Source organism: Streptomyces sp. NPDC020884, from assembly GCF_044333935.1.
GTDB lineage: Bacteria > Actinomycetota > Actinomycetes > Streptomycetales > Streptomycetaceae > Streptomyces.
Genome location: NZ_JBIRRY010000005.1, coordinates 1 through 113,657 on the forward strand (window position 1 = coordinate 1; position 113,657 = coordinate 113,657).

Sequence of the window (113,657 nt, forward strand, 5' to 3'; positions counted from 1 at the left end):
TCCGTCAACGGCAAGAAGAACGACGGCCAGGCCAAGGAATCCATCCAGGTCGTCGACGTCTCCCAACTCCTCCTGGAGTCCGTGAAGACCCCCGCGGATCCGACGGACGAACCGGATCAGGTGGACGCACCGGAGCCCGAACCGGCAAAGTGACCTAACGCATCAACGCGATGAGCGGCCGGACCTGCCTCGGGGGCAGGACCGGCCGCTTTTCCGTGCCCGGGGCGTCGCGTTCCGTGCCGTCCGGGACGTGACGACCGCCGCATGTGAACTCGGACATGTACGCGACGACACATCTGGAGCATCATGTGCCCCGGAGAACCCGGGAACGGGCCAAGAACGACGCGCCGCCGACGCCGGACGCCCGGACGGCAACAAGAACACCAGCAAAACCAGCAGCACCAGCAGCACCAGCAGCACAGCAACAGCAACAACGGACGACGACGAGCGACGAACGAGGCCCCGTGCGCCCACGCATCACGCACCTCACGCACCCGAAGGCAGCGGTGACGACCAGAGCGACGGCTACCGGGCCGACGGCCGCCCTCGCCGCGGGCTGCGCGGCCCTGCTGCTCGCCCTCACCGGCTGCGGGAGCCCCTCGGCCGCCGACGGACCGTCGTCCACGTCAACGTCCACGTCCGACTCCGACTCCGGCTCCGGCTCCGGCGGCAAGAACGGCGACACCCCGCCGAAGGCGCAGACCCAGGCCCAGGCGGGCACGGCGCGCATCCCCGTCCCCCGCGGCACCGGCAGCCGCGTCCCGTACGACTTCAACGGCGACGGCCACCGTGATCTGGTCATCGACGACCTGGTGAAGGCCCCCGAGGACAGCCACGGCGACGACCCGGGCATCGGCATCGTCTACGGCTCCGACGACCGCGACCGCCCCCTGGACCCGGCCGCCCGCCGGCTGCTGAGCGCCCGCGCGAACGCGGCGAAGTCCGGCGACACCCTGCCCGCCGCGTTCGACGCCGAGGCGGCCTGCGACCTGGACCGGGACGGCTTCACGGACCTGATCGTCTCCACCGACCCCCCGTACAACGGCATCGGCGCCCCGCCGGTCCCCCTCCAGATCCTCTTCGGCTCCCCGCAGGGCCTGACGGGCAAGGCGGTCACCGTACGCATCCCGCAGAAGGCCCGGTTCGGCAACGAGTGGCCCGAGCAGCCGGTCTGCGGCGACTTCGACGGCGACGGCAAGGCCGACCTGGCGGTCACCGCCAGCGCCGGCCAGGTCACCTTCCTGCACGGCCCCTTCACCCGCACCGGAGCCCCGCGCAGCGCGGACCTGCTGCCGGACGGCGGCCCGTACCTCTACGCCCCCGAGCCCAAGGCCGACACCGACGGGGACGGCTACGACGACCTCGTCGCGGCCACCCGCCCGCACGCCCCCGGGCAGGCGGCCAAGGGCACCCTGCTGCTGGGCTCCGCGAAGGGCCCGGCCCGGCCGGGCGGCGCCTACGCGTTCGCGGCGGAGAAGCTCCCCGAGGCCCCGCTCGCCACCACCGCCCGCACCCGCACCGCCCTCCTGGACCACGGCGACTACGACGGCGACGGCAAGCCGGACACGGTGGTGCGGACGTACCGGGGCGAGCGGCAGGATCTGATCGCGCTCTACCCGGCGGGTAACACGAAGGACCCCGTGGTGACCTTCTCCACAGCGCTGTTCCTCCCCTGAACTCCCCCTCCCCGTAGCCCTTAGGGGATGTCACAGCTCGGCCGCAATGGCGGACGGGTTCCCCGGGGCCCCACTCCCCACCGCCGGGGACCAGGTACGTTCGACGGGTGGCTGGATTCAGGATCGGACGCGGCCGGGACAACCGCACCCCGCAACAACCGCAGCAGCAGCGGCAGCAGCCGTACGGAGGGCAGGCACCACAGCCGCCGTACGGTGCTCAGCCGTGGCCGACGGCAGGAGGCGGCCCCGGCAACGGCTCGGCCCCACCGCCGTACGGAGCCCCGCAGGGCGCCCCGTACAACGACGGCGGCTTCGCGGGGCACGGGCAGAGCGGACACGGAGGATACGGCGGGCAAGGACAGGCCCCTCACGGCCACGGCGGCCACGGCGAGCCGGAGTACTTCGGCGACCCGTACACGAACCCGGCGCCCCACGACCCGTACGCCAACAACCCGGGTCACACGCAGGCGTTCCGCGTCGACGAGGACCCCTACGGCAACGGCCAGACCTACCACGCCGGCTCCGCCCCCGCCCAGCCCGCCGGCCCGCGCCTGCGCTGGAAGGACCTGCTGACCGGCATCGTGACCCGCCCGGCGCCGACGTTCTGGCAGATGCGGGACTACCCGGTCTGGGGCCCGGCGCTGGTCGTCACCTTCCTCTACGGCCTGCTGGCGCTGTTCGGCTTCGACCAGGCGCGCGAAGAAGCGATCAACGCGACGATCTCGACGGCCGTCCCGTACGTCCTCTTCACCGGCGTCGGCTTCGTCCTCGGCGGCCTGGTCCTCGGCGCGGTGACCCACACCCTGGCCCGCCAGCTCGGCGGCACGGGTTCGTGGCAGCCGACGGTGGGCCTGTCGATGCTGATCATGTCGATCACCGACGCCCCGCGCCTGCTCTTCGCCGTGTTCCTGGGCGGCGAGAACTCCCTGGTGCAGATCGTGGGCTGGCTGACCTGGCTGGCGGCCGGAGCGCTGTTCACGTCGATGGTCAGCAAGTCGCACGACCTGCCGTGGCCGAAGGCGCTGGGAGCCTCGGCGATCCAGCTGATCGCGCTGCTGTCGATCATCAAGCTGGGCACGATCTGAGAGAGAACGCGAGAGGCCCCGGAGCGCACGACGCACTCCGGGGCCTCGTCACGTACGCCCGTGTACGCGCTACGCGCTACGCGTCCAGAACCTGCCCGTCACGCCGCACGACGGGCTTCTCCACGCTCCACGGGAAGTTGATCCACTGATCGGTCTTCTTCCACACGTACTCGCACTTCACGAGGGAGTGGGACTTCTCGTAGATGACGGCGCTGCGCACCTCGGCGACATGGTCGACGCAGAAGTCGTGGACGAGCTTGAGCGTCTTGCCGGTGTCGGCGACGTCGTCGGCGATCAGAACCTTCTTCTCGGAGAAGTCGATCGCGTTGGGAACGGGCGCCAGCATGACCGGCATCTCCAGGGTGGTCCCGACCCCCGTGTAGAACTCCACATTGACCAGGTGGATGTTCTTGCAGTCCAGGGCATACGCGAGCCCGCCGGCGACGAAGACCCCGCCGCGCGCGATGCTGAGCACGACGTCGGGCTCGTACCCGTCGTCGGCGACGGCCTGCGCCAGCTCGCGCACGGCCCGCCCGAAGCCTTCGTACGTAAGGTTTTCCCGCACGTCACTAGCCATGATCGATCACACCTGGGTCCGATGGAAGTTCTGGAACGACCGCGAGGCCGTCGGCCCCCGCTGCCCCTGGTACCGCGACTCGTACCGCTCGGAGCCGTACGGGAACTCGGAGGACGAGGTCAGCTTGAACAGGCACAGCTGCCCGATCTTCATGCCCGGCCAGAGCTTTATCGGCAGGGTCGCGAGGTTCGACAGCTCCAGGGTCACGTGCCCGGAGAACCCGGGGTCGATGAACCCGGCCGTCGAGTGCGTCACCAGACCGAGCCGTCCGAGCGAACTCTTGCCCTCCAGCCGCGAGGCCAGATCGTCGGGCAGCGAGATCACCTCGTACGTGGACGCCAGCACGAACTCCCCGGGGTGCAGGATGAACGCCTCATCGCCCTCCGGCTCGACGGTGCGCGTCAGATCGGGCTGTTCGACGGCCGGATCGATGTGCGGGTACCGGTGGTTCTCGAACACCCGGAAGTAGCGGTCCAGCCGCACGTCGATGCTCGACGGCTGCACCATCGAAGGGTCGTACGGATCAATACGGACTCGGCCTGCGTCGATCTCGGCCCGGATGTCCTTGTCTGAGAGAAGCACGTCCCGAGGATACGCAGAACGCGCGAGCCCGCCCCAACCGGACCACCCGCGCGCCTGCCGAACACCCTCCGGCCCCGACCGCCGATCGCTTCCCCGCGCGTCTTCCTGCCGCGGCTGCCCACCGACTCCTGCCGCTTCCTCCTACCGCCTACCGCTTCTCGAACGCCACCGGCACGGCCTGCCGCAACCGGGCACACCGAGGACACCGGATCAACCGCCCCGGCCCGATCCTGTCGGCCCCGAGCTGCTGCATCGGGAACGACGAGGTAGCGAAAACATGCCCTTCGGCACAGCGGACGACGGTGCGCTCCATCGACTCCATCAAGTCCCTTCCCCAACCACATATGGACGAGAAAGCCACATTAGGGGATGAACGGGACGCCACTCCACGCGGCACTCCGACGACTCACGCTACGCCCCCAACTCCCGCCCATCACACCCCCGTCCACCCACCCTTCACCACCGGGCACACGACACGAAGACCCCACGGCTCAGCTGCCGGGGGCCTGACATGGGGTAGAGTGTCGGACGATGCAACGCCGATCACCGGCACGCTTCGCGGGTGTAGTTTAATGGTAGAACATGAGCTTCCCAAGCTCAGAGCGCGAGTTCGATTCTCGTCACCCGCTCCACGACTGAGGCCCAGGTCATCGACTTGGGCCTTGTTTGTTGTCCGGGCCCATCCAGGTGCTCCTCCCTGACCGGAGCTGAGCGAGGACATGCGCGACCGGCAAGTCGTACCTGCCTTTGTCCTGCTCCCAGAAGGCGAGTACCCGAGCAGTGGCCTCGGCCATGTCCGGGGGCAGGTCGGCCGCGCGGAGGGTATCGGCGACCTCTTCCATCTCAGGTGCCCAGCGCCAGGCTCGGGCTGCAACATTCGGCAAGTACTCCGGATCGGAGAGGATCGCGGAGATCATGATCTCGGCTTCGGCCGTGAGCTGATCACCGACTCCATGGGCGTCGGCGAGCGCGTGAGCAATGCCGGCGAGGGTACGAGCGGCCTTCTGGTAGCTGGCAAAGGCCATCTTCAGCGCGGAAGCGGAACCGGGTGTGTCCCCGACCCGGCACACGTGCAGCGCAGAGTCCGTGAACAGCGACGCCACCAGCTCGACGGCAGAGTCGGCCCCTGCGAGATAGAGCCGTGTGACACGCCCCTCGCCTGGCGGCTGACCGAAAACGGCACCGTCGACAACTGCGGAGCCGGGGCGGATCTCGTCTGCGATGCGCCGAACGCGTTGAGGGCTGATGGCGTTCACATCGGCGTACACCCCCGCGAAGCCGTGCGCGGCCACCGCCGCCGCGACGTCCTCCGCCGCCTGTGGTGGGCAGACCGAGAGAACGACCGCGCTTCTGGACAGCGCCTCCGCGAGCGAGTCGTACGCCGTGGCACCGGCCTCTCTCTCCCTCGGAGCCAGGTGTTCTCACTGCGGCCCTTGGTCACCGACAGCGCCTCATGGCCGCCGGCCACGAGCTCGGCGGTGATCGCCGCGCCCATGGTTCCAGGGTGGAGGACGGTCACGGTGATCACTGGCTGCCTCCGGCGGTGCGCGACGTGGAAAGTTCCTCATCCCCATGATCCGCTGTCGTTCGGCACCGGCGGCTTCGGAATCAATGCCTAATGGCCGTCTGGGCACTGATGGCGGACAGAAGTGGCTTCCGGTCTCGGACTCGCCGTTCAGGACGGGACAGCGGTACACGGACCTCGGCCCCGACGGTCCTTGCAGCTCGTCTCACGCTGAAGCCGCGTCATGGGTACCGTGCAGGAGACGAACTCTGTACGGACAGACCGGCGGTCGCGCCGGATCGTCCGGCGGCCGGGAGGTGTCCTGATGCTGGAGGAAGCCGAGGAGATCGGCAAGCGCGCTCGCAGGGCGAGGCTGCGGCTGGGCATGCCGCAGGCCGACCTGGCGACGGCCCTCGGGAAGTCGGAGGGCTGGGTGTCGAAGATGGAGCGTGGACTGATCGAGCTGGACCGGGTCGGCCTGCTCAACCAGGTGGCCGCAGAGCTGCACGTCCATCCGAACGACCTGATCGGACGCCCGTACAGCAGCTCTCCCGACGACAGCCAGTGGCAGATCGCCGCCTCTTCGATCCTCCGTGAGCTGCGCCGCTACGACCTCGTTCCGGTCTTCGACGGGGTTCCACGACCGGCCTCACAGCTATGGCGTGAGGTGACCCGGCTGCACCGTCTGCGGGACACCGCCTCCAACGTCGCGATCCTCCGAGTTCTCCCGGACCTGTTCCGGGAAGCGCGCGCCCTGGCGGAGGACTCGGACGGGCACGAGCGGGAAGAGGCGTATGCCATTTACGCCGTGTGCTGCAAGTTCGCGCACACCGCCGCGCACGCCCTCGGACACCCGGAGCTGGTGGCCATGGCGTGCGAACGGGCCGCGTGGTCTGCCAGGCTGTCGGGAGACCCGGTGCTGCCTGCCGTCGCCGACTGGATGCGCGTCTGGGACATGTGGGCAACCGCTGACTGGACCGACGCTCTGGCCCTCTCGGACAAGGCGATCGCCTCGGTGCAACAGCCGTACGAGCATGGTCATCCACTGGCCGTGCGGGCTTGGGGCACGCTTCAGCTTCGGGCGGCCATCTCCGCCGCTCGGGCCAGCCGTCCATCGGAAGCGGAGGACCGGATCGGACACGCGAAGGACGCGGCGGAACGCATGGACGCGTACGTCGGCGCACCGGTGTACGACCGGCATTCACTGACGTTCTCCGCCGGGAACGTGCAGATCCACGCGATCAGCGTGGCCCTGGAAATGGGCAAGCAGGGCAAAGCGCTGGAGATAAACCGCCGCACCAGCCCGAGCCTGGTCGGGGCACTGCCGAACTCCCGTCAGGGACACCACCACATGGACGTCGCACGAGCCTGGCTGTGGGACGGGAACCGGGCAAAGGCCCTCACCGAGCTGGAGACGGCTGAGCGCATCGCGCCGCAGCTCGTACGTAACCACCCCCTCGCCCGTTCGACGCTCCGCAGCATCGTCTACGCCGAACGAGCAGCCACAAGGGAAAAGCTGCGGCACATGTCCGACCGCTTTCACCTGGACGGATAGGGGTCGTATTCCTCCGGCTCATATTCGAGGCTCGTCCTGTCCCTAACTTCGGGACATGACGCGACAACGCTCTTCTCATCTCCCCTCGCAGGGTGCCGAGTTAGGTACGGCAGCACCGTTCGTTCCACGGCTCGGCGACCTCGCCACGGACAGCGCTCGCGATGGCCGTGTGGGTGTCGTGGTCGCTCTCCCTGGTGAGGGCTCTGCTACGACGTACCACCTGCGTCCGCCCGGGGGCGGGGCCCCGTGGTCCGCCCCCGCCAACGGGACGACGCTCAGTCCCGTGCCGGTGAGGACCACCCACGCCACGCTCGCGGCCGGACGGGACGCGGTCTACGACCCGCGGGCCCGGCAGGGATCGGTTCCCATCGAGTTCCACCTGGATGACGGCTCGACCCTCGATGGCGCGCTCATCCTCACCTCTGTCGAGCTGGAGTGGCTGCACCAGCAGACCAGCCGCCTCGTCGACGCACACGGACAGACCCTCGGCGGCACCCCGTGAATGGGGCTCGACGACGCCACGCCCGAAAAGCCGCGCCGCGCTCCGTACACCCCGAAGGCGGAGGCATCGCGCTCACGCTTCTGGCGGTCGCCGGCCTGGTGGGCCCGGCCTGGGCACTCCGTGAGCAGGCCGCCCCGCTCCTCAACGGCGTCGGTCACCAGACCGCCGCCGTCTCAGCGGACGCGAGCCCGCCCTCCGACCGCTGACTCCGCTCCGCTGTCCGGGACGTTCAACCCATCTTCCCGGCCAACGGAACCTGCCATGCACCCGGAACATCAGGCGTGATTCTCCAGGGAGAGATCATGGACATCCCGTACATCGTCATCGACCAGCTCACCCCCGACCAACAGCAGGTCTGGAAGACCTATTTCGGCGACGCCGACCGCCCCCGCTACATCGAGGAAGGCATCTGGCGCCGTACGCAGGAGAAGGCCACGGCTGACCAGAGCGGCTGGACGGCCGCCGACGACGCCCGGCGGCGGATCATCCACTACCGCTACCGCTACCGGTACGGCCGGGTCCCCACCACCGCCCCGCCGGCCATCGGCCTGACCGACCTGTACCTCTACCACTCCGCTACCGCTCCCGCGTCCGAGATCGACGCGCACCACGACGCCCTGTGGGACTCGCTGACCACCGGCGGCTGGAAGGAGGCTCCCGGTGGGTTCTTATGGACACGTCGGGATCTGAAGTGCCGGATCACCGAGCACGACGTCCACCCCCAGGACGCGGCGGCGGCCGTACCCTCCCCGTCGGCTACCGGAGCCTGGACGTGCAGATCGCCTCGGTGTCCTACGCACCGCTTCCCCCTGTCCGGCAGCTGCCGTGGAACGTCCTCTCCACCGGGATCAGGTGCAAGGACCGCCCAGGTAAGCCGACCCGCGTCCCGGACCTGTCCGTCCTCGCGGACCTGCTGCCGTTCCAGGTGGAGATCGGCTGCGGTACGTCGGTCGAGGCGGGCATCCCGCCCCTGCACCGGCTTCACGAGATCTACCGGGTCACCGACCGCCAAGGCCACGAACCGCGAGAACACCGCTTCACCCTCTCCCCGAGAGCGGACACCCTCCTCCACGAGCTGCTGACAGAGCCGGAGGAGAAGACGGCAGAGTTCGTGGAGATGTTCCGCGCATGCTTCCTGGCCGAACCGACCCCGGCCATGTGGGCGCTGAAGGAACTGAAGGACGCCGGGCATCTCGTCGGCCCGGTCATCACCAACAACTTCGACGTCCTCGCGGCGCGGGCCGGGCTCGACGAGTGCTTCATGCGCCGGTACGACCAGGCCGTACCCGATGTCGAGTGGGTCGACGGTGCCAAGGCCCTTCTCGTCGTCGGCCTGCACGCCGACCGCCGCAAGGTCCAGGCACGCGCCCGCGCTCGCGGCATGCAGGTCGTCTACCTGGACCCGGAGGGCTTCTGGCGCGACGGCCAGTTCATGCCGTACCCGCTGGAAGGCCCCCAGGACGGCGACCTGGTGTGCCGGGCGACCGCCGCCGAGGCCCTGCCCGCCCTCGTCAACCTGCTCAGACAGCACGCTGGTTGATCCACCTGCACGAAGAGGGCCGCGCCGGGCGTTGGCGCTAGCGTGACGCACCCGGCCGGCCCGGACTCCCCTGGGCGGGCGAGGGATAAGGAAAGGAGCGTCGACCCATGCGCGTATCCGTCATCGGCTGTGGTCACCTGGGCATCCCCCACGCCGCTGCCATGGCCGAGATCGGCCACGAGGTCATCGGCGTGGACCTGGACCAGGCGAAGATCGACCGCCTCAACGCCGGCGAGTGCCCCATCTACGAGGACGGCCTGCCCGAACTCCTCAGCACCCACACCGCCACTGGACGCCTGCGGTTCACCACCAGCCTCGCGGAGGCAGCCGAGTTCGCCGACATCCACTTCCTCGCCGTGGGCACGCCGATCGACGCGGACGGACGGAGCTACGACACCGGACAGGTCTTCGGCGCCGCCCGCGCCCTGGCCCCGCACCTGACCCGCGCGACCGTCATTGTCGGGAAGTCCACGGTCACCGTCGGCACCTCCCGCGACCTCGGTGCTCTCCTCGCCCGGCTGTCTCCGGCCGGTGAGGACGTGGAGGTCGTCTGGAACCCCGAGTTCCTACGCGAGGGCCACGCCATCGACGACACCCTGCGCCCCGACCGGATCGTCGTGGGCGTCCCCTCGGCCCGCGCCGAGGACGCGGTACGCCAGGTCTACGCACCCCTCCTCGCGAACGGCATCCCGCTCTTCGTGACCGACCCCGCCACAGCCGAACTCATCAAGGGCGCCGCCAACGCCTACCTCGGCATGAAGATCTCCTTCATCAACGGCGTCGCCGACATGTGCGCCGCCGCCGGAGCCGACGTCCAGCAGCTCACCGAGGCCATCGGCCTGGACCCCCGCATCGGCCGCGGCGGCCTGAACGCCGGCCCCGGCTACGGCGGCGGCTGCCTCCCGAAGGACGTCCGCGCCTTCACCGCCTCCGCCCGCACCCTGGGCGCCAACGAGGCAGCGACCATGCTGCGCGCGGCGGAGGAGGTCAACGAGTCCCGACCCGCCGCCGCGCTGAAGCTCATCGAGCAGACGCTCGGCCGACCCGTCAACGGCGTACGCATCACCGTCTGGGGCGCCTCCTTCAAGGCCGGTACCGACGACGTCCGCGAATCCCCGGCCCTGGCGATCGCCGCGCTCATGCACCAGCGCGGCGCGACCGTCACCGTCCACGACCCGCACGCCGTGCCCACGGCACTGCGCCGCCACCCCGAACTCGACTACTGCGAAAGCCTCGAAGACTCCCTCGCGGCAGCCGAGCTGATCGTCCTGGCCACCGAATGGCCCCACTTCCGTGAGGCCGACCCCAAGGCCCTCGCCCCACTGGTCGCGGACCAGGTCCTCGTCGACCTCCGCAACCTCATCGACGCCGACGCCTGGCGCATGGCCGGATGGACCGTACGCCAGCTCGGACGACCCGCACAGGAATAGCCGAACCCATCGATCGGAGGTCCGACGTGGACACCCTGTGGGACAACATCGAGAAGCTCTCCGCCGTCTGCCGAGCAGCCGGCGCCCACCTCCCCGACGAGGAGCTCTAAGCCCTCCAGGTCGGCAAGGTCGCCGAGGAAGCCGGCGAAGCCATGCACGCCCTCCACGGCCTGAAGGGCCTCACCACCTGCGGCGACGACCACACCTGGGACGAGGTCCAGAACGACCTGGTCGGCGCCGTTATCGCAGCCCTCCTGGCGATGCACTACATCGATCCCACGGGCGCTCGCGCCACCTTCGACGAGATCCTCCACCGCCGGACGCGAAGGGGCCGGGAGGCCGCTGCTGCGGCCTGACGGCCTCCGGATGTGGCCGTCGACCGCTCCGGTTGAACGGGGGCGACGGCCACGTCCGGCACACAAGCTGCGCCGGACACCTGCTCCCAGCGCGGTAGAACTTTCCCTACTTCATCGAGGCGACTCGCTCCGCTCGCCGCGCGCTCCCCGGCTACGCCGGTCGCGCGGCTGGAGCGAGCACCATGGTGGGGAAGAAACCCGCTGCGGCTGGGGCGGTCGGCTCCACGGCTTTAGGCAGCCTCTTTGGGGCGAGCCTCTACGATCATGGCCCCAACGTCGTGCTTTACGGGCACGTCCACTGACTGCCCGACTCGCCATCAGCTTACGGGGCCATGATCACTCGCTCCAAAGCCGCTCCGCCGACCTTCGCGCCCACCTCGCCTAATTCGAACTGATGTTTAATTTGAAACAACATAGAATCGAATCGGACCGAATGGGTTGCAGTTAGTTCCGGTTGAGGCCACCATTGGCGGGCCGGGCAGAGGTGGGGGCACCGAGTCCGGCAAGAGGCCATAAGGACGATCCCTGGGGGGCAGATGGGCGAGCGAGAGTTCGACAAGCTGCTGGAATCCATGCCGCGCATCGCGGAATCGATCAACGCCTTCACCTCAAAAGAGGTCCAGAGGAAGGCTTTCGACGCCCTAGTGGGCGCGCTGAATATTTCAATGATTGGTGACGCCCCCGTCGAACCCACCGATCAGAGCCCTGCCGTGCCCCATGAATTCGCCAGCGGCGATGCCTCCCTCAACGCAGAATGGGGTACGGGCACGGTAGCAGCTTCACCCGAAGTCATCACCCAAGAAAAGAAGCGCAGGAAAGCGAAGCCAAAACGCGACTGGACAGCCGTCAAGGACATCGGATTCCGCCCCGAGGGAAAAATTCCCTTCAAGCAATTTGTCGACGAGAAGCAGCCCACCACCCTTGACATGAAGGGACTAGTGGCGGTCTACTACTTCGAACAAATTCTTGAACTCGAGGAAGTTGGCGTCGGGCACGTGATGGCGGCCTACAAGGAGGCCGTCTGGAGGAATCCGAGCAATCCCGAAAATTCGCTTCAGGTGACATCCAGCAAGCATCACTGGCTTGACACATCAAATATGAGAGCCATTAAGACAACCCAACGAGGTCGCGACTGGGTCGAGCACGACATGCCAGCCAAGAAGGCTTAGGAGCCACGCGATCCAAATGAACATCGACGCGCAGAGCGCCCTAGGGAACCTCCCGCCTTCACTCAGAGCTGAGCTCGTCGACGAGTTCAATAAGATCATGCGCAATTACCGCGAAGGGCGTTGGGAAGCCTCCGAGTTGAACGGAGGAAAGTTCTGCGAGATCGTTTACTCCATCCTGAATGGGCACCTCGTTGGAGACAGCTATCCAAGCCGAGCAACGAAGCCAGCACGCTTCAAAGACGCTTGCGAAGATCTCGCCAAAGCAGCCAAAACGTATCCCGAATCAGCGCGTTTAACGATTCCCCGCCTGCTTATCCCTCTCTATGACGTGAGAAATCGCAGAGGCGTGGGGCACGTTGGTGGGGAAGTAGACGCCAACCATATGGATGCAACGTTTGTTCTCCATGCGGCGCAATGGGTGATGGCGGAACTGGTTCGCATTTTCCATAACACTGATATCGCAACGGCCGCCGAGGCGGTAAAGAATCTAACAGATCGAACCATTCCGGCGATCTGGAAAGTGGGCCAGGTTGCTAGGATTCTCGATCCGTCGATGAGCCTCGCAAATGGGACACTCCTTTTGCTTTATTCTGAGCTCGGGCCACAATCCGATAAGAAGCTCGCGAAGGATCTAGAACAAGGAAGTATGAGCAATTACAAACGAGTTCTCGATCGCCTACATCAGGCAAGGCTCATCGAATATGATCGACCAACCGGAGCCGTCCACATCTCCCCACTTGGTGAGAAGACAGTGGAAGAACGGCTACTTCCCTAAGATCGGTCAGGCGATCAAGTCATTCGCTTGGGCCTCCCTCCACACGTCGAGACAGTGAGCCGCCGTGCCAGACGTGTGCCGGAACGCCCATGCCCGGCGATCTGTGCCGGTCACTGTGAGGGATGTTCAAGCATGAAGATCGCCGCGTCTACGCAGCTCAGGCAAACCACCCTTGAGTTCGAGGTGCAGTGATTCCCAAGCCCAGAGCGCGAGTTCGATTCTCGTCACCCGCTCCACATGAAAGCCTCAGGTCAGCGGCCGGGGGCTTCTTTGTTGCCACAAGCCCGATCAGGCACCCCGCGCCAGCTCTGCACCCGACGTGCCCGTTGGCTTCTTCCAGCCGTCGCACTCCACGGACACCTATGTCAACTATGATAGTTGCTATATGCTTCAGCATATGGAGACGAAGACGTACACAACCATCGACCTGCGCAAGGGGATGGGCGAGATCCTGGACCGGACCCGGATCGCCGGCGAGGCTGCCGCCATCACCCGCAAGGGAAAGACGGTCGCCTACCTGGTGCCGGCCGAGTGGTTCGAGCAGATGGTCCGCGAGCGCCAGCCACACGAGGACCGACACGAGGCGGCCTGACCCACCCCCACACCAAGGAGCACGAACCATGCCCGCCCACGCACTCCACTTCGATGGGTACGAGGGGGAACCCCTGCGGTTGCCGCCCATGCCCGAATACACGCCTCAAGCACTTCGGTTGGCGATTCAGGAACACACTCCGCACCTTCTCCCGGACTTTGAGGCGCATTGGAAGCGCGTCATCGGCGACGCCTTCAGCATCACGCCGGTGCCCGCCTTCATGCGCCTGTGGTGGACGCAGTACGCCATCGCCCGGAGTCCCGTCCTCGACTCGCACCTTCGCGACCTCGAAGCCCGCGCGGCCAAGTCCGAGGTCCCCGAGGAGTCCATCCGGCTTCTGGAGGAGTACAGCCGCCTCCGGCACGAAGCCGCTGAGAGGAAGCCCGGAGAGTGATCGACGAACCACTCGGGCCGCCTTGGCAAATGGACTGGACGAAGCAGGCGCAGCACGACTTCCAGAACATGCCCGCCGAAGGCAGTGACCTGATCATGAGTGCCCGTGCGGAACTGATCACGGCCGAAGACCCCTACTTCCGGGGGATCGATGCCGATGCCTCGCTACCGCACTGGATGACCGTCCGACCTCTGGCCTCTACAAGCCCCGGCGGCCCCCACATCGTGGACCTGGCCGGCGGACGCGGCTGGCTCATCTACACCTTCATGCGGCGCCACGCCGATCCCCAGATCGTCGTCACCGAAGCCTTCTGGGCCTGACGCCTGCGCCACCGGAGCGTCTGCAGCACAGGTGGCTCCCGTTCCGTTTTCCGTCACCCGCTCCAGCACAGAACCTCAGACTGATGCCCCACAGTCGACGTACCCCATCCGTGCCCAGCAGAGCGGACAAGAGCAGTCAGATACGGCTCTCAGAGACAAGGGGCCATCCACCTGCCCGCTGCAAAACCCCAGTTCAGGCCCCCTCTGGCAGCCCAAGAACCGCTGATTCCCAAGCTCAGAGCGCGAGTTCGATTCTCGTCACCCGCTCCACGACTAAGGCCCAGGTCATCGACCCGGGCCTTGTTTGTTGTCTGGACCTGTCTTGGTGTCGCGTGCCGCATCCGTGCCCCATGCCTGCGATTCCGCCGCCGTACGCCGTGCCCGTACGAGCTGGTCGAGGCCGGCGGCCACCTCGCGCTGCCGGTCGGTGTCGGAGTGCTCGTAGATCAGCGCGGCCCGTTCGGTCGACTGCCCCAAGCGGGCCATCGTGTCCTTGAGCGTGGGCGGAAGTTCTGCGGCAGGCCGACCTGGGCCCGCGCCTTGCGCCGCTTCCGCCCGAAGGTGGAGCGCCGGAGCGGTTTCCTCCTTCTCCCCCACGAACAACAGGCCGTCCGACCACTTCTCGGCTTACCGGCTCATGTGCCGGTGAAGGTCCTTCCGCAGAAACTCCGGCAGCACGGCTACGCGCTTACCGGACTCCGGTCTCGTCGCTCTCTTGCCCGTGGCCGGCTCCGTCCGTGTGTCGGCTGCGACTGACGGGCAGGAGCCCGATCAGCAAGTAGTCGACAGCTCGGGAAGAAGGGGCCGCCACGTCACCCGGCGGACATTCAGCCTTCGTCGCCCTCGTCCACCACACCGGTCGCGGGATATCCGTCTTCAGTGACGACCGCCTTGCCAGTGGCCGTCTCGATCGACTCGACCAAGGCCTGCTGCCGGGCTTCGAAAAATCCCGCGAAGTCATCCTTGACGAGCAGCGCGGGATCAACCAGGTGGGTACGAATGTGGTTGGCCACGGTGTCCTCGTCCACCTCGGCGTTCTTCGCGAGCCTGGGAAGGTAGGCAGAGGGCGCTGTCCCGCCGATGATGCGGTTGGTGCGTCCGGTCAGTGGAGTCTTGTTGACGATTGAGTTGTAAGTGCCCCGGTCGATGTTCTCCCGCTCGCACCACGCCTGCGGGAAGATGTGGTGAATGTCCACGGCTTCCGCGAAGTACTCGGTGATCTCAGTCTTTTCACCGGTCCGCCAGTCGACGGCGCCTTCCTTCATCAGAAGTGCGTAGATCCCCTTGTAGGCGGCGCTGTTGCGGGTGCGCAATGTCAGCAGGCGGCTCTCACTGAACCGCGCGTCCCGGATGGTCCGGGGTTCGGCCCCGGTGCCGCGTACCCATCCCACCGTTTCGGGGAGGTCGTGGCTGAACCTGGTCTCCGTCGAGCCGCCGTACAACTCGCCGAACACACCGCACCAGTACCAACGGGCCAGCTTCTGCTGCGCACCGGCCGGTTCGGCCTGTACGCCGAGCGTGCTGAGGATCGCGGCGAGGGGGATCAGCTGGGTGCCGTAGGGGAGGAACTTGGTGTCGAAGAGGTACTGCTGGCGGAGGAACTTGGCGGCGTCCTTGAAGCCTTGGACAACCAGTGGTGCGTAGCGGCGGTAATCTTCCAGACCCAGTTCCAGCATGTCCTTGCGCTTGCAGCCGATGCGCGGCAGACGCTCTTCGTCTATCCCTGCGGTAGCGGCATCGGCGCGCCGGGCAGCCGTTGCCATAAGGGTGACGGCCTGCAGAAAGTCGGTGTTGGCAACCTCTTTCAGGACGCGGTACTCCGGCTCCTTCCACGCGGCCCGGACCACGTTGTTCCAGTGGTCGCGCAAGTCGAACTCTTCGGCGGCATAGGTGGCGGTGAGCAGCTCGAAGACTGTGAGGGTGACGCCGCCGGTGTTGACCTTTTCGAAGACCTGGCAGACAGCCTGCCTCTCGGTCTGCCTGCCTAGTTCGATCACCGGCACCTGATAGAGATCGAAGGGCCGGACAAATGCCTCCTCGAAGTCCCGCCACCACTTGCGGCCATCCTGCCCCTGGTCCTTCCAGTAGTCCTCGTACCCGTAACTCCAATCACGGTTGGAAAAGAGCTGGGAGAGCGGGAAGAGCCCGGCGGCGTATTCCTTCTCCGGAGTCGAGTAGTCCTCGATGAGATCGCCACGGAAGCTGCGGACCACCCGGTCCGCCGGCAGCAGGCGGATGGCGTCTTCACGGTCCACCTGAGGGTCGAGAGCCTTGACCATGTCGACGTAGAACCAGCCGGTGACCCGCTGCTTACGCTGGTTCTGCGTCTCGACCGGCTTACCGAGCATGAGCGACTGGAAAAGCGAGGTCATCCGCTGCTGACCGTCGAGAATCAGGGTGTCCGGTTCGGTGCCCGGGGGCGGGGTGGCGCCCTCGACCGGCCGCCACTTGAAACGGACGTCACCACCGGTCTGCAGCAACATGAGGGTGCCGACCGGGTATCCACGAGAGATCGAGGCGAGCAGACCGATGATGTTGTGGTCCGGCCACACCCAGCCGCGCTGGAACTCCGGTAGCTGCGCCTCGCCCTCGGCCACCCGCCGCAGCAGTTTGACCAGCTGAATCTTGTCGATCCCGAATGCTTGCTCAGTCACGACCCACCCCTCCTCGATACTGAACGCTGTCGAGAGGCTACCGGGGGTCGAGTGAGCACGAGCCCAGTGGTGAGATTGAAGCCGACAGGGTTGGCGCCTGCCCCCTCGCCGAGGGCCGTTGCGCTGCGGCGGCTCGAGGTCTGTACACGTCTCTCTCCGCCCCCAGGCGGCCGGAGTCGCGACTTCGAGGTAGCTGGTGAAGCCCTTTCCCTTACCCATCAGGAAGCGGAACAACGTCTCCGGCTACGTGGCGGAGGCCGTAGCCCGCCAGATCCGCCACCAGCTCCTGGGCGAGGACCTTCGCCGCCATGAGGACGAGCACGGGCCCTTCGGCGACGAGCTCGCCGAGGCCCGCGCGAAGATCTTCGGCTCCGCCGGCCCCTCCAAGGACGCGGACGCCGCGTGAGCGGCCGCCTCGAACCGTCGCCCTGGACTCGGAAGGGCTCTCCACCTGGATCGCGCAGGACCGCAAGCTCCTCGCGATGCTGCGGGTCTTCCACGACATGGGAGCCGACCTAGTGATCGGTGCCAACACCATCGTGGAAGTCAGCCACACCCGCACCAACATGCCTCGCCTGAACTGGGCTCTCTCCCGCGTCAAGGTAGAACCGGTCACCGAACGAGCGGCGAAAGCCGGCCGACCAGGCCGTCGTGTCGCAGCAGTGACGTCGCCAACGGCTGAGGTGCGGCGGGAAGTCAGGCGGCGATGAGGTCCTGCTCACGGTCCGGCGTTCCGACCCTGGGCTGCTTGTTCGGCAGTGCGAGCCGGAAGACCTTGTGCCACGCGGAGAACACCTGCTTGGGCAGCGGGCCGGTGACGTACTCCAGCTCGTACTTCTCGAACAGCGCGCGCACCTTCACCGCGACCTCGGCGTACCGGTTGCTCGGCAGGTCCGGGAACAGGTGGTGCTCGATCTGGTGCGACAGGTTGCCGGTCATGAAGTGCATGGCCTTGCTGCCGCTGATGTTCGCCGAGCCCATCATCTGACGCAGGTACCACTGGCCGCGTGTTTCGCCCGTGATCGACTGGCGTTCGAAGACCTGTACGCCCTCGGGGAAGTGCCCGCACATGATCACCGAGTGGGTCCAGAGGTTGCGGACCAGGTTCGCGGTGAACGTGGCGGCAAGTGTGGTGAGGAACGAGGGGCCCGAGACCAGCGGGTGGATCACGTAGTCCTTGAGCACCTGCTTGCGGATCTTGCGGCCCACGGCCCTGGCCCGCGCGCGGAACTCCGGGTTCTTGCGGCGGCGCTCGGAGAGGTTCTTGCTGAGTTCCAGGTCGTACGCTGCGATGCCGTACTCGAAGAAGCAGGCGTTGAGGAAGTTCCACAGCGGCTGGCCCAGGTGGAAGGGGTGCCACTTCTGGTCCTCGTCGACGCGCATGATGCCGTAGCCGAGGTCGTTGTCCTTGCCGATCACGTTGGTGTACGTGTGGTGCAGCTCGTTGTGCGAGTGCTTCCACTGAGCGGACGGCGAGACGTGATCCCACTCCCAGGTGGTGGAGTGGATCTTCGGGTCGCGCATCCAGTCCCACTGGCCGTGCAGGACGTTGTGGCCGATCTCCATGTTGTCCATGATCTTCGCCACGGACAGCCCGGCGGTGCCGATCAGCCACGCGGGCGGGAAGATCGAGAACAGCAGCACACCCCTGCTGACCAGCTCCAGCTTGCGCTGCGCCGAGATGACCCGCCGGATGTAGGCGGCGTCCTTCTCGCCGCGGTCGGCGATCACCTCGTCGCGGATGGCGTCCAGCTCGCGTCCCAGTTCCTCGATCTGCTCCGCGGCCAGGTGGGCGGTGGGGTCGATGGCGGTCAAGGTGCTCCTACCGTTCGATGTCGCAGGGACCCGCCGCGGCGGACACACAGGTCTGGATGAGGACGCCCGGCTCGGCCTCGGTGATCTCGCCGGTACGCAGGTCGCGGACAGCGCCGGCCTTGAGCGGCGTGACGCACCCGAAGCAGATGCCCATACGGCACCCGGAGGGCATGAGCACGCCGATCTCCTCGCCGATGTCCAGCAACGGCGTGGCGCCGTCCGCGTCGATGGTCTTGCCGGTGACGCTGAACGTGACCTCGCCGCCGTCGCCGGCGACGACGATGCCGGGGCGGAAGCGTTCGGTGTGCAGGCGCTCATGGACGCCGTGCTCTCTCCAGTGCTCCTCGGCGGCGTCGAGCAGACCTGCGGGCCCGCACGCCCAGGTCTCGCGCTCGGCCCAGTCGGGCACGAGCTCTTGGAGACGGGAGATGTCGAGCTTGCCGTCCGTGTCGGTGTGCACCTCGGTGAGCCGAAGCTTCTTGTCCGCGACCAGGCTGTGCAGTTCCTTGCGGAAGATCACGTCCTGAGGCTGTGGCGCGCAGTGGACCATGACGACGTCGTCGAGTTCGATGTCGCGCAGCATGCCCATCACGGGCGTGATGCCGCTGCCGGCCGTCAGGTAGAGCACCTTGGCGGGCTTGGCCTGCGGCAGGACGAAGTCACCGGTCGGCTGGTCGAGCTGGATCAGCATGCCCGGTTTCGCCCTGCGGACCACGTGATTGCTGACCTTGCCGTCCGGGATCGCCTTCACGGTGATCGTGATGCGGCCGTCCTGACGGTTCGTCGGCGAGGTGATGGAGTAGGCACGCCACAGGCGCACCCCATCGACGTCGACCCCGATCCGCACGTACTGGCCGGCTGTGTGGCCGCGCCAGCCCCGCCCCGGCCTGATCACGACAGTCGCGGCGTCATCGGTCTCGGAGTGCACGGCCTCGATGCGCCCACGCAGGTCAGCGCCCGTACGCAGCGGGCTGACCAGATCGAGGTAGTCCGACGGCAGCAGCGGCGTCGTGACCATCTCCAGCAGTTTCCACGCCCTGCCACGGAGGGCTGTACTCGTCATGACTCCAGCTTGCTGCGCCTCCGGCGTAAAGTCCTGACCACAGGACGTAAATCCAGTCGGCCGAATTGTTCGCAGGGAACAAAAAATGAGCTATGCAATCCGGAGGGCCAGCGAGCTGACCCTGGATGAGACGACGGTCACCGCCCTCCGGGCCGCACTCAAGACCACCGCCGACGAAGTCGTCCAGGCGATCATCGACGAGGTTCCTCCCTACGCCCATGCCTTGTCGGGCCGCATGGGCGCCACGATCCGCAGAGCCGTCCGCACCGCCCTGGGGCACTACCTGGACCTTGCGAGCGGGAATGCCACAGGCGGCGACGCCGGGGACGCCGCCTACGAGCTGGGCCGCGGCGAGGTGCGCGACGGCCGTTCCATGGACGCCCTGCTCGGCGCCTACCGCGTCGGCGCCCGGGTCGCCTGGCGATGTCTGGCAGCGGGTGCCGTACCCGCGGGTCTGCCCGCCGCCGAGGTCGCCAAGTTCGCCGAGCTGACCTTCGCCTACATCGACGAGCTCTCCGCCGCGAGCGCCGCGGGCCACGCCGACGAACTGGCCGCCCGGGGCAGAGCCCACGAGCGTCACCTGGAACACCTGGCCCGCGACCTCCTCGCCGGCGCCGGCCCGGACGTGCTGCTGGCCTCCGGCCAACGGGCCAGGTGGCAGCCTCCGGTTTCGCTGACCGCCGTCCTGCTGCCCGCGGCGCAAGCCCGGCCTGCCTACCGGACACTCGACCCGAGCACCCTCGTCCTCGACGATCTGCCGGATGCCACCGGTGTGCTCCTCGTCCCCGATGCCGACCGATCACGTCTCCTACGGCAGCTGACCGACCGCGCCGCCGTGGTCGGCCCGGCACGGCCATGGACCCACGCGTCCGCCTCGTACGCACGGGCCCTACGCGCGCGCTCCCTTTCCTCTGACATTCGCGACACCGAGGACCACCTGCCCGACCTGGTGCTCAGCGCCGACGCGGACGCGTTCGCAGACCTGCGCGCCCGAGCCCTCGCACCGTTGCAGACCCTGCCTGCCGCAACCGCACGTCGGCTGGAGGAGACGTTGCGGGCGTGGCTGCTGCACCAGGGCAGACGGGCCGAGATCGCGGCGGAGTTGTTCGTCCACCCCCAGACGGTCCGATACCGGATGTCGCAGCTCCGAGAGCTGTTTCCCGATCTCGCATCACCACACCGGGTCCTTGAACTGACGCTGGCGGTCGGCCTCCGGGTCGACTGACGCGTCACCCGTCCACCGCCGCGTCCGCGAGCGTCCGGAGATCCTGCCCGTTCCCAGTGCCAAGCCGCCACGACCCGGGAAACGGCGGCTTTCCGGTCGTGGTGGCAAGGGGCCGGGCCGCTCGCCCCAGGGGCCACCGCCGTCCTGCGGCGGCCCGTACCTCCCTCCCGGCAGCCGGTCGGACGACCGGCCGGGGCCGACTGGCACACCGCGCGATGGAGAATGGGACGGAGTACGAAACGTGAGGTCAGGAGCTCCCATGACAAAACTGGTTCACCGACCTCGTGAGGACGCGGAGTTCGATTTCATCCTCGGGAGAAGCAAGGTTCCGGTTCTCGCATACTTCACCGGGGCATGGCCCAAGGCAATCGAGCCCTGCCGGGTGATGGATGTCGTCGTGGGCGACATCGCCGCCGCCTACTCGGGCCGCCTGACGGTCGTCCGCACCGACATCACGCGTTGCCCGGCGGCAACCGAGCGATACGGGATCACCGGAGCCCCGTCCTGCCTCCTCCTGAAGGAGGGAACGGCGGTGGCGCACGGCACGGGGCCCATGACCAGCGATGAGGTACGGCAGTTCCTGGACGGTCACCTCTGAGCGGCCGCTGCGGCACCCGGACCGCCGCTTCTCGTCGCGTTCGAAGCGGACTCGGCCGTTGAAACTCTCGGTCACCGCCTCCGCCCGTGCACCCGTGCACCCGTGCACCCGTGCACCCGTGCCCAGCAGAACGGGCACCAGCGGTCGAGTACGGTGCATGGAGGCCGCCCCGGTTCTGTGCGTCTCGGCCAACCGTGCAGGTCACAGCAGGAACGACCGCCCAAGAACCGTTGACTCCCAGGCTCAGAGCGCGAGTTCGATTCTCGTCACCCGCTCCATGAAAAAGCCCCAGGCCAGCGGCCGGGGGCTTCTTTGTTGTCTGGACCACTTCAGGCGTCGTGCACCAGATCCGCACGAGGTGGCTCGACCTCAGCGCGACCCGGACCGCCAGCGGCCTCGCCCGTCCGACGGCTCGCCTTGACCGGGGACGCCCGGCAGCCGCCCGCGGAAGGTGCAGGCCCCCCTCCGCCACCGCCTCGCCGCGAGAATCTGTCGCCAGATGTGAACGGATTCACCTCACAGCTGTCCGCCAGCCTGCGCACGCCGGAATGAGACGATCTTGGTATCGCCGTGCAGGAATGAGATCCTGATTCGCATCTGCATTCAGTGAACGCAGCTTTGCACGGGGGGACTTCGCGCTGTGGCTGTAACCGTGCCCGATTGGGCCGACACCATGCTTGACCTCATCGGGATCAACTGGCCGAACGTCGACGAAGACGCGTACCGGGACATGGCCGACGCTCTCCGGGAGTTCGCCGAGGATGTCGAGGACGACGGTCACCTTGCCAACCAGCACGTGCAACGTCTGCTGTCCTCCGGAAGCGGTGAAGCCCTCGACGCGCTCAAGGGCCACTGGGGCAAGGTCAAGAACAAGCACGTAAAGGACCTGGCCAGTGGCGCTCGCACGATCGCCGGTGCCCTGGACAACGCGGCCACGGCGATCGAGGCCATGAAGTACGCGGCAATCGTCCACCTGGGCGTGCTCGCCGGCAAAGCGGGCATCTCCATGGCGTTGATACCGGTGACCGGCGGGCTGTCCATGCTCATCGGCGGAGCGGCCATCGCGGTCGCTCAGCAGGCCATCCGCCGGATCATCAAGGAGTGCATGGAGGAGGTCGTCGGATACATCGTCTCCGCTCTGACCGAGCCGGCCGTCGCCGCGCTGGAGAACATGGCCGCGGATCTCGCCGTACAGGTCGGAGCCAACGCGCTCGGCCTCCAGGACGGCGTCGACATGAACCAGGTCGGCCAGTCGGGCAAGGAGGGCTTCAACGAAGGAGTGGCGGGGGCCAAGGATTCCCTCCAACTCGCCTCCGCCGACGGTCCCGGCCCCGCGCCCGGCAAGGGCGTGCACATCGAGCACGCGGAGCACACCCGCGCGGGCACCAAGCTCAACCTGGTCAGCGTCGACGTTCACGGCAAGACGGCGGGGAAACTGTCCAAGGCCAGGACGCATCATGGCCGAAGTCGAGGCAAGGACGACATCGCAGGCGCCCTGGACCCCGTGATCGACAAGGCCATGAAGGCGCTCGGCAAGGCCAACAGGGCCATGGGCGACCACTTCGGCAAGACACTGCCGAAAGCGGTCAAGGGCATCTCCGAGAACCAGAAGAAGATCGAACTGGACATCAAGGAGATGATGTCCAAGGGCGTAAAGGTGCGTAAGGGCGACAAGGAAGACGGCCCGCGCCCCGATGCGCCCCGGAACTCCACCCGCACCAAGGCCGACGCGCTGAAGAACGCCAAGGACGAGCCGCGCCGCAACGCGATCTCCCTGGAGAAGAAGACCTGCGAGAACGACCCGGTGGACGTCGCCACCGGCGAGATGACCCTGCCGCAGACCGACCTGGCCCTGCCCGGAGTCCTTCCTCTCGTCCTTCGCCGGACCCATCTCTCCGGCTATCACTACGGCCAGTGGTTCGGCCGCAGTTGGGCCTCAACGCTGGACGAGCGGATCGAGCTGGACCTGCTCGGCGGAGGCGCGGTGTGGTCCCGGGAGGACGGTTCGCTCCTCGTCTATCCGCGGCTGCCCCTGGCCGAGGACGACGACGGGGTGCTCCCCGTGGAGGGCCCACGGCTCCCCCTGCGGCACGGAGGCCAGAGCAACGGCGAATCCACTTATCTCGTCACCGATCCCCGTTCCGGTCTGACGCGTTCCTTCCGCGGCGGCCCGTACAACGCGTCCCCCGCCTACTGGCTCAAGGAGATCGAGGACCGCAACCTCAACCGGATCGACTTCGCCCGCCTCGGGGACGGCAGTCCGACCGCCATCGTCCACTCCGGGGGCTACCGGGTCGCCCTGGCCGTCGAGGACTCCCGCGTACGGGAGCTGTCCCTGCGTACGCCGGACGGTCCCGTCACCGTCATGCGCTACGGCTACGACCCTGTCGGCAACCTCGACGCCGTCATCAACTCGTCCGGTCTGCCGCTGCGTTTCATGTACGACCCGAACGACCGGATCACCTCGTGGACCGACCGTAACGACTCCACGTTCCGCTATGTGTACGACGATGTCGGCCGCGTGGTCCGCACGGTCGGCCCGGACGGCTATCTGTCGTCCACGTTCGCCTACGACGTCCATCCGGAGACGGGCGACCGCGCCACCCGGTACACGGACTCCCTCGGCGCGACCAAGGTCCACCAGTTCAACGACCGGCTCCAGGCCGTCGCGGAGATCGATGCGCTGGGCGGCGTCACCCACCGCAGCTTCGACCGGTACGACCGGCTGCTGTCCCGGACCGACCCCCTCGGGCGTACCACCACGTACACCTACGACGATCGTGGAAACCCGGCCCGGGTCGGGCACCCCGACGGCACCGTCGCCCAGGTCGAGTACAACGAGTTGAACCAGCTCGCCGCCGTTACCGGGGCAGACGGCGGGACTTCACGGCAGGAGTACGACGACCGGGGCAACCCGACGCTCTTCACCCGGCCGGACGGGTCCACCACCCGACTCACCCACGGCCCGCAGGGCCAGCTCATCGGAGTCGACGACTCCCTGGGCGCGCTGGACCGGCTGCGCTGTGACGCGGCCGGTCTGCCGCTGGCGGTCCGCGGGCCGCTCGGTACGGTCACCCGTTACGTCCGGGACGCGTTCGGACGCCCGGTGCGCATCACCGACCCCCAAGACCGCACCACCGAACTGGAGTGGACGGTCGAGGGCAAGCTCACCCGCCGGACGGACCCCGACGGCTCGCAGCAAGCGTGGACGTACGACGGCGAGGGCAACTGCCTCGCGCACACCGACGCGGCGGGTGGCGAGACCCGCTTCGAGTACACCCACTTCGATCTGGTCTCCGCCCGCACCACACCGGGCGGCGCACGCCAGGAGTTCACCCACGACACAGAGCTGCGCCTGACCCGGGTCACTAATCCCCAGGGTCTGACCTGGGACTACACCTACGACGCGGCAGGCCGTACCAGCGCGGAGACCGACTACGACGGCCGTAATCTCCGCTACTCCCACGACTCCTGCGGCCAACTCATCTCCCGTACGAACGGACTCGGCCAGACAGTCCGCTACGAACGCGACCTCGCGGGCCGGGTCACCGCCAAGGACGCCGACGGGAGCGTCACGCGCTTCGCCTACGACATCCACGGCCGCCTCGCCTCATCGACGGGCCCGGACAGCGAGCTGTCTCACGTACGCGACAGTTCGGGCAGGATCCTCCGGGAGGTGTGCGACGGCCGCGAACTGGTCAACACCTACGACGAGACCGGGCGGCGCACCCGCCGGGTCACCCCATCCGGTGCCGTCAGCTCCTGGTCCTTCCCAGCCGGTCGCACGGCCGAGCTCCATGCCTCCGGCCACCGACTGAGCTTCCGTTTCGACGAGACGGGTCGCGAGACCGGCCGTCGGATCGGTGACGCGCTGACCGTCGACCTCGCGTACGACCCGGCGGGGCGCCTGATCGACCAGCTCGTCCGGACGACCGGTGACCGGGTCCTCCAGCGCCGCACGTACACGTACCGTCCCGACGGCCATCTCGCTTCGGCCGAGGAGCTGGCCGGAGGCCGCAAGCGGCTGGAGGTCTCCGGTGACGGCCGGGTCACCGGTGTCACGGCGGAGAACTGGTCGGAGCGGTACGCGTACGACGAGGCCGGGAACCAGACCAGTGCCTCCTGGCCCGGTGCGGGCGACGCCTCCGGGCCGCGCGAGTACGCCGGAACGCGCATCACCCGCGCAGGCCGTGTCCGGTACGAGCACGACGCCCAGGGCCGGGTGGTCCTGCGCCGGAAGACCCGCCTCTCCCGCAAGCCCGAAACCTGGCACTACGGCTGGGACGCGGAGGACCGCCTCGTCTCGGTCACCACGCCGGACGGTACACGCTGGCGCTATCTCTACGACGCCCTGGGACGGCGCTCAGCCAAGCAGCGCCTGGCCGAGGACGGGGCGACGGTGGTCGAGGAGGTGACCTTCACCTGGGACGGCGACACCCTCTGCGAACAGATCACTTCCACGGCGGGCTCCCCGGATTCCGTCGCCCTAACCTGGGACCACGACGGCGTGAAGCCGGTGACCCAGGTGGAACGCCGGCTGGTGGACCAGACGGAGGTCGACAGCCGCTTCTTCGCGATCATCACCGACCTCATCGGCACGCCCCGTGAACTGGTCGATGAGCTCGGCGAGGTGGCGTGGCGCACCCGTTCCGCCCTGTGGGGAGCCACGTCATGGAACCGCGACGCCGGCGCGTACACCCCCCTGCGCTTCCCCGGCCAGTACTTCGACCCGGAATCGGGCCTCCACTACAACCGACACCGCCACTACGACCCCGAGTCGGGCCGCTACCTCTCCCCCGACCCGCTCGGTCTGACCCCGGCCCCGAACGCGGTCACCTACGTCGACAACCCGACCCGGTGGATCGACCCTCTGGGACTGGCAGGCTGCCCCCACCGAGGTGGGGAACACCGGCACAGTGTGGCGCTGGGCATCAACAAGAAGCCCGATTTTGCCTCGAATTCCCTCGCCGCGCATCTCCGCACCAACGGCGATCCGGGAGCCCACACCTACAACGGGGACGACTATGCCGGAGTCGAGGAAAGCGGGCCGGTCTGGATGACCAACGTGATGGGGGCCATCGGGGATCGCGGTACCACTCTGTCGATCACGCTCGACGGCATGCCCAACAGCAGTGGCAGGGTCGGAAACTGGAGCTCACCCGAGGATATTGTGGACGCTTTCCAGAACGCGGCACAGAATGGAGCTCCGTTCAACACCCTGCACGAGGACAACTACCCGGGCCAAGGCCATGGCACAGCATGGGAGATGAGCGAAGTCGCCTACGCAGTACGCAATTATGATGGGGCAGCCGCGTGGGGAGACCCCGATGACGAACGTCCTGGGCGACCGTGGGAGGAGATAAAGTGGTACACCCGAAACGAGGAGGGGGGATACAAGGAAGTCGCCGTACCCAAGCCGAACATTCCCGAGATACAACCAGATCTGTCGAACCTGCCGACACACTTGAGGTAACGAAAATCATGGCGAGCAACGAAAAGTCCCGAAGTGCGGCTGAGATCGTGGCAGCAGAGTGGTCCGATACCCTGTCCTACGGCAGGGACCTCATCAATCCGGCCGTTCCCCGAGCTGCTTACCAGCACCCGTCGCTGCGCGAGCTCTGGCCCATGGTCAGCCACGGCGTCCTGTACCTGAGTCGGTGCACCCGGTGGCCCTGGACAAACGATGTCGGTACGGCCTACCCACTGGCCAAGGGTGGATACCGAGTGCGTCGCGAGTCCGACAAGTCCCTCCTCGGCGAGGTCGACACCGTCGAAGAGGCCTATGCGTTGATCGCCGCCAGCCTTCCCGACGGTTGCGGGCCGGCCGTCGACGGAACCCCTGACGATCTGTGATCACACCGTTGCGAGCAACGATATATCCCGAAGCGCGGCCGAGTTCGTGGCGGCAGCGTGGTCTGCTGTGCTGTCCTACGGCAGGGACCTCATCAATCCGGCCGTTCCCCGAGCTGCTTACCAGCACCCGTCGCTGCGCGAGCTCTGGCCGATGGTCAGCCACGGCGTCCTGTACCTGAGCCGGTGCACCCGATATCCCTGGTCCCGTGACATCGGTACAGCCTTCCCTCAGAGTGGGGGCGGTTACCGGATACATCGATGATCCGACAACGCTCTCCTCGGCGTGGTCGACACCGTCGAGGCTGTCAACTGGAACGAGTCGTACGCCTATGACCCCGCCGGCAACCAGTCCGCCACCGAGTGGCCTTCCTCCCACCCGGGGCACGCAACCACCGGCCCTCGTTCGTACACCGGCACCACCATCACCCGTGCTGGGCAGGCGCGGTACGAACACGATGCGGCCGGACGCATCACCCTGACTATGCGGAAAAGGGAGTGAATCGCGGAGTGTTCCGCAGTGCGGACGGACTACGACAGTTCCGCATGGATCCTGATTCCATACAGGGAAAACACTGGCCCGACATTCCACATGTACACTGGGAAAGTTCGTCAGGATCAACGAACTCCCTGGCAACCCACCCAGCTACTTGATCCTCCTCGCCGAGGACTCGGACTTCTCCAACGGATGTGGGGATTACTGGGTGGAGAACCGTGAGGACTCGGATGGATTCTTCGCCGAAGCGCATTGGGAAGTCGAATGGTCTCACCAGTGAAGAATCCTCGGCTATACGCCTGCGCGCGAACGGAGATCACCGGCGTGAGTTAAGGCGTCGGCCCGCACGGGCACCCGTACGCCTATGCCATCAACCCCACGGTCGCCATGCGGCAAGCAAGTCCGCATCATCGCTCTCTGACCCGTCGACCCACCCCGCGCCTGTACCTCGGTAGGGAGTCGCGCGGCCAACCCCGTGCCCCATCCGTGCCCAGCGGAGCGGACAACAGCGGTCAGGTGCGGCTTCCATGGACCATGGCCATCAATGTCGGCCGACGCGAAAGAGCAGGTCAGAACCTCTTCGGTGACCCAAGAACCGTTGATTCCCAAGCTCAGAGCGCGAGTTCGATTCTCGTCATCCGCTCCATGAAAAAGCCCCAGGCCAGTGGCCTGGGGCTTCTTTGTCGTCCCGATCGTCGGACCACGGTCCGATGCGGGAGCGGCGGGAGGATCGGACCGTGCTCCGATGCGAAGGGTGCCGTTCGGCCGGGATCGTTCACGGCATGACAACAACACGGGGCACACCCGCCGTACATGGCGCCGTCTCGCCGGCCAAGGCCCAACTTCTGCCCGTGGCGTGGGACGGCGACGCGCCCTTTCCCGGGCGGTGGGTGGGCGGGGTCTCGCTGGTGGTGGCGCCCTTGCTGCTGGGGGCCGGAGTCCTGCTGCGGCTGCCTTTCCACTTCTTCTTCCCGGAACAGCTCGCCGCCCGCGTCGAGCACCCCGGACTGGTCGCGGTCTCCTACGGCGCCTTCGCGGCGGGGACAGCCCTGCTGTGGCCGGGCCTCGCCGTGCTTGCGGTACGCATCGGCCGTCGCAGTCCCGGAATGGCTCTGTGGGGCGGAGTCCTCGCCATGCTGGGGCTCTTCGCCCGGACGTTCCACGCCGGCGTGGACCACCTCGCCTTCCAGTTTGCCGACCGGCAGGGGGCGGAGGCCGCCGCCCGGTTCGTCGGGGAGACGTACGGCGCCTTCCACATCTTCAGCGCCCTCAATGCCGCGATCATGGGAGGCTGGCTGCTCCTCGCTGCCGGAGCCTGGCGGGCGCATGTGCTGGGTCCCGTCCGGGCATCGGCCCTGGCCGCAACTGCCGCGCTGCCGCTCGGCGTGCTCAAGGGCACCACGCCGCTGTCGGTGGCGGCCGTCGCAGGTCTCTGTCTCGCGCTCGTCCCGCTGGGCATTGCCGTGCTGCGCAACGGCCCGGCGCCCGGCTGGGCCACGGCCCTCCGCTGGACCGTGGCGGTCACTGCCGTACTGGCTCTCATGACCCTGGTCGGGCGAGCTGGTTGACGATGTACGGTCGGACCATGCGTGTCCCCCGGCGGCTGCACGACATCCATCTGCTCACGCTCGACCTGGCGGCCGCACTGCTGATCGCCATCGTGTACGTCGGATTCACCCGGATGCCGGGCGACGGCGTGCAGCCCCACTACTCCGGACCGGCATGGGCGGGCGTGCTCGTAGCCGCGGTGGTCGCCTTCCCGGTCGCGGCCCGCCGGCCGTGGCCCGTACCAGCCGCGGCGACGGCCCTCGTCGGTGCCTCCGCCGCCAGCCTCCTGGACATCACGCGCGAGCCGTGGGCCGCGGTCGGCCTCACCCTTTACGCAGTCGCTCTCACCGCGCCCCCGAAGCGCTCGGTGCCGGTGCTCGCCGCCTCGCTCGCCCTCGCGGCGGCAGCGGTCCTCGCCGGGGAGGCCGTCGTCACCCCGGCCGAGACCTGGAGTGGGGCGGCCGGCGTCGCCGCCATGGTCTGGCTGGTCCTAGGCTGCGGCTGGGCGGCAGGCTTCGCCGTACGGACCCGGCGGGCCAGGGAGGCCGACCACGCCGCGCACCGCGCCGAACGTGCCGTCGTCGAGGAACGGCTGCGCATCGCGCGGGAGTTGCACGACATCGTTTCGCACAGTCTCAGCCTGATCGTGGTGAAGGCGGGGGTCGCCGTGCACGTGGCCCAGCGCCGCCCGGAGGAGGCGGAGGACGCTCTGCGCGTCATCGAACAGACCGGTCGGGCCGCCATGACCGAGATGCGCCGCACCCTGGGCGTGCTCCGCGCCGGCTCGCCTTCGGCGCCGCTGGGCCCGACACCCGACGTCGACGCGCTCGGCGGACTGGCCGACCAAGCGCGACGAGCAGGCGTGGAGGTGGACTTGGACGTTCGGCTGCCGGATGGCGGTCTGCCCGCGGGCATGGCCCTGGCCGTCCACCGGATCGTTCAGGAGTCCCTCACCAACGCGGTAAAGCACGCAGCCCCCACACGCTGCCGGGTGACGGTCGAGGCCGACCTTCGCGAAGTACGCATCGACGTCACGGACGACGGCGTGCGAGGTGTCGGCCCCGAACGGACGGCAGGTCACGGGCTGATCGGTATGCGGGAGCGGGCGATGATGCACGACGGGACGTTCAGTGCGGGCCCACGCTGCGAAGGGGGTTTCGCGGTCTCCGTCCGACTGCCGCAGGACGACACCGGGACGATGGTGTGAGAGATGAAAGAGACGCAGGGAGGCCGACGTGTCGGACGTGACCAGGGTGCTCGTGGTCGACGATCAGGTGTTGTTGCGCGGCTCCTTCCGGATCCTCATCGAGAACGAACCCTGCCTCACCGCCGTCGGAGAGGCGGGCGACGGGGCGGAGGCCGTCGAGCTCGCCCATCTGCACCGTCCGGACGTGGTCCTGATGGACGTCCGGATGCCGGTCATGGACGGAATCGAGGCGACCCGGCGGATCTGTGGCTCCCACGAGACCGCTGGCGTCCGGGTGCTGATCCTGACCACGTTCGACCTCGACGAATACGTCTACGCCGCCCTGCGGGCCGGCGCCGCGGGCTTTCTGCTCAAGGACTCCCCGCCCGCGGAGGTGCTGGCCGCCCTCCGGGTCGTCGCCAAGGGCGACTCCCTGCTGGCCCCCTCCGTGACCCGTCGCCTCATCCAGGAGTTCACGCGCCGTCCCGACCCGGACTCCGGCCGCCGCCACGCCTCCGCCGCGCTGACCGGAGTCACGGAACGGGAGCTCCAGGTGCTGGGGTTGATCGCGCGGGGCCTGTCGAACGACGAAATCATGGCGCACCTGCATCTGAGCATGGGCACGGTGAAGACCCACATCGGCCGCCTGCTGTCCAAACTGGCCGCCCGCGACCGAGCCCAGCTGGTGATCGCAGCGTACGAATCCGGAGTGGTGTCGCCTTCCGACGACGGCTTGGGAACACACTGAAGGAAAGACCCCGGAGCGGGGCGCATCGCCGTCCCGCTGCGCGCCCCGGCCCGTGCCACATCCGTGCCCTTCGGGGCGGTCAACAGCGGTCAAGAGCAGCGTCCAGAGTCCGCACCAGCCTCGCCCTGCCCGAACAAAAGATGCAGGTCAAAGGAACTTTGTCTGCCCAGGACCCGGTGATTCCCAAGCTCAGAGCGCGAGTTCGATTCTCGTCACCCGCTCCACGACTAGGGCCCAGGTCATCGACCCGGGCCTTGTTTGTTGTCTGGACCTGTCTACGTATCGCGTGCCCGTTCCGCGCCCGATCGTTTCTTGGCCCGCTCCTCCTGTGCCCGAAGTCGTGCGGCACGCACGTGAACCGGTCGTCGAGTTGCACCGGAGGACGTATACAGCCGATGGCCCGGTGGTGGAGTTCGCCATCGGAGTGCACGCGGCATCGCGCTTCGCCGGGGAGACGAGTCTCAGGTGCCTGACTCGGCGACGGGGAAAGAGGATCCGCAGTAATCACTGCACAGGACTGGAAAGACGCCCCGTACATCTGGAGCTATCCCAGATGGCCACGCCCTTCAACACTGCTCCGTTACCATCGGGCTCGGCAGCCAAGGCCTCGGCGTAGAAGGGGCTCGCCGCACTCGGCGAGGGATAGGCATGCGAAGCAATCCTCGGATGCGGGAGATCCTGCGGACGACAGACATCACCGACCTGAGCGATCGGGACATTCCCCCCATGTTCCTTGAGATCGTGGAACGCGGGTGGTCCCGCACGGCCACTGGTGGGCGCGTGCTGACCGACCTCTGTCCGGAGGCGCCTGGCACCTATGTCGATCGACTCGCGGAGGAGACGACGATCAACGGGAGGGGGATGACCGACTACGACCTCCCGACCGCACCGGACGAACGTACGCCCCTTCTCGTCCGGAGGTGCCTGGCGTATATGTGCGCCTGCCTGCGGAAAGCGCAGGAGGAGTTCGGTGACACTCAGGTGAAGGCGTACGTCTCCCTCTCCTTCGCCGATACCGAGGAGGCCCTCCTCACCTCCAACGTCACCTTCTGCACCCCGCTTCCCGACGTTCGCCCCTACATTCCGGACCTGGAGGCTGTTGCGGACGCGGCCGTCGCGGAGATCTCGCTGGAGGACTGCTCGGCTTGGTCCTGAGGGTCCCTTGGCCCCCTCTGCTCGTGCCCCATCCGTGCCCAGCAGAGCGGACAGCAGCGGTCAGGTGCGGCCTCCACAGACCATAGCCATCTCAACCGTCTCATGGGAAAGCGCAGCACAGGACGCCTTTGGTGGCCCAAGAACCGCTGATTCCCAAGCTCAGAGCGCGAGTTCGATTCTCGTCACCCTCTCTTTGAAAGGCCACGGCCAGTGACCGGGACCTCTGTCGTTGTCTAAATTCGTGTCGACTCGGACAGGTTCGACCAGTTCGTCAGAGAGCGTTTCGGTACACCCAACCCTGAAAGCGCCAAGGAGAGAAAAAATCTCTACGCTATGGAGGCAGGGAAGATCCGAGCGGGCGAAGCCGGTATACGGAGTCGACGGAAGGCGCTGGAGGCGCAACTGGGAATGGAGGTTGATCTGTCCATCATCCGCAGGGGAGGCCCGTATGGCACCCCTCTACATCAGGGTCCCGTGATCCCCATGAGCAGATACTCCTACTGCAAGATCCTGGTCGCGAACATCACGGTCGACGAAACGCAGCGCCTACTCGGCAGTCTCTTCGGTGGAGCCTTCGAGCGGCGCACGCTGACGGTTGGCGAGATGGAAATCGAGGTGCGTCGGAATTCTGACGCCCAAGCCAATGGTGTTCAGCCCGATGACTTTGTCCGGTGGCCTGTACACATCGAGACGGAACCGGTGACGCCGCACGGCGAGACCACTGCGGTGAGAACCGTTTCACGTATTCTCGAGGCCCTGTGGGATGCCCAGGCACAGGCCGTCGCAGCGTGTGACTTCGAGGACGAACTTCCCTGGATGGGAGGCATCCAGCGGCTACGGCAGTCCGACGACAGCTGAAGTTAGAGGGACCAGGCTCCTGTTGGCGCAATACCGCGGCTTTGCAGGAGGGAAGAGCCCGCCCCATGGCTCTGGGGACCGACGGCCGCGATGGCGTAGAGGTTGAGCTCCACAAGGTCGGTGTGGGCCTCACGCTGGTGCTGGGGCGGCCGAGTTCCACCACTGATCTCCGGGATAGGCGCTGCGGGCGAGCATCATCGGCCCCGCCGCCGGGGCAGCGGGCCGGTGTCCTGTTCGCAGGAGTGGTGTCTGTGGTCTGAGCGGCTCATCGTCGGCTCTACCTGGATAATCGATGCATGGCATCACAGCCTCGTCTCTCCGACCTCCGTCGTGCCAAGTTCGTCCGGCGCCTGCCCGCAGCACTCTCCGAGCTCGCATGATGCACACAAGCGACAGCTTGGCCGCCGAACTCCGCAGGCTCCGGGATCGCCCGAGTGCCGATGCCGCGCCCCCTGTCCTCTCCCGCTTCGTCATCGACGTTCAGGGGGATGCCGTGGAGTACGAACGGCGCCTGCGGTCGGTGATCTCACCCGCCGTGCGGCTGGGCGGCACGGCGGATTTCGAGCAGGAGAGTCTCCCGGTCGGCGATGTTCCGGACTGGTTCGCCGCTGTGAGTTCCCAGAAGCCGGAGCGGGCCCCGCAGTTCGCACGGGCCGGGCGCGAGCGGTATGCGGAGCACACCGGGGGCGGCCGGCCATGGGAACTGCTGGACTGGCTGTACCGCTTCGACCCCGACGAGGACTCCCGCGGCTGGGAATGGTGGGACGCCACCCAGGTCGGCGCCTCCCGCGTCCACGTCTGGGTGGACAGCTGGGGGGAGTCCTTCTTCGGGTGCCAGGATCTACTCTGGACCGCTTACACGGCGGGCGCGGTACGCGTCGACGGCCCCGGAGTTCAGCAGTCCGTCGTGTGGTCGGCGGACTGCTGAACTCCACGCGCTGAGGCAGCCGCCAGCAAGGGGTGCCCCGTCCGGATAGTCGAGGGGCAGGCCGCCGTCCTGGCCCTGGGCCACACGGTCGCACTCGACGAGCGCAATACGTCGAGTGGCAGGGACTGCTACCGCGTATCCGCGTCCGTGAAGAGCGCACCACCCGGCTGATCAGCCACGCTCAAGCCCCCCCTCGTGCCGCATCCACCCGGCTGGCCCGGCGGCCAATGCGGGTTCGGCGTGCCGTCATCGCTCATGTGCGCCCGCCGCCAGATCCCGTTCCAGTTCAACGGGGTCTCCGGAACGAACCGGTGCCTCTGCCCACACGGACATGGCGCCAGCACCCACGCACAGCCACGGCAGAGGTCCACCCAGCCGTGCCCCGTCGCGTTCGACACCGGGGGTCTCTCGTCTCCGCAGGCGGGGCAGCCGGGGAAGACGGCGCCGTCCAGAATCGCGTTCTGCCGCCGCACGTACTCGGGCAGCCGCAGCGACGGATGGTTCAACGGGGCCTCGTACCAGGCGCGGTTCGGGCCCTCCCACCGGCTCTGCAGCCACCACGGTCGCGGGTTCACCACCGTCCGTCGCCCGGCCCGCTTCTCCGCCCGGCGTTGCGCGGCGTACTTCTCCGCCCGCGCGAGCCACAGCACCCGCGCCGCGTGCAGCTCCTCCACCGCCCGCACCAGCGCGTCCGGGTCCGCCTCCAGTCGCCGGGGGATCGCGGCGCTGAGCGTGAGGTGGTGGTACGTCGCCCGGAAGCCGTACGGAGCGAAGAGGGTGATGCAGGTCCGCAGCGCGCTGTGCCGGGGACGGAGGGGAAGGCGCGCGTCGTGCACGTGCGCTCGGTGGGTCAGGAAGCTGGTCATTGTGCGGGCGCCAGGTCCAGGTCAAGGTCAAGTGCCCATGCCCATGCCCATGCCCATGCCCGTGCCAGGGCCAGGGCCAGGGCGGCGGCGATCCGCATAGCCGCTGTGCCCACCTCCGCCGGATCGGTTTCCCCGTTCAGCACGAAGTGGCCGTATGACGCGTGTTCGCCAACCGGCCAGAGCGCGAAGTCGTCGGCAGCGAAGAGCTCCAGAACGGGTTGCATGACCATCACATGGGGATGATGCCGGACCCACTGCTGCTTCGCCACGGGTCAGGTCGCGGTGGGGACGGAGCGGGCTGCCGCGAGCTTGGCCATCGTCCGCAGTCTCGCGAAGTAGGAGGCGCAGTACTCCGAGTTGATCACGGTCACGACCTTGTCGAGGTCGGCGATGCAAGCCCAGAGGTGGGCAATGCCACCGTCATCGAGCCTACCGTTCAGCTCTCTCTGAACGAGGCCGACGACATCGGCGTCCAGGACGACCAGCTCCACGCCCTCAACGTCAATGCCGCGAAAGCTGTCCGGGTACAGGGCGCGCCGGTGTTCCTCCCACAGCCGGGCGAGTCGGTCTTCAGGGGCTTCAGGCTGGGCTCCGCTCAGGTCGACAGCTGCCTCGTCTGCCACACGTGGTGGACGAAGGAGCAGGGAAACAGCATCGAAGACGGCACGCACCAGGGTGATGGCCCTGACCGGGCCGAGGGCGGCGCTCGTCACGGTGCCCTGCGTGAGCTTGTCGCGCAGGAGTCGGCTGCGGTCGAGCTCGGCAGCGAGTTCGACCGGGATGAGCCCTGCGTCCGCGGCCCGCACGATGAGGTCCTGGACCGGTTCGACGATGGCCAGACGCTCGGTGAGGACCTGCTCCAGGGCGATCAGCGAATGCGTGACGGCGACGGTGGCGAACTCGTATCGGTAAGAGGCGTGCCGGATGAGTTCGCGGGACGTTTCCATCGCGCTCATGACGTACATCGACGCGTCGCCGGGCAGAACCAGGTCGGCCACCAAGGCGTCCATGCCCGCATGGTCGAGAGCGACGTCGCGGGCACGTGGGTCCGGTACGGGCCAAGGGGGCGGACCGGGCAACGGCGGCAGGGTGTTCACCGGGGCAGTCTCGTCGTCGGAACGCTCTCGGTGCCAGCGGAATTGTTCGGGGCGGCCGGCGGCCCGGTGCCGCACGTGGCCACTCGCCCGGTCCGGCCTCGAGGAACGAGCCGAGTTCCTGTTTCTCGACCCGGCATGGATCTGGACGGGTCAGCAGGGCAGGATCAGGCATATGGGAAGCACGCGGTTCGCGGAACTGTTCGCACGGGGGCGGGACGCGTTCCTGGCCGGGGATGTCCCGCATCAGGAGCCGCCCAGGGAAGGTGGCGGACGCTGGGGTCTCACCGTGGCCCTGCGGCCGGACGCATCCGTCTCCCGACGAATGGAACGCGTTACCGCGGAAGCCATGGCGGTGGCGGGAAACGCGCACTGGCCCACCGGTGCAGCGGTCTCCTCCCATTTCACTGTTCGCACATTGGAGCGTTACCGGCCAATCGTCCCCAAGGATGACGAGCGGCTCATGCGATATCAGGCAGCGCTGCGCCAGGCGTCCGACCGGGTGGGGACCATCCGGCTGGAGCTGACCGGGCTGACGCTCACTCCCGCGAGCGTCATGCTGTGCGCTTCTCCGTCAGGCGACGCCGTCGAACGCTTCGCCGAGTATCTGGCGGAGGAGTTGGCGGATGACGCCTGGTTCGAAGCCGGGTTCACCCGCGATATCTGGTACGCGAACCTGGTTCACTTCACTGGGCTTCCGGAGAATTCCCAGGCCCTTGTGGAGTGGGTAGCTGCCCGCCGGGGCCTCGACCTGGGATCCAGCGTGCACACCTCCGCGGATCTGGTCGCCTGGACGTTCGATGGTCGACACATGGTGCCTGAGACGCTGGGGAGAGCAGAGCTGAGAGGGTCTGCCGGCGGAACGAGATGATGGAGATGCCGGTTTGCCCGCTCCGACGGGAGTTCCGGTGAGTGGCGTGCCTGGTCATTCTCGGGCTGCGGGCCGCCCGGCCGCCCGGAGCAGGGCCCCTCAACCACTGGTCCGCAGCGGGTCGCACCTTCCCCCGCGACGCGCGTGATTCTTGACCGATCGTTCTGCTTGGGCCTAGGGTCTGCGATGTGGCCAGGACCAAGGAGTTCGATCCGGACGCCGCGTTGCAGTCGGCCCTCGAGCTGTTCTGGCGGCGCGGCTACGAGGCGACGTCGATCGCCGATCTCGTCGAGCACCTCGGGATCGGTCGCGCCAGCATCTACGCCACCTTCGGCAACAAGCACGAGCTGTACCTGAAGGCCATGGACCGGTATTCCGAGGGGCGTGATCCGCTCCTCTTCGCCGAACTGGCCCGGCCGGGGGCCACGTTGCCCGCGGTGCGGGCGTTGGTGCGTCGCTTCGCCTCGGAGGCCGCCTCGTCGGAGGGGCGGTTGCGGGGGTGCCTCATCACCAACACGGCGGCGGAACTGGCCCCGCACGACCCCGAGGCGACCCGTCGGGTCGAGGTCAGCTGGGAGTACCTCGAGGCGCTGTTGCAGTCCGCGCTCGTCCGGGCGCGGGACCGCGGCGAGCTGCCCGAGGAACGTGATCCGCGGGCGCTGGCGCGGCTGTTGCTCGTCCTGTTGCAGGGGGTGCGGGTCGTCGGCAAGGCGTCCAGCGATCCCGCGCGGGTGCGGGATGCGGCCGAGCAGGCGCTGAGCCTGCTGGACTGAATCACCATCATCACGCCGGTCCCACCGGCGACTGCCGCATGCCCGAATAATGGACCGATCGGTCAAATATGAGAAGGGGGAGGAAGGGTATGACCGCCGAGGGAGCCACCCAGGTCGTCGCCGTGCGGCACCGCTACGCCTTCGCCCTTCTCGGGAGCGTGCAGACCACGCTGATCTTCACGCTCGCCGCGATCGCTGTGCCGCTGCCCCTCATCGGGCGGGAGTTCGGGTTGCAACGGTCGGACCTGATTCTGCTCAGCGCCTCGTACGGGCTGACCTTCGCCGGGCTGCTGCTCTTCGGCGGCCGGCTCGCCGACCGTTACGGCGGGCGGCGCACCCTCGCTCTCGGGCTCCTCCTGTTCGCCGCGGCGTCGGCCGCCGCCCCGTTCGCCCCCGGCATCGGGGCCCTGCTCGCGGCCCGCTTCGCCCAGGGCGCCGGTGCGGCCCTCGTCGCGCCGGCCGCCATGGCGGTGCTGCGCGTCGTCCACCCCTCCCCCGCCGCGTACGGCAGGGCCATGGCCACCTGGGGCGGCCTCTCCGTGCTCGGCGCGACCGCCGGCAATCTGCTCTCCGGCGTCATCCTGTCGTGGCTCTCGTGGCGTTGGACCTTCGCCGTGCCCCTCGTCGTCGCGGTCACCGCCCTGGCCCTCGCGCCCCGGCTGCTGCCGTACACCGCCCCGCACCGGGGCAGGGCGCTCGATCTGCCGGGCGCGCTTCTCGCCACCGCGGGGATCACCCTCGCCAGTTACGGACTCGTCGTCACCGACGTCCGGCCGTGGGCATCGGCCGGCGTGCTCGTGCCCCTGCTCGGCGGGGTCGTCCTGCTCGTCGCGTTCCTGTACGCCGAGCGTCGCGCCCACGACCCGCTGCTGCCGGCCCGCTTCCTGCTCGACCAGCGGCGGGCCCTCGCGCTCACGGCCATCGCGCTGAGCGCTTGTGGGACCGCGATGACCTTCGTGGTCCTCTCGCTCCACCTCCAGCAGATACGCGACTGGTCGCCGCCGCAGACCTCGGCCGCCTTCGTGCCGTTCGCCGTCGCGCTGATCGCCACCGGGCGGGCGGCGGGGCCACTGGTCATCCGGTACGGAGCCGGAGCCATCACGACCGCGGGGCTCGGCACCGGCGCGGCCGGGCTCATCCTCCTCGCCGCCACCGGACTCCACGCGCACACCCCGTACGCGTACGGACTGTTGCCCGGCCTCGTCCTGCTGTCGGTCGGCACCGCGGCCTCCTTCGGCGGGGCCGCCGTGCTCGCCACCGAAGGCGTACCGCCGCAGCAGACCGGGCTCGCGGGCGGGGTGCTGAACAGCGCGATGGAGCTCGGCCCGACCGTCCTGTTCGCCCTCCTGCTCACCCTCGGCAGCGATGCCCTGTCCCTGGCCGCGACGGGGTCCGCCCTCGCCGTCGCGGCCCTCCTGAACCACCGCACCGACTGATCAACCACTCACGAGGAGTTGCCGAGAAATGAACCGCTTCACTGGCAAGACCGTGCTCGTCACGGGCGCGGGCTCCGGTCTCGGCCGCGCGATCGCGCTCGCCTTCGCCGCCGAGGACGCGTCCGTGATCGCCGCGGGTCGCACCGCGCAGTCCCTGGACGAGACGGTCGGCCTCATCGAGGCGGCCGGCGGCACGGCTGCCGCCATCACCGTCGACGTCACCGACTCCGACCGGCTCCGGGACCTCGTCCGCGCGACTGTCACCCGCTTCGGCGGGCTCGACATCGCGGTCAACAACGCCGGGATACTCCGCGGCGCCGGCCCCGCCGAAGAGGTGAGCGAGGAGGACTGGGACGCGGTGCTGCGGACCAATGTCACCGGCGTCTGGCTGGCCATGAAGCACGAGATCGCCCACATGAAGGAGAACGGCGGCGGGGTCATCGTCAACATCTCCTCCAACCTCGGCGCACATCTGCGTATCCCGAACCTCGCCGCGTACATCACGTCGAAGGCAGCGGTCTCCGCACTGACCCGCGCCGCCGCTCTCGACCACGTGCACCAGGGCATTCGCATCAACGCGGTCAGCCCGGGTGCCTCCGCCGCCCCCATGTCGCTGCGGCCCGGCGAGACCGACGCCGACCGGACCGAGCGGGTGAAGTCGGAGAACCCCCTCGGGCGGCTCGCGAAGGCCGAGGAAGTGGCGGCCGCGGTGCTCTACCTCGCCTCGCCCGCGGCCGGTTCGGTGGTCGGCACCGACCTGGTCGTCGACAGCGGGTCCTCGGCCTGACGGTTCGCACCGGGCTCCCCGGACCTCCCGCACCGGGCCCCGGGCCGGGGACCTGGGACTCAGCCCCCGTCCGGAGCTCCGGAGCCGCCGAGGGCGAGGCCACAGGTGTCGGAGCTCGATGCCCCGTCCTCTCCCTCCAGCTCGACGACGACCTGACCGTCGGCCTCCTGGCTGTAGGCGACCGTGCAGGTCAACTGGCGCAGCGCCGTGGGTTCCAGTGGCTTCAGGGCGAAGGGCAGACGGAGCGTGACCGTGCCGTCCGGGGCGACCGCGAGCTCGACGGCCGCGCCGGGGCGGGCGGCGGGGAGGGCGGTGCTCAGGCCGACGGCCCTGTCCTCCTTCGCCGTGCCGCCGAGCAGCGCCAGAACAGCCTGCTCCGTCGATACCGGGCCTGCCTGGTCGCCGGATTTCCGGTCCTCGGAGCCCACCTCGTCGTAGCCCTCGCCGAACCCGGGCGAGGGCCTGGCACTCCGGATCACGGGGTTCAGCCCTCCCGTCGGGGCCCGGAAGAAGAGGATCATGTCGTCGTTGCGGTTGAAGAAGGCCTCGACGGTCGCGGGGCCGCCCGCCTCGATGACGTCGGTCTCCTGGATGCCGCAGCCGCCCAGCAGCGGTACGACGGCCGCGGCGGCCAGGGCCGCCGCGCGTCGGTGTGCCCGCGTACGCCTCATTCGGCGGCCTCCTCCGCGTGCAGCGGTATCTCGACCGTGAAGACGGCACCGCCCTCGGGCCGGTTCCCCGCGCGGATCGTTCCCCCGTGCAGACGCACGTTCTCCTGGGTGATCGCCAGCCCCAGGCCGCTGCCCGCCGAGCGGGTGCGGGCCGTCTCGGCCTTGTAGAAGCGGTCGAAGATGTACGGAATCGAGTCGGGGTGGATACCGGCGCCCCGGTCCGCCACCTCGGTGATCACCACGGGCGTTCCCGCGGGGCGTTCCCCCGTACGCAGGCGTACGGTGACCGGCTCGCCGCCGTGCCGCAGGGCGTTGCCGACCAGGTTGGCGATCACGACGTCGAAGCGGCGCGGGTCGAGCCGGGCCCGGATGCCGGCGGGGAGTTCGACGCCCACCCGGTCCTCGCTCCAGTGCCGGATCTGGAGGGTCTTGCGGATGGCCTCGGCGACGTCGACCTCGTCGGCGTTCAGCTCGGCGGCACGGGCGTCGAAGCGGGAGATCTCCATCAGGTCCTCGACGAGCACGGCGAGTTTGCCGGTCTCCGCACTGACCAGCCGGACGGCCTGGGCGGTGTCGGCGTCCAGACGGTCCGCGTCCTCGTCGAGAACCTCGGTGACGGCGAGCATTCCGGCCAGCGGGGTGCGCAGTTCGTGCGAGACGTCGGCGGCGAAGCGGCGGGCGCGCGCCTCCGCCTCGCGCAGTTCATGCACGGAGTCCTCCAGTTGACCGGCCGACTCATTGAACGTCCGTGCCAGGTCGGCCAGTTCGTCGCTGCCGCGCACCGGAATGCGGGTGTCGAACCTGCCGCTGCCCATGCTCCTGGCCGCCCGGCGCAGTTCCCGCACCGGGCGCAGCACACTGCGCGCGGCGATCAGGCCGGGTATCAGCGCGACGGCCAGACCGGGCAGGGCGCCGTCCCGGGCGGCCATGAGGAGGGCCTCGACGTTGACCTGCTCATCGGTCATCCGCATGACGGCGTACAGGACGAGCCCGCTGGGCAGCACGTTGTACGGGCCGGTCCTGAACACGGCGGGCATGGCGATCGTCAGGTAGGGGACGCCGTCCTTGACGACCCGCTCGAAGGTGCCGTACGGGTTGGCCAGCGCGGCGCGGCGCAGTTCGGGGGTGATGACCGTGGAGACGGGGTTCTCGCCCGAGGAGGCGCGGAGCGAGCCGTACTCGGCGAACACCACCCAGGAGCGCGGCTTGCCCTTACGGGCGATGTCGCGCAGGACGTCCTCCAGCCCCTCCTCCTGGACGGGCAGGCCGAAGCCCGACTGCTGGATCTGCTCGCGGAACGTCGAGACGGCCGTGTCCTGGGCCGTCTTCAGCAGCGCGTTGCGGGCCTCACGGTAGGTCAGCGCGGAGGTGGTGCCCGCGCTGACGGCGGCCACCAGGAGGAAGGCGGCGAGCAGGCGCGTACGCAGGCCGAACGCCCGCACGCGCGAACGCTCGTCGCCGGCCGGCCTGCCCGGACCGGCCAGCCTTCCCGGTACGCCCGGTACGCCCGGTACGCCCGGTACGCCCGAACCACCCGGTACAGCAGATGCGTCCGGTGCGTCCGCTCCCCTGTGCTTCCTCCGGCTCAGTCGGCCGAGGCGGGAGGCGGTACTCACAGCGGGCCGAAGCGGTAGCCGAAGCCCCGCAGGGTCTGGACGTAGCGGGGGCTGCCGACCTCGTGCTCGATCTTGCCGCGCAGCCGTGCCACGCACGCGTCGACCAGCCGGGCGTCGGCGTGGAAGGTGTGCTCCCACACGTTCTCCAGCAGTTGCTGCCTGCTGAACACCTGCTCAGGGGCTGCGGAGAGATGCAGCAGGAGCCTCAGCTCCGAGGGGGCGAGCGACAGCGGCCGGCCCGCCTTGGTGACCGTCAGCCCGACCCGGTCGATGGTGAGTTCGCCGTACACCTCGATGGCCGGGCGGCCCGGACCGCTGTCGTCCATGCGGCGCAGCACGGCGCGGATCCGGGCCTCGATCACCTCGGGGCGGGCGGGCTTGACGATGTAGTCGTCGGCACCGGTCTCCAGGCCGATCACGATGTCGAAGTCGTCGCCCCGCGCGGTGAGCATGATGATCGGCAACTGGCTGTGCTCGCGGACCTGCCGGCAGACCTGTACGCCGTTGATTCCGGGCAGCATCAGGTCCAGCAGCAGCAGATCGGGGCGGAATTCGGCCAGCGCGTCGAGGCCGTCCTCGCCTGTCGCGGCCGCCCGCACATCGTGGCCGCGGCGGCGCAGACCGAGTGCGACCCCCTCGCGCACGGAAGGGTCGTCCTCGATGAGGAGCACGCGGGGCATCGGCGGTTCTCCCTGGGGGGGTAGTGGTCACTTCCGGGTGCCTCGCCGACGTAGACGCGTGAACAGCGCGTCCAGTTCGACGAGTCCCAGCGGACGGGCGAGCAGGGCAAAGGTGAGGACGACGGCGGCCCCGCCGGCGGCCGCGGCCGCCAGGGCCCCCGCCCGTACCGCGCCCAGGGCCGCGAGGTGCCCCAGAGCGGTGGCGGGGACGGCGGCGAGCAGCAGCCGTGCGTGGGCGGCCGAGGCGGTCGACCGCAGCGGGCGGGCGACGGCGAGGCGGCGGCTCAGCACCAGGCCGGTCACCACCCAGCCCACGCACAGCGCCAGGGAGTACGCCGCCGCCATGCCCGTGACGGCCCAGCGAGCCGGCAGCAGGTGCGCGGCGGCCAGCGACAGTCCGGCGTTGAGGGCGACGATCACGAGGTTGAGCAGGAACGGCGTACGGGTGTCGGAGAGCGCGTAGCAGGCGCGGGACAGCACGTACTGACCCGACAGCGCGACGAGGCCCGGCGCGAAGGCCATCAGGATCCCGGCCATCGCGGCGGTGTCGTCCGCGCCGGTCCTGCCGTACCCGAAGACGAGGGCCATCACCGGCTGGGCGAGGGCGAACAGCGCGCAGGCCGCGGGAACGACGGCGGCGGCGCAGACCCGCAGGGCGTGGGAGACGTCGCGGCGCACGGCGGCGGTGTCCCCGTCGGCGGCGGCGGCGCTCATCCTGGGGATCAGGGCGGTCACCACGGAGACCGTGATGATGCCGTGCGGTACGACCCAGAGAACGTAGGCGTTGTTGTAGGCGCCGAATCCGGGGCCGCCGGCCAGGCCCGCGGTCGTGGCCAGCCGGGTGGTGACCCAGTACGCGGCCTGGTTGGCCAGGACCAGCAGCACCAGCCAGCCGGCCGCGCGCAGCGGACGGGTCAGTCCGCTGCCGCGCCAGTCGAAGCGGGGCCGCCAGCGGAAGCCGGCCGCGCGCAGGGCGGGGACGAGGGCGATCGTCTGGACGGCGATACCGGCGGTCGTGCCCCAGCCGAGCAGGGCGGTCCCGGCCGGGGTGAGCGTGCCCCCCGGACTCGTCCCCAGGGCCAGGTACAGGTAGAGGCCGAAGACAGCCATGACCACGAGGTTGTTCAGGATCGGCGCCCACATCATCGCGCCGAACCGGCCCCGGGCGTTGAGTACCTGTCCGAGCAGCGTGAACAGTCCGAGGAAGAAGATCTGGGGCAGGCAGTAGCGGGCCAGCGCGGTGGTCATGGCCGCCTGCCGGCCGCTGTAGTCCGTGTACGCGTCGACGATCGCGGGGGCCGCCCACACGGCGGCCGCGGTGAGGGCCAGCAGGGCGAGGACGCAGACGGTGACGAGCCGGTCGGTGTACGCGGCACCCCCGTCCGCGTGCTCCTTCGCGGCCCTGACCAGCTCGGGCACGAAGACGGCGTTCAGCGCGCCGCCGAGGAGCAGCATGTAGACGATGGTGGGGAGGGCGTTGCCGACCGCGTAGCCGTCGGCGATCGGCCCGATGGTGCCCAGCGCCGCCGCGACCACGGCGGACCGGGCGAAGCCGGTGGTCCGGGCCACGATGGATCCGGCAGCCATGACGGCGCTGCCGCGTGGAGCGGAGACCGCCGCCGCTGCCGCCCTCGTGGGCTCCGCACGGTCCACGGCGGTCTGGGTTCTCGGAGACGTAGGTGACGTAGGTGACGTAGGTGACGTAGGTGACGCCTGTGGTGCCAGTGGTGCCAGTGGCGCCTGTGGCTTCGGTGGTGCCTGTGGTGTCGGCGGTACCGTCGGCCGCTTCGTCGGCTGCGACTGTCTCATCGGCGCTTCAGATACGCCTGGAAGGCACGGTGAAGCGCGTGGTTGGCGCTGCCGCCCAATGCCTTCTCCCATTCCCCCAATGTCTCGACGACCTGCCCCCCGGTGCCGAGCTTCCACCGCAACAATCCGTACGCACGTTCCTCCGGATCGAGAGTGGAGGGTACCCCGCGCATGTCGTAGACGTCCGCGCCGAGGGCGTGGGCATCCTGCAGCATCCGCCACTGAAGGGCGTTGGAGGGCCGGACCTCGCGGCGGTGGTCGGCCGAGGCGCCGGTCTGGTACCAGGCCCGGCGGCCCACCGTGATCAGGGTGTGGGCGGCCAGGATCTCGCCCTGGTGGCGGGCCAGGTACAGCTTCATCCGGCCGGGTTCCTCGGCGTTGAGCGCCGCGTACTGACGCTGGTAGTACGCGAGCGAGCGGCCGAGCCGGAAGCCGTCGCGTCGCTCGGTGATGCCGAGCAGCCTGCAGAACTCGGGGAGGTCGGCCGCGCTGCCCACCACGACCTCCACGCCCTCCTTCTGGGCCCTTCGCACATTGCGGCGCCATTCCTGGTTGAGCCCGGACCACAGGTCCTGGGTGGTGCGTCCGGCGAGCGGCACATGGAAGACGTGTCGCGGCTGGGCGTCCCCGTCCTCGCTGGTTCCCTCGCCGCCGCAGCGGTGCCAGCCCCGGGCCCGCAGCCGCTCGGCGACGGCGGTGCCGAGCGGGTCGACCTCACTGGCCAGGACGTCGCCCAGGCGGCGGCCCGGACCGGTGAGCGGCTTGAGCCGGGCGGCGTTCCAGCGCCGGTAGGCGGGCGAGGGCCCGATGCGTACGGCGAAGGCTCCGGTGCGGCGCAGGTGCTCCAGCAGCGGACCGAGCCAGCCGTCGACGTCGGGGGCGTTCCAGTCGGCGACGGGCCCTTCGGGGAGGTAGGCGAAGTACTTGCGGGTGCCGGGGAACTGCCGCAGCAGCACCAGGGCCACCCCCGTCAGTTCGCCCGCCTCGGGATCCGGTCCCCAGCCGAGCAGTTGGGAGCGCCAGCCCTCCTTGACGTCGGCCCAGGACGGGCACTGGAGGAATCCGGCGCCGAGCGCCTCGCCGGCGGGCGACGCGAGGAAGGCTCGGTAGGTCTTCGCGGTGATGGTTCGCAGGGCCACGTCCTGGTTCCGTGCTCGGTGCACGGGGCTGGACGACGACGGCACGAGCAGCGCTGACATGGTGTGGGCCTCTTCTTCTCCGCCGGCCTCCCGGGCCGGTCGCGGGAACGCTCCCCCGACGGCCTTTCGCGGGGATGCAGAGGATGCTCACAGCGGTTCATGACCGCTCCGCGCGCCGAATGTGACCGGAGCATGACCGTTCCTCACCAGTCGCCGTCACATCGCTTCATACCCTCTGACCTCGGGTTTTCCGGCTCTACAGTCACGACATCGCCGACCACTCACCCGGCTCATGGCTCTCCCGGAGGTCCTGTTGTCCCGCTCGTCCCTCACTCATGTGCCCGCCCGTTCCCGAGCCCGATCCCGAGCCCGATCCCGAGCCCGTTCTCTCGTCCGTTCCCTCGTCCGGGGCGCCACCGTGGCTGCCCTGCTGACGCCGCTCGCCGCCTGCTCGTCAAGCCCTTCCGCCGATGCGCCCGCCGCCGAGGTGACCCGGAGCGCCGAGGACCGACCCGTCAAGGTCGCCGTCACGCCCGCGGGGAAGAAGGCCCCGGCCGGCCGGCCCGTACGGGTCACGGCCACCGGCGGCCGCCTCACCTCGGTGACCGTCACCGACGCCGAGGGCCACCGGCTGGCCGGCCAGGTCGCCGCCGACGGCCGGTCCTGGGTCTCCGACCGCAAGGCCGTGCCCGGGGCGGCGTACTCGGTGACGGCGGCGACCCGGAGCGCGGGCGGCACCGCCAGGAGCACCAGGGCCGGCTTCACCACCGCTCCGGCGGACCGGGTCAACAAGGTCGACTGGCGACCGGGCGCCGACGCCACCGTCGGGATCGCCCAGCCGGTCTCCCTGGTCTTCGACCGTCCGGTCAGGAACCGGGCCGAGGTCGAGAGGCAGCTCAGGATCACCACCTCGAACGACACCGAGGGCTCCTGGGGCTGGATCCGCGACTGGTCGGGCCGGGACCGGGTGGACTGGCGGCCCCGGACGTACTGGAAGCCCGGAACCCGGATCACGCTGAACGCCGAGCTGAACGGCACCGACTCGGGCGCGGACGGCGGCTGGTTCGTCCGCGACTACACCACCGCGTTCACCATCGGCGCGCAGCAGATCGTCAAGGTCGACCTCGACCGCCATCAGCTCTCCCTCGCACGCGACGGCAAGACGGTCCGCCGTATTCCGGTCTCCGGCGGCACCCCCGGCGGTGACAAGCGCTCCTGGCGCGGAACAGCCGTGCTGATGGCCAAGGAGGGCACGATCAACATGAACTCCGAGACGGTGGGCCTCGGCAACGCCTACGACAAGATGGTCGACCACTCGATGCGGCTGACCTGGTCAGGCATGTACGCGCACGCCGCCCCGTGGAACGCGAAGTTCCTCGGCCGGGCCAACCAGAGCTCCGGATGCATAGGCATGAGTGACGCGGACGCGGCCTGGCTCTACGCGCAGGTGCGGCCGGGCGACCCGTTCGAGATCACCGGCGAGGACACCAAGGGGGTGGTCGATCCCGGCAACGGCTTCGGCGCGTGGAACCTCTCGTGGTCCGCGTGGCAGCACAGGAGCGCGCTGCGCTGAGAAGCCGCGCCGAGCGGCGGCCCGGGGGCCGACTACGCCAGGTACGCCGGGTACGCCGGGTACGTCAGGTACTCCGACTACGCCGGGTCCTCCGACCTCTCCTGCTTCTCCGGCTTCTCCTGCTTCTCCGGCAGGCGCTGGGCGATGTTCCGTACGACGTCGGCCGCGAACTCCGCTGCGGTGTCGCACAGTTGCTTGGCCGGCTGCGGGGCGTACACGGTCAGCTGGAAGAGTTCGGTGGTGCGGTCGCCGACCGCGTTCGTGTAGGTGCGGTGCGGGGTCCGTACGGTGCAGCTGTCGTCCTCGGCCTCATCCGCGACGGCGTAGCTCTTCGTCCCGGCGACGTTCACCGGCGTTCCGTCGTCGGCGTCCAGCGAGTTGTCCCGGCTGATCTGAATCTCCACCGCACGGTCGCCGTCGTCGCTCGACCAGTCGCAGTCCCAGGAGCCGAAGCCGCGGTCCCGGTTGTCCACCGTGACGCCGGGAAGCCGCTCGAGATCGCCGGCTCCGAGCAGGGTGCAGGTGTCGAGCCGGACCAGGGAGTTCGGGTCCGGCGGCGGCGAACGCCGGGGCACCGGGCCCTCGGCCAGCACACCGACCACGTGGTCGGTCGCGGCATCGGCCAGCTGGCACGGGTCGGGGGCCACCTTGTTGAGCTGCTTGCCGCGGACCCGGATCTGCTTGCCGTCGGAGGTCAGGACGGCCCGGTCGCAGGCTTCCCCGTCACGCTCGAGGGTCACCACCGTGACGTTGCCGACCAGGCGGGTGGAGAGCACCTCGTGGAAATCGTCCCGGTCCGAGTCGAGGTTCACCTCGACGTCCGCGAAGTCGTCACCGCTGTTGTTGCGCACCAGCACGTCGCAGCGGTCGACCTCTCCGTAGTCGGGGTCCAGTGCCGTCTTGCCGAAGCGGCTCAACGAGGCGGCGCCGAGCAGCCCGCACGGGTCCGCCGTGCGCTCGTCGCCGATGGCGCCGGCCTGTGCCGCGACCGACGGTTTCGCGTCGGCAAGGCCGCCCTTGCCGCCCTCGTCGTCCGAGGCCCACGGGCCGAAGAGGACGAGACCGGCCGTGATCGCACCCGCCGCGGCGAGCGCCGCCACCGTGAGCACCACCGGGCGGCGGCGTCGGCGTACGGGCCGGGGCGGCTGAAGCATGAAGGGAGTGAAGTCCCCCGAGCGGCCCAGGAGTCGCGACAGGCGGAGCGTGCGGGACGCGAAGTCCCGGGTATCGCCGTCGTGCAACTGCTCCTGTACGTGCGGGGGCGGGGGCGCCGCGCGCGTCAGCAGCCGCTGAGCACTGGGGGCGTCGGGCCGGCTCTCGGGCGCCACCTCCAGCAGTGCGGTGAGCGGCCCGCGCAGGGGCCCGGCCCGGTGCATGGGCTCGATGTGCCCCTCGATGGCCCTGGCCAGATACGCCAGGAGGTGTTCGACCTCCCCGTACGGCGACTGGCCCTCGACCGCCGCGAACAGGGAGGCGCCCAGCGAGAACACGTCGGACTTCTCGCCCGCGGGCTGCCCCTTGGCCACCTCCGGGGCCAGATACCGGGGTTTGCCGCGCACACTGCCCGTCGTGCTGTGCGTGGCGTCGCTCCACAGGGCCCGCGAGATCCCGAAGTCGGTCAGTCTCGCGACGCCCTCGTCGGTCACGAGGATGTTCTCCGGCGTCACATCGCCGTGCACCACGCCCTCGTTGTGCGACTTCGCCAGCGCGGCGGCGATCTGGCAGCCGATCGACCCGGCCTCCGCGGGCGTGAGCGGGCCGCCCTCCGTCACGATCTGCGCGAGACTGCGCGAGGGGACGTACTCCATGATGATCCAGCAGGTGGCGCCCTCGTCGACGAAGTCGAAGACTCCCACGATGTTCGGGTGGTGCAGCCGCCCGGCGTTGCGCGCCTCGCTCATGAGCCGTCGCGCGGCCCGATCGTCGTTCAGGCGCGCGCACTTGACCGCGACCCGCCGGTCGAGCCGCTCGTCCCAGGCCAGCCAGACGACGCCCATCCCGCCTCGGCCGATGGGCTCCTGCAGGAGATAGCGGCCGGCGATCCTGTCCCCGGCCTCCGGTGTCACCCGCACCGCCCCACCCCTCGCCCCACAGCCGACGGCCCTGCTACAGGTGACGGACTGTACCCATCCCGCGACTTGGCGGTGATCCTTTTCACCGAACTTCGTGCGGACTCGCCCAGGCCCCACACAGGGCACGGGGTTCACGGTCGGCCGCAGGCCGGAGCGGCAGGGGCCGGCCGAGGAGGAGCAGGGCCGCGAGCCGCCCGGCCCCTCCTCACCGCTGCGGCATCGCCGTGAGGAAGTCCAGGACGAGCGGGCTCGCGACGGTGCGGAACTCCTCGAAATAGGCATGCCGCGCGCCGGGGATCAGGTGGAGGCGCGCGCCGGGGACGCGGTTCGCGAGCAGGGGGGCGTTGGCGGCGGGATTGAGCAGGTCGTCGCTGCCGTGCACGACCAGGGCGGGGGCGCTGACGCGGGGCAGAAGTTCCCACGCGTCGTGCTGGTTGCTGGCCCTCAGGTGGCGGCGGCGGGCGTGCGCGGGCATGTCCGGGTCGCCGAGTGTCCGGTACGGGCCGGGGTGGGTCGCCAGCCAGGCCGGGGTGTACATCAACTCGAGCAGGGCCTGCCGCGCCGCACCCGGTGCTGTCTGTGCCAGCGACCCGCGTACGTCGTTGTCGCGTTCGACACCGTGCGCTCCACCGGGTGACGTGCAGCCGAGGACCAGGGCGCGCACCCGGTGCGGATGGCGGGCGGCGAGCTGCTGGGCCACGCGGCCGCCCATGGACGTGCCGTAGACGTCGGCCCGGTCGACACCGAGATCGTCGAGCACCGCGATCACGTCCTGAGCGAAGAGCTCGGTGCTGTAGGGCTCGTCGGGCTTGTCGCTCGCTCCCGTACCCCGGTAGTCGAGGGTGAGGGTGCTGCGGGCGGCGTGGAAGTCGTCACGTACCCCGTCCCACCAGTGGTGGTTGTTCGCCTGGCCCGCCAGCAGAACCAGCGGCGCCCCCTCGCCCCGGACCTGATAGGCGATGCGGACCCCGTCGGGCGTCGTCGTGTGCGTCATGCGGCTTTCCCCTCCTCAAGGCAGGATTCAGCATGCGTCATGGTGCCGGGAGCGCCGGGCGGACGCTCGGCCGACCCGTGTTCTGCCCCGGTCAGGCCCTGCGGGCGGTCACCGCGCGCCGCACCGCGTAGGCAGCGGCGCCGGCGGCCAGCACCGCGGCGCCGGACACCACCGACGGGACCGGCAGGGCGAACGCGAGGACGAGGCAGCCGGCCAGCCCGACGACCGGAACGATCCGCTTCGGCCGGCCCTCCTCCGGAGCGAGGGTCCAGGCGGAGGCGTTGGCGACGGCGTAGTAGGCGAGCACTCCGAAGGAGGAGAAGCCGATCGCCTCGCGTACGTCGGCGGTCGCGGCGAGCACGGCCACGACGGCGCCCACCACGAGTTCGGCGCGGTGCGGCACCTGGAATCTCGGGTGGACGGCGGCCAGAGCGTGCGGCAGGTGCCGGTCGCGGGCCATGGCCAGGGTCGTACGCGAGACCCCGAGGATCAGGGCGAGCAGCGAGCCGAGCGCGGCCACCGCGGCGCCCACCCGGACGACCGGCGCCAGCCGGTCCGCGCCGGCGGCCCGTGCGGCATCCGCCAGCGGAGCGGTGGCGGATGCCGCCCCCTGCGGGCCCAGCACGAGCAGGACGGCGACCGCGACGGCCGCGTAGACGAGGAGGGCGATGCCGAGGGCGAGCGGGACGGCCCGCGGGATGGTGCGGGCGGGGTCGCGGACCTCCTCCCCGAGGGTGGCGATGCGGGCATAGCCGGCGAAGGCGAAGAACAGCAGGCCCGCCGCCTGGAGGACCCCGGCGAAGCTCGCGTCGTCACCGATGCCGAGCCGGGCCGCGTCCGCGTCACCGGCGGTGAGAGCGGCGACCACCACGGCGGCCAGCACGGCCAGGACCACGGCGACGATGGCGCGGGTGAGCCAGGCGGACTTCTGGACCCCGGCACAGTTGACGGCGGTCAGCGCGACCACGGCGGCGACCGCGACGGCCTGCGTCTGACCGGGCCACACGTACGCGCCGACGGTCAGCGCCATGGCCGCGCAGGAGGCGGTCTTGCCGACGACGAACGCCCATCCGGCGAGGTAGCCCCAGAACTCGCCGAGCCGCTCGCGCCCGTAGACGTAGGTACCGCCGGAGGCGGGGTACCGGGCGGCCAGGCGCGCCGAGGACATCGCGTTGCAGTACGCCACCAACGCCGCCAGCGCCAGGCCGAGGAGCAGCCCCGACCCGGCCGCGGCGGCCGCCGGAGCCAGGGCCGCGAAGACGCCCGCCCCGATCATCGACCCCAGGCCGATCACCACGGCGTCGAACACCCCCAGGTGCCGCTTCAACTCGCCTGTGCCCGAAGGCCCCGACACCGCGCCCATCACTCGCTCCCCTGTCGGCCTCCGGCGGAAGCACCGGCGCACGGTATCGGAAGGACGTGACGGGTCGGGAAACAGCGAGATGCTCACGCACGCACCACGCCGGTCACCACGCGGCGATGAGCGGCGCGTCCGGTTCGTGCCGCCGCCAGGCTTCGGTGAGGCGGACGAGGCGGGTGGGGGCGGCGATGCCGCGTACGGTCGCGATCCTGGTGCCGGTGATGTCGAACGTGACGGCGCCGACGACCTTTCCGCCGGGCACGAAGAGGAGGGCGGGGGCGCCGTTGACGCGTGCGTAGTGGACGGCGGAGGCGCCGCCGACCCGTCGCTGTTTCGCGGGGGTGGATTTCAGGCCGGCCCGTGCGATGGCGGCGATGCGCCGCGGAGTGTCGTACCGCAGCAGCTTCTCGGTCAGGCCCGCGCCGTCGGAGATCGCGGTCGCGTCGTCGGTGAGCAGCGCCACCAGTTGTTCGGTGCGGCCCGATGAGGCGGCGGCGAGGAACTCCTCGACGATCCTGCGGGCGGTCGCCGGGTCGGGTTCACCTCCACCGGGCCCGACGCCACCGCCACCGCCGCGCGCGGCGGTGATGTGGCGCCGGGCCCGGTGGAGGTGCTGCTGGCTCGCGGCCTCGGCGATGTCGAGGATCCCGGCGATCTCGGCATGGCTGTACGAGAACGCCTCACGCAGGAGGTAGACGGCCCGCTCGATCGGTGGCAGGCGCTCCATGAGGGTCAGCATGGCCAGGGAGACCGATTCGCGCTGCTCGAAGGTGTCGGCCGGGCCGAGCATCGGGTCGCCGTCGAGGAGCGGTTCGGGCAGCCAGGCGCCGACGGTGCGTTCGCGGCGGGCCTGTGCCGAGCGGAGCCGGTCCAGGCACAGGTTGGTGGCGACCTTGGTCAGCCAGGCCTCCGGGACCCTGATCCGCTGCCGGTCGGCGGCCTGCCAGCGCAGGAAGGTGTCCTGCACGGCGTCCTCGGCGTCGGCGGCGGAGCCCAGCAGGCGGTACGCCAGGGAGGCCAGCCGGTTGCGGCTGGCCTCGAACCGGCTGGTGTCGAAGCGATCAGGGGCGGTGCTGTCCATGGCGGCTACGCGATCGCCTTCTCGGCGGACACATCCGTCGCGGCGGCCAGCGGGCGCCTGCGCCTGGGCAGCCCGAACGTCGGGTGCGAGGTGGTCCAGAGCGACACCCGGAGGATGCCCGCCTTGATCCGGGCGGCCTTCGTGCCGCCGACGTACTTCGGCTTCGCCCCCGCTTGGGCGTCGACCATCTGCAGGATCCCGTCCCGCCGCCCGAGGCTGATGTGGTTGCCGTGGTAGGCCAGGGGTGTGTTCGGGATCTTGCGGCCGGTCAGGCGTCCCAGGATCGCGGCCGTGGCCTGCATGCCGGTGTGGCCGGCCGAGGCGCAGGACATCGGCAGCGGCCGGCCGTTGTCGCCGATGGCGTAGGCGCTGTCGCCGACGGCGTAGACGTCCGGGTGCGAGACCGACCGCATGGTGCGATCGACGACGATCCGGCCGGTCTCGGTGACCGTGAGGCCGGCGGCGGCGGCGATGGGGCCGGCCGCGAACCCGGCCGTCCACACGGTCGCGTCGGACGCCGGGGCGGTGCCGTCGGCGCACAACACCCGTGTCGCTTCGACGGCTTCGACGCCGGTGTGCTCCAGGACGACGATGCCCAGCCGGTCGCAGGCCCGGCGCAGGTGGCCGCGGGCTCCGGCGGAGAGCGGAGCGCCCAGTTCGCCGCGAGCGACCAGCGTCACCGACAGGCCGGGCCGGGATTCGGCGATCTCGGTGGCGGTCTCGATGCCGGTCAGCCCGTCGCCGACGACCAGGACGTTCCCGCCGTCGCCCCGCCCGACCAGGCTGTCCAGCCGCTCGCGCAGACGCACCGCCGCCGGGCGGCTGGTGACATGGAAGGCATGCTCGGCGACGCCGGGGACGCCGTGGTCGGCGACCTGGCTGCCGAGCGCGTAGAGGAGCGTGTCGTAGCCGAGCTCGCCGCCGCCGTCGGCGTCCGCCACGGCGACGACCCGGCGCTCGGGGTCGACGGCGGTGACCCGGGCCAGGCGCAGCCGTATCCCCGTGTCCGCGAAGACGTCGGCGAGCCGGGGAGCCTCGATCTCCTGGCCGGCCGCGAGCTGGTGCAGCCGCAGCCGCTGGACGAAGTCCGGCTCGGCGTTGACCACGGTGACCTCGGCGTCCGCCGGGAACAGCCGACGGGCCAGGTTCCCGGCCACATAGGCCCCGGCATAGCCGGCGCCGAGGACGACGATGCGGTGCTTCATGCGATGCTCCTGTCGGTCGGTTCGCTTGCTTCCCGGTGACTTGAGCGGAACAGCGGCCCGATTCCTGACAGGTAGCAGGTGTGACCTGGGTCACAGGGCGGCCGGAGCCGTGACCCGTTGGTCACGACCCGTCGGTCACGACGCGCGAGAGGGCTCGCCTCAGCGGTACGTCCCCGCGCTGTAGACGTACAGGGCGATCACGCCGACCACGCAGACGAGGACCACCCATGAGCCGAAACTCGTGTGCCTTCCCCTGCCGTTCTTCCGGCGCCCGGACTTCCGGGACCCCCGGGACCGTCCGGATGCCGCCCGGCCCGGGGCGACCCGCTCCGCGTCGGCCGCCGCGTCGGCCAGCAGGCGTCGGCAGGTCGCGGCGAGCACGCCGGTGCCTGCGGAGAGCGGAACCACGGCCTCCGAACGCGCCGGAGCGGTGGTGCCGCCGTCCAGGATGCGCCCCGCGCGTACGAGGATCTCGTCCCGGCCGCCCGCCGGAGCGAGGCTGATCCACCGCCGTACGTGCTCACCCCGGACGACCATCCCCCCGGACCGCTCCCGGTACACGGTGTGTTCCTTCCACAACACGTCCGCCAACTCCTGTGCGGTGCTTCTCAGTTGTGCTCCCACCAGCCATTCCCCCCACTCGCAGCGAAATCGAACAAGCATCGCACTCTACTGGCGGGCCACGAACGTGGCCCATCAGCCCCACCACGCCGGACGGCCGTGCCGCCCGGCGGCTCCCGGGCCGGTGCGCCCGACGGCCGTTACAGTTGCGTCGAAGGCAGGGGGCAGCTGTGGACTTCGAGGTATTGGGCCCGCTGACCGTGCGGCGGGCCGGCGTACCGCTGGAACTGGGCACCCCGAAGGCGCGGGTGCTCCTGGCAGTCCTGCTGAGCCGACGGGGCCGGTCGGTCGCCGATGACGCGCTGATCGAGGCGCTCTGGCGCCGGGAGCGGCCCAAGAGTGCCGCCAAGAACGTGCAGACCTACGTCCACCGGCTCCGGCAGCGCCTGGGCGAGGGGGATACGGACCGCATCGCCCGGGAGGGCGGCGGCTATCTGGTGCGCGCCGACCGTGACGAGCTGGACGCGGCACGCTTCGAGGATCTGGCCGACGCCGCCCGGACCGCGCTGGCGGCCGGTGAACGCGATCAGTCGCGTCAGCTCTTCGGCGAGGCCCTGGGCCTGTGGCGGGGACCGGCGTTCGCCGGGTTCGCCGATGTCCCGGCGCTGCACGCCGAGGCCACGCGCCTCGATGAGCTGAGGCTCGGCGTACTCGAGGAGCGGGTCGACGTCGACCTCGCGCTCGGCCGGCACGGCGAGCTCCTCGGCGAGCTGACCGCGCTGACGATGGAGCACCCGTTCCGCGAGCGGATGTGGGCCCAGCTCATGCTCGCGCTGTACCGCTGCGGCCGGCGGGCGGACGCGCTGCTGGCCTACCTCCAGGTCCACGACGTCCTGGCCCGGGAGACCGGTCTGGAACCCGGGCAGAGGTTGCGGGACCTGCACCGGGCCGTCCTCGCCGAGGACCCCGCGCTGGACCGGGCGGCCCCGGCCGACGAGCGGGGGCGGCGGACCGCCCCCGGCGCCCGGATGCTGCCTCCGGCGCTCGGCGACTTCAGCGGACAGCACGCGGAACTGACGGAGATCGAGGCCGTCCTCCGCGAGGACCCCAGCGCGGACGGACCGGCCACCGTGGTGACGGTCTCGGGCCCCGGCGGGGTCGGCAAGACCGCGCTCGCGGTGCAGGCCGCGCATCGCCTCAGGTCCGCCTACCCCGATGGGCAGCTGTTCGCGGCGCTCGACGGTGCGCGTACACAGCCGGTCTCCGCCGCCACGGTGCTCGGCCGCTTCCTGCGGGCGCTGGGAGTGCCCCCCACCGCGGTGCCCGACGATCCGCGGGAGCGCGCCGACCTCTACCGGGGCCTGCTCGCGGAACGCCGGATCCTGGTGGTCCTCGACGACGCCTTCGACGAGGAGCAGCTGGCTCCCCTGCTGCCGGCGAGCGGTACGTGCGGGGTGATCGCCACCGGCCGCGTACGGCTGGGCGGTCTCGGCGGCGCGCACCGGGTCGAGCTCCGCGAGATGTCCGAGGCCGACAGTCTGGCCATGCTGCGCAACAGCGGGGACGCCCGGCTGACCTCGGCCACCCGGGCGGAACTGTCCGACCTGGTGCGGCTGTGCGCGCGGCTGCCGCTCGCGCTGCGGATCGCCGGGTCGCTCCTGGTCTCACGACCGCACTGGCGGCTGACGGATCTCGTGTCGCGGCTGGCCGACGAACAGCACCGGCTGGACGCGCTCCGCTATCGCGATCTCGAAGTGCGCGCCAGCTTCGGGCTGAGCTATGAGGGCCTCCGGCCCGAGGCACGGCGGCTGTTCCGTCTCCTCGGGCTCCTGGAGGCACCCGATTTCCCACTCTGGGCGGCTGCCGCCTCGGTCGACACCGAACTGCGGGACGCCCAGGAACTCCTCGACGAGCTGGTCGACATCCACCTGCTCGACGTCACCGGAGCACCGAACGGGCAGGTGCGCTACGGCTTCCATGACCTGACCCGCGCCTACGCACGGGAACGCGCGGAAGTGGAGGAGTCGGCGGAGGCGCGGGAGGGCTCCGTCGTCCGCGCCCTCAGCGCGCTCCTGGCCTTCACGGACATCGCCGACCGTGACCACATGGGCCAGAACATGTACCAGCGGGACGCCGACCGGTGGCAGCCGGAGCGGGTGGAGGCCAGCATGCCGCCGTCCGTGCCACTGATGGATCTGCTGGATGCGGAACGCATCGCGCTGGTGGCAGGCGTGCGACAGGCAGCGGAGCTGGGCCGGGACGAGCTCTGCTGGGAACTGGCCGTGGGCGGGCATTCGCTGTTCGAGACGGAGCGGTACTTCGACGACTGGCACGAGTGCTACGAGACGGCGATGGACCTGGCCAAGGCCGCGGGGAACGTACGGGGCCGCGCCCGGCTGCTCATCTCGATGGCCGGTCTGCTCTACACCCGGCGGCGGTACGGTCCGGCCGAGGCGTCCAACACCGAGGCGATGGGCCTGTTCGAGCAGATCGGGGACGTGCGGGGCTATCTGGAGGCCCTGAGCAACGCGCCGTTCTTCCTCGTGCCCAACGGACGTCTGACCGAGGCGATCGTGGCGGGCCGCGAGGCCTTCGAACGGCTCAACGCCGGCGGACAGGCCGCGGCGGCACTCCACGCGTACTCGCAGGTCGGCCTCGCCCATCTCCAGGCGGGCCGGGCGGAACTCTCGGTGGAGGTCCTCACGGAGATCGTCGCCGGGGCGAGGGAGCAGGGGATCCGGACCCTGATCGCGCGGGACACCTACTGGCTCGGCCAGGCGCAGATCGCACTCGGCCGGCACGCGGAGGCGGAGAAGTCGTTCGCCGAGCTGGACTCCTGCGCCCGGCACATCGGGTCGTCGGGCGCGTTCTACACGGCCCACGCCTGGGGCTGTCTCCACCTGGCCCGAGGGGAGTACGCCCAGGCGCGCCGCCGTCTCCTCGAGGGCCTCGAGGTCGCGCGGGCACTCCACGACCCCATGTTCGAGAGCCGTGTTCTCATCGACCTGCTCGATGCCCGCCTGTACGAGCGTCATGACCTGCCGGCCGCGATCGGCCGGGGAGAGCAGGCCATCGCCGTGGCCCGGGGAATCAACTACCCTTACCTGCTGGCCGGTTTGCTCGAAAAGCTCGCCCGGCTGCGGGCGGCGGCGGGAGACCGCACGGCCGGGAGGCGGCTCGCCGGCGAGGCGGCCGCCGTGCGGGACACGATCCACTGAGCCCTACCACACAGCCCGCGTTCCCGGTGTGTACCCGTCGTGTACCTGACGTATTCCGCGATGTGCCACTGTGTGCGTCAACGACGGAACGCCGTCGGGAAGCCGTTCCGGCATGCCCGGATGGAGTGCCGGTCAGCTCTCGAAATCAACCGAACGTTCCAAGCTGCCCTGTGGGGCAGCTCTCGTTACCAGTGAGGTAGTAGTGCACAAGCGACGTATCGCGTTCGCGGCCGCTGTGGTCGCCATGGGGCTCGGGCTTTCGGGCTGCAACGGCGACGACGGCGAGCCGGCGGCGAAGGAATCACCGGCGTCGTCGGCCCCTGCCCCGACCTCGTCCGCCCCGAGCAGCGAGAGCCCCACCGACGACAGCGGCGACGACGCCGCCCCGGCCACCGGCGATGTCACCGCGCCCGGCACGGAGCTCAAGGTCGGCGACCGGGCCGTCCTGCCGTTCGAGTACACGAGCGACAAGAAGGGCACCATCGCGATCACCGTCACGGCGATCGAGAAGGGCGCCGAGTCCGACATGGCCGCCTTCGGCGACAAGGCGAAGGGCATGACGCCCTACTTCATCAAGATGAAGGTGGAGAACGTCGGCGGCACCGACCTGTCGTACGCGTCGCTGAAGCTGGACGGTGCGCTGGAAGGCGGCGCGGGCACGGGCGTCGTGCTGATCGGCGACCTTCCCGGCAAGTGCGACCGCGAGACCGCGCCCCGCGAGTTCACCACCAAGGGCGCGTCGTACGAGACCTGCTCGCTCACCGCCACGAAGACCGCGCCCATCGCGGCCGCCGAGTTCGACGAGGGCGACGCGTACAGCGACAGCCCGGTCGTCTGGACCAACTGAGGATCCACCGGATCCTGGACCTCCGCCGGTGGGGAAGACCGCACCCCGTGTCAGGTCGACGCCACCGGCCGGAGGCCACCGGCGGCCACCGCGCCGCTCACCGCACGGGGAAGCCGAAGGAGTAGCCCTGCTCCTTCAGCCAGGGCAGGACCTCGCGCAGCGCGGCCAGGGTCTGGGAGCGTTCCCCTCCCGCGTCGTGGAAGAGCACGGTCGGCCCACTGGAGATCTCCCGCTTGACGGTGGCGACCATGGTGTCCGCACCGGGGTGTTCGAAGTCCTTGGTGTCGACGTTCCAGCCCAGCGGTCGCATGCCGTGGGACGCGGCGAGCTGTCGGCTGTACGGGGTGAAGGCGCCGCCCGGGGCGCGGTAGTACTGCGACCGGACGCCCCCGGACGCCTTGGTGATCATGCGTTCGGCGTCCAGGATCTGCCGGCGCTGATACGCCTCGGACTTGGTGTCCATGGTGGTGTCGTGCGAGACGGTGTGGTTGCACAGTCGGTGGCCGTCCGCGACGACCGCCTTGACCAGGTCCGGGTACGCCTGGGCCTGCGTGCCCACCATGCAGAACGTGGCCTTCACACCGCGCTCCTCGAGCAGTTCCAGCACCTGCGGCGTCCAGACCGGGTCCGGTCCGTCGTCGATGGTGATGTTGACGCCCCGGGCGCCGCGGTCCGATGCGTGCGCGATGTCCGCCGCCACCTCGGCCACGGGCCGGGCGTCCGGCGATGAGGCGCGCCCCTGCGACGGCCGTCCCCCGGAGGTGTCGGCCTGCGCGGTCCACACCGAGGTCGCGGCGGCCAGAGCCGTCACACCGAGCGCCGCCGCGAGAAGCCGGCTGTGCCAGGCCCTTCCCTTGTGCTTTGCCATGTCCGCCCGCCCCTTTGCCGTCTCCACCGCTGCCGTGCGCCCATCTAGACACGCGAACGCCCGCGCGGGATGCCTCGGTTACCGATTGCGGACACATCTGCAGGGAGCCGGCGACAAAGGCGGGACATCCGCCGCGAGGCACAACGCCCCCTCTCGCGGTACGTCAGTTCCGTGCGTTCGGCTCGGGGAGGGTGAACGCCGGTGCGCCGGACGGGAGTCGGGTCGTGTACTGGCCCAGGTAGGTGTCCAGGTACGGTGCGCGCTCGCCGGCCGTCGGGGTGTCCTCGGACGGGTCGTCCAGGGAGAGTTCGAGCCGTGCGTTCTCGATCCGTACGGTCTGCCCCGACGGGGTGTCCAGCCAGTCGCCGGTCCCGATCGTGCCGATCTCCACGGCCAGCGTGTGGCCGGCGTCCAGGGTCCAGTCGGCCGACTTGAGGTCGAGGTCCAGGCGGTCGGCGTCCAGCCGGGAGACCTGCTCGTCGAACATGACTGCCTTGCCGTCCTCGTCCACGTCGTACAGCTTGACCATCACGTTCCCCTCCCCCTCGGCGGTCATCGAGATCTTCGGGGTGCCGGTGACGCGGGTGGGCCGGTCCAGGGGCTCGGACCGTACGACAAAGCGGGAGGCGGGCCCGGAGGTCCGCTGCGGTGTCCGGCCGGACGCCTTGCCCGTGGCGGGACCCTCGCCGTTGTCCACGTAGACGCCCTTGCCGAGAGGCACGGTCACCGAGCGGTCCACCGCCGGCCAGGTCTGCTCGGCACGCCAGGCGCCGGTGGAGTCCTGCACGGCGTAGGGCGGGTGGTCGGCCGTCGGCTTCTCGCCCTTGAGGTACTGGTCGTAGAAGGACAGCGTCTCCTCGAACCAGCCCTCACGCCCCATGGCCAGCCGGCCCTCCTCGTCCTTCTCGTTGCCGCGCACGTGATCCCACGGGCCGAGCCAGCCGCGCTGCGGGCCTTGGTGACCGGCCAGGAACTCCCGCATGCCCTCGGGCTTGGTGTTGGACTCGGTGAAGCCCTGGGTGAAGAACAGCGGGGTGTCGGTGCCCTTGGCCTTCTCCGCCTGGTCGCGCTCGGTCCAGTACGGGTTGCCGGGGTCGGCGATCCGGTAGCCGGCCGTGTTCTCGGTGTAGCACTCGGGGTGCTTCTCCTCGTAGGCGGCGTTGGCCCGGTAGCGGGCGTCGTCGTCCTTCATCCCGGGCATCGCGGCGATGGCGTTGTAGGTGCTGGCGGTCGCGACGACGTTCGGGCGGGGCACGCCGTTGGAGTGGATGAGCCGGTACGCGTCCCACACGGGTTCCTGGGCGACGACGGCCTTGAGCGCGTCCTGGTCCAGGTTGTTGCCGATGAGGCCGGTGAGCGCGTCGAAGGACTTGCCGTACATCCCGACCGCTCCGGTGGACCACGGGCGGCCCGCACTCCAGTCGATCGCGGCCTCGACGTCGGCCCGGTCGCCGGGGCCGCCGAAGTCCAGGCAGCCGGTGGAGCCGCCGAAGCCGCGCGTATCCACGATCACGAACGCGTAGCCCTCCTGGAACAGGTCGGTGCCCTCGACGAAGTCCTGGAACCGGTCCGAGGGGCCGGAGCGCTCGTGGCCCTCGGGGACGATCTGCCCGGCGTGCCCGAAGTACGCCCCCGCCGTCAGGATCACCGGCACCTTCTCGCCCTTGGCCAGGCCCTCCGGCAGCAGGACGTCGGCGTGCAGCTCGGTGCCGGAGCCGTCCGATGACGGGAAGTAGTGCTGCGTCCAGACCGCCCCCTCGGGGACGCGGTCGTTCTCCTCGTGCGTGACGCCGTCCGTCGCCGTCGCCGTCCTGGCCGCCGTCCCGGCTCCCGGCGGGGCCGCGGTCGCGGGGATGACGAGCGTGCCGGTCAGGGCGAGGGCGGTGACGAGTCCGGCGGCGGCCAGAGTGGTCGTCCGGTGGGTCGTCCGGTGGGTCGTCCGGTGGGTCGTCCGGTGGGTCTTCAACTGTTCCTCCCGGGTCGGGGCGGGTCGGGGTGCAGGGCCACGGGGTGGAGTGCGCTGGGCGGCCGGTTGCCTGTGGTCGCCGTGGCCATGGCTCCAACCTGCCCGGGAACCAAGGCGCGTCGGGGTGGCGGCTGTCATGGATCCCGATGACGGATGTCATGGGCAGCGCTCGGCCATGGGCGGCGGGGAAACCGAACCGGGCACCGGACCGGCACCGCACCGGACACCGCACCGAGCACCGGAGGCAGACTCCGTTCTTTGCCTACTCTTTGCCCGCGTCGGGGCCGAAACCGGGATGCCCCTGCGGCGCGGGCGCGTTGGGGCCGGGTGGACCACCCCACAACGGACAGGAACCCGACGTGACAGACGTGACGGATACGGCAGCCCCGGCAGCCGTGAAGGACCCGGCGGACTCGAGCGCCGCGGCCCGCGCGGCGGACACCCTCTCCCGCCCGTTCAGGGTCCGTGGCCTCACCGCCCGGAACCGGATCGCGATGGCGCCCATGACCCGGAGTTTCTCCCCGGACGGCGTCCCGGGACAGGACGTGGCGGACTACTACGCCCGGCGGGCCGCCGGTGACGTCGGGCTGATCATCACCGAGGGCACCTACGTCGACCACCCGTCCGCGGGGACCAGCGACCGGGTCCCGCGCTTCCACGGCGAGGCGGCGCTCGCGGGCTGGGCGGACGTGGCGGACTCCGTGCACCGCGCGGGCGGCGCGATCATCCCGCAGCTGTGGCACGTGGGCGTGGTCCGCACCGAAGGCGCCGGGCCCGTGCCGGACGCCGAGCCGGTCGGCCCCTCGGGCCTGTCCCTCAGCGGCGAGCCCAAGGGGCGCGCCATGACGCAGAGGGACCTCGACGACGTCATCGCCGCCTTCGCCGACGCGGCGGCCGCCGCCGAGCGCCTCGGCTTCGACGGTGCCGAACTGCACGGCGCCCACGGCTACTTGATCGACCAGTTCCTGTGGTCCGGCAGCAACCGGCGGACCGACGCCTACGGTGGCGACCTGGTCGCCCGGACCCGCTTCGCGGCCGAGATCGTGGCGGCCTGCCGCGCCGCCGTGTCCGACGCCTTCCCTCTCTTCTTCCGGATGTCCCAGTGGAAGGCGGACGCCTACGAGGCGAAGCTCGCGAAGACCCCGGAGGAACTGGACGCCCTGCTCACGCCGCTGGCCGAGGCCGGTGTCGACGTCTTCCACGCGTCCACCCGCCGCTACTGGCTGCCGGAGTTCGAGGGCTCCGACCTCAACCTGGCCGGCTGGGTGAAGAAGATCAGCGGCCGTCCGACCCTCACCGTCGGCTCGGTCGGCCTGGACGACGACTTCTTCAGCGCCTTTCAGGGCAACGACTCCCAGGTCACCGGCATCGAGCAGTTGCTGGACCGGATGGAGCGCGACGAGTTCGACATGGTCGCCGTCGGGCGGGCGCTGATCTCCGACCCCGAGTGGGCGGCGAAGACCCTGCGCGGGCACACGGCGGACATCACCCCGTTCTCCGCCGAGATGCTGACGACCCTGCGCTGACCCCGTGCCGCGCGGCGCGGGTCGGGGTTCAGGGGCGCACGGGCGCGGGCCGGTCCAGCAACGCCCGCGCCTCGCGCACCGCGGCCTCGGCGCTCCCCCGGCCGCCCCGGTCGAACGCCTCCGTGAACGCCCGTACGCCCAGGGCGGCCCGCGCCGCCACCGTGACCCGGTCGACGTCGGCGCGTTCGGCGGGCGGCAGCGGGGCTCCGGCGCGGCGGCGGGCCGCTGCCGCGGCGCCGAGAAGGCGGGCGGCGCAGGCGGCGGCCGGCCCGCGGCCGGTCAGGGCCACGGCCCCGGCCAGGCCCTCCAGGGACAGGGCCAGGGCGCGCGGCTCGGCGAGGACCCGGGCGACGGCCAGGCCGCGCAGGTGGTGCGCGGCGGCCTGGTCCGCCTCGCCCCGGAGTTCGGCAATGAAGCCGAGCTCCGCGCACAGCAGGTGGTCGCCCGCCCGGGACGACACGGCGGCGAACCCGTCGCGGATACGCAGGAGATGCGCCTCGGCGGCGTCGAGGTCGCCGGAGCGGCGGGCGCCGAGGGCGAGGCCCATCCCGGAGTGGATCTCGCCGTACGTGTAGCCCTGCTCGACGGCGATGCGCCGCGCCCGCTCGTGCAGGTCGCGGGCCCGGCCCCAGTCGCGGGCGAGCAGCGCCAGCCGGCCGAGGCCGGAGAGCCGGGCCGACACCTCCGCCTCAAGACCCAGCTCCCGCGCCATCCGCAGGCCCTCGTGCTGCCGCTGCTCGGCCTCCTCGTACCCGCCCCTGATCTCGGCGAGCGCGGAGAGCGGGGACACCGTCTGCAACTCACCCCAGCGGTCGCCCAGTTCACGGAAGAGGGCGGCGCTGCGCCGGCCGTCGCGGCCGAGCCCGTCGAGGTCCCCGCCGACGAGCGCGAGCGTCGACCGCAGACCGAGCGCGGCCGCGGTGCCCCACAGGTCGTCCGCGGCGGTGAAGAGGGCGAGCGCACGGGCGTTCAACGCCTCACCCCCGGCCGTGTCGCCCGCGCTGAACAGTCCGTACGCGCACAACCACAGCGCGCGGGCCCGCCGCACGGGGTCTGGGACGGCCTCAGCGGCGGCCTCGACCCCGGCCGCGACGGTGCGGGCGGCCTGGGCCGTGGCGGCCCCGGCGGCCCCGGTCGTGACGGCCCCGGCCGTGGCGGTCCCTGCGGCCCCGGCGGCCTCGCCGGTGAGCAGGGCGAACGCCCGGTGCAGCAGCGCCAGTTCGGCCATGCCCGGCGATCCCCCAGGGACGGCCGTCAGAACCGCGTGCAGACTCCGGCGGGCCTCGGTGAGGCGGCCGCGCAGCAGCCACCACCAGGCCAGGGCAGCAGCCGGCCGCACGGCCTCGCACGCCGCCCCCGGAGCGCTCGACGCGCGGCGCACCGCCTCGTCGAGGGCCGCCCGCAGATTCCCGGCCTCGGCGTCCAGCCGGTCCAGCCAGGGGCGTTGCTCCGCGCCGCGCAGATGAGGTTCGGCGCGCCCGGCGAGCGCGAGGTAGTGGCGCAGATGGCGTTCGCGTACGGCCGCGGGGCCCTCCGTCGCGTGCAGTTGCTCCGTCGCGTACGCGGCCACGGACTCCAGGAGCCGGTAGCGGGGCCCCTCGGGACCGGTCGCCACGACCACGAGGGACCGGTCGACGAGCCGCCCCACGAGGTCGAGCACGTCCTCCCGGGCGACGCCGCCCCCCGCGCACACCGCCTCGGCCGCGGCGAGGTCGCAGCCGTCGCGGTGGACGGCGAGGCGGCGCAGGACTACGCGCTCGGGGTCGCCGAGCAGCTCCCAACTCCAGTCGATCACCGCCCGCAAGGTCTGCTGGCGGGCCGGGGCGCCTCGCTGTCCGGTGGCCAGAACCCGGAAGCGGTCGCCCAGTCGGGCCGCCAACTCCACTACCCCCAGAGCCCGTACGCGGGTGGCGGCGAGCTCCAGCGCCAGCGGGATGCCGTCGAGGCGGCGGCAGATCTCGGCGACGGCCTCGCGGTCGGGCCCGTCCGGATCACGGGGGAAGCCGGGGGCCGCGGCCCCGGCGCGCTCCATGAACAGCCGGGCGGCCTCGGCGGGCGGGAGCGGCTCGACCAGGAACACCACCTCGCCCGCCAGGCCCAACGGCTCCTGGCCGGTGGCGAGCACGCGCAGCCCGGGGGCGGTCCGCAGAAGCAGCTCGGCGAGTCCGGCGGCGGCGTCCACGACGTGCTCGCAGTTGTCCAGGACCAGCAGGGTCCGACGGTCGCGCAGGGCGGCGGCCAGCCGGTGCGGCAGGGAGAGGGCTCCGGCCCCCGGCGCGGCACTCGGGGCGTCGTCCCGGATACCGAGGGTGGCGGCGACGATCTGGGCCAGGTCGGCGGGCGTGCCCGTACGGACACCCGCGAACTCGACGAGCCAGACACCGCCCCCCGCACCGCCACCCTCCGGTCCGCCGTCCCCCGGTCCGCCGGCCGCTGCACGGTCCCGCTCGGCGGTGGCCGCGGCGACCGCCAGTCGGGTCTTGCCGACCCCGCCGGGCCCGGTGAGGGTCACCAGGCGTTCGCCGCCCAGGAGTTGAGAGATCCGCGCGAGCGCCTGCCGACGGCCGACCAGAGGAGTGAGGGGCAGCGGAAGGTTCCCCGAAGGCATCTCAGGCACCACAGCTGCCCCAGGTGCCACAGGTGCCACAGGTGCCACCGATGCCTGCGGAACTCGAGGCCCCAACGGACCCCGAGGCCCCCGGGGATCCACATCCGCGCCGAGGCGCACCCGATCCGTGGCCCCGGGCCCCGCCCCGCGCAGCGTCGTCGCCCCCGGCATCAGCAGCGGGTCCTGTCGGAGCACCGCCCGGTGCAGGGCGCCGAGTTCGGGCCCGGGGTCGACCCCCAGCTCCTCGGCGAGGCGGCCCCTCAGATCGTCGTAGGACGCGAGGGCCTCGCTCTGGCGCCCCGCCGAGTAGAGCGCCCGCATCTGGACCGCGCGCAGCCGCTCCCGCAGCGGGTGCCGGGCCACGAGATCGGCCAGTTCCCCGGCGAGCAGCACCCGGTCCCCCGCCTCCCAGCGGGCCTCCGCCTGTTCCTCCAGCACGGACAGCCGCTGCTCCGCCAGGCGCTGGGCGGCCTCCCGGGCGAACGAGGCGTCCGCGAAGTCCGCGTAGGCGGGGCCCCGCCACAGCCCGAGGGCCTCGGTGAGCAGCGCGGCCCGCGCGCGGGGATCCCGTACGGGGCGGGCCTCGGTCACCAGGGCGCGGAACCGGTCGGCGTCCACCTCGTCCGTATCGCGCTCCAGGCGCAGCCGGTAGCCCGGGGGCTGCCGCACCACGCGGTCGCGGCCGAGCACCCGGCGCAGTTGGGAGACCTTGGCCTGGAGCGCGCCCGCGGGCCTGCCGGGCGGCGCGTCGCCCCAGAGGTCATGGATGAGCCGGTCGGCGGAGACCGGGCCGCCGTCGTGTGCGAGGAGGTCGGCCAGCAGGGCCCGGACCTTGCGCTCGGGGACGGTGACGTCGTTCCCCTCGCCGTCCCCCACCACCAGTGGCCCGAGCACCCCAAACCGCATACGCGCCACCGTACATGCGGGGAAAGGGGCCGGTCGTCAGCGTTCCCGAAGGTTTCCCGAAGCCCTCCGGCGCACAGTCGGCCTCCCGGCATCCCGGCACCCGGACACCTGGAGCAGACCCCATGAGCACCCCACCCGACGCAGCCGCCGCCTCCCCGGCGGCACCGGAGACCCGGAGCGGGGACCGGCCGCAGCAGAAACTCCCCCTGCTCGCGCTGCTCGCCCTCGCCACCGCCGTCTTCATCACCAGCCTGACCGAGACGCTCCCGGCCGGTCTGCTCCCCGCGATGAGCGCGGATCTCCGGGTGAGCGAGTCCGCGACCGGGCAGACGGTCACGGTCTACGCGATCGGCACCGCCCTCACCGCGATCCCGCTGACGGCGGCCACCGCCGCCTGGCGGCGCAAGCGGCTGCTGCTCACCGCCATGGGCGGCTTCGCCCTCGCCAACACCGTCACCGCCGTGTCGTCCAGCTACGAACTGACGATGGCGGCGCGGTTCGTCGCCGGGGTCGCGGCCGGTCTGGCCTGGGCGCTGCTCGCCGGGTACGCGCGGCGGATGGCTCCGGCGCACCTCCAGGGCAAGGCCATCGCCGTCGCCATGGCGGGGATCCCGGTGGCCCTGTCGCTCGGCGTGCCCGCCGGGACCTTCCTCGGCGACGCGCTCGGCTGGCGCGTGGCGTTCCTCTCCATGACCGGGCTCACCGTGCTGCTCCTGCTGTGGATCTCCGCGGCCGTGCCGGACTTCCCCGGGCAGGGGCGCGGCGAACGGCCGAAGATGCTGCGTACCCTGCGCGTCCCGGGGGTGGGCCCGGTCCTGTTCGTCACGCTGGTCTTCGTCCTGGCCCACACCATCCTGTACGCGTACATCGCCGCGTACCTCGACGACCTGGGCCTGGGCGGCTCCACCGGGCTGATCCTGCTGGTCTTCGGCGCCGCCTCGCTGGCGAGTATCTGGATCACCGGGGTCCTGATCCACGACCGGCTGCGCGGCCTCACCGTCGCGGGCGCCCTGCTGGTCGCCGTCGCCGCGGCCCTCCTGGCCGTACTCTCCGACACCACCGCGCTCGTCTACGCCGCCGCCGTGCTGTGGGGCCTGGGCTGGGGCGGGATACCCACCCTGCTCCAGACCGCCGTGGGCGACGCGGGCGGCGCGTCCGCCGACGCGGCCCAGGCGATGCTGGTCACGCTCTGGAACGTGGCGATGGCGGGCGGCGGCATCGTCGGCGGGGTCCTCCTCGACGCCGCAGGCAGCGGATCCTTCCCCTGGGCCGTCCTGCTGCTCCTGCTGCCGGTGATCGCGGTCGTGCTGTACGCCCGTGACGCGGGCTTCCCCGTCCGGCGGAACGTGATCACGGCCACGCCACCGGACCCGGAACCGGAACCGGCCACACCCACAGCCACACCCACAGCCACACCCACAGCCGGAAACGAGGGCCGGGCATGAGACGCGTCCACCTCGCCGCGCAACTCCCCGGGATCCACAACGTGACCGTCTGGTCGGATCCCCGCTCCGGGAGCCAGATCGCCATCGACTCCTTCGTCCGGCTCGCCCAGACCGTCGAACGCGGCAAGTTCGACTTCTTCTTCCTCGCCGAGGGGCTGCGGCTGCGCGAGCACCGGGGCCGGATCCACGACCTGGACATCGCGGGCCGCCCGGAGAACCTGACCGTGCTCAGCGCGCTGGCCGCCGTCACCACCCGACTGGGGCTCGCCGCCACGGTCAACGCGACCTTCAACGAGCCGTACGAGGTGGCGCGCCGGCTCGCGACCCTCGACCACCTCAGCGGCGGGCGCGCCGCCTGGAACGTGGTCACCAGCCATGACGCGTTCACCGGCGAGAACTTCCGTCGCGGCGGCTTCCTCGCGGAAGCCGACCGCTACCCCCGGGCCGCGGAGTTCCTCGCCGCCGCACGCGCGCTGTGGGACAGCTGGGCGGACGGCGACCTGCGCGCCGACGCGGCGGCGGGAGAGTTCGTACGGGACGGGGCAGGCCGGTTCGCGCACCGCGGGCGGCACTTCGACATCGCGGGGCGGTTCACCACCCCGCCGGGCCCGCAGGGCCACCCGGTGATCGTCCAGTCCGGCGAGTCCGACGCGGGCCGCGAGTTCGCCGCGTCCGACGCCGACGTCGTCTTCAGCAAGCACAACCGGCTCGACGCGGCCCAGGGCTTCTACCGGGACGTGAAGCGGCGGCTGGCCCGCTACGGCCGCGCGCCGGACGACCTGAAGATCCTGCCCACCGCCAACGCGGTCGTCGCCGACACCGACGAGGAGGCAGCGGCGTACGCGGAGGAGATCGGCCGCGACCTGGTGAGCCCGCAGACCGCCATCGCCCATCTGGAGGCCGTCTGGGGCCGCGACCTGTCCGCGTACGACCCGGACGGCCCGCTGCCCGACATCGAGCCGGACGACGACGCCCATTTCCTCAAGGGGCACTCCGTGTTCCGCGCGGGCCGGGGCGAGACGGCCCGGCAGTGGCGCAGGCTCGCGACGGAACGGGGCCTGACGATACGGGAGTTGATGATCGAGGTCGGCGGCCGCCCGACGTTCGTGGGCAGCCCGCGCACGGTCGCGGACGCCATCGACCACTTCGTGCAGAGCAGGGGCGCCGACGGCTTCGTCCTCGTCCCCCACCTGACCCCCGGCGGCCTGGACGGCGTGGTGGACCGGGTGGTGCCGCTGCTCCAGGAGAAGGGCGTGTTCCGCGCGGACTACACGGGAACGACCCTGCGGGACCACCTCGGCCTGCCCGGGACGCCCCGCCGGGCCGCACCCGAGGAGAGGGAGACCCCGGCATGACCGACGACCACCCTCGTACCGACACCGGCACCCGTACGGACACGGACACCGGCACCGGCACATGCGCCCACACCCGCACCCGACCCCGTACCGACGCCGTCCCCCGTACGGACACCGCCACCGACACCGGCACAAGCACCCGCACCCGCCCCCACGCCCGCACCCCCGCCCGCGCCCCCCTGCACCTCGCCGTCGCGCTCGACGGCGCCGGCTGGCACCCGGCGGCCTGGCGGGCGGCCGGCGCCCGGCCCGGAGCGCTGCTCTCGGCCGCGTACTGGGCCGCCCTGGTCGCCGAGGCCGAGCGCGGACTGCTCGACTACGTCACCTTCGAGGACGCCCTCGGTCTGCAGTCCGCCGCCTTCCACCGGCCCGACGACCGCACCGACCAGGTCCGGGGCAGCGTGGACGCGGTGCTGCTCGCGGCCCACCTCGCGCCGCTCACCACCCACATCGGGCTGGTCCCGACCACGAACGTCACCCACACCGAGCCGTTCCACGTCGGCATCGGCATCGCCACGCTCGACCATGCGAGCCGGGGCCGGGCGGGCTGGCGGCCGCAGATCTCCTCCCGGGCCGCCGACGCACGGCACTTCGGCCGCCGTACGACCCCGCGGCTCACCGACGACGACGTGACCGGCCCGGAGCTGATCGCCGCCCGGCTGAGCCCGCTGTTCTCGGAGGGCGCGGAGGCCGTGGATGCGGTGCGGCGGCTGTGGGACAGCTGGGAGGACGACGCGGAGATACGGGACGCGGCCACCGGCCGCTTCCTCGACCGCGACAAGGTGCACCCCATCGACTTCCGGGGAACGCACTTCTCCGTCAAGGGCCCCTCGATCACCCCGCGTTCGCCGCAGGGCGCACCGCCGGTGGTGAGCCTCGCGCATGCCTCGGCGCCGTACGCGTTCGCGGCGCTCGCCTCGGACGTCGTGCACATCACGCCGCACGACCGGGCGGGTGCGTCGGCGGTGCTCGCCGAGGTCGACGCGGCGGTGGAGCGCACCGGCCGGGACGTACGGGAGCGGCCGCTGCGGCGGTTCGCGGAGCTGCTGGTCCTGCTGGACGAGGAGCCGGGCGCGGCCGCCCGCCGCAAGGCGCGCCTGGACGGGCTGGCCGGGGCCCCGCTCGCCTCCGACGCCGCGGTCTTCACCGGGACGCCCGCCGAGCTGGCCGACCTGCTGCTCGACTGGCGTGACGCCGGGCTCGACGGCTTCCGGCTCCGGCCCGGCGTCCTGCCGCACGACCTCACCGCGATCACCCGCGGTCTGGTGCCGGAGCTCCAGCGGCGCGGGGCGTTCCGCACGGCGTACGGCACGACGACGCTCCGCGGCCACCTGGGCCTGGCCCGGCCCAGGAGCCGCTACGCGAGGGCCGGTTGAGCCGGCCCGCTCAGCGGGTCTCGGTGAGCGGCCCGTACGCGTCGGGGCGGCGGGTGGTCAGGAACGGGAACAGCTCCAGCCAGTCGCGGCGGGCGTCGAGGTCGAGGTCGGCCACGAGGACGGCGGGCTCGTCGCGGGGGGCCTGGGCCAGAACGCGGCCGTAGGGGTCGACGATGAAGGAGCTGCCGTAGAAGGTGAGGCCGTTCTCGGCGCCGACGCGGTTCGGGACGATCATGAAGGTGGCGTTGGCGATGGCGTTGCCGGTGATCACCTTCTGCCAGAGCGGCTGGGAGTCGAAGCCGGGGAAGCCCGGCTCGGAGCCGATGGCGGTCGGGTAGACAAGGATGTCCGCCCCGGCGAGGGAGTAGGCGCGGGCGAGCTCCGGGAACCACTGGTCCCAGCAGGTGGGCAGGCCGAAGGCGGCCTCCTCGACCGTGACCAGCGGGAAGGCGTCGTCACCGGCCGGGCCGGGGCGGAACCAGTCGTCCTCGTAGTAGCCCTCGGTGACCGGGATATGGGTCTTGCGGGTGCGCTGGGCGAGGGTGCCGTCGGGGGCCACGAGGATCGCGGTGTTGTAGCCGAGGCCGTCGTCCTCGCCGCCGGGCGCCGGAGCCTTCTCGTACAGCGAGGCGTGCACGTACACGCCGTGCTCGCGGGCGGCCTCGGCGGCGAAGGCGAAGGTGGGGCCGGTCAGCAGCTCCTCCGGTCCGGCGGGCTCGGGGTGGTCGGCCCGGCGGACGACCGCGAAGTACGGCGAGAGCGTCAGCTCCTGGAGGCAGACCACCCGGGCGCCCTCGGCGGCGGCGAGCCGGATGCCCTCCCGCAGGGCGGCGCGGTGCTCGGCCGGGTCGCGGTGCCAGCGCTGCTGGACGGCCGCGACGCGCAGCGGGGCGCGCTCGGCGGGGCGGGTCCGGGTCGGGGAGGCGGGCGGGTCGTACGCGGTGATCAGACGCATGGCGGGTTCCTGGGGGAGGGCCGGCGGGGCGGGGACGGGGGCGGCGCGAGCAGCGTTGCCGGAACGTTCCGGCACGCCTCGAATCTAACCCTGCCGGAACGTTCCGGCAACCCTCTTCCCCGCCGGTACAGCCCTTAGACTTCACCCCCGTGACCTCCCGGACCGTGACCCTCCTCGACGTAGCCCGCGCCGCCGGGGTCTCCAAGAGCACCGTCTCCGACGCGCTCCAAGGCTCGGGCCGGGTCGCCGGGGCCACCCGGGACCGGGTCCGCGCGGTGGCGGAGGAGCTCGGCTACCGCCCCAACAGCGCGGCCCGTCGGCTGCGCCGCGCCAGCACCGGGGCCGTCGGGCTGCACCTGCCGGGGACCGCGACCCGGCTGGACTACTACATGAACCTCGCCTTCGGGGCGGTGGAGCGCGCCCAGGAGGACGGCCTCGACGTGGTGCTGCTCGCGCCTTCGGGGGCGACCGGCGGGCGGATCGCCTCGCGCGTCGACGGGCTGCTGGTGATCGACCCGGAGGTCGGCGACAGCGCGGTGCCGGGGCTCCTCGACGCGGGCGTCCCGGTGGTGACCGGCGAGCGCTACCTGGGCCCGGCCGCCGGCCCCAGCGGCGCCGTGGTCTGCGACAACGCCGCCTCGCTGACCGCCCTCCTGGACCATGTCACCGAGCGCGGCGCCCGCCGCCCCGCGCTCCTGGCCCCGTCCGGCTCCTCCGCCTGGGCGACCGCCCTGCGCGCGACGGCCCGGTCCTGGGGCCTGGCCCACGGGGTGGAGGTGGCCCTGCGCACCGTGCCGTTCGCGGCGACCCCGGGCGAGGCCGAGGAGACCACCCGGGCGCTGCTCGCCGCCGACCCCGCCGTCGACGCCGTGATCTGCGCCCCCGACGGCTCCGCCCCGGGCGTCCTGCGCGCGGCGGCCGCCCTGGGCCGGGAGGTCGGCGGCACCGGGGCGGCCCACCGGCGCGGGGGCGGCGGCCTGCTCGTCGCGTCCTGCGTCGACGGCACCGCCACGCGCTCCGCCCAGCCGCCCGTCACCGCCGTCGATCTGCGCCCCGCCGCGTACGGGCGGGCCTGCGCCGAGCTGCTCTGCGACATCCTCGCGGACCGGGCCGCCCCCGACACCGTCCGCCGGCACGCCTGGTCCCTGGAGACCCGCGCCTCCACCGGCCCCGGCTGAGGAGACCCGCGCCTCCACCGGCCCCGGCCGAGCGACGGCGCCGCACCCGGTCGACCGCGCCGGACCGGAAACGGACCAGAACGGGACGTACGGGGCAGGGGCAGGTTTGGCGCCGCTCGCGTCGCCGCCGGGCGCTCGTGCCCTCAACTCCCCACTAAATGAAGGGAATCGGGCCGGAACCCCCTCCCCCGCGTCTCCCCAATGTGAACGTTCTGCGTCAAGTGGCAACTGGCGTGGCGGCCTTGACATTTCAGCGTGCGGCCGATGATAAGATCATCTTACTTCCAGTGGGCTGATGGCATATGGGGGCATTCCGGGAGGAATGAATTCCTCGGCCCCACCTTCGGAGGGGCACCTCCCGAAGCGGCGCACGGTCGTGGCGAAAGAGCCCCGGTCGCGTGCCGCCTGACGGGGTGTCAAGCCGTTTCCGCCATGGCACTTGAAGTGAGTCTCATGACATTTCCACAGGGCCCCGTCATCTGGGCGCTGGTTGTCGTAGCACTGGTCGCCGTGGGTGCCGTCCTGCGGGCTCGCGCGACCAATGTCAAGCTGCGCAGACACCATGCCGACCTGCGCGGCGAGCGCGACGCGCTCCTGCACCAGCGGGACGAACTCCGGGTCGTCCACAACGGTCTGCTCCAGCGTCAGTCCACCGAACTCGCGGAGGTCCGCAAGGACGCCGAGGAGGAGACCAAGGCCGTCCTGAAGGCCGCCGTCCGTACGCTCCAGGGCCTCGCCGACGAGCAGCAGGTCGTGATCGAGAAGGCCCAGCGCAAGTACGGCGACGACCCCGGGATGCTCGCCGACCTGATGGCGATGGACCACGCGAACAGTCAGTTCGGCCGGCGCGCCCAGGGCATCGCCGTGCTCTGCGGCGGCTGGCTCGGCCGGCGCGAGACCGTGGCCTCCGTCTTCGACGTGGCCCGCAGCGCCCAGGGCCGTATCCGGCACTTCGACCGGGTCCGGGTCAACGGCCAGGTGAACTTCTCGGTCGTCAGCCGGGCGGTGGAGCCCGTCGCCGTGGTCCTCGCCGAGCTGCTGGCCAACGCCACGAACTACTCCGCCCCCGGCGCCCCGGTGGAGATCAACATCCAGGCCGTGCCGACGGGCGTCTGTCTCATCGTCGACGACGCCGGTCTCGGCATGGGCCAGGAGGAGAAGGACCGCGCGGCGGCCCTCCTCTCCCCCCAGGCCGCGATCAGCGTCTCCAGCCTGGGCATCCCGCCGCAGTTCGGGTTCGCCGTCTCCGGGATGCTCGCCGCCCGCTACGGCTTCCGGGTCTCGGTGGACTCCGTTTCCCCCTATGGAGGCGTACGCGCGGTGGTCCTCATCCCTGACGAACTGCTCACCACCGAGGCGCCGCCGGCCGCCGCGCCCGCCGAAGCACCCGAAGCGCCCGAAGCGGCCGTGTCCCACCCGCCGCAGGTCCAGCAGGCGGAGCAGTGGCAGGCGCCGGCCCCGGCGCCCACCCCGCTCTTCCCGCCCACGCCCCACCCCGACACCGCCACCCAGCCGCTGGCCCAGATCACCACCACCGCCGGGGGGCTGCCGAAGCGTCGTCGCAAGAGCCCGGTCTCCGCGGTGCCCTCGGCCGAATCGCAGCCCGTGCGCAGCAACGAGGAGACCGCCTCCCGACTGGGCGCGTTCCAGCGCGGCACCCGGTCCGGACGCGACACGACGACGGAAGGACCCGAGTTCCAGTGAACCCCGATCTGTCCTGGGTACTCAACGATCTGCTCCAGGTGCCCGGTGCCCGGCACGCGATCCTGGTGTCCGCCGACGGACTGCTGCTCGCCAACTCCAGCGAGATCGGCCGGGACGACGCGGAGACCGTCGCCGCGGCCATGAGCTCCATGCAGTCCCTCAGCCGGGCCGTCGCCCCCTTCATCGGCACCCGGAACCCGGGCCGCTGGCGGCAGACGCTCCTGGAGTACGAGGACGGCTGGATCTTCCTGATCGCCGCCGGAACCGGCGCCTATCTCGCCGCCACCGCCGCCGCCGACGTGGACATGGAGGCGATGTCCTTCCGGATGCAGCAGCAGGTCACCGCGCTGGGGAAGGCGATGACCACGCCGCCCCGCCAGAACGCGGGCAGCGAGATATGACGGCGCCGGGCGAGGAGTCCAGCGTCAGCAGCGGGTTCGTCCGGTCCTATGTCATCACCGGCGGGCGGGGACTGCCCGACGCGGAGGACCTCTCCCTCGTCACCCTGGTCACCCTCGCCCCCGAGCGCCAGCCGCCGCCGAACCCCAGCCCGGAGGTCAAGGCGATCTGGGAGCTGTGCTCCGGCGGCTATCTGTCGGTGGCCGAGGTGGCGGGCCACCTCGGCCTGCCGGTCGGCGTGGCCCGCCTGCTGCTCCAGGACTTAAACCAGCAGGGACACCTGCTGCGCCGGAAGGCGCCGCCGCCGGCCCAGCTCGTTGACAGGAAGATCCTCGAAGAGGTGTTGCATGGACTCCAAGTCCGGTTCGGCTGAGAGCATCTATGTGCCGGACGCGGTGCAGCGCGCGGCGAAGATCCTCGTCGTCGGGCACTTCGCGGTGGGCAAGACGACGCTGATCGGCACGCTGTCCGAGATCACCCCGCTGCGCACCGAGGAGCGGATGACCCAGGCCGCCGCCCAGGTGGACGATCTGCGCGGCGCCCCCGACAAGAAGACGACGACGGTCGCCCTGGACTTCGGGCGTCTGACCCTCAGCGACGAGCTGGTGCTGTATCTGTTCGGCACGCCGGGCCAGCAGCGGTTCGTGGAGCTGTGGGAGGACATGGCGCGCGGTTCGCTGGGCGCGCTGCTCCTGGTCGACCCGGCACGGCTCGCCGACACGTTCCCCGTCATCGACCTGGTCGAGACGTACGGGCTGGAGTACGCGGTGGCCGTCAACAGCTTCGACCCGTACTCGCAGCACGCCGAGAACGAGCTGCGCGAGGCGCTCGACCTGCTGCCGGACACCCCGGTCGTCTTCTGCGACGCCCGGGACCAGAACTCCTCCGCGCAGGCCCTGATCACGCTGGTCCGTCACCTTCTGGCGCACGCCGCCTGACCCACCCGAAACGTATCCCGCAACCGGGGCCGACCGGGCCCCGCGATCACACCGAGGAAGCCGACATGGACCCGTCGCCGGGAGCCACCCCGTACAGCGCCCCCGCCGGGTGCCCCATGCACCAGCAGCAGACGTCGCTGTACGGAGCGGAGTTCGCCGCCGATCCGCACCGCGTCTACGACCGGTTCCGGGCGCACGGCCCCGCCGCGCCCATCGAGCTGGCCCCCGGGGTGGACGCCACGCTGATCGTGCAGCACGAGGCGGCGCTGCGGGTGCTGCAGAACCCGGCGCTGTTCGCCCGGGACTCGCGGCGCTGGGCGGCGCTGCGCGAGGGCGCCGTACCGATGGACAGCCCGGTGCTGCCGATGATGGTGTACCGGCCCAACTGCCTGTTCACCGACGGCGCGGACCACCTGCGGCTGCGCAAGGCGGTCACCGAGTCGCTGTCCCGGCTCAACAGCAGCCGGCTGAGCCGGGATGTCGAGCGGATCGCCGACTACCTGATCGACCAGTTCATCGAACGCGGCACCGCCGACCTGCTCAACGAGTACGCCAAGCTCCTGCCGCTGCTGCTGTTCAACCAGCTCTTCGGCTGCCCCGGCGACATCGGCGACCGGCTGACCCGCTCGATGTCGGCCATCTTCGACGGCGAGGACGTGCTCCGCGCCAACACCGAGCTGACCGAGTGCCTGATGGAGCTGGTCGCGCTCAAGCGCCGGCAGCCCGGCGAGGACATCACCTCCTGGCTGATCCAGCACCCGGCGGGGCTGCGGGACGAGGAGCTGAAGGACCAGCTGGTGATGCTGATGGGCGCGGGCGTGGAGCCGGAGCGCAACCTGATCGGCAACGCGCTGCTGCTGATGCTCGCCGGCGAGCAGCCGGGCGCGCCCGAGCGGCGCGGTTCGGGGATGCTCGTCGAGGACGCGCTGGACGACGTCCTGTGGAACAACCCGCCGATCGCCAACTACGCGACGCACTACCCGGTGCGGGACATCGAGCTGGACGGGGTCGTGCTGAAGGCGGAGACCCCCGTCCTGATCAGCTTCGCCGCCGCGAACAGCGACCCGGGGCTCACCGACGCCCGCCAGACCCTCAGCAAGGGCGCCCACCTGGCGTGGGGCGCGGGCCCGCACGTGTGCCCGGCCAAGTCGCCCGCGACGCTGATCGCGCTGACCGCGATCGAGAAGATCCTCAACACCGTCCCGGACCTCTCGCTGGCCGTGCCCGCCTCGGGTGTGGCCTGGCGGCCGGGCCCCTTCCACCGGGCGCTGGTCGCGCTGCCCGTACGGTTCACCCCCACCGCCGCGCGCCGTGCGGCGGCCGGAGTGCAGCCGCCGGCCCAGACCTCGGCCCAGCTGCCCGACCCGTACCGGAACGCCGCCCCCGCACCGGTGGTGACACCCCGTCACGCCGGGGAGCCGGCCAAGAAGCACAAGGGCTGGTGGAGTTCGTTCCTCGACGTGTTCCGCGTATGACTCACAGGCCGACAATTCGCGTATGAAAACGGGCATTTGTGACGATTGCATGTGACGGGGGCAACATGGATCGATGCTTGGCGCAGATATCCGGAGGGGTAGGTTCAGGGCGGTAACCATGGGCCTAGGTCAAGGAACTCTGCGTGAGCATCACGGGCGGTACGAACAGGACCCCGGACGGTCGACGCGCGGTCATCGGCCTGCTTCGCAGACTCAATTCCCCCGAAGGCCAGGTCGATCCGTACGGAATACTCGCGGAGCTGCGGACGATGGGTGACGTCGTCCGCGCTCCCTGGAACGGGTATTTCGTCACCGGTTTCGACGCCGCGAGCCAGGTTCTCCGGGGCCGCAACTGGCTCGCCCCCGACCTCGCCTGGCAGGAGCGGCAGGACGACTCCAAGCAGTGGGACGCCATCGCGACCCGGGAGATGACCACCACCCTGGCCCGGCTCAACGCCCCCGAGCACACCTGCCAGCGCCGCTCGCTCGGCAACCTCTTCGACCGCTCCACCATCGAACGCCTCACCCCCGACGTCGAGCGCGACGCCGACCGGCTGCTGGACGAGCTGGCGGAGAAGCTCCGCTGGGGTGAGGCGGACTTCGTCTCCACCGTCAGCGAGCAGTTGCCGATCAGCACCGTCGGATCCTGGCTGGGGATACCGCCCGAGGACTACCCGCACATCCTGGAGATCACCCACAACCAGGTGTTCGCCCAGGAGCTGCTGCCCACCAAGTCGCAGCTGACCGTCTCCGCCGAGGCGACGGTGCGGCTGCGCGGCTACTTCACCGATCTGGTCGCCCGGCGCCGGGCCGAGCCCCGCCACGACGTGCTGACCGGGTGGATCCACACCTGGGACGCGATGGAGCCGGACCGGGAGCGGGCGGACGAGATCCTCTACCGGCTGACCATGTTCGTCACCATCGCCTCGCTGGAGACCACCGCGACGCTGCTCTCCTCGATGACCGCCCTGCTGACCGACCCCGCCCGGTGGGCGTGGCTGCGGAAGTACCCGGAACACATCGACGCGGCCGTCGACGAGGTGCTGCGCTACGACCCGCCCATCCACATCAACACCCGGATCGCCGCCGAGGACACCGTCCTGGCCGGGGTCCCCATCAAGAAGGACAGCATGATCCACGTCCTGTACGGAGCGGCCAACCACGATCCGCGGCGCAACCCGGATCCCGGTTCCTTCGACATCCTGCGCGGCGGCAGCCACCTCACCTTCGGCGGCGGGGTGCACTACTGCCTGGGCGCCACGCTGGCCAAGCTGGAGGCGCGGACGCTGCTGGCGCGCATGCTGGACCGCTTCCCCACGCTGCGCACCGCCTCGCCGCCGGTGTACGCCCCCCGGATGGTCTTCAGACGCATCACCTCGCTGGGCGTGGCGCTGTGAAGCTCTCGCTGCCCGACTTCCTGACGTCCAACGACCGCGCCGCGACGGTACGCACCCGGCGCGAGGGCCCCGTCCTGCACGTGGAGCTGCACGCGCCGGCGAGCGGCAACGCGGTGACCGAGGCGATGCTCGACGAGCTGCTGGACATCCTCGGCGCCCCGGACCCCGAGGTGCGGGTGCTGGTGCTCAGCGGCGCGGGGGACGACTTCTGCCTGGGCGGGGACCGCACCGAGTTCGCGGGGTGGCTGGAGGAGGACGCCGGGGGCCGGGGCATCCGGGTCGCCGGGGAGAAGGCCCGCCGGGTCTGCGAGGCGATCTCCGGCAACCGTGCGGTGACGATCGCCCGGGTGCAGGGCAAGGCGGTCGGCGCGGGGTTCGCGCTGGCCCTCGCCTGCGATCTGCGGGTCGGCGCGGACACCGCGAGCTTCCGGCTGCCGGAGCTGGCGCTCGGGCTGCCGACCGCCTGGGGCGGGCTGCTGCCCCGGCTGATCCACGAGGTGGGCGCGGCCCGGGTGCGCGAGCTGGTCCTCACCGGCCGGGCGTTCGACGGCGCCGAGGCGTACGAGCTGTCCGTGCTCCAGCGGGTGGTGCCCGAGGCGGAGCTGGACGAGGCGGTCGCCGCCTGGGCGAAGCCGGTGGTCCGCCGCCCGGAGGCCGCGCTGCGGGTCACCAAGGCGCTGTTCAACTCCTACGCCGCCGCCACCCGGCTGGCCGATCCCTCGTTCCTCGACGCGGAGCTGATGGCCTCGGTGGCGGCCGCCACCCGGCGCTCTCCGGCGGGCGGCAACGGAGCGGGCGGGTCACACTCGTAAAAACCGAGTGGGAGGTCTCCGGCGTGGACGTACCGGTGTGGCTGTGGATCGTGTTCGCCGTGACCGTGGTCGTCTCGCTGACGGTCGACCTGCTGGCGCACCGCAAGGCGCATGTCATCGGCTTCAAGGAAGCCGGGCTGTGGAGCGCGCTGTGGGTGAGCCTCGCGCTGGTCTTCGGCGGGGTCGTCTTCCTGACCCTCGGGACGACCGCCGGGACGGAGTACACCACCGCCTGGCTGCTGGAGAAGAGCCTGTCGGTCGACAACCTCTTCGTCTTCGCGCTGATCTTCGCCTATTTCAAGGTGCCCCGGGAATACCAGCACCGGGTCCTCTTCTTCGGCGTCATCGGGGCGCTGGTGTTCCGGGCCGTGTTCCTGACCGCGGGCGTCGCTGTGGTCAACCGCTTCACCTTCGTGCTGTTCCTCTTCGCCGCGATCCTTTTCTACAGCAGCTATAAGATCCTCAGCGGCCAGGAAGAGAATTTCGATCCGGGCAAGAGCTTCGCGGTGCGGCTGCTGCGGAAGGTCATGCCGGTCCAGGACGACTATTCCGGCACGCACTTCGTCGTCCACAAGGAGGGGCGGCGGATCGCCACTCCGCTGCTCGCGGTGGTCGCCGCGATCGAGGCGGCCGACCTCATCTTCGCGGTCGACAGCGTGCCGGCGGTGCTCGCGGTCAGCGACGACCTGTTCATCGTCTACACCAGCAACGCCTTCGCGATCCTCGGTCTGCGGGCCCTGTACTTCCTGCTGGCCGGGCTGCTCGACCGGTTCCACTACCTGAGCCACGGCCTGGCGATCATCCTCGCCTTCATCGCGGTCAAGCTCATCCTCCAGGCCTCCCACAAAATGATCAGCACCTCGATCCCGGAGATTCCGTCCCTGGTGAGCCTGGCGGTGATCATCGTGATTCTGGCGGTGTCGGTGACACTGAGCCTGCGCCGTCCGGCGAAAAGCACGGGCGGTACGGACCCGTCCGACACCGGTACGGGCGAGTAAGGCGTCGGCAAAGCAAAGGGAAAGACTTTCCAAAATCCCCCGCCCGGCCTATCGTGAGTAAATGGCCAGCAAAAAGCGTGAGACCCAGCAGCGGGCCGCTTTCATGTGCCCGACCTGCAAACAGCCCGTCCCCTCCGAAATCCACCGCCACAAGTCCCTCGGGATCTTCGTCCCGGTATGGCGCGCGGGGCCCTGCGAGAACCCCGACTGCGCGGATCACGCCCCCGAGGAGCGCCCCGCCCGGCACCGGTCCCGGGGGTGACCCGGCAGACCCTCAGCCCGCGGCCAGGCGCGCGGTGAGACGCGCCTTCGCCGCGGGCCACTCGTCGGCCAGCAGCGCGAAGTAGACACTGTCCCGCCAGCTCCCGTCCGGCCGCCGCCGGTGCCGCCGGAGCACCCCCTCGCGGCGCGCCCCGAGCCGGGCGATGGCCGCCTGGGAACGCTCGTTGAGGTGGTCGGTCTTGAGCTGGACACGGCCCATGCCCAGCTCCTCGAAGGCATGCGTCAGCAGCAGGAGCTTCGTCTCGGTGTTCACCGGCGACCGCCAGTGGGCCCGGCCGTACCAGGTCCAGCCGATCTCCAGGCGCTCGTCGTGCACCACGACGTCCATGTACGTGGTCCAGCCGACGGCCCGCCCGCTGCCGCGGTGGACGACGGCGAACGGCACGTACTGCGCGTTGCCGAGCACCTGCTCCATGCGGCTGCGCAGCTCCTCGCGGGTCTGCGGCGCGGGGCCGCCCTGCCAGCGCCACACCTCCTCGTCGCCGCCTCCCGCCGCGAAGAGGTCGTCGAGATGGCCGACGGTCAGCGGGACGAGTTCGACGTGCCGCCCGGTCAGGGTCACGGGCCGAGGGGGAAGTGCGGACATGGCACGATCCTAACCTCATCCTCCCTTCGCACTAGGACACACCTCTTACGCACTAGTACGTAATCGGATCCCGGGTCGTCCGACGCGCGGTCCCGCCCCCGGCTGACTAGCGTTGGCCGGTAGGGGCGGGACCCACGACAGGAACCCCCAGGGAAGGACCGGCGCGCCATGGCTGTACAACCCGAGGGCACCCCGTGCTGGGCGGACGCCATGTTCGCCGACATCGAGGGCGCCAAGAGCTTCTACGGAGACGTGCTCGGCTGGACGTTCGGCGAGAGCTGGGCGGAGTTCGGCGGCTACACGCAGGCGTACGCGGACGGCAAGGCGGCGGCCGCCCTCTCCCCGCCCATGCCGGGCACGGAAGGAAGCCCCTCCGCGTGGTGTCTGTACCTCGCCTCGCCGGACGCCGCCGCGACCGTGGGCAAGGTCCGCGAGAACGGCGGCGAGGTGCTGGTGGAGCCGATGCAGGTCGGCGGGTTCGGCACGATGGCGCTGGCCCGCGACCCCGGCGGAGCCGTCTTCGGCATCTGGCAGGCGGACACCCACGAGGGATTCGAGACGGAGATGGGCTCGCCCGGCGGGTACTGCTGGAGCGAGGTCTTCACCCGGGACCCGAAGGCGGTGGACGCGTTCTACCCCGCCGTCTTCCCGTACACCGGGCGGAAGTTCGACGACGACTCGATCGACTTCTCCCTGTTCGACGTCCAGGGGCAGACGGTCCTCGGCCGGATGGCGATGGGCGACGACTTCCCGCCCGATCTGCCCTCGTACCTGAACGTGTACTTCGCCGTGCCGGACTGCGACGCGGCGGTGGCGAAGGCGACCGAGCGCGGCGGGGTGCTGCGGTTCGGGCCGATGGGCAGCCCGTTCGGCCGGTTCGCGGCGATCAGCGATCCGCAGGGCGCCTCGTTCACCGTGATCGACGTGACCACCACCGAGGGCGAGATGCCCGCGACGACCCCGGTGGCCTGACCCCAGGACCGACACACCCACCACGGGCCGCGACCGGAGGACGGGCGCGGCCCGTACGGCTGCCCCGGCGCGGCCCGTACGGCTGCCCCGTACCGTCCGGAGCGCGCCCCGTACATTCCTCCGAGACCTCTCGCATCTGCGATGGATCATCGTCCAGAGAATGGTAAATGCCAGCCCGATTGCCCTAGCGTGTCGCACATGCAGTCCTACACAATCGGCCAGGCAGCACGACTTCTCGGGGTCAGCCCCGACACCGCCCGCCGCTGGGCGGACGCCGGCCGGGTCGCGACCCATCGCGACGAGGCCGGCCGGCGTCTGATCGACGGCCGCGCGCTGGCCGCCTTCTCGATCGAGGTCGGCCAGGGCGCGGGCGGCGAGGACGAGTCCCCGTACACCTCGGCCCGCAACGCGTTCCCGGGCATCGTCACCGCGGTGAAACTCGGTGACGTCGCGGCCCAGGTCGAGATCCAGGCCGGGCCGCACCGGCTCGTCTCGCTCCTGACCCGGGAAGCGGTGGAGGAGCTGGGCCTCGAGGTCGGCATGCAGGCGACCGCCCGGGTGAAGTCGACCAGCGTGCACATCGACCGCACCTGAGCCGCCCCCGTACCGCAGCCCCGCCCGGCCGGCGCCCGCCGGCCGCGTACGCATCCAAGGAGCCTCCACCCTCATGTCCCTGCCGATCACCCGCCGCCGTGCGGCCGCCGCCGTCCTGACCACCGCGCTCCTGATCCCGCTCGCCGCCTGCGGCGACGACTCCGGCACCGCCAAGGACAAGGACAGCGACGCGGGGTCGACCTCCGCCGTCTCGGGCGCACCCAAGGCCGACCTGACCGTGCTGGCCGCGTCCTCCCTGACGGACGTCTTCAAGGAGGCGGGGGCCGCGTACGAGAAGGCGAACCCCGGCACGAAGGTGACGTTCTCCTTCGCCGGCTCCCAGGAACTGGCCGCCCAGGTCAAGCAGGGCGCCCCCGCCGACGCCCTGGTCACCGCGGACACCAAGACGATGGACGGCCTCTCCGGCGACACCGGCAAGCCGACGGTCATCGCCAAGAACCGGCTGGTCATCGCCACCGGTGAGGGCAACCCGGAGAAGGTCGAGGATCTCCAGGACCTCGCCGACCCGAAGCTGAAGGTCGTCCTGGCCGCCCCCGAGGTGCCGGTGGGCCGCTACAGCGAGCAGATCCTCGACGCGCAGAAGATCGAGGTGAAGCCGGTCTCCCAGGAGCCCAACGTCCGCGCGGTCCTCAGCAAGGTCTCGCTCGGCGAGGCGGATGCCGGGCTCGTCTACAAGACCGACGCCGCGACCGCCACCGACAAGGTCGACGCGATCGAGATCCCGGACGCGGAGAACGCCATCGCCTCCTACCCGGCCGCCACGCTGAAGACCTCGGAGCACAGCGAGGCCGCCGCCGCGTTCGTCGCCTGGCTCTCCACGCCCGCCGCGCAGAAGATCCTCCAGGGCGCGGGCTTCCAGAAGCCGTAACCGCACCCGCCCGGCAGGCCCCTACCGCATGATCCGACGGGCCTGCCGGGCACCGCACTCCGAGCCCCCCGAGGTCACCGATGAGACGTCCCGTGCGCCGCCGTACGCCCGGGGCCCGCGCCCCCCTGCTGCTGACGGTCCCCGCCCTGCTGGCCGTGGCGTTCCTGATGCTGCCGCTCGTCGGCATCCTGGTCCGCACCTCCTGGGGCGATCTCGGCGCCCACCTCACGGCCGAGGCCACCACCCAGGCGCTGCGGCTCTCCCTGCTGGTCTCGCTGTGGGCGCTCGGGCTCTCCCTGCTGCTCGGGGTGCCGCTGGCCTGGCTGCTGGCCCGGGTGCCGTTCCCCGGCAAGGCGTTCGTCCGCTCGCTGGTCCTGCTGCCGATGGTCCTGCCGCCCACGGTCGGGGGCGTCGCCCTGCTGCTGGCGTTCGGGCGGCGCGGGCTGCTCGGCCCCTGGCTGGAGAACACCTTCGGCATCACGCTCCCCTTCCACACCTCGGGGGCCGTGCTCGCGGCGACGTTCGTCGCGATGCCGTTCCTGGTCATCTCGCTGGAGGGCGCGCTCGGCGGGCTGCGCCCCCGGTACGAGGAGACCGCGGCCTCCCTCGGGGCCTCGCCGGTCCGGGTGTTCCTCACCGTGACGCTGCCGATGGTCGCCCCCGGGCTGATCGCCGGAGCCGCCCTGACCTGGGCGCGGGCGCTCGGCGAGTTCGGCGCGACCATCACCTTCGCCGGGAACCTCCCCGGCACCACGCAGACCCTGCCGCTCCAGGTCTATCTGCTGCTCCAGGACGCGCCGGAGGCCGCCACGTCCGTGTCGCTGCTGCTCCTCGCCATCGCGATGATCGTCCTGATCGCGCTGCGGGGCCGCTGGACCGGCACCCCGCGCGACCACCGGGAACCCGTCCGCCGTCCCGTGTCCGACCGCCCCGACGGTGCCGACGGGGCCGACGGGACGTCCGGGACGTCCGGGGCGTACGAGACGGCCGGGGTGCGCGGGGCCGGCGGCGCCCGGGAGGCCTCCGGTACGGAGAAGGCGCCGGCCCCGCCCGAGCCCTGGCCGCTGCACGCCGACGTCACCGGCTTCACCCACCTCACCCTGGACGCCGGACCCGGCACCACCATCGCGGTGGTCGGGCCCAACGGCGCGGGCAAGACGACCCTCCTGCGCGCCCTCCTCGGCCTCACGCCCCGCGCGCACGCCGCCCTGCGCCTGGGCGACAGCGACGTCACCGAACTCCCCCCGCACCGCCGGGGCGTCGCCTGGGTGCCCCAGGACGGGGCGCTCTTCCCGCACCTGAGCGCCCTCAGCAACACGGCGTACGGGCTGCGCGCCCATGGCGTGCCCCGCGCCGAGGCCCGGCGCGAGGCCCAGGGCTGGCTGGACCGGCTCGGGGTGGGCCACCTCGCCCACCGCAGGCCCGCCCAGCTCTCCGGCGGCCAGGCCCAGCGGGTCGCCCTGGCCCGCGCCCTGGCGGCCCGCCCGCGCCTCCTGCTGCTGGACGAACCGCTCGCCGCCCTCGACCAGACCACCCGGAGCCGGGTGCGGCACACCCTGCGCGGGCACCTCGCGGACTTCGGCGGGGTCTGTCTGATCGTCACCCACGACCCGGTCGAGGCGGTCTCGCTGGCCGACCGGGTCCTGGTGCTGGAGGACGGCCGGGTGCTCCAGGACGAGCCGCCCGCCGAGGTCACCCGGCACCCGCGCTCGCCGTGGGTGGCCCGGATGCTGGGCCGCAACGCCTGGCCCGGCACCGCCACCGCCGACGGCCTGGCCCTGGAGGGCGGCGGCCACCTCGTGGTCGCCGAGCCCCTTCCGGCGGGCACGGACGCCCTCGCGGTCATCGCCCCCGAAGCGGTCTCCGTACACCGGGAGCGGCCCACCGGCAGCCCGCGCAACGTCTGGCCGGGCACGGTCCGCGAAATCACCTCGGGCGGCAGCCGGCTGCGGCTGCTGATCACCTCGGCCGAGGCCCCGGACCTGGTCGCGGAGATCACCCCGGGGGCCGCCGCCGAGCTGGGGATCGCCGACGGGAGCGCCGTCTGGACCAGCGTGAAGGCCACCGAGGCGACGGTCGTCCCGCTGTAGGGAGGAGGTGCCGGCCGCTCCGGTACGGGAACCAGAAGCCCGTTGTACACGTACTCCCTAGGACACGACCGAGAAACGGGGACCCATGGCACTGTTCGGCAACGCGCACACGATCAAACCGGCCACCGCTCAGCAGGACTACGCCCGGCTGCTCGGGCAGGGCGAGCAGGTGCACGCCGCGTTCCTGCTGATCCGCGACACGATCCTGTTCACGGACCGGCGGCTGATCCTCGTCGACAAGCAGGGCATCACCGGCAAGAAGGTCGAGTACCACTCCGTCCCGTACCGCAGCATCACGCACTTCGCCGTGGAGACGGCCGGGACGTTCGATCTCGACGCCGAGCTGAAGATCTGGATCTCGGGCAACGCGACCCCGCTCCAGAAGACGTTCACCAAGGGCGTCGACATCTACGAGGTGCAGGCCATACTCACCCAGTTCGTCGCCCGCTAGCCGGGCCGTCCGGGCTCGGAGGTACGGGCTCAGACGTACGGGCGCAGCCGGGCCGCCGCCGAGTGCCCGGGGGCGGCGGCGCGCAGCTGCGCGGCGCGCTTTCGCAGCTCGGGCAGCAGCCCGTAGAGGACGTCGCCGGGGCAGCGGGTCTCGAAGCTGTCGCGGTGGCCGGAGATGACGTGCAGCCGGGCCACCTGGCCCCGGTCGAAGCGGCTCTCGTCGTTCGTCGAGACCAGGTCGACGGTGCCCAGCGGGTCGGCGCCGGGCCGGAGTTTCCAGGCGGCGAGCTTCACCAGCGCGTCCATCATCGGTTTCGGCACCTCGGCCCCCTCGCCGAAGTTCCCGATGGCCGCGATGCCGACCGTGTCGGTGTTGAACCCCTTGGTGTGCGCCCCGAGCACCGAGCGCCCCACGCCGCCCGCGCGGCCCTCGTAGACGGTGCCGCAGCGGTCGACGAGGAAGTTGTAGCCGATGTCGTCCCAGCCGTCCTGCCGGATGTGGTCGCTCTGGACGGCCCGGATCAGATCGGGGGCGTCCGCGCAGTCGTAGTCGTTGGGGTTGCCGGTGTGGTGGACGAACACCGCCCGCGCCGCGCCCGTGTAGTGCGGCCCCTCCCTGACAAGGCCCTCGTCCGCGCCCCAGTCGCGGCGGCTGACGACCGCCGGCTGCGGCAGTCCGCGCGGCGGCCGGGGCCCGGCCGCGAGCTCCGTCCGCGGCGCGTGGAACGCCGGGCCGTCCCCGAACACCAGGAGGGCCAGGGGCAGAAGCAGGACGCCCAGGGCGAGTCGGCGGGACCACATGGACTCCACCCTGCGCCCTGACCTCCGGCTTCGCAGAGGAGCGGGCCGATCGGGTGACCCTGCGCCGACCCGCCGCCGACCGTCCAGCGGCAGGGGCCTTTCGTCCGGAATGCGGGGTTCACCGGGTCTCCTTACGATGAGATCCGGATCATCGCCCGCTCCCGGCGGGGATGCCCGGCGGAACGAGGAGCCATGGCCCACGACCGTGTGCGGGACGAACCGGCGGTCGGCCTCAAGCCGAACGCGATCGGGTTCGTCGACGCCCTTGTCATCGGTCTGAACGCGACCTCCCCCGCGTACTCGCTGGCCGCCGTCATCGGCCCGATCGTCGCCCTGGTGGGGATCTACGCCCCGGGCGTCATGTTCGCCTCGTTCGTGCCGATGCTGCTGATCGCCTCGGCGTTCTACTACCTGAACAAGGTCGACCAGGACTGCGGCACGACGTTCTCCTGGGTGACCCGGGCGATGGGCCCCTGGGCGGGCTGGCTGGGCGGCTGGGCGATCACCATGACCGGCGTCCTGGTGGTGGGCTCGCTGGCCGATGTGGCGGTGAGCTTCACGCTGCTGGCGGTGGGCCTGGACGGCTGGGTCGAGAACGACTTCGTACGCCAGTTGCTCACCGTGCTGCTGATCATCGTGATGACCGGGCTCTGTGTGATCGGCACCGAGCTGTCGGCGAAGGTGCAGAACGCGCTGATCCTCCTCCAGGTCGCGTTCCTGCTGGTCTTCGTCGCGGTGGCGCTCTACCGGGTGTACGCGGGCACGACCGGCTTCGACTCGATCGAACCCTCGCTCGGCTGGCTGGACCCGTTCGGCGCCGGCGGGGCCGCCCTGACCGGCGGGCTGCTGCTCGGCGTGTTCATCTACTGGGGCTGGGAGTCCGCGGTCAACCTCACCGAGGAGACGGAGAACTCGGCGAGCGCGCCGGGCAAGGCGGGCCTGTGGTCCACCGTGGTGCTCCTGGTGACCTATCTGTCGGTGGCCATCGCGGTCGTCGCCTTCGCCGGCACGGCGTTCCTGGCGGAGAACGCGGGCGAGGAGGAGTTCATCTTCGCCCAGCTCGCCGGTGACGTCCTGGGCGGCTGGGACTGGATCCTGCTGCTGGCGGTGGCCACCTCCGCCATCGCCTCGACCCAGACCACGATCATCCCGGCGTCCCGGACCGCCCTGTCGATGGCCCGCCGGCAGGCGCTGCCGCGGCACTTCGGGCACATCAGCCCCCGGTTCCGCACCCCGGACGTCAGTACGTGGTGGGTCGCCGGGATCGCCATCGCCTGGTACCTGGTGGTCAACCAGATCTCCACCAACGCCCTCTTCGACTCGCTCACCGCGCTGTCGCTGCTGATCGCCTTCTACTACGCCCTCACCGGGGTGGCCTGCGCCGTCTACTACCGGCGGCATCTCACCGAGAGCGTGCGCAACTTCCTTCTCATCGGCCTCGGCCCGGTGGTCGGCGCCGGACTGCTGGCCTGGCTGCTGGTGCGCTCGATCATCGACATGTCCGACCCGGCCAACTCCTACAGCGGCACCTCCTGGTTCGGGCTCGGTCCGCCGCTCGTCATCGGCATCGCCATCTCCCTGGTGGGCGTGGTCCTGATGGTGGTGTGGCGGCTGCGCGACGCGGTGTTCTGGCAGGAGCGGCCGGGGGTCGCCGACCCGGACCTGGTGCACGGGACGGTCACGGACCCCGGTGACGGGAAGGGGCGTTGAGATGTCGGTCGTCCTCGGTTACGACGAGTCCCCCGGCGCCGCCCGCGCCCTGCGCATCGCCATCGAGGTGGCGGCGGCGTACGGGGAGGACCTGGTGCTGGTCTACGGGGCCGCCGCCCCGGGGCTGCGGGACGGCGCGGAGTACCGCAGCCACTACGACGCGATCCGGCAGGCCGGGCGCACCGGCCTGGAGCACGCGCTCACCGCGGCCGAGGAGGCGGGCGTCGAGGCCTCCGTCGAGGTGCTGGACGAGAAGCCCGCACAGGCCCTGCTGGACGCCGCGGAACGGCACGGGGCCCGGGTCATCGTGGTCGGCACCTGGGGCGAGAGTCCGATGCGCGGAGCCCTGCTGGGCTCGACCCCGCACAAGCTGCTGCACATGTCGGCGGTCCCGGTGCTGTGCGTGCCGACGGAGGAAGGACCCCAGCGGCCGCAGCCGTAGCCGGCCGACCGGGCGGGGCCCCCCGCCACGCCTCACCACGCCTCACCGCTCTCCGCCGCGCGGTCCGGCACGGCCTCGCCCCTGCCGCCCTCCTCCCGGCGCAGCAGCCGGAACGCCAGGAGGGGGAACACCAGGACCGACACCATCGCGGCGGCGACCAGGGCGGCGGCCTCGCCCGCCCCGATCACCTTCTCGTCCAGGCCGATCGCGGTGATCGCGACCACCAGCGGCAGACAGGTGGACGCGAACAGCCCGAGCGCGGACCGCGAGGCCCGCCCGGTCAGGTCGCGCGGGGCCAGCAGATACGCCGGAACCCCGCGCACCAGCAGGAACAGCAGCAGGAAGACCGGCAGGAGCAGCAGCGGGCGCCCGCCGTCCAGCAGCGCCGCCAGGTCGAAGTCGATGCCCGTGACGATGTAGAAGAACGGCACGAGGAAGCCGAAGCCGATCGCCTCGATCCGCTCCAGGATCTCCCCGCTGCGCTCGGGCACCGCCCCCTGGAGGACGAGCCGGGTCAGCATCCCCGCGGCGAACGCGCCGAGCAGGGTGTCCAGGCCGAAGACGTGGGCGAGGCCCAGCATCCCGGCGAGCAGCAGCATCACGAAGCGGACGGCGAACTGGCCGCTGGAGTGCAGGGTCAGGGCGATGATCCGGGCGAACCACGGCGGCCGGGGCCGCAGCGCCCAGAACACCGCGCCCGCCGTGACGACGGCGAACCCGGCCAGCACCACGCTCGCCGCACCCGGGCTCCGGCCGCTGAACAGCAGGGCCATCGCGATGATCGGCCCGAACTCGCCGACCGACCCGAACGCCATCGCCACCGACCCGAACCGCCCCTCCAGCCGCCCCGAGTCCCGCAGGATCGGCAGCACCGCGCCCAGTGCGGTGCTGGTGAGCGCGGTGCCGATGACCAGGCTCTTCGCCAGGTCCGCCCCGCTGAGCAGCAGCGCGACGCCGAGTCCGGCGGCGAACGAGAGAACCCAGGCCCCGCCGGCCCGGCGCAGCGTCGAGCCACGGACCTCGGCGAACCGGATCTCGTACCCCGCCAGGAAGATCAGCATCGAGAGCCCGAGGTCGGACAGGGTGTCGATGACCTGGTCGTGGTGGGCCCAGCCGAGCACATCGGGCCCGACCAGAACGCCGAGCACGATCTCGAAGATGACGACGGGGACCGGCAGCCACCGCCCGGTCGTGTAACCGAGCAGGGGCGCGAGAACCGCCAGGGCCATGATCAGGACGAGGGTCCCGGGGTGCTCCATCGCTCGTGTATAGCAAGGAACGCCCCGGAATCATCCGCTATGACACCCGCCGCACCCGCCGGAACACCGGTCAGTTCGGGCAGTGCGTGTCCCGCGCCGGGCGCTTCCCGGTGATGAGGAAGTCGCTCACCGCACGGTCGCCGCAGGCGTTGCCGTTGCCCAGGTACATCCCGTGCCCGCCCTGTCCGACGGTCACCATCCTGGCCCGCTCGCCGAGCGCCGCCCGCATCTTCAGCGCCCCGGCCAAGGGGGTGGCCGGGTCGCGCAGGCTCTGGATCATCAGGACGTTCGAGGGGCCGTCGCCGGTGATCCGGGTGGGCCTCGGCTCCTCGTCGTACTTCCAGAAGGCGCACGGGGTGATGTTCGCCGGCATCCCGGCCGTCAGCGGATACCGCGCCCGGTCCGCGGCCACCCGGCCGGCGTACCCGGAGGCCGGCCCCGGCCAGCGCACGTCGTTGCAGATCACCGCCACCATCAGCGCCGCGTCCTCGTCCGGCATCGCCCCCGCGAGCTCCGGGGGAAGCGCCGGACGGCCCTGCGGGTCCTGCGCCGACCGGATCAGCCGGGCCAGCGGGGCGAACGCCGCATCGCTGTAGAGGGAGTTCTGGAGCGCCTGCCGCAGCCGGTCCCCGGTCAGCGGGGCGCCGGGCGCGTCCGACTCCTTCGGCGCGCGGTCCAGCTGCCGCGCCAGCGCGAGGAACAGCGGCCGCACGTCCTCGGCGCGCCGGGCCAGCCGGAGCCCCTCGGCGTCCCGGGCGGGGTCCGCCGCCCAGGCCGCGAAGTCGGGGAAGCGCTCGGCGGCGGCCGGGGCCATGTTGGCCAGCCAGGTGTGCGCCACCTTCGCCGGGTCCGGGTCGCCGGTGCTGTCCAGGACCAGCCGGTCGACCCGGTCCGGGTGCTCCTGGGCGTACACCGCCCCGACGTAACTGCCGTACGAGGAACCCCAGACGGGCACCTTCCGCTCACCCAGCGCGGCGCGCAGCCGGTCGATGTCGCGGGCCTGGTTCCGCGTGGTGAAGGAGCGCAGCACCGGGCCGCCGTCGCGGGCGCACAGCTCGGCGGTGCGGCGGGCCCGCTCGGTGTTCTCCGCGATCGAGCCGTCCGCCGCGGGCCAGGACCGCAGCGTCACCAGGTGCCGGTCCGCCTCGGGGATGCCGCAGTTCGCCCGGGTGGAGCCGCCGACCCCGCGCGGGTCCATGCTGATCAGGTCGTACGCCCCCTCGGTCGCCGCCCGCAGCGCCTCGCCCTTCTGCGCGAGGCGCTGCACCCCCGAGCCGCCGGGGCCGCCGGGGAGCACCAGCAGCGTGCCGCGCCGGGCCTCGGGCCGGTCGGTGCGCAGCCGGGTGACCGCCACGTCGACCGTGCGCCCGCCGGGGGCGCGGTAGTCCAGGGGGACGCGGAGCGTCGCGCACTGCTGCCCGGCCGGGGCGGGCGGTCCCGGGCGCGGGGCGCAGGGGCCCCAGGTGAGCGGGGAGGTGGCGGGGCCCGCCGGGCGGCTGTGCGCCACGGGCGCGCCGACGGCGGTCAGCGTGCCGGCCGCGGCAGCGGCGGAGACGGTGAGAAGCAAGGCCTTACGGGTCCAAGTCGTCATGGACACAGCCTTGTTGAACCGGGGCGCGCTGCCCATGCGGGAGCCCGGTGGGACCGGGGTGGGGACACCCCCCGGAGGAGCCCCCCGGGCCGCACCCGTCACCCGTTCCCCCGCACCGGCGTGCCGGGCGGCGGCCGGGGCCGTTGAATGCGAAGTCCGAGGCGTCCCGGCAGGAGCTCCCCGCCGGGCGGGCAGGAAAGCAGGCCCCGCATGCCGTCGACACAGGCCCACCCGGACCGGGCAGCAGCCCCGCGCCACCGGGGGACGCTGCGGCGCACCGGAGAGTGGTGCGCCCGGCACTTCGTGACCGTCCTCGTCCTGTGGGTGGCCGCGCTCGCCGGGCTCCAGGTCCTCCAGCACGCGTACGGCGGCGACTACTCCGACGACTTCTCGCTGCCCGGCACCCAGTCGCAGGACGGCCTCGACGTCCTGAAGGCGCACGCGCCGCAGGCGGGCGGCTACAGCGCCCAAGTGGTGCTGCACGACGCCGACAAGCCGCTCACCTCCTTCTCCGACCAGGTCGCCACGGCCGTCGCCGACCTCCAGAAACTGCCCGACGTGCTCTCGGTGCAGAACCCGCTGCCGTCCTCCGGTTCCACCCCGCCCCCGCCGCCCGACCCGAACACCGGGCCGCTCTCCACGGACCAGAAGACCGCCTACATCACCGTCCGGTTCAGCGTGCAGCCCTCCACCCTGGACCCGTCCTACCTGGACGGGGTCGACGAGGCCGTGCAGCCGTTGCGCTCGGCCGGGGTGGCGGTGGAGTACGGCGGACCGCTCGGCGAGCTGGCCCGGCCCGAGCCGAGCGACCGCACCAGCGAGGCGATCGGCTTCGGAGTGGCGATCGTGGTCCTGCTGATCGGCTTCGGCAGTCTGCTGGCCGCCCTGCTGCCGCTGGTCACCGCGCTGGTCTGCGCCCTGTGCGGGCTCGCGCTGCTGGGACTGCTGGCCGCCGCCGCGACCTTCGCGACCGTCTCCCCGACGCTCGCCACGATGATCGGCATCGGCGTCGGGATCGACTACGCCCTCTTCCTGGTCACCCGGCACCGGCAGAACCTGGTCGACGGCCAGGATCCGGTGACCGCCGCCGGGAACGCCGCCGCCACCAGCGGGCACGCCGTGCTGCTCTCCGGCTGCACGGTGATCATCGCGCTGTCGGGGCTGTGGGTCTCCGGGATCGGGTTCATCGGCAAGCTCGGCCTGGCCGCGGCGGTCACCGTCGTCACCGCGGTGATCGGCGCCCTCACTCTCGTACCGGCGGTCCTCGGTCTCATCGGCCGCCGCATCGACCGGGTGCACGTACGGAAGCCGGTGGCCGAGACCGTGCCGGCCGAGGACGGCGCCGAGCCCGGCGGCTGGCACCGGTACGCGCAGCGGGTGGAGCGGCGGCCCTGGTGGTTCCTGGCCGGCGGCGTGGCGCTGCTGGCCGTCCTGTCCTTCCCCGTCTTCTTCATCCAGCTCGGCCACATCGGCGACGGCGCCGACCCGAAGTCGTTCACCGACCGCCGCGCCTTCGACCTGATGTCGAGCGCCTTCGGCCCCGGCTCCAACGGCCCGCTGACCCTGGTCATCGACCAGAGCAAGGTGCCGTCCGGCGACCGCTCGGCCCTCGCCGACCAGGCGCAGAAGGCGCTGACGGGCGTACCGGACGCGGCGGTGATCACCCCGCTCACCGCCACCTCGGACGGCGACGTGCTGACCGCCACCGCCTACTCGGTGGCCGCCCCGCAGGACGAGCGGACCACCTCCCTGACCAACCGGCTCACCGACGACGTCCTGCCGCAGGCCGTCTCCGGCACCGACGCGAGCACCTACGTCACCGGCACGACCGCCGCCCAGGTCGACTTCCTGGACATCGTCTCCAGCCGGCTGCCGCTGATCATCGCGGTCGTCGTGGCCCTGGCCTTCCTGGTGATCCTGGCGGTCTTCCGGGGCCTGCTCGTGGCGGTGAAGGCCGCCGTGCTCAACGTCCTGTCGATCGCCGCCTCGTACGGGGTCGTGGTGGCGGTCTTCCAGTGGGGCTGGGGCGGCCCGGCGCTGGGGGTGTCGGGAGACGTGCCGATCGAGAGCTACGTCCCGATGATGATGTTCGCGATCGTCTTCGGGCTGAGCATGGACTACGAGATCTTCCTGCTCTCCCGCATCCACGAGGCCTGGGTGCGCACCGGCGACGCGAAGGCGAGCGTGGCGCACGCGCTGGAGATCACCGCCCGGGTCATCACCTGCGCGGCGCTGATCATGGTGAGCGTCTTCGCCGCGTTCGTGATCAGCGACAACATCGTGGTGAAGATGCTGGGCCTGGGGCTCGCCGCCAGCGTGCTCATCGACGCCACCGTCGTCCGGCTGCTGCTGGTCCCCGCGGTGATGACGCTGCTGGGCCGGGCCGCCTGGTGGATCCCGGGGCCGCTGGACCGGATCCTGCCGCACCTGGACGCCGAGGGGAGCGCGGGGCCGCCCGAACGGGCCGGGCGGGCGTGAGGAAGGACACAGCAGGCGGAGGGAACGTCCGCACACCCTAGGGTGTCAGAATGCCTTCCCCCCTTACCTCGAAGCTGCCGCGTCCCACGGCTGCCGCTTCCCCCGGGACCGGCGCTCCGCACGCCGACGGCCGGGACTACTTCTTCGACAACGCGAAGTATCTGGCGATCGTGCTGGTGGCGATCGGACACGCGTGGGAACCCCTGCCCTCCGGCCGCCTCGTGGAAGCCGCGTACACCTTCGTCTACACCTTCCACATGCCGGTGTTCATCCTGATCGCGGGCTACTTCTCACGGAACTTCGAGCTGCGGCCAGACCGGGTGTGGAAGCTGGTCACCAGCCTGCTGGTGCCCTACGTCCTGTTCGAGGTGCTCTACACGCTCTTCGAGCGGGCGGCGGACAAGCCCGACTTCGCCCTCTCGCTGCTGGCGCCCTACTGGCTGCTGTGGTTCCTGCCCGCCCTGTTCCTCTGGCGGCTGTCCACCCCGCTGTGGCAGGCCGTGCGCTTCCCGGTGCTGGTCTCCCTCGTCATCGCCGCCCTGGCGACGGTGTCGCCGACCGCCGACGGGGGGCTCCAGGTCCAGCGCATCCTGCAGTTCCTGCCGTTCTACGTGCTCGGCCTGCGGCTGCGCCCGGAGCACTTCGCGCTGCTCCGCTCCACCTGGGTACGGGTCGTCTCGGTGCCGGTGTTCGCCGTGGGGCTGCTCGTGGCGTACTGGCTGGTGCCCCGGATCTCGACCTCGTGGTTCTTCCGCAAGAACAGCACCCAGCGGATGGACACCGCCGAGTGGACCGGCCCGACCGCCACCCTGCTGCTGTTCCTGGCCGCGATCGTGCTCGGCGCGTGCTTCCTGGCCTGGGTGCCCAAGGGCCGCAACTGGATGACCGCGCTCGGCACCTGCACGCTGTACGGATACCTGCTGCACGGCTTCGTCGTCCGGGGGCTGACGTACGGGGGCTTCTACGACGACCCGTTCTTCGACACCACGATGGGCACGGTCGCCGTCACCCTGGGCGCGATCCTCATGATCACCCTGCTCTGCACGCCCCCGGTCCGGCGGCTGCTGCGGCCGCTGCTGGAGCCGCGCATGGCGTGGGCCCGGCAGAAGCCGCCGTCGGCCACCACGACGCCCTGAGGGGCGAAGAGGCCGGGCGGAGCGGAAGGGTTCAGTGATCCACGACGACGGTCCGGCCGAGGACCGCGACGTGCTCCAGAACGTCCTCCAGCGGATCGTCGATCTGGCCGGTCGCGATCAGAGCCACCTGCGGCCCGTTGTGGGCGTCGGTGTGCGTCTCGTCGGCGTGGGCGGCGGTGGCGGGCAGCACGGACGCCACCACGGACACGCCCCACGCGGTGATCTTCCTCTTCATGGCGCCGATGATCGCACGCCCCGCGGCGCCCGAAAGACGGCGCCGCGGGGCGGAGAAGCGGGTCTCAGACCCCGTCGGACCCGGGTGCGGACACCGCTCCGGGAGCCTCGTTCCGCGCCTCGGCCGGAGTCCCGAGGAGTGCGGAGGCCGTCTCCAGCGGGGAGCGGGCGGGGGCCGGAGCGGGCACGGCCGACTCGGCGGTCCGGCAGGTGAATCCGAGCTTGGACAGCGCCCTGACGACCTCGGCGGAGCTGAAGTCCCGGCGGTCCTGGCGGGTGATCACTTCACCCACCTGCTTGACGGGGTAGACGCGGCGGCTGATGACCACCGCGTCGCCCGTGACGGGTTCGGGCTTGATGCCCTTCATCGAGTCCTCCACCTCGTTCTTGAACAGATCGAAGGGGAAGCGGGCGATGACACAGCGCATGGTTCCTCAACAGGGGTCGGGTGCACGGGGGACGTGCCGGGTGCACGAGGGGCGTACGGAGTGCCGTACGAGGAGCGGCCGGCGGCGGACCGCCAGCCGCGCGGATCACGCGGCGCGGTTGTTCCGGCGCTGTGTGGCGGCCGCACGGGCCTCGGGCGTCGGCGTCCCGGGGCGACGGCCCCGGGTCGGAGCCCCGCCGCCGCGCTTGGTGCCGCGCCCCATGAACGCGCCGCCGCGGCTGCTGCCGCGCTCCTTGGCCGGGGAGGTGATGACGACCGGGACTCCGGAGGGCGCCTGCGCGCCGGTGATCCGGCTCAGCTCGGCCTCGCCGGAGCGGACCTGGGCGATCTGCGGGCTGATCCCGGCGTCCGCCATCAGGCGGGTCATCTCGCGGCGCTGGTTGGGCAGCACCAGCGTGACGACGCTGCCGGACTCCCCGGCGCGGGCGGTACGGCCGCCGCGGTGCAGGTAGTCCTTGTGGTCGCTCGGCGGGTCCACGTTGACGACCAGGTCGAGGTTGTCGACGTGGATGCCGCGCGCCGCGACGTTGGTGGCGACCAGCACCGTGACGTGCCCGGTCTTGAAGCGCTCCAGGGTGCGGGTGCGCTGCGGCTGGGACTTGCCGCCGTGCAGCGCCGCCGCGCGGACCCCGCTGTGCAGCAGGTGGTCGGTGAGCTTGTCCACCGCGTGCTTCGTGTCCAGGAACATGATCACGCGGCCGTCGCGGGCCGCGATCTCCGTCGTGGTGGCGTACTTGTCGGAGCCCTGGACGTACAGGACGTGGTGCTCCATCGTCGTGACCGCACCGGCGGCCGGGTCGACGGAGTGCACGACCGGGTCGTTGAGGTACGTCCGCACCAGCAGGTCGACGTTGCGGTCCAGGGTGGCCGAGAAGAGCATCCGCTGCCCGTCGGGGTTCACCTGGTCGAGCAGCTCGGTGACCTGCGGCATGAAGCCCATGTCGGCCATCTGGTCGGCCTCGTCGAGGACGGTGATGGTGACCCGGTCCAGCCGGCAGTCGCCGCGCTCGATCAGGTCCTTGAGACGGCCGGGGGTGGCGACGACGACCTCGGAGCCGCCGCGCAGCGCACTGGCCTGGCGGCCGATGGACATGCCGCCGACGACGGTGGCGATGCGCAGCTTCAGCGACCGGGCGTACGGGGTGAGCGCGTCGGTGACCTGCTGGGCCAGTTCCCGGGTGGGGACGAGGACCAGGGCGAGGGGGCGCTTGGCGTCGGCGCGGCGGCCCGCGGTGCGGGCCAGCAGCGCGAGGCCGAAGGCGAGCGTCTTGCCCGAGCCGGTGCGGCCGCGGCCCAGGACGTCCCGGCCGGCCAGCGAGTTCGGCAGGGTGGCCGCCTGGATCGGGAAGGGCACGGTCATGCCCTCGGCGACGAGCGCCGCCTTCAGCGGTGCGGGCATCTCCAGCTCGTCGAAGGTCTCGGAGGCGGGGAGGGCCGGGGTGACGGTCACCGGCAGGGCGAACTCGCCCTTGGCGCCGGAGGCGGAGCGGCGGCCGTAGCCACCGGACCGGCCGGAGCCGCCGGAGCCGCCGGAGCGCTTGGGTCCGCCGCCGAAGCCGGCGGCCCGGCGCTCGCCGCCGCCACCGGAGTAGCGGGGGGTGCTGCCGGAGCGGGTGCGGGAAAATCGGTCGTTCGAACGGGGCGTGCGTTCGCGGTTCATGCAGAACCTTTCCTCGATGGGGCACGTATCGAGGGATTCTTTTTCGGGGAGCGACCGTGAACGGCACCCAGAATCGCAAGAACGAGCCGATGAAATGACAAAAGAAAAAAACGAAACCCGGCCGCCGGGAATCAGTGCACCGGACGCGGCTTCGTCAGGGGCACGCAGAGCGGGCCCCGGAAACGACAACGAGCCGGGGCCCGCACCCCAAGGTGCGGGCCCCAGCTGCGCAGTACTACCTGAGTGATCAGGCGGGGGTGATGTTCTCGGCCTGCGGGCCCTTCTGGCCCTGCGTGACGTCGAAGTTCACCTTCTGGCCCTCCTGCAGCTCACGGAAGCCGCTGGCGGCGATGTTGGAGTAGTGGGCGAAGACGTCGGCGCCGCCGCCGTCCTGCTCGATGAAGCCGAAGCCCTTTTCCGCGTTGAACCACTTCACGGTGCCAGTAGCCATGTCATATCTCCTTTAGGGGCAGAGCCCGCGGGTCCACACTGTGCGGACCCCACGTCGCCGCGATGATTACCCCGTCCGGAAAGAACACCGGAAATACAAAAGTGCGCCCGCCGACATCCGACCGGCAAGAGCACTTGAAGTTTTTGGGAACCACAACTGCAACTGAGATCAACACTAGCACGATGAGGCCGGGAGAGGCGGGTGCCTAATATCACCGGCCGTGTCGGAACATAAAAGCCTCATCGCACATTGCGCAAAATTCTGTGCTGACGAATGCAGATATTTCCCCGGGGCCGCGCGGGGTCTCCCGCGCCCGGGGCGCGGGGGCCGTCAGCGCTCGGCGGGACCGCCGGAGCGGGCGGACCGGCCGCGCAGCTCCTCGTTGAGGCGCAGCGCCTCCTCCAGCTGGTCCTCCAGGATGACGATGCGGCAGGCCGCGTCGATGGGCGTGCCGGCGTCGACCAGCTCGCGGGCGCGGGCGGCGATGCGCAACTGGTAGCGGGAGTAACGGCGGTGGCCGCCCTCGGACCGCAGCGGGGTGATCAGCCGGGCCTCACCGATGGCCCGGAGGAACCCCGGCGTCGCACCGATCATCTCCGCGGCTCGCCCCATCGTGTAGGCGGGGTAGTCGTCGTCGTCGAGCCGATCGGTGGCGTGCGAGGGGGTCTCCGGGGGCATCTGCACCTCTTCCGTCACGCGTGACCGGAGGAGCCGGGCGCCGTACGCCTGCGGGGTGCGCCTCTGCTGCGTACCGCTGTTTCACGTGACTGCACAAGAAACCCTAATCGCCGGGCAAGGTCATGTCTATCGCGGCCGGAACAGATTTGGGCCAGCGACCAGGGCATGGCGAAGCCGCCGCGGCAGATCACTGACCGACCGGTCAGTTGTCGTCGGGCGGACCGCGGGGCCATAATGCACGCGTAGCCCTTCACGCATCCCCCGTCGTGAAGGGCTACACCCCTGTCCGGAGCCTGCTCCGGACGTCGCGGGGCACAGAACTTCACGGGCAAGGGACTCCCCTCGTGGTCCCCTGCCCGTGTTTTTTCGAGTTAACAGTGACGTAGAGTGTTTACGCAAGCTCAGTTCCGACTCCGAGGTGATCGTGGAGGCCCGGGTGGCCATGGACGACGGCGACGAACGCGGTCCGGAACCCGTCGAACCCCCCGGTCCGGACGAGCTGCCCCGCCTCGGCACACTGCGGGAAAAAGTCGAGTACATGGTCGAGAAGACCTTCCCCGGCCAGAAGATCTCCGGCCGGGTCTTCGCCGACCTGGTCCGCGACCGGGGCGGCTCACTGTCGCACAGCTACTTCTCCAACATCCTGGCCGGCAAGGTCACCCAGCCCTCCGAGGACATCCTCAAGGCCCTCGGCGTGGGGTTCGGCGTGGACTGGCGGTTCTTCAAGGAGGAGTCCGAGGTCGTCGACGACGTCGTCGCCGGACTCCAGTTCCTGGCCAAGCGGCGCACCGGCGAGATCAGCGGCCTGGCCGGCCGGGGGCTGAACGACGACGGCCTCCCGCCGGAACTGCTGCGGTTCGCGCTGGCCCTGCTGGAGGACGCGGCCCGGGAGAAGGAGGGCCCCGACGGAGAGAGCGGTGGGAAAGATTCCGCCGGGATTCACCACCCCGGGGGCCCGGCAGCGTAGCGTCTTGGTCATGTCCCTGCGGAAGCTGCGGAAAGAGTGCGAGGCCGGGCTCGCCGACCTGCCCCTCCCGGTTCCCTTCTCGCTGGACGCACTCGTGGCGAACATGGAGGAGACGAGCGGGCGCACGATCCGCCTGCACGAGATGCCGGACCGCCTCGCCCGGGTCAACGCCGCCTGCGGGCTGCGCCTGAAGGCGGGCGGCACCAGCCTCGTCCTCTACCGCCGCAGACCGACCGCGTACCAGACCGAGCACGTGATCCTGCACGAGCTGTGCCACGAGTGGTTCGACCACGGGACGACGCTCGACGCGGAGCAGCTGCGCACCCTCCTGCCGGTCTTCGACACCTCGCTGATCGCCCGGATGATCTCGCCGGCCGCGGCCGAGTCCTTCGCCTCCGGCGGCGGCACCGTCCAGGCCCGTGCGCAGTACGACACCCATGACGAACGCATGGCCGAATTCGGTGCCTCCCTGATCCCGCGGATGGCGCGGGACCTCACCACCGATGACATGGTGGGGCGGCTGGACAATTCCCTGTCCCGCCCGGTGGCCCACCGCAGGCGTGGCCTCTTCCCCGGAAGACGGCCCGACAGCGCCTGACACGTGCCACCGCGCCGCCCGCGGGCCCCCCCACCCCGCCTCCCGACCCCGAGGACGAACACCGCCGTGACCCCCCTCGATCTCGCCGGCTACCTGATAGCCGGCCTGATGACGGCCGTTGCCCTGTGGCGTATGCCCGCTGCCCTGTGGGGCGACGAGGAGGACCGCAGACGCCGGGCCCTGTGGGGCTGCTACGCCGGATTCGCCATCGCGCTGTGGACGAAGACCGAGGCAGTGCGCATCGGCCTCAACAACAGCGCCGTCACCGACCTCGCCGTCCTCATCAAGCACTACACCGCCACCGTGGCAATTCTGGCCATCCTCAGCTACATCGTGGCCATCTACGGCAGCTACCCCGAAGAGGGCGCGATCCCCCGCCACGTACGGTTCGCGCGGCTTGTCCAGAAGCTGGCGGCCAAGGCCTCCGTCGCCACGCTGATCCTGCTGACCGTCCTGTTCTTCACCGTCGTCGACCGCCACCGGCCCTCGGACCGCTTCGTCTCCGACCACGCCGGGGAGTGGGGCGCCACGCTCTACATGAGCGTCTTCTACCTCTACCTCGGGGCCGCGTCCGCGGTGTGCGCGTTCCAGTGGGCGCTGGCCACCCTCGACGCCCGGCGGCGCCATCTGCGCATCGGGCTCGGGATGATGACGTTCGCGATGTTCATCGGCGTCGGCTACACCGTCAGCCGCACCCTCTTCCTGTGGATCAGCGTGGTGGAAGAGCCGAGCGAGGCGTTCGCCCTGCGGTTCGACCAGGTCACCGAGGCCGCGCAGCTGGTGCTGTTCGCCTTCTTCGCCCTCGGCGCGTCCATCCCCGCCTTCGCGGCCGGCGCCCGGCGGGCCCGGCTGTGGCGGGCCCAGGTCCGGCTGCACGCCCTCTGGTACGAGTTGATGGCCGCGTTCCCGGACCAGCCGTTCGACCCGCCCGCCTCACTGGCCCGCGAGCTGACCCGGTTCAACGTCCCGGCCGACCTGCGGGTGGACCGCTGGGCCGCCGACATCGCGGACGCGGCCGAGAAGCTGCGCCACTACGTGCCCGACGGGCTGCTCGCCGCCGCCGGACGGGCCGCCGCACACGACACGGACGACCCGCGCCGCGCGGAGGCCCTCACCGACGCGTACTGGATCCGGGCGGCCCTGATCTCGAAGGACTCCGGCGCGCCCGCCGGGGGAGCGGCGGCGGTCGCCTCCCAGCACGCGGCGGACCAGGACGGCGAGGTGGCCCGGCTGGTCCGGGTCGCCGCCGCGTACCGGACGGTCGGCGACGAGCGCGCCCGCGCCGTCCTCGCGGCCGCGACCGCACCGGCGACCACGGCGAAGACCCACGGCACGACGGAGACGACGGCATGAGCAGCACCACCGACGGCACCACCACCGGCGAGGGCACGACCGGCGAGGGGACCCCCGCATCCGGCGCCCGGACGGTCTCGGTGGCGAGGACCGTCACCGACGTCCTCCAGCCCCGCAACGTCCTGCTGGCGGGCATGCTCGGCATCGGCGTCGCGGCGGCGGGCGACTGGACCGGGCTGCTCTGGGGCTTCCTCGGGGCGCTCTGCGCCGGGCTGATCCCGGCCGGGTACATCGAGTGGGAGCGCGGACGCGGCACGTGGGGCGACCGCCATGTGGTGGACCGCACCAAGCGGGCGCCGATCTTCTTCGTGATCCTGGGCTCGATCGGCGCCGGCTCGATGGTGATGGTGCTGGGGAACGCGCCCACCGGGATCCTCGTCGCGATGCTCGCGCTCTGGGTGATGACGATCGGCCTGCTGGCCGTCAACACGGTGTGGAAGATCTCGGTCGACTCGGCGGTGGCCTCGGCGTCCGTCTCCCTCCTCGCCGTCGTGCACTCCCCCTGGTGGATCGCCGCGTACGCGCTGACGACGGCGGTCTGCTGGTCCCGGGTCGCCCTCGGCTACCACACCGTCGCCCAGACCGTGGCCGGAGCGGGCCTGGGGGCGGCGACGACGGTGGCGTACGCGTTCGTCTGAGCGACCTCGGCCCTACCGGGTCAGAGCGCCGCGCACTGACCGGTGCGCGGTCCGCCCACCACGTTGGCGCGGCCCGTGTCGTCCACGCCCGGCCGGTTGGCGGAGCACACGAGCGGGCCGGTGACCGTGGTGGCGGCGAGCAGCACGCCTCCGGTGTTGCCGGTCAGCACGACGGGGCCGGCGACGGTGTTCGCGGTGCAGCCCGGACCCCCCACCCGTACGGGACCGGCGGTGCGGCTCACGGAGACCGGTCCTTCGACGCGCGAACCGCAGAGGTGGACCGCCGCCGCCCGGTCGGCCTGGAGCGGGCCGTCCAGCGTCGAGCCGGTGACCACCAGGGCCGCTCCGGGGCGGACCTGGACCGGGCCGCGCTGGGCGGCGCGGTCCAGGCAGGTGACGCCGCTCGTGACGGTCAGCGGTCCGTTGCGGGGGCCGGTGAGCGTGGTGGTGCAGGCCGGGACGGGCAGGACGCGGGCCTTGTAGTCGAGGGCCTCGGCGAGCTTGCCCGGCTTCGGGTCGCTCAGGGGCCTGCCGAGCTTGGCGAACTCCCCGCCGGTCTCCTTCTTGCCGCCGTTCCACTCGTCGATCCGGCCGAGCTCCGCGGCGGTCTTCCCGTCGTCGACGACCGCGTCGGCGTCCAGCGCGGCCATCGACTTCGAGGCGCTCCTCACCAGATCGAGGTACGGGCCCGGGGCGGTCAGGTCGTACGCGCCCGCGTCGTGCTCGCCGCGCAGCCAGGCCCCCCAGGAGAACTCCAGGAACTCCGTCGCCCCGTCGGGGACCTCGTAGCCGATGTCCCGGGTGAAGTAGACGAGGCTGCGGTACGGGTCGTCGCGGAAGTGCGTGATGCCCAGGCGGTCCGGCAGCCGGTCCACGCCGAGCGGCCGGTTGTTCTCGTCGCGCAGCCACACCTTCTTCCCGGCCGTCATCCGCTGCCAGAAGTCCGGGGTGGACAGCGAGCTGAAGTTGTCGGTGACGCGGAGCCGGATGTGCAGGTCCCTGGAGCCGTCGGGGCCCTCCAGGAAGGAGGTCAGCGTGTGGTGCCCGTCGGTGAGATACAGCGTGCCGCCCGGCCCGACGACGGCCGTCTTCATCGGGGCGATCGTCTGCGGGGTCTCCTGCCCGACCGGCACGGTGCAGGAGAAGCTCGTCGGGTCGTCCAGCCGGGCTCCGGGGCCGGCCGTGGCCGCCTCCTCCTGGCCGTTGGTCTCGCACCAGTCGTCGAAGCGCTTGTTGACGTCGCCCGCCGCCTCGTCGCGGTCGCTGCCGTACCGGCCGAGCTTGTAGAAGACCTGGTCGAAGCCGAGCACCGCCTGGGTGGGGTGCAGTTCGCCCAGCGTGACGTCGATCAGGTCCCCCGGCTGCGCGCAGGTGTGCGGCAGCGGTCCGCTCCCGGTACACGGGTCCGCGGCGGCGGCTCCCGTGCCCGCACCGGCCACGACCGTGCTCGCCGCCAGCGCACCGGCCAGCAGCAGCGCCCCGCGCCGTGGCAGCCGTGCCCTCGCCCTCGATCCGTTCATGGACGTCCCCTCCCGCGTGATGGTCTTCCGCAGGGACGATCGCAAGGCGCGACGACCCCGGCGCGGACACGGCGTGAACGGGGGATGGCGCTGTGGTGCCACGGCGGGAGCTCACCCGCCCGCGGGCCGCCCCCGTTTGCGGGGGCGGCGGACAGCCGGTTACGTGTACGGGGAGGGCGCGCCCGCGAACGGGACGGCCCGCACCTGGAGGTAGCTCCGATGGCGAAGAACCGGTCAACGTCCGCCAAGGGCCCGCGCGGCGGCAAGGCCGGGCTCGTACTGAGCCTGGGCAGCAGCGCGCTCGCGGTCATCAGGGCGTCCAAGCAGGTCCGCCGGACCAAGGGCTCGCACGACAAGCTGACCACCGCCGACGCGGTGGCGGGGCTGCTGCCGCTGATCACCTCGGCCGCCCTCGTCCTGCGGCAGCTGCGCGGCCGACGGCAGAAGAACCCGGAAGCGGCCTGACACGTCGGCCGGGACATGGGCCAGGGCCTGCGCCGGATTCGGGACTCCGCCGTGCCGAACCCCTTCGAGATCACCGCGGCCAGCGCCGAGGACATCGTGACGCTGGGCGAGTGGGCCCACGAGGAGGGCTGGAACCCGGGCCTGGCCGACGGCGGGGTGTTCTTCGCGACCGACCCCGGCGGCTTCCTGTTCGGCCGTCTGGACGGCGAACCGGTCAGCTCCGTCTCCGTCGTCCGCTACGGCAGCGCGTACGGCTTCCTGGGCTTCTACCTGACCCGCCCCCACCTGCGCGGACAGGGCTACGGGCGACGGACCTGGCGGGCCGGGACGGACCGGCTCGCCGGACGCGTCGTGGGACTGGACGGGGTGCCCGCCCAGCAGGACCGCTACCGCCGCTCCGGCTTCCGCGCCTGCTGGAGCAACGCGCGCTGCGAGGGGACGCCCCCGCCGGACCTCGCGCCGCCGCCGGGCACCGCCCTGGTCGACGCCCGGAGCGTGCCGTTCGACCTGCTCGCCGCCTACGACCGGCGGTACTTCCCGGCCGCCCGGGACACCTTCCTGGCCTCCTGGATCACCGCCCCGCACCGCACCGCCCTGGCGGCCGTCCGCGACGGCGGGCTCCAGGGCCTCGCGGTGCTCCGGGCCTGCCGCGCCGCGTCCCGGATCGGCCCGCTGTACGCCGCCTCCCCCGCCGTGGCGGCGGCCCTGGTCAGCGCGCTCGCGGCCACCGCCCCCGGCACCCCGGTCGCCGTCGACGTACCCGACGTCAACCCGGCGGCGGTCCGGCTGGCCGGGGAGCTGGGCCTGGCCCCGTCGTTCGACACGGCCCGGATGTACGCGGGCCCGGAGCCGGAGATCGACCGGCCGGGCCTGTACGGCATCACGAGCCTGGAGCTGGGCTGAGCCGCGCCGCTCCCGGACGGCAGGCGGACCGTCACCGGGCACAGGCGGACCGTCACCGTGCAGGGGGCGGCCGCACCACCGGGGGTCCCTCGCGGATCCGGGAGGCCAGGACGGCGATGTCGTCCTCCGCGTCCGCGCCGAACCGGTCCAGCACCCGGTCCAGCAGGTCCTCCAGGTGCCCGCCCGGCGGCAGGGTCAGCGAGGCCAGCCGCCGCACGGACACGTCGATGTCCTCGCCCCGGCGCTCCACCAGGCCGTCGGTGTACATGAACAGCACGGTCCCCGGTCCGCAGGACACGGACGCGGTCCGGTAGCCGCCGAACCCGGTGCCCAGCGGCGGCCCCACCGGCACCGGGACCACCCGGGCCCCGGCGGCGCCCGGGTCGATGAAGACCGGGGGCAGATGGCCCGCGCTGGCCACCTCGCACACCCCGCCGAACCGGTCGACGACGGCGAGCAGACAGGTCGCCGCCCGGTCCAGGCCCGACCGCTCCACCATGATGTCGAGCTGCTCCAGGATCCGGTGCGGCGGCAGGTCCTCCCCCGCCAGCAGCCGCAGCAGCGAGCGGTACTGGCTCATGGCGACGGCCGCCTCCACCCCGTGGCCCATCACGTCGCCCATCGCCTTGAGGTGCCGGCCGTCCTTGAGCGGTACGACGTCGAACCAGTCCCCGCCGACCAGGACGCCCCGGTCGGCGGGGAGGTAGCGGGTGGCGACCTCGACGTGCGGGTGGAGGCCGCGGGGTTCGGCGAGCAGGGCGCGCTGGAGTTCGCGGGCGATGCTGTGCTCGCGGTCGTAGCGGCGGGCGTGGTCGAGGTCGACGGCCGCCCGGACGGCGAGTTCGCGGGCGACGGCCACGTCCTGGTCGCTGAAGGCGGGCCCGCGCCCGGACCGGACGAGGCTGAGCGTGCCGAGCGGCCGGCTCCGGGCGGTGAGCGGGACGACGAGCGCCTGGCGCAGCCCCAGGTCCCGGCAGGCGGCGATCCGCTCCGAGGTGAAGGCGTTCCGGCCCCGCTGGTGGTCCTCCCAGTCGTCGAGCACCGGCTCGTTCTCGGCCAGGCAGCGGGTCACCGCGGAGTCCGCCGCGAAGTCGACGTACTCCCCGGGGTGGCCGAACCGCTGCACCTGCTCGTCGAGGTCACCGGCGCCCCGCACCGCGGCCCGCCGCAGCCGTACGACGCCGGGGACCGAGCGGCGTACGGAGTGCCCCACCTCGGGCGGGAACACGTCGACCACCGCGATGTCGGCGAACGCGGGCACGACGAAGGAGGCGAGCTCCTGGCAGGTGGTGTCCATGTCGAGCGTCGTGCCGATCCGGACGGCGGCGGTGCTGAGCAGGGCGACGTGGCCGCGGGCCTGCCGCAGCTCCGCGCGCTCCCGGGTGATGTCGGTGATCTCGACGACGATCGCCATCAGGGCGTGTGCCGCCCCGCCCGTGTCGAGCCGGTGGTACGTGGCGCGCCAGAACCGCAGGTCCTCGTCGGACACCGCCCAGGTCTGCCCCTGGATCGTCTCCTCGCGGGGCTCTCCGTCGGCCAGCACGGCGCGCAGGGCGGCGGCCTGACCGCGCAGGTCGGGCAGCACCTGGGAGAAGGTGCGCCCGACGTGGGAGGCGGCGGGGAGGCCGTTGAGCCGTTCGAGGGCGGGGTTGACGTAGGTGTAGCGGAGATCCTGGTCGAGGATCGCGACGGCGGCCGGATTGCCGTCGAACAGGGCCGCGACGGTTCTGGGGTCGAAGAACGACGGCATGCCGTCGGCGCACGTCTCGGCCTGCAAGAGCATGCCTCCCGCCGTCGTCGGCCCCGGATCCCGGGACTCCATCGTCGGCCGCCGCCTCCGGACCCGCATCCGCAGCGGCGCCGGTCAGCGGCGGACGCCCGTCCGGTCCCGGAGCGGGCCGAGGTCGAGATCGAGGTCCAGGTCGAGGGTGCCCTCGGTGGCCTCGGCGGTGTGCGGCAGGGCGAGGGCCGCGCCTACCGGGCCCGGCAGACTGCCGGAACCGAGCAGCCCGGTGACCAGGGCGGTGGTGAGGCGGTGCCAGGCGGGGGCGCGCCGGATCATGGCGTGGTCGCCGCCCCGGACGGTGACCATGCAGGTACGGGCTCCGGCGCGACGGGCCCGGGTGGTGAGGGACTGGGTGGCCTGGGGGCTGGTCATCCGGTCCCGGTTGCTGTGCACCAGGACGACGTCGCGGCCCGCGAGCTGGGTGACCGGGTCCCCCGGCGGACACCAGGGGGCGAGCCCGACGACGCCCCGCACCAGGGGGTGCCCGGCGGCGCGGAGGGCGGCGCGCGCCCCCATGGAGTGGCCCAGGAGCACCACCGGCAGGTCCTCGCCCGCGTCCTCCCGCAGCGCGTCGAGGGCGGCCACCGCGTCGTGGAAGGGATCGGCGCGGGTGCCGTTCCAGCCCCGGTGGGCATAGCGGACCTGCCTCAGCAGGACGTCCTCACCGGCCGCGCGGGCGGCCCGCGCGACGGCCCGGACGAAGGGGCGCATCCGTACGCCGGGCAGGTTCAGCGGGCCGGGCGGCGGGGGTTGCGCCCCGGTCTCGCGGCCCCCGTGCAGAACGAGAACCGCTGCCGACGGCGGTCGTTGGGCCACGCGTACCTCCAGGTCCGGGTGCGGGGCGCAGGGCCCCCTCTCCCCCGTATTCGGCGCCGAGGCCGCTCCGGATGGGCGTACGGACCGCCGGTCCGACGGGGCGCCGACTCGACGGGGGCGGAGAGTGCCGTCCACTGTACGGTCACGATCGCGGAACCATTCGTGCCATCACCACCATCCCCGTATACGACACCGAAGGAGCCCGCCATGGCATCAGGACCTCAACTCGGCGACGCAGCACCGGACTTCACTCTCCCGGGCGGAGTGCTCTCGGGGGATTCCTTCGAACGCGCCGACTACCGGCTGTCGTCCGCCGCCGGCCGGTCCGTGGTCCTGGCGTTCTACCCGGGGGACAACACCAGCGTCTGCACGAAGCAGCTGTGCTCGTACTCCTCGGGCATGGAGGCCTTCGAGGGCCTCGACGCCGACGTCTGGGGCATCAGTCCACAGGGTGTGGACAGCCACGAGTCGTTCGCCCGCGCCTTCGACCTGCGGATGCCGCTGCTGGCCGACGAGGGCCGGGAGATCGCCAAGGCGTACGGAGTGTCCGCCCCGGGCATCGGGGTGCGGCGGGCGGTCTTCCTGATCGGCCCGGACGGGGTGCTGCGCTGGAAGCACGTGGCGCTGCTCGGAGCCACGTTCCAGTCACTCTCCACCCTCACCGACCGCCTGTCCGGCATCAAAGAAGCGTAAAGATTGCCGGAACCCGGCAGTGACCGAAGCAGGTGGTGTATGGGATCATCCAGCCAGATCGACGGAAAACGCTCGGGGGAAGTCGACATCAGGGGAGTGATCGCGTGACCTTCTTTCTCGGCCTCGGCCTTGCGGGGATCGTGCTGCTCGCGCTCTCCCTGATCTTCGGCGGGGTCCTCGAAGGACTCTTCGACGGCGTTCTCGACGGCCTCTTCGACGGGCTGCTCTCGCTTCCGGTGATCGCCGGTTTCCTCTCGATGCTCGGCTTCGGCGGAGCCATCGTGCTCGGCACGACGAGCGCCGGAACGCTCCTGGCCACCGTCGTCGGCGGCGCCACCGGACTGGTGGCCGGCTGGCTGACCTGGAAGTTCAGCAAGGCCCTGATGCGGGACCAGACGGACGCCACGCCACGCGGCTCCGACCTGATCGGCACCTCGGGTTCCGTCGTGACGGCCATCCCGGTCGGGGGCTACGGCGAAGTGCTGCTGCGCCTGGGCGGCCAGCCCGTCAAGTACGCGGCCAAGTCGGCCGCGGCCGTCGCGCGCGGGACCGAGATCTGGGTGGAAGAGGCCCTGTCGACGACCTCGGTCGCGGTCCGCCCGGTGGAGCGTTGACCACGCCACCACCGTACGCACCCCCGCCGGCCACCCACCGTCGCGCTCCACCGTTAAGCGGCACACCGCACCGACCAACTCCCTAGCACCGCCCCGCTCCACAACGATCTGCCGTCCCCCCACGGGAGGCAGGGGGGACAAATCCCATGAGTCCAGTAGTCATCGCCGTCATCGGCATCGTCGTACTCCTCGTTCTGCTCGGCCTCGTCGTCATCACGCGCTACAAGGTGGCCGGGCCCAGCGAGGCGTTCATCATCACCGGCCGTCGCGGCAAGAAGTCGACGGACCCGGTCACCGGGCAGACCAGCATCGACAACAGCGGCCAGAAGGTCGTCGTCGGCGGCGGCGTCTTCGTCGTGCCGTTCGTCCAGCAGAAGTTCACCCTGGACCTCTCCAGCCGGCACATCCCGATCTCCGTGCGCGGCGCGGTGACGCTGCGCGGCGTGAAGTCCAACCTCGAAGGCGTCGCGATCGTCAAGGTCGGCGGCAGCGAGGACGCGATCCGCGCCGCCGCCCAGCGCTTCCTGCAGCAGCAGGACGGCATCGTCGGCTTCACCCAGGAAGTGCTCTCCGGAGCGCTGCGCGCGATCGTCGGCCGCATGTCGGTCGAGGACATCATCCGGGACCGGGCCGCGTTCGCCGGCCAGGTCGCCGAGGAGGCCGAGGCCAGCCTCTCCGGCCAGGGCCTGATCCTGGACGCCTTCCAGATCCAGGACATCACCACCGAGGGCTCCTACCTGGAGGACCTCGGCCGCCCGGAGGCCGCCCGCGCCAAGCAGGAGGCGGACATCGCCGAGGCCATCGCGAAGCGGGCCTCGGAGCAGGCCCGGCTGAAGGCGGCCGAGGAAATCGCCATCGCCGAGCGGACGTACTACCTGAAGCAGGCCGAGATCAAGGCCGAGACGGAGGCCGCGTCCGCCAAGGCCAACGCCGCCGGTCCCCTCGCCGAGGCCGCACGCCAGCAGGAAGTCCTCCAGGAGCAGGAGAAGGTCGCCGAGCGCCAGGCCGCGCTGACCGACCGCGAGCTGGACACGAAGGTCCGTAAGCCCGCCGACGCCGCCCGCTACCAGGCCGAGCAGGAGGCGGAGGCCCGCCGCATCGCCCAGGTCAAGGAGGCCGAGGCCGACGCGGAGCGCTCGCGTCTGACCGGTCAGGGCGAGAAGCTGCACCGTTCGGCGCTGGCCGACGCGGTCCGCATCGAGGGTGAGGCGGACGCCGCGGCGATCGCCGCCAAGGGTGCGGCCGAGGCCGAGGCCATGCAGAAGAAGGCCGACGCGTTCGCGCAGTACGGCGACGCGGCCGTCCTCCAGATGCTGGTCGAGGTCCTCCCGAGCGTCGTGGCGAAGGCCTCCGAGCCGCTGAGCGCCATCGACAAGATGACGGTCATCTCCACGGACGGCGCGAGCCAGCTGGCCCGCACGGTCACCGACAACGTCGCCCAGGGCATGGAGCTGCTCACCTCCACGACGGGCGTGGACATGACGTCCCTCCTCCAGAACCTGAAGGGCCGTACGGTGCCCGCTCCCGCGACCCCGGACGCCCCGGCGGCCGACTCCTCGGCCGCGAAGAACGGCGAGATCGAGATCAAGGGCTGACGCGCGACGCCTCTACCCGGGGCTGAGCCCGTTCCCGTGCCCGGCAGCGACCTGTTCGCCGCCGGGCACGGGCATGTCCGGGGCTCTGCCGGAGAGGCCGCGGGCAGGAACTTCCGGTGCCGGGACGCTTCTTCCGGGTGGAGCGCTAGGAGCGAGTCCCGCACAGCTCCCGGTCCACGAGAGTCATCATGGCCTGCTGGGTTTCCTTGCCGCCGCCGCTGGTGACGTACACCACGGCGGTCCGGCTTCCGTCCCTGGTGGCGCCGCCCCAGGTGATGTAGCCGAGCAGTTCGCCCCGGTGGCCGAAGTAGCTGCCGCCGCAGGACAACGGGATCTCGGCCAGGCCGAGTCCGTAACCCACGCCCAGCTCGGGCGCGTCCACGGACGCCGTCATCTCCTCGAGCTGCTCCGGATCCAGCAGTCCGCCGCCGAGCAGTGCGGCGTAGAACCGGTTCAGGTCGTGCGCGGTGCTGATGAGCGATCCGGAGCCGACGGCCATGCTGGAGTTGAGCACCGTGACGTCGATGCCGGCGTCGAACGCGTAGCCCTGGGCGTGCGGTCCCAGGATGAACGGGAAGGCGCCGGGCGTACTGGTGTCCTTCAGGCCCAGCGGACGGATGATCCGGTCCTTCACCTCCCGTGCCCAGCTCCGGCCGGTGACCTCCTGGGTGATCATCGCGGCGAGCAGGTAGTTGGTGTTGGAGTACGACCACTTGCCCTCGTCCGGGGTGAAGTCGGGCGGATACTCCATCGCCAGCCGCACCAACTCCTCGGGGGTGCGGGTGCGGAACCGCTCGGCCCGATAGCCGTCCGCGCTCTTCAGCACGGACAGCTCGGGCCCGATGTCATGGAGTCCGCTGGTGTGCTGCAGCAGCTGTCGCACGGTGATCCGGTTGCCGTCGTTGCCGTTGCCGCTGACCACTCCCGGAAGCCAGTGCTCGACGGTGTCGTCCAGGGACAGCCGCCCCTCGCCCACGAGTTGCAGCACGACCGTGGCGGTGAAGGTCTTGGTGGCGCTGCCGATCCGGAATCTGCCGTCCCGTGGCATCGGCTTCCCCGTGCCCTTCCGGGCCGTCCCGGCGCGCGCGACGTCCCGGGTGTCCGGTGACGTCACCTCCGCCGAGACCCCCACGGCCCCGCTCTCGTGGACCGCGTCCACCTGCCGCTGGAGCGGATCGGCGTGCGCCGGCTTCGCCGCCGCCGTCCCGGTCGACGTGGCAAGGAGAACCGCGCCGAGGCTGCTCAGGACAAGCAGGTCCCGCCAACGTCGTCCTGACACATGCATGATGATTCCCGCCCTGATCGGATGGCCTGCGTGTCCGGCGCTCAGGCGGTGGCCCACGGGGTTCCGCCCCCGGCGCCGGGGTCGACGACCATCCCACCAGCGATGAGGGGATCGGCCCATCCGGCTCTCCCCCCGCCGTGCCGATGCGCTGACCTCAGGGGTGGTACTGGGGGTTACCCCCGTACGGACACAGGCGGGAACCAGAGGCTCAGCACGCCCCCCGGTCCCGCCCCACCGCATACAGATGGCTGTCCCGGAACTGCTCGGCCCCCAGCGTCCGGCCCACCATGATGACCGCCGTCCGGATCACCCCCGCCGCCTTCACCTGCTCGGCGATCGAGTCCAGCGGGCCGCGCAGGATGATCTCGTCCGGGCGGGACGCCATCGCCACCACCGCCGCCGGGCAGTCCGCCCCGTAGTGCGGGAGCAGTTCGGCCACCACGCGGTCCACGTAGCGCGCCGCCAGGTGCAGCACGATCAGCGCGCCGCTGCGGCCCAGCGTCGCCAGGTCCTCGCCCTCCGGCATCGCCGTGGCGCGCTGGGCGACCCGGGTCAGGATGACCGTCTGACCGACCGTCGGGACCGTCAGCTCGCGCTTCAGCGCCGCTGCCGCCGCCGCGAACGCGGGGACGCCGGGGACCACTTCGTACGGGACGCCCGCCTCGTCCAGGCGCTTCATCTGCTCGTTCACCGCGCTGAAGACCGACGGGTCGCCCGAGTGCAGCCTCGCCACGTCGTGGCCGTCCGCGCGGGCCCGGACCAGCTCGGCGGTGATCTGCTCGATGTCCAGATTCGCCGTGTCGACCAGACGGGCGTCCTTCGGGCACTCGGCCAGCAGTTCCACCGGGACCAGGCTGCCCGCGTACAGGCAGACCGGACTGGCGGCGAGGATCCGGGCGCCGCGCACCGTGATCAGGTCGGCCGCGCCGGGGC

At 71.2% G+C, this 113,657-nt stretch carries 100 protein-coding genes, 1 tRNA gene and 4 pseudogenes (1 of these 105 running past the window's edge); 66 read left to right on the top strand and 39 right to left on the bottom strand.

Features of this window, described 5'->3' with window-relative positions:
* Positions 1-464: 464 nt before the first annotated feature.
* Positions 465-1,676 carry an FG-GAP repeat domain-containing protein gene (locus ACH4UK_RS16830; protein WP_398357014.1) on the top strand — a complete coding sequence of 404 codons (1,212 nt, stop codon included), beginning with the start codon at positions 465-467 and terminating at the stop codon, positions 1,674-1,676.
* A gap of 107 nt (positions 1,677-1,783) precedes the next feature.
* Complete coding sequence (locus tag ACH4UK_RS16835) at positions 1,784-2,761, top strand: Yip1 family protein (protein ID WP_398357016.1); 978 nt, start codon at positions 1,784-1,786, stop codon at positions 2,759-2,761.
* A gap of 76 nt (positions 2,762-2,837) precedes the next feature.
* Here the strand turns inward: ACH4UK_RS16835 and ACH4UK_RS16840 are convergent, their stop codons facing one another.
* Positions 2,838-3,338, bottom strand: coding sequence for a phosphoribosyltransferase (locus tag ACH4UK_RS16840; RefSeq protein WP_109164844.1), 501 nt, complete (start codon positions 3,336-3,338; stop codon positions 2,838-2,840).
* Positions 3,339-3,344: 6 nt separating this feature from the next.
* Positions 3,345-3,920, bottom strand: coding sequence for a dCTP deaminase (gene dcd / locus ACH4UK_RS16845; RefSeq protein WP_050358434.1), 576 nt, complete (start codon positions 3,918-3,920; stop codon positions 3,345-3,347).
* A 558-nt stretch (positions 3,921-4,478) separates the two neighbouring features.
* On the opposite strand from dcd, the gene ACH4UK_RS16850 reads away from it, so the two are divergent.
* Positions 4,479-4,552: transfer RNA gene (locus ACH4UK_RS16850), tRNA-Gly, on the top strand.
* A gap of 15 nt (positions 4,553-4,567) precedes the next feature.
* Here the strand turns inward: ACH4UK_RS16850 and ACH4UK_RS16855 are convergent.
* Positions 4,568-5,448: pseudogene (locus ACH4UK_RS16855) on the bottom strand (DUF1932 domain-containing protein).
* Between the two features lie 301 nt (positions 5,449-5,749).
* On the opposite strand from ACH4UK_RS16855, the gene ACH4UK_RS16860 reads away from it, so the two are divergent.
* The 10 genes and pseudogenes from ACH4UK_RS16860 to ACH4UK_RS16905 all read left to right on the top strand — a co-directional run bounded on the left by ACH4UK_RS16860 (position 5,750) and on the right by ACH4UK_RS16905 (position 14,057).
* Positions 5,750-6,979, top strand: coding sequence for a helix-turn-helix domain-containing protein (locus ACH4UK_RS16860; protein WP_398357018.1), 1,230 nt, complete (start codon positions 5,750-5,752; stop codon positions 6,977-6,979).
* 283 nt (positions 6,980-7,262) lie between these two features.
* Positions 7,263-7,481 (top strand): hypothetical protein, encoded by a 219-nt coding sequence (locus ACH4UK_RS16865; RefSeq protein WP_398357020.1) that lies wholly within the window; start codon positions 7,263-7,265, stop codon positions 7,479-7,481.
* 302 nt (positions 7,482-7,783) lie between these two features.
* Positions 7,784-9,021: pseudogene (locus tag ACH4UK_RS16870) on the top strand (hypothetical protein).
* Positions 9,022-9,128: 107 nt separating this feature from the next.
* The gene (locus ACH4UK_RS16875) at positions 9,129-10,451 is read left to right on the top strand and encodes a UDP-glucose dehydrogenase family protein (RefSeq protein WP_398357021.1); all 1,323 of its coding nucleotides are present in this window, start codon (positions 9,129-9,131) and stop codon (positions 10,449-10,451) included.
* Between the two features lie 152 nt (positions 10,452-10,603).
* Positions 10,604-10,807: a hypothetical protein gene (locus ACH4UK_RS16880; protein ID WP_398357023.1), complete on the top strand. Its 204-nt coding sequence runs from the start codon at positions 10,604-10,606 to the stop codon at positions 10,805-10,807.
* Positions 10,808-11,343: 536 nt separating this feature from the next.
* On the top strand, positions 11,344-11,976 hold the full coding sequence (locus tag ACH4UK_RS16885) for a hypothetical protein (RefSeq protein WP_398357025.1): 633 nt from the start codon (positions 11,344-11,346) through the stop codon (positions 11,974-11,976).
* Between the two features lie 16 nt (positions 11,977-11,992).
* The gene (locus ACH4UK_RS16890; RefSeq protein WP_398357027.1) at positions 11,993-12,751 is read left to right on the top strand and encodes a hypothetical protein; all 759 of its coding nucleotides are present in this window, start codon (positions 11,993-11,995) and stop codon (positions 12,749-12,751) included.
* A 397-nt stretch (positions 12,752-13,148) separates the two neighbouring features.
* On the top strand, positions 13,149-13,343 hold the full coding sequence (locus ACH4UK_RS16895) for a type II toxin-antitoxin system Phd/YefM family antitoxin (protein WP_365160211.1): 195 nt from the start codon (positions 13,149-13,151) through the stop codon (positions 13,341-13,343).
* A 28-nt stretch (positions 13,344-13,371) separates the two neighbouring features.
* Positions 13,372-13,737, top strand: coding sequence for a hypothetical protein (locus ACH4UK_RS16900; RefSeq protein ID WP_365160214.1), 366 nt, complete (start codon positions 13,372-13,374; stop codon positions 13,735-13,737).
* Entirely contained in the window at positions 13,734-14,057 is a 324-nt protein-coding gene (locus ACH4UK_RS16905) for a hypothetical protein (RefSeq protein WP_398357029.1), read from the top strand. Before ACH4UK_RS16900 ends, ACH4UK_RS16905 begins: the two co-directional genes overlap by 4 nt.
* A 285-nt stretch (positions 14,058-14,342) precedes the next feature.
* Here the strand turns inward: ACH4UK_RS16905 and ACH4UK_RS16910 are convergent, their stop codons facing one another.
* Positions 14,343-14,534: a hypothetical protein gene (locus tag ACH4UK_RS16910; protein ID WP_398357031.1), complete on the bottom strand. Its 192-nt coding sequence runs from the start codon at positions 14,532-14,534 to the stop codon at positions 14,343-14,345.
* 350 nt (positions 14,535-14,884) lie between these two features.
* Positions 14,885-16,711 carry a DUF262 domain-containing protein gene (locus ACH4UK_RS16915; protein WP_398357032.1) on the bottom strand — a complete coding sequence of 609 codons (1,827 nt, stop codon included), beginning with the start codon at positions 16,709-16,711 and terminating at the stop codon, positions 14,885-14,887.
* A 193-nt stretch (positions 16,712-16,904) separates the two neighbouring features.
* Here ACH4UK_RS16915 and ACH4UK_RS16920 point away from each other — a divergent pair, with 193 nt between their 5' ends.
* Both ACH4UK_RS16920 and ACH4UK_RS16925 read left to right on the top strand, forming a co-directional pair.
* Positions 16,905-17,117 carry a hypothetical protein gene (locus ACH4UK_RS16920; RefSeq protein ID WP_398357737.1) on the top strand — a complete coding sequence of 71 codons (213 nt, stop codon included), beginning with the start codon at positions 16,905-16,907 and terminating at the stop codon, positions 17,115-17,117.
* Between the two features lie 22 nt (positions 17,118-17,139).
* Positions 17,140-17,346: pseudogene (locus ACH4UK_RS16925) on the top strand (DNA-binding protein); the annotation flags it as partial.
* A 61-nt stretch (positions 17,347-17,407) separates the two neighbouring features.
* On the opposite strand, the gene ACH4UK_RS16930 reads toward ACH4UK_RS16925, so the two are convergent.
* Together ACH4UK_RS16930 and ACH4UK_RS16935 are read right to left on the bottom strand one after the other, a co-directional pair.
* Complete coding sequence (locus ACH4UK_RS16930; protein WP_398357034.1) at positions 17,408-18,526, bottom strand: fatty acid desaturase family protein; 1,119 nt, start codon at positions 18,524-18,526, stop codon at positions 17,408-17,410.
* Positions 18,527-18,533: 7 nt separating this feature from the next.
* The gene (locus tag ACH4UK_RS16935) at positions 18,534-19,589 is read right to left on the bottom strand and encodes a ferredoxin reductase (protein ID WP_398357035.1); all 1,056 of its coding nucleotides are present in this window, start codon (positions 19,587-19,589) and stop codon (positions 18,534-18,536) included.
* Between the two features lie 85 nt (positions 19,590-19,674).
* Between ACH4UK_RS16935 and ACH4UK_RS16940 the strand changes: the two genes are divergently transcribed.
* From ACH4UK_RS16940 to ACH4UK_RS17000, 13 genes and pseudogenes are all read left to right on the top strand, one after another.
* On the top strand, positions 19,675-20,814 hold the full coding sequence (locus ACH4UK_RS16940; protein ID WP_398357037.1) for a PucR family transcriptional regulator: 1,140 nt from the start codon (positions 19,675-19,677) through the stop codon (positions 20,812-20,814).
* Between the two features lie 259 nt (positions 20,815-21,073).
* The gene (locus ACH4UK_RS16945; RefSeq protein WP_398357039.1) at positions 21,074-21,412 is read left to right on the top strand and encodes a thioredoxin family protein; all 339 of its coding nucleotides are present in this window, start codon (positions 21,074-21,076) and stop codon (positions 21,410-21,412) included.
* A gap of 640 nt (positions 21,413-22,052) precedes the next feature.
* Entirely contained in the window at positions 22,053-26,885 is a 4,833-nt protein-coding gene (locus ACH4UK_RS16950) for an RHS repeat-associated core domain-containing protein (RefSeq protein ID WP_398357041.1), read from the top strand.
* Between the two features lie 8 nt (positions 26,886-26,893).
* Positions 26,894-27,265, top strand: a complete 372-nt coding sequence (locus ACH4UK_RS16955) for a DUF6193 family natural product biosynthesis protein (protein WP_398357043.1) — start codon at positions 26,894-26,896, stop codon at positions 27,263-27,265.
* 46 nt (positions 27,266-27,311) lie between these two features.
* Positions 27,312-27,527 carry a DUF6193 family natural product biosynthesis protein gene (locus ACH4UK_RS16960; protein ID WP_398357045.1) on the top strand — a complete coding sequence of 72 codons (216 nt, stop codon included), beginning with the start codon at positions 27,312-27,314 and terminating at the stop codon, positions 27,525-27,527.
* Positions 27,528-27,548: 21 nt separating this feature from the next.
* Positions 27,549-27,764: a hypothetical protein gene (locus tag ACH4UK_RS16965; protein ID WP_398357047.1), complete on the top strand. Its 216-nt coding sequence runs from the start codon at positions 27,549-27,551 to the stop codon at positions 27,762-27,764.
* Positions 27,765-28,540: 776 nt separating this feature from the next.
* Positions 28,541-29,326: a hypothetical protein gene (locus ACH4UK_RS16970; RefSeq protein WP_398357048.1), complete on the top strand. Its 786-nt coding sequence runs from the start codon at positions 28,541-28,543 to the stop codon at positions 29,324-29,326.
* A gap of 17 nt (positions 29,327-29,343) precedes the next feature.
* On the top strand, positions 29,344-30,513 hold the full coding sequence (locus ACH4UK_RS16975; protein WP_398357050.1) for a sensor histidine kinase: 1,170 nt from the start codon (positions 29,344-29,346) through the stop codon (positions 30,511-30,513).
* A gap of 28 nt (positions 30,514-30,541) precedes the next feature.
* Entirely contained in the window at positions 30,542-31,240 is a 699-nt protein-coding gene (locus tag ACH4UK_RS16980; RefSeq protein WP_398357052.1) for a response regulator, read from the top strand.
* Positions 31,241-31,595: 355 nt separating this feature from the next.
* A pseudogene (locus ACH4UK_RS16985) lies at positions 31,596-31,744 on the top strand (GntR family transcriptional regulator); the annotation flags it as partial.
* Between the two features lie 162 nt (positions 31,745-31,906).
* Complete coding sequence (locus ACH4UK_RS16990) at positions 31,907-32,395, top strand: hypothetical protein (RefSeq protein ID WP_398357054.1); 489 nt, start codon at positions 31,907-31,909, stop codon at positions 32,393-32,395.
* A gap of 483 nt (positions 32,396-32,878) precedes the next feature.
* On the top strand, positions 32,879-33,253 hold the full coding sequence (locus ACH4UK_RS16995; RefSeq protein ID WP_398357056.1) for a hypothetical protein: 375 nt from the start codon (positions 32,879-32,881) through the stop codon (positions 33,251-33,253).
* A gap of 493 nt (positions 33,254-33,746) precedes the next feature.
* Positions 33,747-34,181 (top strand): hypothetical protein, encoded by a 435-nt coding sequence (locus ACH4UK_RS17000; protein WP_398357057.1) that lies wholly within the window; start codon positions 33,747-33,749, stop codon positions 34,179-34,181.
* Between the two features lie 128 nt (positions 34,182-34,309).
* On the opposite strand, the gene ACH4UK_RS17005 is transcribed toward ACH4UK_RS17000, so the two are convergent.
* Genes ACH4UK_RS17005 through ACH4UK_RS17015 form a run of 3 tightly spaced genes read right to left on the bottom strand, consistent with a single transcriptional unit; the run spans position 34,310 to position 36,057 of the window.
* A complete protein-coding gene (locus tag ACH4UK_RS17005; protein ID WP_398357059.1) occupies positions 34,310-35,047 on the bottom strand; it encodes a hypothetical protein in 738 nt (245 codons plus the stop codon).
* Positions 35,044-35,316 (bottom strand): hypothetical protein, encoded by a 273-nt coding sequence (locus ACH4UK_RS17010; protein ID WP_398357060.1) that lies wholly within the window; start codon positions 35,314-35,316, stop codon positions 35,044-35,046. The genes ACH4UK_RS17005 and ACH4UK_RS17010 overlap by 4 nt, the downstream gene beginning before the upstream one ends.
* 3 nt (positions 35,317-35,319) lie before the next feature.
* Positions 35,320-36,057, bottom strand: a complete 738-nt coding sequence (locus ACH4UK_RS17015; RefSeq protein ID WP_398357062.1) for a hypothetical protein — start codon at positions 36,055-36,057, stop codon at positions 35,320-35,322.
* Positions 36,058-36,316: 259 nt separating this feature from the next.
* Here ACH4UK_RS17015 and ACH4UK_RS17020 point away from each other — a divergent pair, with 259 nt between their 5' ends.
* The 4 genes from ACH4UK_RS17020 (at position 36,317) to ACH4UK_RS17035 (ending at position 40,008) form a co-directional block, all read left to right on the top strand.
* Positions 36,317-37,012, top strand: coding sequence for a hypothetical protein (locus tag ACH4UK_RS17020; RefSeq protein WP_398357064.1), 696 nt, complete (start codon positions 36,317-36,319; stop codon positions 37,010-37,012).
* 188 nt (positions 37,013-37,200) lie between these two features.
* Positions 37,201-37,785, top strand: coding sequence for a TetR/AcrR family transcriptional regulator (locus ACH4UK_RS17025; protein ID WP_398357065.1), 585 nt, complete (start codon positions 37,201-37,203; stop codon positions 37,783-37,785).
* A gap of 89 nt (positions 37,786-37,874) precedes the next feature.
* Positions 37,875-39,221, top strand: coding sequence for an MFS transporter (locus ACH4UK_RS17030; RefSeq protein ID WP_398357067.1), 1,347 nt, complete (start codon positions 37,875-37,877; stop codon positions 39,219-39,221).
* A 28-nt stretch (positions 39,222-39,249) separates the two neighbouring features.
* Positions 39,250-40,008 (top strand): SDR family NAD(P)-dependent oxidoreductase, encoded by a 759-nt coding sequence (locus ACH4UK_RS17035; protein ID WP_398357069.1) that lies wholly within the window; start codon positions 39,250-39,252, stop codon positions 40,006-40,008.
* A 59-nt stretch (positions 40,009-40,067) separates the two neighbouring features.
* On the opposite strand, the gene ACH4UK_RS17040 is transcribed toward ACH4UK_RS17035, so the two are convergent.
* The 5 genes from ACH4UK_RS17040 to ACH4UK_RS17060 form a co-directional block, all read right to left on the bottom strand.
* Positions 40,068-40,679 carry a hypothetical protein gene (locus tag ACH4UK_RS17040; RefSeq protein WP_398357071.1) on the bottom strand — a complete coding sequence of 204 codons (612 nt, stop codon included), beginning with the start codon at positions 40,677-40,679 and terminating at the stop codon, positions 40,068-40,070.
* Entirely contained in the window at positions 40,676-42,163 is a 1,488-nt protein-coding gene (locus ACH4UK_RS17045; protein WP_398357739.1) for an ATP-binding protein, read from the bottom strand. The genes ACH4UK_RS17040 and ACH4UK_RS17045 overlap by 4 nt, the downstream gene beginning before the upstream one ends.
* Positions 42,164-42,291: 128 nt before the next feature.
* Complete coding sequence (locus ACH4UK_RS17050; RefSeq protein WP_398357073.1) at positions 42,292-42,975, bottom strand: response regulator; 684 nt, start codon at positions 42,973-42,975, stop codon at positions 42,292-42,294.
* Between the two features lie 27 nt (positions 42,976-43,002).
* Positions 43,003-44,562, bottom strand: coding sequence for a murein biosynthesis integral membrane protein MurJ (murJ, locus tag ACH4UK_RS17055; RefSeq protein WP_398357076.1), 1,560 nt, complete (start codon positions 44,560-44,562; stop codon positions 43,003-43,005).
* Positions 44,563-44,780: 218 nt separating this feature from the next.
* On the bottom strand, positions 44,781-45,983 hold the full coding sequence (locus tag ACH4UK_RS17060) for a lipid II:glycine glycyltransferase FemX (RefSeq protein WP_398357079.1): 1,203 nt from the start codon (positions 45,981-45,983) through the stop codon (positions 44,781-44,783).
* A gap of 232 nt (positions 45,984-46,215) precedes the next feature.
* On the opposite strand from ACH4UK_RS17060, the gene ACH4UK_RS17065 reads away from it, so the two are divergent.
* On the top strand, positions 46,216-47,496 hold the full coding sequence (locus ACH4UK_RS17065; RefSeq protein WP_398357080.1) for an Ig-like domain-containing protein: 1,281 nt from the start codon (positions 46,216-46,218) through the stop codon (positions 47,494-47,496).
* A gap of 77 nt (positions 47,497-47,573) precedes the next feature.
* Here ACH4UK_RS17065 and ACH4UK_RS17070 read toward each other — a convergent pair whose 3' ends face one another.
* The 6 genes from ACH4UK_RS17070 to ACH4UK_RS17095 form a co-directional block, all read right to left on the bottom strand.
* Positions 47,574-49,568 carry a serine/threonine-protein kinase gene (locus ACH4UK_RS17070; protein ID WP_398357082.1) on the bottom strand — a complete coding sequence of 665 codons (1,995 nt, stop codon included), beginning with the start codon at positions 49,566-49,568 and terminating at the stop codon, positions 47,574-47,576.
* A gap of 205 nt (positions 49,569-49,773) precedes the next feature.
* Entirely contained in the window at positions 49,774-50,562 is a 789-nt protein-coding gene (locus tag ACH4UK_RS17075) for an alpha/beta fold hydrolase (protein ID WP_398357083.1), read from the bottom strand.
* 91 nt (positions 50,563-50,653) lie between these two features.
* Entirely contained in the window at positions 50,654-51,925 is a 1,272-nt protein-coding gene (locus ACH4UK_RS17080) for an APC family permease (protein ID WP_398357085.1), read from the bottom strand.
* A gap of 103 nt (positions 51,926-52,028) precedes the next feature.
* The gene (locus ACH4UK_RS17085) at positions 52,029-53,003 is read right to left on the bottom strand and encodes a sigma-70 family RNA polymerase sigma factor (RefSeq protein ID WP_398357087.1); all 975 of its coding nucleotides are present in this window, start codon (positions 53,001-53,003) and stop codon (positions 52,029-52,031) included.
* A gap of 5 nt (positions 53,004-53,008) precedes the next feature.
* Complete coding sequence (locus ACH4UK_RS17090) at positions 53,009-54,208, bottom strand: NAD(P)/FAD-dependent oxidoreductase (RefSeq protein WP_398357089.1); 1,200 nt, start codon at positions 54,206-54,208, stop codon at positions 53,009-53,011.
* A 159-nt stretch (positions 54,209-54,367) separates the two neighbouring features.
* Positions 54,368-54,790, bottom strand: a complete 423-nt coding sequence (locus ACH4UK_RS17095) for a hypothetical protein (protein WP_398357090.1) — start codon at positions 54,788-54,790, stop codon at positions 54,368-54,370.
* Positions 54,791-54,999: 209 nt separating this feature from the next.
* Here ACH4UK_RS17095 and ACH4UK_RS17100 point away from each other — a divergent pair, with 209 nt between their 5' ends.
* Complete coding sequence (locus ACH4UK_RS17100) at positions 55,000-57,987, top strand: AfsR/SARP family transcriptional regulator (RefSeq protein WP_398357092.1); 2,988 nt, start codon at positions 55,000-55,002, stop codon at positions 57,985-57,987.
* A 244-nt stretch (positions 57,988-58,231) separates the two neighbouring features.
* Positions 58,232-58,834, top strand: a complete 603-nt coding sequence (locus ACH4UK_RS17105) for a hypothetical protein (RefSeq protein ID WP_398357740.1) — start codon at positions 58,232-58,234, stop codon at positions 58,832-58,834.
* Between the two features lie 97 nt (positions 58,835-58,931).
* Here ACH4UK_RS17105 and ACH4UK_RS17110 read toward each other — a convergent pair whose 3' ends face one another.
* Positions 58,932-59,702 carry a polysaccharide deacetylase family protein gene (locus tag ACH4UK_RS17110; protein WP_398357094.1) on the bottom strand — a complete coding sequence of 257 codons (771 nt, stop codon included), beginning with the start codon at positions 59,700-59,702 and terminating at the stop codon, positions 58,932-58,934.
* Between the two features lie 163 nt (positions 59,703-59,865).
* On the bottom strand, positions 59,866-61,668 hold the full coding sequence (locus ACH4UK_RS17115) for a CocE/NonD family hydrolase (RefSeq protein ID WP_398357096.1): 1,803 nt from the start codon (positions 61,666-61,668) through the stop codon (positions 59,866-59,868).
* 368 nt (positions 61,669-62,036) lie between these two features.
* Here ACH4UK_RS17115 and ACH4UK_RS17120 point away from each other — a divergent pair, with 368 nt between their 5' ends.
* Positions 62,037-63,194 carry an NADH:flavin oxidoreductase gene (locus ACH4UK_RS17120; protein WP_398357742.1) on the top strand — a complete coding sequence of 386 codons (1,158 nt, stop codon included), beginning with the start codon at positions 62,037-62,039 and terminating at the stop codon, positions 63,192-63,194.
* 28 nt (positions 63,195-63,222) lie between these two features.
* On the opposite strand, the gene ACH4UK_RS17125 is transcribed toward ACH4UK_RS17120, so the two are convergent.
* Positions 63,223-66,708, bottom strand: a complete 3,486-nt coding sequence (locus ACH4UK_RS17125; RefSeq protein ID WP_398357098.1) for an AfsR/SARP family transcriptional regulator — start codon at positions 66,706-66,708, stop codon at positions 63,223-63,225.
* A 122-nt stretch (positions 66,709-66,830) separates the two neighbouring features.
* Here ACH4UK_RS17125 and ACH4UK_RS17130 point away from each other — a divergent pair, with 122 nt between their 5' ends.
* The 3 genes from ACH4UK_RS17130 to ACH4UK_RS17140 are packed head-to-tail and all read left to right on the top strand — an operon-like array spanning position 66,831 to position 70,884.
* Positions 66,831-68,153, top strand: a complete 1,323-nt coding sequence (locus ACH4UK_RS17130) for an MFS transporter (RefSeq protein WP_398357100.1) — start codon at positions 66,831-66,833, stop codon at positions 68,151-68,153.
* Positions 68,150-69,508: an NtaA/DmoA family FMN-dependent monooxygenase gene (locus tag ACH4UK_RS17135; protein WP_398357101.1), complete on the top strand. Its 1,359-nt coding sequence runs from the start codon at positions 68,150-68,152 to the stop codon at positions 69,506-69,508. The genes ACH4UK_RS17130 and ACH4UK_RS17135 overlap by 4 nt, the downstream gene beginning before the upstream one ends.
* Positions 69,505-70,884 carry an LLM class flavin-dependent oxidoreductase gene (locus tag ACH4UK_RS17140; protein WP_398357103.1) on the top strand — a complete coding sequence of 460 codons (1,380 nt, stop codon included), beginning with the start codon at positions 69,505-69,507 and terminating at the stop codon, positions 70,882-70,884. The genes ACH4UK_RS17135 and ACH4UK_RS17140 overlap by 4 nt, the downstream gene beginning before the upstream one ends.
* Before the next feature lie 10 nt (positions 70,885-70,894).
* Here the strand turns inward: ACH4UK_RS17140 and ACH4UK_RS17145 are convergent, their stop codons facing one another.
* A complete protein-coding gene (locus ACH4UK_RS17145; RefSeq protein WP_398357744.1) occupies positions 70,895-71,839 on the bottom strand; it encodes a carbon-nitrogen hydrolase in 945 nt (314 codons plus the stop codon).
* A 149-nt stretch (positions 71,840-71,988) separates the two neighbouring features.
* Here ACH4UK_RS17145 and ACH4UK_RS17150 point away from each other — a divergent pair, with 149 nt between their 5' ends.
* From ACH4UK_RS17150 to ACH4UK_RS17190, 9 genes are all read left to right on the top strand, one after another.
* Entirely contained in the window at positions 71,989-73,017 is a 1,029-nt protein-coding gene (locus tag ACH4UK_RS17150) for a LacI family DNA-binding transcriptional regulator (protein WP_398357105.1), read from the top strand.
* Between the two features lie 453 nt (positions 73,018-73,470).
* Positions 73,471-74,721, top strand: a complete 1,251-nt coding sequence (locus ACH4UK_RS17155; RefSeq protein WP_398357107.1) for an ATP-binding protein — start codon at positions 73,471-73,473, stop codon at positions 74,719-74,721.
* Positions 74,718-75,122 carry a roadblock/LC7 domain-containing protein gene (locus ACH4UK_RS17160; protein ID WP_384336039.1) on the top strand — a complete coding sequence of 135 codons (405 nt, stop codon included), beginning with the start codon at positions 74,718-74,720 and terminating at the stop codon, positions 75,120-75,122. Before ACH4UK_RS17155 ends, ACH4UK_RS17160 begins: the two co-directional genes overlap by 4 nt.
* A complete protein-coding gene (locus tag ACH4UK_RS17165) occupies positions 75,119-75,493 on the top strand; it encodes a DUF742 domain-containing protein (protein WP_398357109.1) in 375 nt (124 codons plus the stop codon). Before ACH4UK_RS17160 ends, ACH4UK_RS17165 begins: the two co-directional genes overlap by 4 nt.
* Positions 75,468-76,058 carry an ATP/GTP-binding protein gene (locus ACH4UK_RS17170; protein WP_018960846.1) on the top strand — a complete coding sequence of 197 codons (591 nt, stop codon included), beginning with the start codon at positions 75,468-75,470 and terminating at the stop codon, positions 76,056-76,058. The genes ACH4UK_RS17165 and ACH4UK_RS17170 overlap by 26 nt, the downstream gene beginning before the upstream one ends.
* 65 nt (positions 76,059-76,123) lie before the next feature.
* Positions 76,124-77,533: a cytochrome P450 gene (locus ACH4UK_RS17175; RefSeq protein ID WP_398357111.1), complete on the top strand. Its 1,410-nt coding sequence runs from the start codon at positions 76,124-76,126 to the stop codon at positions 77,531-77,533.
* A gap of 269 nt (positions 77,534-77,802) precedes the next feature.
* Positions 77,803-78,930: a cytochrome P450 gene (locus ACH4UK_RS17180; RefSeq protein WP_398357746.1), complete on the top strand. Its 1,128-nt coding sequence runs from the start codon at positions 77,803-77,805 to the stop codon at positions 78,928-78,930.
* On the top strand, positions 78,927-79,742 hold the full coding sequence (locus ACH4UK_RS17185) for an enoyl-CoA hydratase/isomerase family protein (RefSeq protein ID WP_398357112.1): 816 nt from the start codon (positions 78,927-78,929) through the stop codon (positions 79,740-79,742). Before ACH4UK_RS17180 ends, ACH4UK_RS17185 begins: the two co-directional genes overlap by 4 nt.
* A 23-nt stretch (positions 79,743-79,765) precedes the next feature.
* Positions 79,766-80,740 (top strand): TerC family protein, encoded by a 975-nt coding sequence (locus tag ACH4UK_RS17190; RefSeq protein ID WP_398357114.1) that lies wholly within the window; start codon positions 79,766-79,768, stop codon positions 80,738-80,740.
* 274 nt (positions 80,741-81,014) lie between these two features.
* Here ACH4UK_RS17190 and ACH4UK_RS17195 read toward each other — a convergent pair whose 3' ends face one another.
* Entirely contained in the window at positions 81,015-81,608 is a 594-nt protein-coding gene (locus ACH4UK_RS17195) for a GNAT family N-acetyltransferase (protein ID WP_398357115.1), read from the bottom strand.
* 168 nt (positions 81,609-81,776) lie between these two features.
* Here ACH4UK_RS17195 and ACH4UK_RS17200 point away from each other — a divergent pair, with 168 nt between their 5' ends.
* The 5 genes from ACH4UK_RS17200 to ACH4UK_RS17220 all read left to right on the top strand — a co-directional run bounded on the left by ACH4UK_RS17200 (position 81,777) and on the right by ACH4UK_RS17220 (position 86,604).
* Complete coding sequence (locus ACH4UK_RS17200; RefSeq protein ID WP_398357117.1) at positions 81,777-82,580, top strand: VOC family protein; 804 nt, start codon at positions 81,777-81,779, stop codon at positions 82,578-82,580.
* Positions 82,581-82,778: 198 nt separating this feature from the next.
* Complete coding sequence (locus tag ACH4UK_RS17205; protein WP_398357119.1) at positions 82,779-83,174, top strand: molybdopterin-binding protein; 396 nt, start codon at positions 82,779-82,781, stop codon at positions 83,172-83,174.
* 73 nt (positions 83,175-83,247) lie between these two features.
* On the top strand, positions 83,248-84,063 hold the full coding sequence (gene modA, locus ACH4UK_RS17210) for a molybdate ABC transporter substrate-binding protein (protein ID WP_398357121.1): 816 nt from the start codon (positions 83,248-83,250) through the stop codon (positions 84,061-84,063).
* An 80-nt stretch (positions 84,064-84,143) separates the two neighbouring features.
* Positions 84,144-86,153: an ABC transporter permease gene (locus ACH4UK_RS17215; protein WP_398357123.1), complete on the top strand. Its 2,010-nt coding sequence runs from the start codon at positions 84,144-84,146 to the stop codon at positions 86,151-86,153.
* An 85-nt stretch (positions 86,154-86,238) separates the two neighbouring features.
* A complete protein-coding gene (locus ACH4UK_RS17220) occupies positions 86,239-86,604 on the top strand; it encodes a PH domain-containing protein (protein WP_398357125.1) in 366 nt (121 codons plus the stop codon).
* 29 nt (positions 86,605-86,633) lie between these two features.
* Here ACH4UK_RS17220 and ACH4UK_RS17225 read toward each other — a convergent pair whose 3' ends face one another.
* Positions 86,634-87,404, bottom strand: coding sequence for a peptidoglycan recognition protein (locus ACH4UK_RS17225; RefSeq protein ID WP_398357127.1), 771 nt, complete (start codon positions 87,402-87,404; stop codon positions 86,634-86,636).
* A gap of 192 nt (positions 87,405-87,596) precedes the next feature.
* Here ACH4UK_RS17225 and ACH4UK_RS17230 point away from each other — a divergent pair, with 192 nt between their 5' ends.
* Positions 87,597-89,114, top strand: a complete 1,518-nt coding sequence (locus ACH4UK_RS17230) for an APC family permease (protein WP_398357129.1) — start codon at positions 87,597-87,599, stop codon at positions 89,112-89,114.
* Between the two features lies 1 nt (position 89,115).
* A complete protein-coding gene (locus tag ACH4UK_RS17235; RefSeq protein ID WP_398357131.1) occupies positions 89,116-89,556 on the top strand; it encodes a universal stress protein in 441 nt (146 codons plus the stop codon).
* 32 nt (positions 89,557-89,588) lie between these two features.
* Here the strand turns inward: ACH4UK_RS17235 and ACH4UK_RS17240 are convergent, their stop codons facing one another.
* Together ACH4UK_RS17240 and ACH4UK_RS17245 are read right to left on the bottom strand one after the other, a co-directional pair.
* On the bottom strand, positions 89,589-90,815 hold the full coding sequence (locus ACH4UK_RS17240; RefSeq protein WP_398357133.1) for a cation:proton antiporter: 1,227 nt from the start codon (positions 90,813-90,815) through the stop codon (positions 89,589-89,591).
* A gap of 70 nt (positions 90,816-90,885) precedes the next feature.
* Positions 90,886-92,406 (bottom strand): alpha/beta hydrolase, encoded by a 1,521-nt coding sequence (locus ACH4UK_RS17245; RefSeq protein WP_398357135.1) that lies wholly within the window; start codon positions 92,404-92,406, stop codon positions 90,886-90,888.
* 210 nt (positions 92,407-92,616) lie between these two features.
* Between ACH4UK_RS17245 and ACH4UK_RS17250 the strand changes: the two genes are divergently transcribed.
* Together ACH4UK_RS17250 and ACH4UK_RS17255 are read left to right on the top strand one after the other, a co-directional pair.
* Positions 92,617-94,884, top strand: a complete 2,268-nt coding sequence (locus tag ACH4UK_RS17250; protein WP_398357136.1) for an MMPL family transporter — start codon at positions 92,617-92,619, stop codon at positions 94,882-94,884.
* Between the two features lie 50 nt (positions 94,885-94,934).
* The gene (locus ACH4UK_RS17255; protein WP_398357138.1) at positions 94,935-96,020 is read left to right on the top strand and encodes an acyltransferase family protein; all 1,086 of its coding nucleotides are present in this window, start codon (positions 94,935-94,937) and stop codon (positions 96,018-96,020) included.
* Between the two features lie 31 nt (positions 96,021-96,051).
* On the opposite strand, the gene ACH4UK_RS17260 is transcribed toward ACH4UK_RS17255, so the two are convergent.
* The 5 genes from ACH4UK_RS17260 to ACH4UK_RS17280 all read right to left on the bottom strand — a co-directional run bounded on the left by ACH4UK_RS17260 (position 96,052) and on the right by ACH4UK_RS17280 (position 99,491).
* The gene (locus ACH4UK_RS17260) at positions 96,052-96,255 is read right to left on the bottom strand and encodes a hypothetical protein (protein ID WP_398357140.1); all 204 of its coding nucleotides are present in this window, start codon (positions 96,253-96,255) and stop codon (positions 96,052-96,054) included.
* A gap of 64 nt (positions 96,256-96,319) precedes the next feature.
* Positions 96,320-96,682 carry an SCO5918 family protein gene (locus tag ACH4UK_RS17265; RefSeq protein ID WP_398357142.1) on the bottom strand — a complete coding sequence of 121 codons (363 nt, stop codon included), beginning with the start codon at positions 96,680-96,682 and terminating at the stop codon, positions 96,320-96,322.
* 105 nt (positions 96,683-96,787) lie between these two features.
* A complete protein-coding gene (locus ACH4UK_RS17270; protein WP_398357144.1) occupies positions 96,788-98,362 on the bottom strand; it encodes a DEAD/DEAH box helicase in 1,575 nt (524 codons plus the stop codon).
* 247 nt (positions 98,363-98,609) lie between these two features.
* Entirely contained in the window at positions 98,610-98,813 is a 204-nt protein-coding gene (locus ACH4UK_RS17275) for a cold-shock protein (RefSeq protein ID WP_015609674.1), read from the bottom strand.
* Between the two features lie 330 nt (positions 98,814-99,143).
* The gene (locus ACH4UK_RS17280) at positions 99,144-99,491 is read right to left on the bottom strand and encodes a MerR family transcriptional regulator (protein ID WP_398357145.1); all 348 of its coding nucleotides are present in this window, start codon (positions 99,489-99,491) and stop codon (positions 99,144-99,146) included.
* A gap of 442 nt (positions 99,492-99,933) precedes the next feature.
* Here ACH4UK_RS17280 and ACH4UK_RS17285 point away from each other — a divergent pair, with 442 nt between their 5' ends.
* The 4 genes from ACH4UK_RS17285 (at position 99,934) to ACH4UK_RS17300 (ending at position 103,047) form a co-directional block, all read left to right on the top strand.
* Entirely contained in the window at positions 99,934-100,458 is a 525-nt protein-coding gene (locus tag ACH4UK_RS17285) for a hypothetical protein (RefSeq protein WP_398357748.1), read from the top strand.
* Positions 100,459-100,468: 10 nt separating this feature from the next.
* Entirely contained in the window at positions 100,469-101,056 is a 588-nt protein-coding gene (locus tag ACH4UK_RS17290) for a toxin (protein ID WP_398357147.1), read from the top strand.
* 66 nt (positions 101,057-101,122) lie between these two features.
* Complete coding sequence (locus ACH4UK_RS17295; protein WP_398357149.1) at positions 101,123-102,409, top strand: MAB_1171c family putative transporter; 1,287 nt, start codon at positions 101,123-101,125, stop codon at positions 102,407-102,409.
* Entirely contained in the window at positions 102,406-103,047 is a 642-nt protein-coding gene (locus tag ACH4UK_RS17300; protein ID WP_398357150.1) for a hypothetical protein, read from the top strand. The genes ACH4UK_RS17295 and ACH4UK_RS17300 overlap by 4 nt, the downstream gene beginning before the upstream one ends.
* Positions 103,048-103,067: 20 nt before the next feature.
* Here ACH4UK_RS17300 and ACH4UK_RS17305 read toward each other — a convergent pair whose 3' ends face one another.
* The gene (locus ACH4UK_RS17305) at positions 103,068-104,567 is read right to left on the bottom strand and encodes a ParB/Srx family N-terminal domain-containing protein (protein WP_398357153.1); all 1,500 of its coding nucleotides are present in this window, start codon (positions 104,565-104,567) and stop codon (positions 103,068-103,070) included.
* A 219-nt stretch (positions 104,568-104,786) separates the two neighbouring features.
* On the opposite strand from ACH4UK_RS17305, the gene ACH4UK_RS17310 reads away from it, so the two are divergent.
* Positions 104,787-105,032 carry a hypothetical protein gene (locus ACH4UK_RS17310; RefSeq protein ID WP_398357154.1) on the top strand — a complete coding sequence of 82 codons (246 nt, stop codon included), beginning with the start codon at positions 104,787-104,789 and terminating at the stop codon, positions 105,030-105,032.
* 51 nt (positions 105,033-105,083) lie between these two features.
* Positions 105,084-105,935: a GNAT family N-acetyltransferase gene (locus ACH4UK_RS17315; RefSeq protein ID WP_398357156.1), complete on the top strand. Its 852-nt coding sequence runs from the start codon at positions 105,084-105,086 to the stop codon at positions 105,933-105,935.
* A 52-nt stretch (positions 105,936-105,987) separates the two neighbouring features.
* Here ACH4UK_RS17315 and ACH4UK_RS17320 read toward each other — a convergent pair whose 3' ends face one another.
* Both ACH4UK_RS17320 and ACH4UK_RS17325 read right to left on the bottom strand, forming a co-directional pair.
* Positions 105,988-107,718 carry a SpoIIE family protein phosphatase gene (locus ACH4UK_RS17320; RefSeq protein WP_398357157.1) on the bottom strand — a complete coding sequence of 577 codons (1,731 nt, stop codon included), beginning with the start codon at positions 107,716-107,718 and terminating at the stop codon, positions 105,988-105,990.
* Positions 107,719-107,799: 81 nt separating this feature from the next.
* Positions 107,800-108,537, bottom strand: a complete 738-nt coding sequence (locus tag ACH4UK_RS17325) for an alpha/beta family hydrolase (RefSeq protein ID WP_398357159.1) — start codon at positions 108,535-108,537, stop codon at positions 107,800-107,802.
* A gap of 207 nt (positions 108,538-108,744) precedes the next feature.
* On the opposite strand from ACH4UK_RS17325, the gene ACH4UK_RS17330 reads away from it, so the two are divergent.
* From ACH4UK_RS17330 to ACH4UK_RS17340, 3 genes are all read left to right on the top strand, one after another.
* Entirely contained in the window at positions 108,745-109,230 is a 486-nt protein-coding gene (locus ACH4UK_RS17330) for a peroxiredoxin (protein WP_398357160.1), read from the top strand.
* 104 nt (positions 109,231-109,334) lie between these two features.
* Positions 109,335-109,844 (top strand): hypothetical protein, encoded by a 510-nt coding sequence (locus tag ACH4UK_RS17335; protein WP_398357162.1) that lies wholly within the window; start codon positions 109,335-109,337, stop codon positions 109,842-109,844.
* A gap of 146 nt (positions 109,845-109,990) precedes the next feature.
* Entirely contained in the window at positions 109,991-111,439 is a 1,449-nt protein-coding gene (locus tag ACH4UK_RS17340) for a flotillin family protein (RefSeq protein ID WP_398357164.1), read from the top strand.
* A gap of 145 nt (positions 111,440-111,584) precedes the next feature.
* Here ACH4UK_RS17340 and ACH4UK_RS17345 read toward each other — a convergent pair whose 3' ends face one another.
* Positions 111,585-112,724: a serine hydrolase domain-containing protein gene (locus ACH4UK_RS17345; protein WP_398357166.1), complete on the bottom strand. Its 1,140-nt coding sequence runs from the start codon at positions 112,722-112,724 to the stop codon at positions 111,585-111,587.
* Positions 112,725-112,932: 208 nt separating this feature from the next.
* Positions 112,933-113,657 carry the 3' portion of a precorrin-4 C(11)-methyltransferase gene (gene cobM, locus ACH4UK_RS17350; RefSeq protein WP_398357168.1) on the bottom strand. Its footprint extends 25 nt past the window's final position, so the window shows 725 of its 750 coding nt (coding positions 26-750); its start codon lies off the right edge, out of view; the stop codon is at positions 112,933-112,935.

Excerpts from the sequence above, each read along its gene's own strand:
- ACH4UK_RS17020 (WP_398357064.1), top strand. The coding sequence starts at position 36,317 with ATGGGAAGCACGCGGTTCGCGGAACTGTTCGCACGGGGGCGGGACGCG.
- modA (WP_398357121.1), top strand. The coding sequence starts at position 83,248 with ATGTCCCTGCCGATCACCCGCCGCCGTGCGGCCGCCGCCGTCCTGACC.
- ACH4UK_RS17050 (WP_398357073.1), bottom strand. The coding sequence starts at position 42,975 with ATGCCCCGCGTGCTCCTCATCGAGGACGACCCTTCCGTGCGCGAGGGG.
- ACH4UK_RS17075 (WP_398357083.1), bottom strand. The coding sequence starts at position 50,562 with ATGACGCACACGACGACGCCCGACGGGGTCCGCATCGCCTATCAGGTC.
- ACH4UK_RS17130 (WP_398357100.1), top strand. The coding sequence starts at position 66,831 with ATGAGCACCCCACCCGACGCAGCCGCCGCCTCCCCGGCGGCACCGGAG.
- ACH4UK_RS16890 (WP_398357027.1), top strand. The coding sequence starts at position 11,993 with ATGAACATCGACGCGCAGAGCGCCCTAGGGAACCTCCCGCCTTCACTC.
- ACH4UK_RS17225 (WP_398357127.1), bottom strand. The coding sequence starts at position 87,404 with ATGTGGTCCCGCCGACTCGCCCTGGGCGTCCTGCTTCTGCCCCTGGCC.
- ACH4UK_RS17265 (WP_398357142.1), bottom strand. The coding sequence starts at position 96,682 with ATGCGCTGTGTCATCGCCCGCTTCCCCTTCGATCTGTTCAAGAACGAG.
- ACH4UK_RS17345 (WP_398357166.1), bottom strand. The coding sequence starts at position 112,724 with ATGCATGTGTCAGGACGACGTTGGCGGGACCTGCTTGTCCTGAGCAGC.
- ACH4UK_RS17175 (WP_398357111.1), top strand. The coding sequence starts at position 76,124 with ATGGACCCGTCGCCGGGAGCCACCCCGTACAGCGCCCCCGCCGGGTGC.
- ACH4UK_RS17230 (WP_398357129.1), top strand. The coding sequence starts at position 87,597 with ATGGCCCACGACCGTGTGCGGGACGAACCGGCGGTCGGCCTCAAGCCG.
- ACH4UK_RS17080 (WP_398357085.1), bottom strand. The coding sequence starts at position 51,925 with ATGGGCGCGGTGTCGGGGCCTTCGGGCACAGGCGAGTTGAAGCGGCAC.
- ACH4UK_RS17290 (WP_398357147.1), top strand. The coding sequence starts at position 100,469 with ATGTCCCTGCGGAAGCTGCGGAAAGAGTGCGAGGCCGGGCTCGCCGAC.
- ACH4UK_RS16935 (WP_398357035.1), bottom strand. The coding sequence starts at position 19,589 with ATGACGAGTACAGCCCTCCGTGGCAGGGCGTGGAAACTGCTGGAGATG.
- ACH4UK_RS16900 (WP_365160214.1), top strand. The coding sequence starts at position 13,372 with ATGCCCGCCCACGCACTCCACTTCGATGGGTACGAGGGGGAACCCCTG.
- ACH4UK_RS17140 (WP_398357103.1), top strand. The coding sequence starts at position 69,505 with ATGACCGACGACCACCCTCGTACCGACACCGGCACCCGTACGGACACG.
- ACH4UK_RS17220 (WP_398357125.1), top strand. The coding sequence starts at position 86,239 with ATGGCACTGTTCGGCAACGCGCACACGATCAAACCGGCCACCGCTCAG.
- ACH4UK_RS17170 (WP_018960846.1), top strand. The coding sequence starts at position 75,468 with ATGGACTCCAAGTCCGGTTCGGCTGAGAGCATCTATGTGCCGGACGCG.
- ACH4UK_RS17060 (WP_398357079.1), bottom strand. The coding sequence starts at position 45,983 with ATGTCAGCGCTGCTCGTGCCGTCGTCGTCCAGCCCCGTGCACCGAGCA.
- ACH4UK_RS17145 (WP_398357744.1), bottom strand. The coding sequence starts at position 71,839 with ATGCGTCTGATCACCGCGTACGACCCGCCCGCCTCCCCGACCCGGACC.
- ACH4UK_RS16880 (WP_398357023.1), top strand. The coding sequence starts at position 10,604 with ATGCACGCCCTCCACGGCCTGAAGGGCCTCACCACCTGCGGCGACGAC.
- ACH4UK_RS17125 (WP_398357098.1), bottom strand. The coding sequence starts at position 66,708 with ATGCGGTTTGGGGTGCTCGGGCCACTGGTGGTGGGGGACGGCGAGGGG.
- ACH4UK_RS17310 (WP_398357154.1), top strand. The coding sequence starts at position 104,787 with ATGGCGAAGAACCGGTCAACGTCCGCCAAGGGCCCGCGCGGCGGCAAG.
- ACH4UK_RS17180 (WP_398357746.1), top strand. The coding sequence starts at position 77,803 with ATGGGTGACGTCGTCCGCGCTCCCTGGAACGGGTATTTCGTCACCGGT.
- ACH4UK_RS17030 (WP_398357067.1), top strand. The coding sequence starts at position 37,875 with ATGACCGCCGAGGGAGCCACCCAGGTCGTCGCCGTGCGGCACCGCTAC.
- ACH4UK_RS17280 (WP_398357145.1), bottom strand. The coding sequence starts at position 99,491 with ATGCCCCCGGAGACCCCCTCGCACGCCACCGATCGGCTCGACGACGAC.
- ACH4UK_RS17330 (WP_398357160.1), top strand. The coding sequence starts at position 108,745 with ATGGCATCAGGACCTCAACTCGGCGACGCAGCACCGGACTTCACTCTC.
- ACH4UK_RS17085 (WP_398357087.1), bottom strand. The coding sequence starts at position 53,003 with ATGGACAGCACCGCCCCTGATCGCTTCGACACCAGCCGGTTCGAGGCC.
- ACH4UK_RS17270 (WP_398357144.1), bottom strand. The coding sequence starts at position 98,362 with ATGAACCGCGAACGCACGCCCCGTTCGAACGACCGATTTTCCCGCACC.
- ACH4UK_RS16945 (WP_398357039.1), top strand. The coding sequence starts at position 21,074 with ATGACAAAACTGGTTCACCGACCTCGTGAGGACGCGGAGTTCGATTTC.
- ACH4UK_RS17035 (WP_398357069.1), top strand. The coding sequence starts at position 39,250 with ATGAACCGCTTCACTGGCAAGACCGTGCTCGTCACGGGCGCGGGCTCC.
- ACH4UK_RS16875 (WP_398357021.1), top strand. The coding sequence starts at position 9,129 with ATGCGCGTATCCGTCATCGGCTGTGGTCACCTGGGCATCCCCCACGCC.
- murJ (WP_398357076.1), bottom strand. The coding sequence starts at position 44,562 with ATGGCTGCCGGATCCATCGTGGCCCGGACCACCGGCTTCGCCCGGTCC.
- ACH4UK_RS16990 (WP_398357054.1), top strand. The coding sequence starts at position 31,907 with ATGCGGGAGATCCTGCGGACGACAGACATCACCGACCTGAGCGATCGG.
- ACH4UK_RS17105 (WP_398357740.1), top strand. The coding sequence starts at position 58,232 with ATGGGGCTCGGGCTTTCGGGCTGCAACGGCGACGACGGCGAGCCGGCG.
- ACH4UK_RS17065 (WP_398357080.1), top strand. The coding sequence starts at position 46,216 with ATGGCTCTCCCGGAGGTCCTGTTGTCCCGCTCGTCCCTCACTCATGTG.
- ACH4UK_RS16860 (WP_398357018.1), top strand. The coding sequence starts at position 5,750 with ATGCTGGAGGAAGCCGAGGAGATCGGCAAGCGCGCTCGCAGGGCGAGG.
- ACH4UK_RS17260 (WP_398357140.1), bottom strand. The coding sequence starts at position 96,255 with ATGAAGAGGAAGATCACCGCGTGGGGCGTGTCCGTGGTGGCGTCCGTG.
- ACH4UK_RS17200 (WP_398357117.1), top strand. The coding sequence starts at position 81,777 with ATGGCTGTACAACCCGAGGGCACCCCGTGCTGGGCGGACGCCATGTTC.
- ACH4UK_RS17040 (WP_398357071.1), bottom strand. The coding sequence starts at position 40,679 with ATGAGGCGTACGCGGGCACACCGACGCGCGGCGGCCCTGGCCGCCGCG.
- ACH4UK_RS16885 (WP_398357025.1), top strand. The coding sequence starts at position 11,344 with ATGGGCGAGCGAGAGTTCGACAAGCTGCTGGAATCCATGCCGCGCATC.
- ACH4UK_RS16975 (WP_398357050.1), top strand. The coding sequence starts at position 29,344 with ATGCGTGTCCCCCGGCGGCTGCACGACATCCATCTGCTCACGCTCGAC.
- ACH4UK_RS17240 (WP_398357133.1), bottom strand. The coding sequence starts at position 90,815 with ATGGAGCACCCCGGGACCCTCGTCCTGATCATGGCCCTGGCGGTTCTC.
- ACH4UK_RS17300 (WP_398357150.1), top strand. The coding sequence starts at position 102,406 with ATGAGCAGCACCACCGACGGCACCACCACCGGCGAGGGCACGACCGGC.
- ACH4UK_RS17215 (WP_398357123.1), top strand. The coding sequence starts at position 84,144 with ATGAGACGTCCCGTGCGCCGCCGTACGCCCGGGGCCCGCGCCCCCCTG.
- ACH4UK_RS16955 (WP_398357043.1), top strand. The coding sequence starts at position 26,894 with ATGGCGAGCAACGAAAAGTCCCGAAGTGCGGCTGAGATCGTGGCAGCA.
- ACH4UK_RS17245 (WP_398357135.1), bottom strand. The coding sequence starts at position 92,406 with ATGACGACTTGGACCCGTAAGGCCTTGCTTCTCACCGTCTCCGCCGCT.
- ACH4UK_RS17165 (WP_398357109.1), top strand. The coding sequence starts at position 75,119 with ATGACGGCGCCGGGCGAGGAGTCCAGCGTCAGCAGCGGGTTCGTCCGG.
- ACH4UK_RS16895 (WP_365160211.1), top strand. The coding sequence starts at position 13,149 with ATGGAGACGAAGACGTACACAACCATCGACCTGCGCAAGGGGATGGGC.
- ACH4UK_RS17090 (WP_398357089.1), bottom strand. The coding sequence starts at position 54,208 with ATGAAGCACCGCATCGTCGTCCTCGGCGCCGGCTATGCCGGGGCCTAT.
- ACH4UK_RS16970 (WP_398357048.1), top strand. The coding sequence starts at position 28,541 with ATGACAACAACACGGGGCACACCCGCCGTACATGGCGCCGTCTCGCCG.
- ACH4UK_RS16995 (WP_398357056.1), top strand. The coding sequence starts at position 32,879 with ATGAGCAGATACTCCTACTGCAAGATCCTGGTCGCGAACATCACGGTC.
- ACH4UK_RS17195 (WP_398357115.1), bottom strand. The coding sequence starts at position 81,608 with ATGTCCGCACTTCCCCCTCGGCCCGTGACCCTGACCGGGCGGCACGTC.
- ACH4UK_RS17155 (WP_398357107.1), top strand. The coding sequence starts at position 73,471 with ATGACATTTCCACAGGGCCCCGTCATCTGGGCGCTGGTTGTCGTAGCA.
- ACH4UK_RS17320 (WP_398357157.1), bottom strand. The coding sequence starts at position 107,718 with ATGCTCTTGCAGGCCGAGACGTGCGCCGACGGCATGCCGTCGTTCTTC.
- ACH4UK_RS17275 (WP_015609674.1), bottom strand. The coding sequence starts at position 98,813 with ATGGCTACTGGCACCGTGAAGTGGTTCAACGCGGAAAAGGGCTTCGGC.
- ACH4UK_RS17135 (WP_398357101.1), top strand. The coding sequence starts at position 68,150 with ATGAGACGCGTCCACCTCGCCGCGCAACTCCCCGGGATCCACAACGTG.
- ACH4UK_RS17340 (WP_398357164.1), top strand. The coding sequence starts at position 109,991 with ATGAGTCCAGTAGTCATCGCCGTCATCGGCATCGTCGTACTCCTCGTT.
- ACH4UK_RS17205 (WP_398357119.1), top strand. The coding sequence starts at position 82,779 with ATGCAGTCCTACACAATCGGCCAGGCAGCACGACTTCTCGGGGTCAGC.
- ACH4UK_RS17005 (WP_398357059.1), bottom strand. The coding sequence starts at position 35,047 with ATGACCAGCTTCCTGACCCACCGAGCGCACGTGCACGACGCGCGCCTT.
- ACH4UK_RS17305 (WP_398357153.1), bottom strand. The coding sequence starts at position 104,567 with ATGAACGGATCGAGGGCGAGGGCACGGCTGCCACGGCGCGGGGCGCTG.
- ACH4UK_RS16940 (WP_398357037.1), top strand. The coding sequence starts at position 19,675 with ATGAGCTATGCAATCCGGAGGGCCAGCGAGCTGACCCTGGATGAGACG.
- ACH4UK_RS16840 (WP_109164844.1), bottom strand. The coding sequence starts at position 3,338 with ATGGCTAGTGACGTGCGGGAAAACCTTACGTACGAAGGCTTCGGGCGG.
- ACH4UK_RS17110 (WP_398357094.1), bottom strand. The coding sequence starts at position 59,702 with ATGGCAAAGCACAAGGGAAGGGCCTGGCACAGCCGGCTTCTCGCGGCG.
- ACH4UK_RS17250 (WP_398357136.1), top strand. The coding sequence starts at position 92,617 with ATGCCGTCGACACAGGCCCACCCGGACCGGGCAGCAGCCCCGCGCCAC.
- ACH4UK_RS17285 (WP_398357748.1), top strand. The coding sequence starts at position 99,934 with ATGGACGACGGCGACGAACGCGGTCCGGAACCCGTCGAACCCCCCGGT.
- ACH4UK_RS17015 (WP_398357062.1), bottom strand. The coding sequence starts at position 36,057 with ATGGACGCCTTGGTGGCCGACCTGGTTCTGCCCGGCGACGCGTCGATG.
- ACH4UK_RS17235 (WP_398357131.1), top strand. The coding sequence starts at position 89,116 with ATGTCGGTCGTCCTCGGTTACGACGAGTCCCCCGGCGCCGCCCGCGCC.
- ACH4UK_RS17255 (WP_398357138.1), top strand. The coding sequence starts at position 94,935 with ATGCCTTCCCCCCTTACCTCGAAGCTGCCGCGTCCCACGGCTGCCGCT.